The sequence below is a fragment of the Ruegeria sp. AD11(2025) genome (genome assembly GCF_056542405.1).
The window spans coordinates 1-111,491 of sequence record NZ_JBQFZU010000007.1; the positions used below are offsets into that span (position 1 = coordinate 1).

General features: G+C 59.5%; 113 protein-coding genes, 1 tRNA gene and 2 riboswitches (1 of these 116 running past the window's edge). Of the genes, 59 read left to right on the top strand and 55 right to left on the bottom strand.

Features of this window, described 5'->3' with window-relative positions; genetic code table 11:
- Positions 1-976 precede the first annotated feature (976 nt).
- Positions 977-1,765, top strand: a complete 789-nt coding sequence (locus ACR1XY_RS08560; RefSeq protein WP_480592167.1) for a hypothetical protein — start codon at positions 977-979, stop codon at positions 1,763-1,765.
- A gap of 432 nt (positions 1,766-2,197) precedes the next feature.
- Here the strand turns inward: ACR1XY_RS08560 and ACR1XY_RS08565 are convergent, their stop codons facing one another.
- Positions 2,198-2,593, bottom strand: a complete 396-nt coding sequence (locus tag ACR1XY_RS08565) for a hypothetical protein (protein WP_480592169.1) — start codon at positions 2,591-2,593, stop codon at positions 2,198-2,200.
- Positions 2,594-2,991: 398 nt separating this feature from the next.
- Between ACR1XY_RS08565 and ACR1XY_RS08570 the strand changes: the two genes are divergently transcribed.
- Positions 2,992-3,222: a hypothetical protein gene (locus tag ACR1XY_RS08570; RefSeq protein WP_480592171.1), complete on the top strand. Its 231-nt coding sequence runs from the start codon at positions 2,992-2,994 to the stop codon at positions 3,220-3,222.
- Positions 3,223-3,376: 154 nt separating this feature from the next.
- On the opposite strand, the gene dxs is transcribed toward ACR1XY_RS08570, so the two are convergent.
- Genes dxs through ACR1XY_RS08600 form a run of 6 tightly spaced genes read right to left on the bottom strand, consistent with a single transcriptional unit; the run spans position 3,377 to position 8,592 of the window.
- Complete coding sequence (gene dxs / locus ACR1XY_RS08575) at positions 3,377-5,305, bottom strand: 1-deoxy-D-xylulose-5-phosphate synthase (protein ID WP_480592173.1); 1,929 nt, start codon at positions 5,303-5,305, stop codon at positions 3,377-3,379.
- A 16-nt stretch (positions 5,306-5,321) separates the two neighbouring features.
- Positions 5,322-6,188 (bottom strand): polyprenyl synthetase family protein, encoded by an 867-nt coding sequence (locus ACR1XY_RS08580; protein WP_480592175.1) that lies wholly within the window; start codon positions 6,186-6,188, stop codon positions 5,322-5,324.
- Positions 6,189-6,431, bottom strand: coding sequence for an exodeoxyribonuclease VII small subunit (locus tag ACR1XY_RS08585; protein WP_058272726.1), 243 nt, complete (start codon positions 6,429-6,431; stop codon positions 6,189-6,191).
- Positions 6,428-7,354 carry a histone deacetylase family protein gene (locus ACR1XY_RS08590; protein WP_480592177.1) on the bottom strand — a complete coding sequence of 309 codons (927 nt, stop codon included), beginning with the start codon at positions 7,352-7,354 and terminating at the stop codon, positions 6,428-6,430. Before ACR1XY_RS08590 ends, ACR1XY_RS08585 begins: the two co-directional genes overlap by 4 nt.
- Before the next feature lie 27 nt (positions 7,355-7,381).
- Positions 7,382-8,083: a response regulator gene (locus tag ACR1XY_RS08595; protein ID WP_480592179.1), complete on the bottom strand. Its 702-nt coding sequence runs from the start codon at positions 8,081-8,083 to the stop codon at positions 7,382-7,384.
- On the bottom strand, positions 8,080-8,592 hold the full coding sequence (locus ACR1XY_RS08600; RefSeq protein WP_420585637.1) for a MarR family winged helix-turn-helix transcriptional regulator: 513 nt from the start codon (positions 8,590-8,592) through the stop codon (positions 8,080-8,082). Before ACR1XY_RS08600 ends, ACR1XY_RS08595 begins: the two co-directional genes overlap by 4 nt.
- A 160-nt stretch (positions 8,593-8,752) precedes the next feature.
- Here ACR1XY_RS08600 and ACR1XY_RS08605 point away from each other — a divergent pair, with 160 nt between their 5' ends.
- The 5 genes from ACR1XY_RS08605 to ACR1XY_RS08625 all read left to right on the top strand — a co-directional run bounded on the left by ACR1XY_RS08605 (position 8,753) and on the right by ACR1XY_RS08625 (position 13,263).
- Positions 8,753-9,619: a branched-chain amino acid aminotransferase gene (locus ACR1XY_RS08605; protein WP_480592181.1), complete on the top strand. Its 867-nt coding sequence runs from the start codon at positions 8,753-8,755 to the stop codon at positions 9,617-9,619.
- Between the two features lie 126 nt (positions 9,620-9,745).
- Complete coding sequence (locus ACR1XY_RS08610; protein ID WP_480592183.1) at positions 9,746-10,696, top strand: AraC family transcriptional regulator; 951 nt, start codon at positions 9,746-9,748, stop codon at positions 10,694-10,696.
- A gap of 109 nt (positions 10,697-10,805) precedes the next feature.
- Complete coding sequence (locus tag ACR1XY_RS08615) at positions 10,806-11,171, top strand: SPW repeat domain-containing protein (RefSeq protein WP_480592185.1); 366 nt, start codon at positions 10,806-10,808, stop codon at positions 11,169-11,171.
- Positions 11,172-11,304: 133 nt separating this feature from the next.
- Positions 11,305-12,873 carry an alkaline phosphatase D family protein gene (locus ACR1XY_RS08620; RefSeq protein ID WP_480592187.1) on the top strand — a complete coding sequence of 523 codons (1,569 nt, stop codon included), beginning with the start codon at positions 11,305-11,307 and terminating at the stop codon, positions 12,871-12,873.
- 195 nt (positions 12,874-13,068) lie between these two features.
- Complete coding sequence (locus tag ACR1XY_RS08625; RefSeq protein ID WP_480592189.1) at positions 13,069-13,263, top strand: hypothetical protein; 195 nt, start codon at positions 13,069-13,071, stop codon at positions 13,261-13,263.
- Positions 13,264-13,297: 34 nt separating this feature from the next.
- Here ACR1XY_RS08625 and cobO read toward each other — a convergent pair whose 3' ends face one another.
- The 5 genes from cobO to ACR1XY_RS08650 form a co-directional block, all read right to left on the bottom strand.
- On the bottom strand, positions 13,298-13,897 hold the full coding sequence (cobO, locus tag ACR1XY_RS08630) for a cob(I)yrinic acid a,c-diamide adenosyltransferase (protein WP_170672728.1): 600 nt from the start codon (positions 13,895-13,897) through the stop codon (positions 13,298-13,300).
- A 57-nt stretch (positions 13,898-13,954) separates the two neighbouring features.
- Entirely contained in the window at positions 13,955-14,890 is a 936-nt protein-coding gene (locus ACR1XY_RS08635) for a DMT family transporter (protein WP_480592191.1), read from the bottom strand.
- Between the two features lie 32 nt (positions 14,891-14,922).
- Positions 14,923-15,597, bottom strand: coding sequence for an HD domain-containing protein (locus tag ACR1XY_RS08640; RefSeq protein WP_480592193.1), 675 nt, complete (start codon positions 15,595-15,597; stop codon positions 14,923-14,925).
- Positions 15,581-16,681 (bottom strand): chorismate synthase, encoded by a 1,101-nt coding sequence (gene aroC / locus ACR1XY_RS08645; RefSeq protein WP_480592195.1) that lies wholly within the window; start codon positions 16,679-16,681, stop codon positions 15,581-15,583. The genes ACR1XY_RS08640 and aroC overlap by 17 nt, the downstream gene beginning before the upstream one ends.
- Before the next feature lie 94 nt (positions 16,682-16,775).
- A complete protein-coding gene (locus ACR1XY_RS08650) occupies positions 16,776-17,216 on the bottom strand; it encodes a 6,7-dimethyl-8-ribityllumazine synthase (protein WP_480592197.1) in 441 nt (146 codons plus the stop codon).
- 72 nt (positions 17,217-17,288) lie between these two features.
- A riboswitch (FMN riboswitch) is annotated at positions 17,289-17,436 on the bottom strand.
- 111 nt (positions 17,437-17,547) lie between these two features.
- Here ACR1XY_RS08650 and ACR1XY_RS08655 point away from each other — a divergent pair.
- Positions 17,548-18,156 carry a glutathione S-transferase gene (locus ACR1XY_RS08655; RefSeq protein WP_480592199.1) on the top strand — a complete coding sequence of 203 codons (609 nt, stop codon included), beginning with the start codon at positions 17,548-17,550 and terminating at the stop codon, positions 18,154-18,156.
- Between the two features lie 51 nt (positions 18,157-18,207).
- Here the strand turns inward: ACR1XY_RS08655 and ACR1XY_RS08660 are convergent, their stop codons facing one another.
- Positions 18,208-18,654 (bottom strand): c-type cytochrome, encoded by a 447-nt coding sequence (locus ACR1XY_RS08660; protein ID WP_480592201.1) that lies wholly within the window; start codon positions 18,652-18,654, stop codon positions 18,208-18,210.
- A gap of 486 nt (positions 18,655-19,140) precedes the next feature.
- Between ACR1XY_RS08660 and petA the strand changes: the two genes are divergently transcribed.
- Genes petA through ACR1XY_RS08675 form a run of 3 tightly spaced genes read left to right on the top strand, consistent with a single transcriptional unit; the run spans position 19,141 to position 21,871 of the window.
- Positions 19,141-19,725, top strand: a complete 585-nt coding sequence (petA, locus tag ACR1XY_RS08665; protein ID WP_170405069.1) for a ubiquinol-cytochrome c reductase iron-sulfur subunit — start codon at positions 19,141-19,143, stop codon at positions 19,723-19,725.
- An 11-nt stretch (positions 19,726-19,736) separates the two neighbouring features.
- Positions 19,737-21,068, top strand: a complete 1,332-nt coding sequence (gene petB, locus ACR1XY_RS08670) for a cytochrome b (protein ID WP_170405072.1) — start codon at positions 19,737-19,739, stop codon at positions 21,066-21,068.
- A 17-nt stretch (positions 21,069-21,085) separates the two neighbouring features.
- Entirely contained in the window at positions 21,086-21,871 is a 786-nt protein-coding gene (locus ACR1XY_RS08675; RefSeq protein ID WP_480592203.1) for a cytochrome c1, read from the top strand.
- A 141-nt stretch (positions 21,872-22,012) separates the two neighbouring features.
- On the opposite strand, the gene mtaB is transcribed toward ACR1XY_RS08675, so the two are convergent.
- On the bottom strand, positions 22,013-23,269 hold the full coding sequence (mtaB, locus tag ACR1XY_RS08680; RefSeq protein ID WP_480592205.1) for a tRNA (N(6)-L-threonylcarbamoyladenosine(37)-C(2))-methylthiotransferase MtaB: 1,257 nt from the start codon (positions 23,267-23,269) through the stop codon (positions 22,013-22,015).
- Positions 23,266-24,108, bottom strand: coding sequence for a diaminopimelate epimerase (dapF, locus tag ACR1XY_RS08685; protein ID WP_480592207.1), 843 nt, complete (start codon positions 24,106-24,108; stop codon positions 23,266-23,268). Before dapF ends, mtaB begins: the two co-directional genes overlap by 4 nt.
- A gap of 212 nt (positions 24,109-24,320) precedes the next feature.
- Between dapF and ACR1XY_RS08690 the strand changes: the two genes are divergently transcribed.
- A tRNA-Lys gene (locus ACR1XY_RS08690) sits at positions 24,321-24,396 on the top strand.
- Between the two features lie 205 nt (positions 24,397-24,601).
- Here the strand turns inward: ACR1XY_RS08690 and ACR1XY_RS08695 are convergent.
- Positions 24,602-25,975 (bottom strand): hypothetical protein, encoded by a 1,374-nt coding sequence (locus ACR1XY_RS08695; protein WP_480592209.1) that lies wholly within the window; start codon positions 25,973-25,975, stop codon positions 24,602-24,604.
- Between the two features lie 230 nt (positions 25,976-26,205).
- Here ACR1XY_RS08695 and ACR1XY_RS08700 point away from each other — a divergent pair, with 230 nt between their 5' ends.
- Both ACR1XY_RS08700 and ACR1XY_RS08705 read left to right on the top strand, forming a co-directional pair.
- Entirely contained in the window at positions 26,206-27,066 is an 861-nt protein-coding gene (locus ACR1XY_RS08700; protein WP_480592211.1) for a hypothetical protein, read from the top strand.
- Positions 27,063-28,169, top strand: a complete 1,107-nt coding sequence (locus tag ACR1XY_RS08705; protein WP_480592213.1) for a DGQHR domain-containing protein — start codon at positions 27,063-27,065, stop codon at positions 28,167-28,169. Before ACR1XY_RS08700 ends, ACR1XY_RS08705 begins: the two co-directional genes overlap by 4 nt.
- A gap of 183 nt (positions 28,170-28,352) precedes the next feature.
- Here the strand turns inward: ACR1XY_RS08705 and ACR1XY_RS08710 are convergent, their stop codons facing one another.
- From ACR1XY_RS08710 to ACR1XY_RS08740, 7 genes are all read right to left on the bottom strand, one after another.
- The gene (locus tag ACR1XY_RS08710; protein WP_480592215.1) at positions 28,353-28,850 is read right to left on the bottom strand and encodes a hypothetical protein; all 498 of its coding nucleotides are present in this window, start codon (positions 28,848-28,850) and stop codon (positions 28,353-28,355) included.
- A gap of 54 nt (positions 28,851-28,904) precedes the next feature.
- Complete coding sequence (locus tag ACR1XY_RS08715; protein WP_480592217.1) at positions 28,905-29,504, bottom strand: hypothetical protein; 600 nt, start codon at positions 29,502-29,504, stop codon at positions 28,905-28,907.
- A gap of 181 nt (positions 29,505-29,685) precedes the next feature.
- Positions 29,686-29,910 (bottom strand): hypothetical protein, encoded by a 225-nt coding sequence (locus ACR1XY_RS08720; protein WP_480592219.1) that lies wholly within the window; start codon positions 29,908-29,910, stop codon positions 29,686-29,688.
- Positions 29,911-30,006: 96 nt separating this feature from the next.
- Positions 30,007-30,267: a helix-turn-helix transcriptional regulator gene (locus ACR1XY_RS08725; RefSeq protein WP_480592221.1), complete on the bottom strand. Its 261-nt coding sequence runs from the start codon at positions 30,265-30,267 to the stop codon at positions 30,007-30,009.
- A gap of 107 nt (positions 30,268-30,374) precedes the next feature.
- Positions 30,375-31,073, bottom strand: coding sequence for a hypothetical protein (locus ACR1XY_RS08730; RefSeq protein ID WP_480592223.1), 699 nt, complete (start codon positions 31,071-31,073; stop codon positions 30,375-30,377).
- A gap of 250 nt (positions 31,074-31,323) precedes the next feature.
- On the bottom strand, positions 31,324-31,473 hold the full coding sequence (locus ACR1XY_RS08735) for a hypothetical protein (protein WP_480592225.1): 150 nt from the start codon (positions 31,471-31,473) through the stop codon (positions 31,324-31,326).
- Between the two features lie 311 nt (positions 31,474-31,784).
- The gene (locus tag ACR1XY_RS08740) at positions 31,785-32,969 is read right to left on the bottom strand and encodes a tyrosine-type recombinase/integrase (protein WP_480592227.1); all 1,185 of its coding nucleotides are present in this window, start codon (positions 32,967-32,969) and stop codon (positions 31,785-31,787) included.
- Between the two features lie 449 nt (positions 32,970-33,418).
- On the opposite strand from ACR1XY_RS08740, the gene ACR1XY_RS08745 reads away from it, so the two are divergent.
- The gene (locus ACR1XY_RS08745; protein WP_480592231.1) at positions 33,419-33,568 is read left to right on the top strand and encodes a hypothetical protein; all 150 of its coding nucleotides are present in this window, start codon (positions 33,419-33,421) and stop codon (positions 33,566-33,568) included.
- Between the two features lie 178 nt (positions 33,569-33,746).
- On the opposite strand, the gene ACR1XY_RS08750 is transcribed toward ACR1XY_RS08745, so the two are convergent.
- The 4 genes from ACR1XY_RS08750 to ubiT are packed head-to-tail and all read right to left on the bottom strand — an operon-like array spanning position 33,747 to position 37,404.
- Positions 33,747-34,973, bottom strand: a complete 1,227-nt coding sequence (locus ACR1XY_RS08750; protein WP_480592234.1) for an NnrS family protein — start codon at positions 34,971-34,973, stop codon at positions 33,747-33,749.
- Entirely contained in the window at positions 34,970-35,881 is a 912-nt protein-coding gene (gene ubiV, locus ACR1XY_RS08755) for a ubiquinone anaerobic biosynthesis protein UbiV (protein WP_480592236.1), read from the bottom strand. Before ubiV ends, ACR1XY_RS08750 begins: the two co-directional genes overlap by 4 nt.
- A 3-nt stretch (positions 35,882-35,884) precedes the next feature.
- Entirely contained in the window at positions 35,885-36,862 is a 978-nt protein-coding gene (gene ubiU / locus ACR1XY_RS08760; RefSeq protein WP_480592565.1) for a ubiquinone anaerobic biosynthesis protein UbiU, read from the bottom strand.
- Positions 36,862-37,404 (bottom strand): ubiquinone anaerobic biosynthesis accessory factor UbiT, encoded by a 543-nt coding sequence (gene ubiT, locus ACR1XY_RS08765; protein WP_480592238.1) that lies wholly within the window; start codon positions 37,402-37,404, stop codon positions 36,862-36,864. The genes ubiU and ubiT overlap by 1 nt, the downstream gene beginning before the upstream one ends.
- 140 nt (positions 37,405-37,544) lie before the next feature.
- On the opposite strand from ubiT, the gene ACR1XY_RS08770 reads away from it, so the two are divergent.
- Together ACR1XY_RS08770 and ACR1XY_RS08775 are read left to right on the top strand one after the other, a co-directional pair.
- Positions 37,545-39,053: a UbiD family decarboxylase gene (locus tag ACR1XY_RS08770; protein ID WP_480592242.1), complete on the top strand. Its 1,509-nt coding sequence runs from the start codon at positions 37,545-37,547 to the stop codon at positions 39,051-39,053.
- Complete coding sequence (locus ACR1XY_RS08775) at positions 39,050-39,658, top strand: UbiX family flavin prenyltransferase (protein ID WP_480592244.1); 609 nt, start codon at positions 39,050-39,052, stop codon at positions 39,656-39,658. Before ACR1XY_RS08770 ends, ACR1XY_RS08775 begins: the two co-directional genes overlap by 4 nt.
- On the opposite strand, the gene ACR1XY_RS08780 is transcribed toward ACR1XY_RS08775, so the two are convergent.
- From ACR1XY_RS08780 to ACR1XY_RS08795, 4 genes are read right to left on the bottom strand one after another with little or no spacing between them, the layout of a single operon-like run.
- Positions 39,633-40,646, bottom strand: a complete 1,014-nt coding sequence (locus ACR1XY_RS08780) for a FecCD family ABC transporter permease (protein ID WP_480592246.1) — start codon at positions 40,644-40,646, stop codon at positions 39,633-39,635. The genes ACR1XY_RS08775 and ACR1XY_RS08780 overlap by 26 nt on opposite strands.
- A 1-nt stretch (position 40,647) precedes the next feature.
- Complete coding sequence (locus tag ACR1XY_RS08785) at positions 40,648-41,595, bottom strand: ABC transporter substrate-binding protein (protein ID WP_480592248.1); 948 nt, start codon at positions 41,593-41,595, stop codon at positions 40,648-40,650.
- 19 nt (positions 41,596-41,614) lie between these two features.
- Entirely contained in the window at positions 41,615-42,400 is a 786-nt protein-coding gene (locus ACR1XY_RS08790; protein ID WP_480592250.1) for an ABC transporter ATP-binding protein, read from the bottom strand.
- Positions 42,397-42,753: a DUF1636 family protein gene (locus ACR1XY_RS08795; protein ID WP_480592252.1), complete on the bottom strand. Its 357-nt coding sequence runs from the start codon at positions 42,751-42,753 to the stop codon at positions 42,397-42,399. The genes ACR1XY_RS08790 and ACR1XY_RS08795 overlap by 4 nt, the downstream gene beginning before the upstream one ends.
- A 94-nt stretch (positions 42,754-42,847) precedes the next feature.
- Positions 42,848-43,047, bottom strand: a riboswitch (cobalamin riboswitch).
- Positions 43,048-43,189: 142 nt separating this feature from the next.
- Here ACR1XY_RS08795 and ACR1XY_RS08800 point away from each other — a divergent pair.
- The 6 genes from ACR1XY_RS08800 to ACR1XY_RS08825 all read left to right on the top strand — a co-directional run bounded on the left by ACR1XY_RS08800 (position 43,190) and on the right by ACR1XY_RS08825 (position 47,485).
- Complete coding sequence (locus ACR1XY_RS08800; RefSeq protein ID WP_480592254.1) at positions 43,190-43,954, top strand: DUF3299 domain-containing protein; 765 nt, start codon at positions 43,190-43,192, stop codon at positions 43,952-43,954.
- A gap of 551 nt (positions 43,955-44,505) precedes the next feature.
- A complete protein-coding gene (locus tag ACR1XY_RS08805) occupies positions 44,506-44,934 on the top strand; it encodes a hypothetical protein (RefSeq protein WP_480592256.1) in 429 nt (142 codons plus the stop codon).
- Positions 44,931-45,596 carry a MotA/TolQ/ExbB proton channel family protein gene (locus ACR1XY_RS08810; RefSeq protein WP_480592258.1) on the top strand — a complete coding sequence of 222 codons (666 nt, stop codon included), beginning with the start codon at positions 44,931-44,933 and terminating at the stop codon, positions 45,594-45,596. The genes ACR1XY_RS08805 and ACR1XY_RS08810 overlap by 4 nt, the downstream gene beginning before the upstream one ends.
- Before the next feature lie 25 nt (positions 45,597-45,621).
- On the top strand, positions 45,622-45,954 hold the full coding sequence (locus tag ACR1XY_RS08815) for a biopolymer transporter ExbD (protein ID WP_480592261.1): 333 nt from the start codon (positions 45,622-45,624) through the stop codon (positions 45,952-45,954).
- Positions 45,951-46,328 carry an ExbD/TolR family protein gene (locus ACR1XY_RS08820; protein WP_480592264.1) on the top strand — a complete coding sequence of 126 codons (378 nt, stop codon included), beginning with the start codon at positions 45,951-45,953 and terminating at the stop codon, positions 46,326-46,328. Before ACR1XY_RS08815 ends, ACR1XY_RS08820 begins: the two co-directional genes overlap by 4 nt.
- Entirely contained in the window at positions 46,325-47,485 is a 1,161-nt protein-coding gene (locus ACR1XY_RS08825; protein ID WP_480592267.1) for an energy transducer TonB family protein, read from the top strand. The genes ACR1XY_RS08820 and ACR1XY_RS08825 overlap by 4 nt, the downstream gene beginning before the upstream one ends.
- Positions 47,486-47,497: 12 nt before the next feature.
- Here ACR1XY_RS08825 and ACR1XY_RS08830 read toward each other — a convergent pair whose 3' ends face one another.
- Genes ACR1XY_RS08830 through ACR1XY_RS08850 form a run of 5 tightly spaced genes read right to left on the bottom strand, consistent with a single transcriptional unit; the run spans position 47,498 to position 51,704 of the window.
- Positions 47,498-48,040, bottom strand: coding sequence for a DUF3833 domain-containing protein (locus ACR1XY_RS08830; protein WP_480592270.1), 543 nt, complete (start codon positions 48,038-48,040; stop codon positions 47,498-47,500).
- Complete coding sequence (locus tag ACR1XY_RS08835; protein WP_480592272.1) at positions 48,037-48,654, bottom strand: DUF3833 domain-containing protein; 618 nt, start codon at positions 48,652-48,654, stop codon at positions 48,037-48,039. The genes ACR1XY_RS08830 and ACR1XY_RS08835 overlap by 4 nt, the downstream gene beginning before the upstream one ends.
- Positions 48,651-49,874, bottom strand: a complete 1,224-nt coding sequence (locus tag ACR1XY_RS08840) for an MFS transporter (protein WP_480592274.1) — start codon at positions 49,872-49,874, stop codon at positions 48,651-48,653. The genes ACR1XY_RS08835 and ACR1XY_RS08840 overlap by 4 nt, the downstream gene beginning before the upstream one ends.
- Entirely contained in the window at positions 49,874-50,419 is a 546-nt protein-coding gene (locus ACR1XY_RS08845; protein ID WP_480592276.1) for a hypothetical protein, read from the bottom strand. Before ACR1XY_RS08845 ends, ACR1XY_RS08840 begins: the two co-directional genes overlap by 1 nt.
- Entirely contained in the window at positions 50,370-51,704 is a 1,335-nt protein-coding gene (locus ACR1XY_RS08850; RefSeq protein WP_480592278.1) for an NAD(P)/FAD-dependent oxidoreductase, read from the bottom strand. Before ACR1XY_RS08850 ends, ACR1XY_RS08845 begins: the two co-directional genes overlap by 50 nt.
- A gap of 167 nt (positions 51,705-51,871) precedes the next feature.
- On the opposite strand from ACR1XY_RS08850, the gene ACR1XY_RS08855 reads away from it, so the two are divergent.
- Entirely contained in the window at positions 51,872-52,597 is a 726-nt protein-coding gene (locus ACR1XY_RS08855; RefSeq protein ID WP_480592280.1) for an SDR family NAD(P)-dependent oxidoreductase, read from the top strand.
- An 18-nt stretch (positions 52,598-52,615) separates the two neighbouring features.
- On the opposite strand, the gene ACR1XY_RS08860 is transcribed toward ACR1XY_RS08855, so the two are convergent.
- Positions 52,616-54,268, bottom strand: a complete 1,653-nt coding sequence (locus ACR1XY_RS08860; protein WP_480592283.1) for a DUF6504 family protein — start codon at positions 54,266-54,268, stop codon at positions 52,616-52,618.
- Positions 54,269-54,329: 61 nt separating this feature from the next.
- The gene (locus tag ACR1XY_RS08865; RefSeq protein WP_480592285.1) at positions 54,330-54,620 is read right to left on the bottom strand and encodes an I78 family peptidase inhibitor; all 291 of its coding nucleotides are present in this window, start codon (positions 54,618-54,620) and stop codon (positions 54,330-54,332) included.
- A 129-nt stretch (positions 54,621-54,749) separates the two neighbouring features.
- Between ACR1XY_RS08865 and ACR1XY_RS08870 the strand changes: the two genes are divergently transcribed.
- A complete protein-coding gene (locus ACR1XY_RS08870; RefSeq protein WP_480592287.1) occupies positions 54,750-55,862 on the top strand; it encodes an S-(hydroxymethyl)glutathione dehydrogenase/class III alcohol dehydrogenase in 1,113 nt (370 codons plus the stop codon).
- Positions 55,863-55,916: 54 nt separating this feature from the next.
- Here the strand turns inward: ACR1XY_RS08870 and ACR1XY_RS08875 are convergent, their stop codons facing one another.
- From ACR1XY_RS08875 to ACR1XY_RS08885, 3 genes are all read right to left on the bottom strand, one after another.
- Positions 55,917-56,855, bottom strand: coding sequence for a DMT family transporter (locus ACR1XY_RS08875; protein ID WP_480592289.1), 939 nt, complete (start codon positions 56,853-56,855; stop codon positions 55,917-55,919).
- Positions 56,856-57,001: 146 nt separating this feature from the next.
- Positions 57,002-57,415 (bottom strand): group III truncated hemoglobin, encoded by a 414-nt coding sequence (locus tag ACR1XY_RS08880; protein ID WP_480592290.1) that lies wholly within the window; start codon positions 57,413-57,415, stop codon positions 57,002-57,004.
- 48 nt (positions 57,416-57,463) lie between these two features.
- Entirely contained in the window at positions 57,464-60,382 is a 2,919-nt protein-coding gene (locus ACR1XY_RS08885; RefSeq protein WP_480592292.1) for an error-prone DNA polymerase, read from the bottom strand.
- A 234-nt stretch (positions 60,383-60,616) separates the two neighbouring features.
- Between ACR1XY_RS08885 and ACR1XY_RS08890 the strand changes: the two genes are divergently transcribed.
- Positions 60,617-61,207 carry a peptidoglycan recognition protein family protein gene (locus ACR1XY_RS08890; protein ID WP_480592293.1) on the top strand — a complete coding sequence of 197 codons (591 nt, stop codon included), beginning with the start codon at positions 60,617-60,619 and terminating at the stop codon, positions 61,205-61,207.
- A gap of 41 nt (positions 61,208-61,248) precedes the next feature.
- On the opposite strand, the gene ACR1XY_RS08895 is transcribed toward ACR1XY_RS08890, so the two are convergent.
- Positions 61,249-62,241, bottom strand: a complete 993-nt coding sequence (locus tag ACR1XY_RS08895; RefSeq protein WP_480592566.1) for an ABC transporter ATP-binding protein — start codon at positions 62,239-62,241, stop codon at positions 61,249-61,251.
- Positions 62,242-62,328: 87 nt separating this feature from the next.
- On the opposite strand from ACR1XY_RS08895, the gene ACR1XY_RS08900 reads away from it, so the two are divergent.
- From ACR1XY_RS08900 to polA, 4 genes are all read left to right on the top strand, one after another.
- Positions 62,329-62,508, top strand: coding sequence for a zinc-finger domain-containing protein (locus ACR1XY_RS08900; RefSeq protein ID WP_480592295.1), 180 nt, complete (start codon positions 62,329-62,331; stop codon positions 62,506-62,508).
- 80 nt (positions 62,509-62,588) lie between these two features.
- Positions 62,589-63,251, top strand: coding sequence for a YrbL family protein (locus ACR1XY_RS08905; RefSeq protein ID WP_480592297.1), 663 nt, complete (start codon positions 62,589-62,591; stop codon positions 63,249-63,251).
- 142 nt (positions 63,252-63,393) lie between these two features.
- Complete coding sequence (locus ACR1XY_RS08910; RefSeq protein ID WP_480592299.1) at positions 63,394-63,717, top strand: SH3 domain-containing protein; 324 nt, start codon at positions 63,394-63,396, stop codon at positions 63,715-63,717.
- 103 nt (positions 63,718-63,820) lie between these two features.
- Complete coding sequence (gene polA, locus ACR1XY_RS08915; RefSeq protein WP_480592301.1) at positions 63,821-66,619, top strand: DNA polymerase I; 2,799 nt, start codon at positions 63,821-63,823, stop codon at positions 66,617-66,619.
- Between the two features lie 43 nt (positions 66,620-66,662).
- Here polA and ACR1XY_RS08920 read toward each other — a convergent pair whose 3' ends face one another.
- Together ACR1XY_RS08920 and ACR1XY_RS08925 are read right to left on the bottom strand one after the other, a co-directional pair.
- Entirely contained in the window at positions 66,663-66,893 is a 231-nt protein-coding gene (locus ACR1XY_RS08920; protein ID WP_480592303.1) for a DUF2798 domain-containing protein, read from the bottom strand.
- Between the two features lie 62 nt (positions 66,894-66,955).
- Positions 66,956-67,711, bottom strand: a complete 756-nt coding sequence (locus tag ACR1XY_RS08925; RefSeq protein WP_480592305.1) for a hydroxypyruvate isomerase family protein — start codon at positions 67,709-67,711, stop codon at positions 66,956-66,958.
- A gap of 176 nt (positions 67,712-67,887) precedes the next feature.
- Between ACR1XY_RS08925 and ACR1XY_RS08930 the strand changes: the two genes are divergently transcribed.
- Positions 67,888-68,829, top strand: a complete 942-nt coding sequence (locus ACR1XY_RS08930; protein WP_480592307.1) for a DMT family transporter — start codon at positions 67,888-67,890, stop codon at positions 68,827-68,829.
- On the opposite strand, the gene ACR1XY_RS08935 is transcribed toward ACR1XY_RS08930, so the two are convergent.
- Positions 68,826-69,404, bottom strand: a complete 579-nt coding sequence (locus ACR1XY_RS08935) for a DUF1285 domain-containing protein (protein WP_480592310.1) — start codon at positions 69,402-69,404, stop codon at positions 68,826-68,828. The two genes, ACR1XY_RS08930 and ACR1XY_RS08935, sit on opposite strands and share 4 nt — an antisense overlap.
- A gap of 64 nt (positions 69,405-69,468) precedes the next feature.
- On the opposite strand from ACR1XY_RS08935, the gene ACR1XY_RS08940 reads away from it, so the two are divergent.
- The 4 genes from ACR1XY_RS08940 to ACR1XY_RS08955 are packed head-to-tail and all read left to right on the top strand — an operon-like array spanning position 69,469 to position 76,146.
- On the top strand, positions 69,469-70,476 hold the full coding sequence (locus ACR1XY_RS08940) for an AAA family ATPase (RefSeq protein ID WP_480592312.1): 1,008 nt from the start codon (positions 69,469-69,471) through the stop codon (positions 70,474-70,476).
- Positions 70,473-71,348, top strand: coding sequence for a DUF58 domain-containing protein (locus tag ACR1XY_RS08945; protein WP_480592314.1), 876 nt, complete (start codon positions 70,473-70,475; stop codon positions 71,346-71,348). Before ACR1XY_RS08940 ends, ACR1XY_RS08945 begins: the two co-directional genes overlap by 4 nt.
- Positions 71,345-74,107 (top strand): DUF4159 domain-containing protein, encoded by a 2,763-nt coding sequence (locus ACR1XY_RS08950; protein ID WP_480592316.1) that lies wholly within the window; start codon positions 71,345-71,347, stop codon positions 74,105-74,107. The genes ACR1XY_RS08945 and ACR1XY_RS08950 overlap by 4 nt, the downstream gene beginning before the upstream one ends.
- Entirely contained in the window at positions 74,104-76,146 is a 2,043-nt protein-coding gene (locus ACR1XY_RS08955; protein ID WP_480592318.1) for a hypothetical protein, read from the top strand. Before ACR1XY_RS08950 ends, ACR1XY_RS08955 begins: the two co-directional genes overlap by 4 nt.
- Here the strand turns inward: ACR1XY_RS08955 and ACR1XY_RS08960 are convergent, their stop codons facing one another.
- On the bottom strand, positions 76,147-76,998 hold the full coding sequence (locus ACR1XY_RS08960) for a 2-keto-4-pentenoate hydratase (RefSeq protein WP_480592320.1): 852 nt from the start codon (positions 76,996-76,998) through the stop codon (positions 76,147-76,149). It lies immediately after the preceding gene.
- A gap of 115 nt (positions 76,999-77,113) precedes the next feature.
- Here ACR1XY_RS08960 and ACR1XY_RS08965 point away from each other — a divergent pair, with 115 nt between their 5' ends.
- Together ACR1XY_RS08965 and ACR1XY_RS08970 are read left to right on the top strand one after the other, a co-directional pair.
- The gene (locus ACR1XY_RS08965; RefSeq protein ID WP_480592322.1) at positions 77,114-79,321 is read left to right on the top strand and encodes a response regulator; all 2,208 of its coding nucleotides are present in this window, start codon (positions 77,114-77,116) and stop codon (positions 79,319-79,321) included.
- A 9-nt stretch (positions 79,322-79,330) separates the two neighbouring features.
- Positions 79,331-79,789, top strand: a complete 459-nt coding sequence (locus tag ACR1XY_RS08970; RefSeq protein WP_480592324.1) for a VOC family protein — start codon at positions 79,331-79,333, stop codon at positions 79,787-79,789.
- Here ACR1XY_RS08970 and yaaA read toward each other — a convergent pair.
- The 3 genes from yaaA to ACR1XY_RS08985 all read right to left on the bottom strand — a co-directional run bounded on the left by yaaA (position 79,780) and on the right by ACR1XY_RS08985 (position 82,989).
- Complete coding sequence (yaaA, locus tag ACR1XY_RS08975; RefSeq protein WP_480592326.1) at positions 79,780-80,550, bottom strand: peroxide stress protein YaaA; 771 nt, start codon at positions 80,548-80,550, stop codon at positions 79,780-79,782. The genes ACR1XY_RS08970 and yaaA overlap by 10 nt on opposite strands.
- A gap of 33 nt (positions 80,551-80,583) precedes the next feature.
- On the bottom strand, positions 80,584-82,623 hold the full coding sequence (gene recQ / locus ACR1XY_RS08980) for a DNA helicase RecQ (protein ID WP_480592328.1): 2,040 nt from the start codon (positions 82,621-82,623) through the stop codon (positions 80,584-80,586).
- A gap of 78 nt (positions 82,624-82,701) precedes the next feature.
- Positions 82,702-82,989, bottom strand: coding sequence for a YggT family protein (locus ACR1XY_RS08985; RefSeq protein WP_170329719.1), 288 nt, complete (start codon positions 82,987-82,989; stop codon positions 82,702-82,704).
- Between the two features lie 130 nt (positions 82,990-83,119).
- Here ACR1XY_RS08985 and ACR1XY_RS08990 point away from each other — a divergent pair, with 130 nt between their 5' ends.
- From ACR1XY_RS08990 to smpB, 10 genes are all read left to right on the top strand, one after another.
- A complete protein-coding gene (locus tag ACR1XY_RS08990; protein ID WP_480592330.1) occupies positions 83,120-84,487 on the top strand; it encodes an MFS transporter in 1,368 nt (455 codons plus the stop codon).
- The gene (gene mepA / locus ACR1XY_RS08995; protein ID WP_480592332.1) at positions 84,484-85,347 is read left to right on the top strand and encodes a penicillin-insensitive murein endopeptidase; all 864 of its coding nucleotides are present in this window, start codon (positions 84,484-84,486) and stop codon (positions 85,345-85,347) included. The genes ACR1XY_RS08990 and mepA overlap by 4 nt, the downstream gene beginning before the upstream one ends.
- The gene (locus ACR1XY_RS09000) at positions 85,320-86,201 is read left to right on the top strand and encodes an esterase-like activity of phytase family protein (RefSeq protein ID WP_480592334.1); all 882 of its coding nucleotides are present in this window, start codon (positions 85,320-85,322) and stop codon (positions 86,199-86,201) included. The genes mepA and ACR1XY_RS09000 overlap by 28 nt, the downstream gene beginning before the upstream one ends.
- Positions 86,202-86,292: 91 nt before the next feature.
- The gene (locus ACR1XY_RS09005) at positions 86,293-86,937 is read left to right on the top strand and encodes a queuosine precursor transporter (protein WP_480592336.1); all 645 of its coding nucleotides are present in this window, start codon (positions 86,293-86,295) and stop codon (positions 86,935-86,937) included.
- A 263-nt stretch (positions 86,938-87,200) separates the two neighbouring features.
- A complete protein-coding gene (arfB, locus tag ACR1XY_RS09010) occupies positions 87,201-87,620 on the top strand; it encodes an alternative ribosome rescue aminoacyl-tRNA hydrolase ArfB (protein WP_480592338.1) in 420 nt (139 codons plus the stop codon).
- A gap of 54 nt (positions 87,621-87,674) precedes the next feature.
- Complete coding sequence (locus ACR1XY_RS09015) at positions 87,675-88,421, top strand: SDR family oxidoreductase (RefSeq protein WP_480592340.1); 747 nt, start codon at positions 87,675-87,677, stop codon at positions 88,419-88,421.
- A gap of 9 nt (positions 88,422-88,430) precedes the next feature.
- Positions 88,431-89,447 (top strand): P1 family peptidase, encoded by a 1,017-nt coding sequence (locus ACR1XY_RS09020; protein WP_480592342.1) that lies wholly within the window; start codon positions 88,431-88,433, stop codon positions 89,445-89,447.
- A gap of 113 nt (positions 89,448-89,560) precedes the next feature.
- Positions 89,561-89,974, top strand: a complete 414-nt coding sequence (locus tag ACR1XY_RS09025; RefSeq protein ID WP_480592344.1) for a c-type cytochrome — start codon at positions 89,561-89,563, stop codon at positions 89,972-89,974.
- Positions 89,975-90,182: 208 nt separating this feature from the next.
- Entirely contained in the window at positions 90,183-90,725 is a 543-nt protein-coding gene (gene idi / locus ACR1XY_RS09030; RefSeq protein WP_480592346.1) for an isopentenyl-diphosphate Delta-isomerase, read from the top strand.
- 47 nt (positions 90,726-90,772) lie between these two features.
- Positions 90,773-91,255, top strand: coding sequence for an SsrA-binding protein SmpB (smpB, locus tag ACR1XY_RS09035; protein ID WP_170326303.1), 483 nt, complete (start codon positions 90,773-90,775; stop codon positions 91,253-91,255).
- A 13-nt stretch (positions 91,256-91,268) separates the two neighbouring features.
- On the opposite strand, the gene glpK is transcribed toward smpB, so the two are convergent.
- The 3 genes from glpK to panB all read right to left on the bottom strand — a co-directional run bounded on the left by glpK (position 91,269) and on the right by panB (position 94,493).
- Positions 91,269-92,747 carry a glycerol kinase GlpK gene (glpK, locus tag ACR1XY_RS09040; protein ID WP_480592348.1) on the bottom strand — a complete coding sequence of 493 codons (1,479 nt, stop codon included), beginning with the start codon at positions 92,745-92,747 and terminating at the stop codon, positions 91,269-91,271.
- Positions 92,748-92,814: 67 nt separating this feature from the next.
- The gene (gene panC / locus ACR1XY_RS09045; RefSeq protein ID WP_480592350.1) at positions 92,815-93,657 is read right to left on the bottom strand and encodes a pantoate--beta-alanine ligase; all 843 of its coding nucleotides are present in this window, start codon (positions 93,655-93,657) and stop codon (positions 92,815-92,817) included.
- On the bottom strand, positions 93,654-94,493 hold the full coding sequence (gene panB, locus ACR1XY_RS09050) for a 3-methyl-2-oxobutanoate hydroxymethyltransferase (RefSeq protein WP_480592352.1): 840 nt from the start codon (positions 94,491-94,493) through the stop codon (positions 93,654-93,656). The genes panC and panB overlap by 4 nt, the downstream gene beginning before the upstream one ends.
- A gap of 171 nt (positions 94,494-94,664) precedes the next feature.
- Between panB and ACR1XY_RS09055 the strand changes: the two genes are divergently transcribed.
- From ACR1XY_RS09055 to ACR1XY_RS09080, 6 genes are read left to right on the top strand one after another with little or no spacing between them, the layout of a single operon-like run.
- On the top strand, positions 94,665-96,152 hold the full coding sequence (locus ACR1XY_RS09055) for an ABC transporter substrate-binding protein (RefSeq protein ID WP_480592354.1): 1,488 nt from the start codon (positions 94,665-94,667) through the stop codon (positions 96,150-96,152).
- Between the two features lie 54 nt (positions 96,153-96,206).
- Positions 96,207-97,271, top strand: a complete 1,065-nt coding sequence (locus ACR1XY_RS09060; RefSeq protein WP_480592356.1) for a ligand-gated ion channel — start codon at positions 96,207-96,209, stop codon at positions 97,269-97,271.
- A gap of 40 nt (positions 97,272-97,311) precedes the next feature.
- On the top strand, positions 97,312-98,259 hold the full coding sequence (locus tag ACR1XY_RS09065; protein ID WP_480592358.1) for an ABC transporter permease: 948 nt from the start codon (positions 97,312-97,314) through the stop codon (positions 98,257-98,259).
- Positions 98,256-99,071: an ABC transporter permease gene (locus tag ACR1XY_RS09070; protein WP_480592360.1), complete on the top strand. Its 816-nt coding sequence runs from the start codon at positions 98,256-98,258 to the stop codon at positions 99,069-99,071. Before ACR1XY_RS09065 ends, ACR1XY_RS09070 begins: the two co-directional genes overlap by 4 nt.
- Positions 99,068-100,666, top strand: a complete 1,599-nt coding sequence (locus ACR1XY_RS09075) for an ABC transporter ATP-binding protein (RefSeq protein WP_480592362.1) — start codon at positions 99,068-99,070, stop codon at positions 100,664-100,666. Before ACR1XY_RS09070 ends, ACR1XY_RS09075 begins: the two co-directional genes overlap by 4 nt.
- A 32-nt stretch (positions 100,667-100,698) precedes the next feature.
- Positions 100,699-102,150, top strand: coding sequence for an aldehyde dehydrogenase family protein (locus ACR1XY_RS09080; protein ID WP_480592364.1), 1,452 nt, complete (start codon positions 100,699-100,701; stop codon positions 102,148-102,150).
- A gap of 3 nt (positions 102,151-102,153) precedes the next feature.
- Here ACR1XY_RS09080 and pncB read toward each other — a convergent pair whose 3' ends face one another.
- Positions 102,154-103,446 carry a nicotinate phosphoribosyltransferase gene (gene pncB, locus ACR1XY_RS09085; RefSeq protein ID WP_480592366.1) on the bottom strand — a complete coding sequence of 431 codons (1,293 nt, stop codon included), beginning with the start codon at positions 103,444-103,446 and terminating at the stop codon, positions 102,154-102,156.
- 164 nt (positions 103,447-103,610) lie between these two features.
- Between pncB and ACR1XY_RS09090 the strand changes: the two genes are divergently transcribed.
- Positions 103,611-104,144: a hypothetical protein gene (locus tag ACR1XY_RS09090; RefSeq protein ID WP_480592368.1), complete on the top strand. Its 534-nt coding sequence runs from the start codon at positions 103,611-103,613 to the stop codon at positions 104,142-104,144.
- Here ACR1XY_RS09090 and pncA read toward each other — a convergent pair.
- Positions 104,141-104,734 carry a bifunctional nicotinamidase/pyrazinamidase gene (pncA, locus tag ACR1XY_RS09095; RefSeq protein ID WP_480592370.1) on the bottom strand — a complete coding sequence of 198 codons (594 nt, stop codon included), beginning with the start codon at positions 104,732-104,734 and terminating at the stop codon, positions 104,141-104,143. The two genes, ACR1XY_RS09090 and pncA, sit on opposite strands and share 4 nt — an antisense overlap.
- 116 nt (positions 104,735-104,850) lie before the next feature.
- Between pncA and trhO the strand changes: the two genes are divergently transcribed.
- Together trhO and ACR1XY_RS09105 are read left to right on the top strand one after the other, a co-directional pair.
- Positions 104,851-105,756: an oxygen-dependent tRNA uridine(34) hydroxylase TrhO gene (trhO, locus tag ACR1XY_RS09100; RefSeq protein ID WP_480592372.1), complete on the top strand. Its 906-nt coding sequence runs from the start codon at positions 104,851-104,853 to the stop codon at positions 105,754-105,756.
- Positions 105,757-105,831: 75 nt separating this feature from the next.
- Positions 105,832-106,335, top strand: coding sequence for a potassium channel family protein (locus tag ACR1XY_RS09105; protein ID WP_480592374.1), 504 nt, complete (start codon positions 105,832-105,834; stop codon positions 106,333-106,335).
- Between the two features lie 13 nt (positions 106,336-106,348).
- Here ACR1XY_RS09105 and ACR1XY_RS09110 read toward each other — a convergent pair whose 3' ends face one another.
- The gene (locus ACR1XY_RS09110; RefSeq protein ID WP_480592376.1) at positions 106,349-106,678 is read right to left on the bottom strand and encodes a hypothetical protein; all 330 of its coding nucleotides are present in this window, start codon (positions 106,676-106,678) and stop codon (positions 106,349-106,351) included.
- A 192-nt stretch (positions 106,679-106,870) separates the two neighbouring features.
- Between ACR1XY_RS09110 and betB the strand changes: the two genes are divergently transcribed.
- From betB to ACR1XY_RS09125, 3 genes are all read left to right on the top strand, one after another.
- Positions 106,871-108,325: a betaine-aldehyde dehydrogenase gene (gene betB / locus ACR1XY_RS09115; RefSeq protein WP_480592378.1), complete on the top strand. Its 1,455-nt coding sequence runs from the start codon at positions 106,871-106,873 to the stop codon at positions 108,323-108,325.
- A gap of 120 nt (positions 108,326-108,445) precedes the next feature.
- A complete protein-coding gene (locus tag ACR1XY_RS09120) occupies positions 108,446-110,887 on the top strand; it encodes a GcvT family protein (protein WP_480592379.1) in 2,442 nt (813 codons plus the stop codon).
- Positions 110,884-111,491, top strand: partial view of an MmgE/PrpD family protein gene (locus tag ACR1XY_RS09125; protein WP_480592381.1) — the 5' end (the start) only. The gene runs 736 nt beyond the window's last position; only the first 608 of its 1,344 coding nucleotides appear in the window; the start codon lies at positions 110,884-110,886; its stop codon lies off the right edge, out of view. The genes ACR1XY_RS09120 and ACR1XY_RS09125 overlap by 4 nt, the downstream gene beginning before the upstream one ends.

Here is a 111,491-nt window from a genome sequence, read left to right on the forward strand (position 1 = left end):
CCCGCTACGACAGGTGCCCGAAGGTCTTCCTGTCAGCCATCGCCCTCGCAGCACTCGTCATCTATTGGCTATGAGTCCTGACCCTAGTGGAATCGGCTGCTGCCGGTGCCGTTGAAAGGAGTATGATGCAAACTGATTGCAGAACTCGCACTGTCTGATTTCCTAAGTTGAGGTGAAGGAGTTATCACTTAAAGCAGCCCAGCAGTTTCAAACAAGAAAAACCGAAGTGTGTAATCCTCATCACTGACCAACCCCGCAGAATCGGCCAGACTGATTGCAGTTAACGAGTTGGCGCTCATGGTGTTTTAGAGCGCAGGTTTTCATTATCTTCCCTGCATCTGGGGCGCGCTTGTGGTGAGCGCGCCCTAATTCTTGTTTCCAGCCCCTTGTCGTACCCCTGATGGAGTCTCTGGCTTCCTAAAAAAGAAGAGGCCCGGATAGTGTATGATTAACACAGCATGAATGACGTGTTCTCGCTGAGTTCAGCCATGCTGGGGCATTGTTTCCAAATATGTGAAAATACAAGGCACGAGTTTAGGGGTGGCCGTTATGTCAACTGGTGTGAACATTGATCTGAGCGATAGCCAAAACAAGTGGTCTGAATGGACTATGCGCCCAAAGAAGCGTGAGCGAAAACTTACGGACTACGCCTCTGGGTTTGTTGTCATACTTTCGGCAATTGTCGTAAGTGGTTTACCTCAAGACTTGCCGTTCTGATAATACGAAACAAACCTCCCGGATTAGGTCGCGGGCCTCTTGGCACACCAGCTCGGCGCGGGAAACTGCGCGGTTGTCCCCGCCAACTGCGTTGCCGAGCGCCGTTGTTATCTCCGAAGCGTTTGAAACGTTGAATGTGGTCATGATTGCCCCAATTCGCGACCGTGCAAGCTTCGTCGCCACCCTGTTGTTTACGTGCAATTAGGTAACCAGCCACCCCACACAAAGCAAGAACAAGAACGGAACAAGAGCGGAACAAATGGGGGCGAATGCAGCTAAGGTGCCGGTGGGTTTCTTGGCGGCGACGATTAATTCGGTTAGGCTTTCTGTATTCGCTTCAAGCCAAATTGTAATTGGAGCCACCCCAATGAAATTCGATTCAGTACTTGCATTTTTGCTTGGGTCTGTTTTCAGCCTGTCCGCCTGCAGCGATGTCTTCCATGCAAATTTCGAAAATGGAACGCCCGGCCAGTCGCCGCTTTCAAACCCGCCCGGCCCACCTCCAGGCGACAGCATCAGCGTGGGATCAGACGAGTTCTTCTTTGTCGGGACAGCCGACGCAATTGAAGGCGACCTCTCCCTCAATTTCCGCGAGCGACCCCCTGCTACAGACACTTCCGGGGACCACATCATTTTCAGAACGTCGCCCATAAACGACGACGCTGCGCCAATCTACATCAGGTGGCAGGGGCAGTTCCTCGATGCCGGAGGAATGATAATAGATAGCGGCGTAGTGGGGGAATACTTTGGCAGAGTGGTGTTCGATAACGGCCAAGTGTTGATGTTCGACACCCCAGTCGGCAGCTACAACATTGGTGACAGTCACACTGTCTTGATTTCCCTGTTTCCAGAAAACATGGTGTACCGCCTCGCTATGTTTGGCGAGACATCGTTGGATTCAGGATTTGCAGAAGCAGGCCTGAGAGAACTAGACGGGGCACCGCAGAACGAGGGGTTCGTAGATATCTCTGTGACCGCCTCTTCGGACCAAAACCGTTTCTACGTAATGGACGATTTGACGGTTTCGCTTCGCGACCTCGGCAAGTGAAAAGAGTTGAACGGTGCACTTTGCTGGACGGATGGCCTCCCCAAAAATAGCGAGTGTACCTGGATTGGTTAACAGGATGCACTTAGACCAAGCTGCCGCCGAGAACCGAATCCGCCTGTCACGTCAATTTAAAGGTGATGGGTGGAGTGAGGGGCTGGACGAGGGGGTAAAGCCAGCCCCTCAAACTCTGGGGGTCCCGGAGTTGTGTGTGTGGTTGCTCCGTTAACTCAGAATTAACGAACTGTGCGTGTCCGCGATATTGGGGGTTCCCCGTATTTGGCAAAATTAATCTTTCGAACACATTTCGGACAGAGCCAGCAGATACCAAGAGGACGCGGCGCGCCTGATGGGGATTAGCGATTTCAACGAGGGGGTACGAGTTCGGCGTGTCGCATCTTCAGTTTATTCAAGCGAAACGCCACCACTTTCAAACTACCATTTGTAGTGCGGAGCCCGCTCGCCATTCCAAAACCGCGCAACGTCCACTGTATCAATGACCAGTGAAGTCGTATTGAAACCGATAAGAAGAATGACCCACCAGTAAAGCGTGGGTTCGGTGTCTACGTTCGGAAGGTTTGTCAGGAAATAAGGTATCATTGGAATCCACAGAATGTGGCCTAGACCAAGCAGCCTCACAAACCCCAGCTTCAGGTAGATTGCAATCATTATGGAAATCCCGATCCCAACCGCAAACAGGTTGTACCATGCATAGAAGGTGTCGAGGAAAAGCAGCGAGGCCAGATTTACGAGAATTAGGCAAATGACCCAAACTCTCGCAACCGGGTTGAACCTGAAAAGGACGATCCAAAGAATTTCAAACGCGCGCATTGGCCGAACCCTATCAATACAACACTCTAGTCGCCATCAATCATGCGCTCTAGCTTGCGAGCCGAGCTGAACTTGACAGGAGCGTGCCCACTGCCGGAGCAATGCCTTCAACAGACGCACCATCACAAAACCGAACTTGGCCGGGAACGGTTGCCCAAGTTTGTGCTTAATCCCATTCAAATCCACTTGGCACTCCAAAGCAAAGTCACTGATGCTCCGGCTCTACTTCCTATCTGCGCGCCCGTTCGATCAAAACGGCGCATGAATTCAGCGCCTGACTCGCCTTCTTTTCGCTCCAAAGTGACAGTTTCCTCTGAATCCGAAACGCTCACGATGGCACGATGGACATCTTCCTCCAGATTTTGAGGATATTCACCCTCTGTTGAGATTGGGTTTCCTTGTTTGTCAAAGAACTCACCCTTAGTGATGACGACTTTGAATTCGTCGCCAGACTTCTTTTCCAGCTTGTTGATACGGTTCCTGATGTTCGCTTTGCTGCCTCCAATGCTGTGATCCGGCGTTTAAGTTCTGTGGTTTCAGGCACCCGCCTGTACTGCTCGACCAGCCCCATGACAGTTGCCCCCTCCAGCGGCGTGATTTCCCCCTCAGAAACCACCCTCTACAAATAGTATAGGCGGGGCACAGTGGCACACAGTGACATTGAAAAATCACTGAAAATCAATTTTTTCGCGATTTCTTGAGATGCGGTGAAACGCCGTGAAACAAAGATTGGATGCCCTCTTGAGGCAACACGTTTATCCCGATTGGTGAGATTGCTAACGCTTAAGCGCGTTTTTCGCCGATGGTTGTCACGCCCAGAACCGACAGCACCTTGGCTTCGATCTGTGCGGCGTTCATACCCGCGACAGCGTACATATCCGCTGGGCTGGCTTGGTCGATGAAGATATCCGGCAACACCATCGAGCGGTATTTCAGCCCGTGATCAAACACGCCCTCATCCGCCAGCAGTTGCGCCACGTGGCTGCCGAAGCCGCCGATCGCGCCTTCTTCGATGGTGATCAGGGCTTCGTGGTTCGCCGCCAGATCAAGGATCAGCTCGCGGTCCAGCGGTTTGGCAAAGCGGGCATCTGCGATGGTAGGGGTTATCCCGCGGGCTGACAGCGCCTCGGCCGCCTTTTGCACTTCGGCCAGACGGGTGCCAAAGGACAGCAAAGCCACCCGTGCGCCTTTTTGGATCATGCGGCCTTTGCCGATTTCAAGCACCTCACCGCGTTCGGGCAAATCGACGCCCACGCCCTCACCGCGCGGATAGCGGAAAGCAATGGGGCCTTCATTATGGGCAGCGGCAGTGGCCACCATGTGCACCAGCTCCGCCTCATCCGCTGCGGCCATCACGACCATGCCGGGCAGGTTGGCCAGATAGGCGATGTCAAAAGACCCCGCATGGGTTGCCCCATCGGCACCCACAAGCCCCGCGCGGTCGATGGCAAAACGTACTGGCAGGCGCTGGATCGCCACGTCATGAACCACCTGATCGTAACCGCGCTGCAAAAAGGTCGAATACATCGCGCAGAACGGCTTCATCCCCCCGGCGGCCAGCGCCGCCGCGAAGGTCACGCCGTGTTGTTCGGCAATTGCCACATCAAAACAGCGCGAGGGGTAGCGCTCCGCAAACAGGCTGAGCCCGGTGCCATCGGGCATCGCGGCGGTCACTGCCACGATCTTGTCATCGCGCCCGGCTTCTTCGACCAGCGTTTTGCCGAAGACCGAGGTATATGATGGCGCGTTGGATGGCGCTTTGTGCTGCTGGCCCGTCACCACGTCGAATTTGGCCGTCGCATGGCCTTTGTCCCGGGCCTGTTCGGCAGGGGCGTAGCCTTTGCCCTTCTTGGTCAGCACATGGATCAGGATCGGACCGGTCGCCCGCGCCTTGACCGTGCGCAGTACCGGTAGCAACTGGTCCATGTCGTGGCCGTCGAGGGGCCCGATATAGGAAAAGCCCAGTTCTTCGAACAGCGTGCCGCCCACGGCCATGCCTTTCAGCATTTCCTTGGCACGTTTCGCCCCTTCGCGGAAAGGTTCGGGCAGTAGCGACACGGCCCCCTTGGCGGCGGCTTTCAGGTCGTGGAACGGGGCTTCGGCGTAAATCCGCGACAGGTAGCTGGACAGCGCGCCGACCGGGGGGGCGATGCTCATCTCATTGTCGTTCAGGATGACGATCAGGCGTTTCCTCAGGTGGCCCGCGTTGTTCATCGCCTCGAACGCCATACCCGCTGACATGGAACCATCGCCGATCACCGCAATCGCATCGCCCAGACCTTCGGGCGTGACGCCGCCCAAATCGCGAGCGACGGAGAATCCCAGCGCCGCGCTGATCGAGGTTGAACTATGCGCCGCGCCAAACGGGTCATAGGGGCTCTCGCTGCGTTTGGTGAAGCCGCTCAGGCCGTCTTTCATACGCAGGGTGCGAATACGATCGCGCCGCTCAGTCAGGATTTTATGCGGATAGCACTGGTGGCCGACGTCCCAGATGATCTTGTCGCGTGGTGTGTCAAACACGGCATGCAGCGCAGTAGTCAGTTCGACCACACCCAGACCTGCCCCCAGATGCCCACCGGTGACCGACACGGCCGAGATCGTCTCGGCCCGCAATTCCTGCGCCAGCTGATGCAGCTGTTTGTCCGAGAACTGTTTGAGATCCGCAGGGCGGTTCACAAGGTCCAGCAGGGGCGTGTTCGGGCGGTCAGACATGTGGCGCATTCCTGGCTTAGCTGTCCCGGGCAATAACGAAGCGGGCGGCGTCCTTCAAGGTTTCAGCCGAAGGTCCGTACCCATCCAGTGCAGTGCAGGCCTGATCAATCAGCTCCGCAGCACGGACTTTTGCCGCGTCCAGACCCAGCAATGAGACAAACGTGGCCTTGCCGGCCCGAGCATCCTTTTGCAGGCGTTTCCCGGCCTTTTCGGCATCACCTTCCACATCAAGGATGTCATCCGCGATCTGAAAAGCAAGGCCAAGAGCTTGGGCATATTGGCGCAACGGGGCCGGATCGGACTGCGCCAGCCGAGCCCCCGCACAGGCGGACCATTCGATCAGGGCGCCGGTTTTACCGGCCTGCAGACGGGTGATTTCGGCAAGTGTCAGCGGAGCAGCAGCCGACTCCGCCGCAATATCCAACGCCTGCCCCAGCACCATGCCTTGCGCCCCGCTGGCCTTGGCCAGTGTCAGGGCCAGGTCCGCGCGGACCTCGGCATTGCCGACCTCGGGGCGGGTACATAGTTCGAAGGCCAAAGTCTGCAATGCATCCCCGGCCAGAACGGCGGTGCCTTCGTCCCATTTCACATGCAAGGTCGGGCGCCCGCGACGCAGGTCATCGTCATCCATACAGGGCAGATCGTCATGCACCAGCGAGTAGGCGTGCAGCGCTTCGATCCCCGCCGCGGGCCAGATAGAGCGGTGCGCGTCCACGCCAAGCAGACGCGCGCTTTCCAGCACAAGAAACCCGCGCAGCCGCTTGCCGCCTTCGGTGGCATAGGCCATCGCCCGGGTCACATCCAGATCGTCCAGCGCGCTCAGAACCAGATCGAACTGATCCTGAATGCGCGCCGCGTCCTGCGCTAGCCTTTCGCGAAACATTTACTGACCTTCGACAGGGGTCGTCCCGGTCGGCTGACCATTGGCGTCCAGCGTGATCGCGGCCACCTTTTCCTCGGCCCGCTTCAGCTCATCTTCACAGCGCTTCTTCAATGCCGCCCCGCGTTCATACAGCGCAATGGATTGGTCCAGCGCCACGTCACCGCGCTCCAGCTGGCCGACCACGGCCTCCAGCTCTTTCATCGCCTGTTCGAATGTCATTTGATCAACGGGGGTATCGGTCATCGGGCTGCCTTCATCAATTCTTCCACATGGGCGCGTGTGGCCTCGGCCAGTGCGTTCAGATCATACCCGCCTTCCAGAGTCGAGACGATACGTCCCTCACACAGCTCATCAGCAATCCTGCACAGCTCAGCGGTGACCCAGGCGAAATCGCCGGTGGACCAGTTCAGATTGGCCAGCGGGTCGTCCTGATGGGCGTCAAACCCGGCCGAGAGGATGATCAGTTCAGGCCTGAAAGCGCGTAGGCGAGGGAAAGCCAGCGTTTCATAAGCCGCGCGCATCTCGGCCCCACCCGTACCTGGGGCCAGGGGAATGTTCAGAATTGTCTCATACGCGCCGGTCTCGTCCGGGCGCCCCGATCCGGGCCACAAAGGCATCTGCTGGCTGGTGATCACCAGCGCACGTTTTTCATCCCACAGCAAGTCCTGCGTGCCGTTGCCGTGATGCACGTCGAAATCCACAACGGCGACCCGGTTCAACCCGTGATGATCCAGCGCATGCTTCGCCCCCAGAGCGGCATTACCAAACAGGCAGAACCCCATTGCCTTGTCGGTTTCAGCATGATGCCCTGGGGGCCGGATCGCACAAAACGCATTCGGAGCGTCTCCGCCCAGCACCATGTCCACCGCCCGTACCACGGCCCCGGCAGCGCGATAGGCCGCATCCACCGAGCCCGGAGACATGAACGTATCCCCGTCAATCTGGGCGAACCCCTCGTCCGGGCGCGCGGCGCGAATGTCCCGGATGTAGCTTTCCGGATGAACCCGCAACAGATCATCATCTGCCGCCAGAGGCGCCGTCACCCGGTTCAGGTCCAACCCCTCAAGCGAATGCAGGATATGCTCCAGCCGTGCGACTCGCTCTGGGTGCCCATTGGGCGTCACATGACCCAAACAATCCGCATGAGTCAGAAGGGCAGTTTTCATCACGATCCCCTGTTCATTTGCCTAAGATCAGTCCGGCGCCAACATATATCCGGCGCCGCGCACCGTCTGCAGATACCGAGGCTGCTTGGGATCCTGTTCGATCTTGCGACGCAGGCGGGTAATCTGCACATCCACCGCCCGCTCCTGCGCCTGACCCTTGTCGCGGCCCAGATCTTCGACCAGCTTGGCGCGGCTGATCGGCTCTCCCGGCTGTGCCGAGAAGATCTTCATCAGTTGGCTCTCGGTGGCGGTCAGCCGCACGGGATCTTCGCCCTGCCACATCTCGCCGCGTTCCACGTCATAGCGGATCGGGCCAAGGTTCAATATCTTGGTCGCGGTGTCCTGCGCCGGTGTTTCCGGCATCCGCCGCAGTATCGCATTAATCCGCAGCAGCAGCTCTTTCGGCTCGAACGGCTTGGCCAGATAGTCGTCCGCCCCGGCCTCAAGCCCGGCGATGCGGTGCTCGGTCTCGCCCCGTGCGGTCAGCAGCAGGATCGGTGTAGTATGGGTTTCGCGCAGCGTCCTGGTCAGGCTCACGCCATCTTCACCGGGCATCATCACATCCAGCACGATCATGTCAAAATCCAGCCCCGACAACACCCGCCGCGCATGGGCTGCGTCGCGGGCGGCGGTCACCAGAAACCCGCTCCGCATCAGGAATTTCTTGAGCAGATCACGAATACGCTCATCGTCGTCGACGATCAGCAGATGGGCATCCAAATCGCTCATGAGGTCGTATCCCGTAGTTTCGTGTAAGCATGACGCATATCAGCATCCATCATCGCTTCAAGCACTTTACGAAATCCCGACACGGCCTCGGGACCTGCATCTTTATACGCCGCGCGCATCCGCACGCGCTGGGCCTCGGACAGTTTGGCCTCAAGCGTTTTGCCCTTTTCGGTCAGAAACAAATGACGCTCGCGCTTGTCCACCGTGCCTACGCGACTTTCGACCAGGCCATCCTCGATCAAGGTCCGCAGCACCCGGTTCAGCGATTGCTTGGTGACCCCAAGTATAGCCAGCAGGTTGTTGACCGTTGTCCCCGGCGCCCGGTTGATGAAGTGCACGGCCCGGTGATGCGCACGGCCATAAGCCATCTGCGCCAGAATGCGATCGGGGTCTGCGGTGAAACCGCGATAGGCAAAGAACATCGCCTCGATGCCTTGCCGCAGTTGTTCGTCGGTCAGAAACAAAAGGCTTTCACCGCCAAAGACTTGTGCGGGGCGCGTATCCGACATGGTTTGCCTCATTCGTTACTCCGGACCGACTTTATGTCAGCGTTGTTGACATTCCAAGAGTGGACAGGTATCGAACCGCAGTTTCTGCGCAACTTTATGTCCGCATCGGACTTAATTGGCGCAATAATCGGAAAATTCAACCCGAGGCTGGAGGTTTCGCATGGCGGGGTATGATGATCGTGATGGCACCATCTGGTTGGATGGCAAACTGGTCCCTTGGCGCGACGCCAATGTGCACATCCTGACGCATGCGATGCACTACGCCTCATCCGTGTTCGAGGGTGAGCGTGCCTATAACGGTAAGATCTTTAAAAGCCGCGAGCATTCTGAACGTCTGATTGCCTCGGCCGAGGCGCTGGACATGCCGATGCCCTATTCTGTCGATGAGATCGAAGCGGCCAAGGAAGAGGCGTTGAAAGCCAGCGGTCTGAAGGATGCCTATGTTCGCGCGCTGGTATGGCGCGGCTCGGGTGAGGATATGGGTGTGGCGTCGGCCAGGAACCCGGTGCGGATGGCTGTCGCGGTCTGGCCCTGGGGGGCCTATTACGGCGACGCCAAGATGCAGGGCGCCAAGCTGGACATCGCGGAATGGAAGCGCCCCAGCCCGGAAACCATTCCGGTTCACGCCAAGGCGGCGGGTCTTTATATGATCTGCACCATCTCCAAGCACAAAGCCGAGGCCAAAGGCTGTTCGGACGCATTGTTCATGGATTGGCGCGGCTACGTGGCCGAGGCGACTGGGGCCAACGTGTTTTTCGTCAAGGATGGAGAGGTTCACACGCCGCTGGCCGATTGCTTCCTGAACGGCATCACCCGCCAGACTGTAATCGAGATGCTGAAGGACAAGGGCATCACCGTTCACGAACGCCGTATCAAACCTGAGGAAATGGCTGAATTTGAGCAGTGTTGGCTGACCGGTACAGCCGCCGAGGTTACCCCGGTCGGCCAGATCGGTGACTATACGTTCGAGGTCGGAGACCTGACCCGCGAGATCGCCTCCGAGTATGAGGCGCTCGTGCGCGCCTGATCCGCGCAAGCCAGTGTTTCTTGAACCTCCGCCAAAGGCGGGGGTTTTTCTTTGCCTGACGTTCAAACTTTTGTGCAGATCGTTCAGCTGGCTGGACGAACGCACAACTGAGGATAGGTTAACCTCATGTTAGACCTGCTCAGCGATATCCTCACCCGCTTGTCCCTGCGCGGTACATTCTACTTCCGCACCTCTTTCACGCCGCCATTTGGGATCCAGGTTCCTGCTTTTGAAAATGTGGCCCGATTTCATTTCGTGCAGCGCGGAGAGCTGAAGGTTTATGTCTCTAACACGGGGGAAACACTTCGCCTAAGGCAAGGTGACCTGATCCTGATCCCGCATGGCTCGGCCCATGCGCTGCTGTGCAACGAAGTCAGACCGATGGACGCGTTGCCGCTTGAGCAGGTGTTGGATGACGCCGGGTATCAGGGCGATGGCGTGCTGATTTATGGTGGAGAGGACAAAAGCCGAGATACGCAACTGATCTGCGGTCATTTCTCGTTCACCGGCCCGCCGGGGCGGCAGGGCACGGGTCATATGCTGATTGACCGGCTGCCGCCCTACATCCTGATCGAGAACTACGGCGAAGAGGCCGGAGCCTGGATCGAGGCTACACTGCGCATGATCGGGTCCGAGATCAGCGGTGCCCGGATCGGTGGCGACCTGATCGCCCTGAAACTGTCCGAGGTGTTGTTCGCCCAGGCCATCCGAGCTCACCTTGAACATCAAAGCCCCAGCGAGTCCGCTTTGGCAGGGTTCGCTGATCCGCGGATATCCCGCGCGCTGACCGCATTCCATCGGGCCCCGGCTGAGGATTGGAGTGTCGAATCGCTGGCCCGGGAAGCTGGTATGTCGCGCACTGCCTTTGCTCAGCTTTTTGCCGAGAAGATGGGCACCACGCCCATGCAATACTCGACCGACTGGCGGATGCAGATCGCCTGCCACGGCTTGACCGAGAACCGCTGGAATGTGGCCGACGCTGCGGCCGAGGTCGGCTATGCGTCAGAGGCTGCGTTTTCCCGTGTGTTCAAAAAGCAGATCGGCCTGTCCCCCGCAGCGTATCGATCCATGCACTGATCCGACCCAATTCTGAACGATCTGCACGGTTTCACGGACGATCCGGAATTAAGCGTCCGAGTGTTCTTTCTTAGTTTGGGTTCATGCCAAACAAGGAAAGGAAATTTCGATGTCTGTTCGTTTCGTTACCCGCACCATACACGCTTACCTGGATTACCCTGTCGCCCTTGCCCTGATGGGGCTGCCCTTTGTGCTGGGGTTGGGGCAATCCAATCCGATGGCCTTGTGGCTTTCCGTAGTCACCGGCGTCGCGGCTTTTGTGCTGACCGTACTGACCGATCACCATCTCGGCGTCTGGCGGGTGCTGCCCTACAAGTTCCATCTGGCCGTTGATCTGCTGGTCGGTGTCGTGTTCCTGGCTGCACCGGGTCTGTTTGGGTTCTCGGGCCTGGATGCGATATACTACTGGTTGAACGGCGCGGCGGTGGTCGCTGTCATATCGCTCAGCACACCGGAACAAGGTGTGGTTGCCTGAGCAGGTTGTCCACAGGTGTCACAAAATCATCGTGATACTTTCAAGAATCTGAGCCGCTTGTTTTACAAACAGGCGGCTCACTGCCGCTCACCAATCGCGTGGCCAACAATGGTTACCAGACAGGAGAGCCCCAATGACTCCAATCCTTCGCCCCAACCGCCGTGCCTTTCTGGCAGGCAGCACCGCCTTTGCCGCGTCGCTGTCCATGCCTGCGATCAGCCGTGCATCATCCCGACCCGCGTTCACGCACGGCGTTCAGTCGGGCGATGTCGACATGAGTTCGGGCATGATCTGGACCCGCACGGACCGTCCGGCCCGGGTGATGATGGAGGTGTCGACCACCGAGAGCTTTGCCGACGCCCGCAAGCTGACGCCGATGGATGCCATCCCGAACAACGATCTTGCGGTGAAACGGCTGGTCGAAGGGCTGCCTTCGGATCAGGATATCTTCTACCGTTTCGTGGCCGCTGATCTGGGCGATATCAACATCGTATCAGAGCCTATTATTGGCCAATTCCGCACTGCACCCTCCAAGCGTCGCAATATCCGCTTTGCGTGGTCGGGTGACACCGCCGGGCAGGGCTGGGGCATCGATGACGACGGGATGCGCACCTATGCGACCATAGCACAGCATCGACCGGACTTCTTTATCCACTCGGGCGATACGGTCTATGCCGATGGCCCGATGCGGGACCAGGTCGAGAAAGATGGCCAGCTGATCTGGAAGAACACCACCTTGATTGACGAGAAACGCAAGGTGGCCGAAACGCTGGACGAATTCCGCGCCCAGTGGAAATACAACATGATGGACACGCATGTGCGGGCGATGAATGCCGTCTGCCCAACCTTCTTCCAGTGGGATGACCACGAGGTTGTCAACAACTGGTCGGACGCCAAGGACCTGATCTCGGACGACCGCTATACCGAAAAATCGGTGCATGTCCTGCAATCGCGCGCGGGCCGTGCGTTCCACGAGATGACGCCGCTGCGGATCACGCCAGCCGAGCCGGGGCGCGTGTATCGCAAGATCTCGTACGGGCCGATGCTGGACGTGTTCTTTCTGGATTTACGCAGCTATCGCGGGCCAAACGGGCCGTCGATGGAGGGCGAAATCACCGATCAGTCCCGCATTCTGGGGGGCGAGCAACTGGCCTGGCTCAAGCGCGCGCTATCTGCGTCTCCGGCCACGTGGAAGGTGATCGCTTCCGACATGCCGATCGGTCTGATCGTTTGGGACCAGTGGAAGGATCAGAAGGGGGCCGAGGCGATCTCGAACGGGGATAATGGCCCGGCAAAGGGCCGCGAGTTGGAGATTGCTGACCTGCTGCGCTTCATCAAGACCGAAGACATCACCAACACGGTCTGGTTCACGGCGGACGTGCACTATACTGCGGCGCACTATTATGATCCTAACAAGGCGCAATTTCAGGAATTTAACCCGTTCTGGGAGTTCGTCTCCGGCCCGCTGCACGCAGGAACATTCGGCCCGAACGCGCTGGACGGCACTTTCGGGCCGCAGGTGAAATTCGTCAAAGCACCAACCGAAGAGCAAGGCGCCAACCTGCCGCCCAGTGCGGGCCTGCAGTTCTTTGGTCTGGTCGACATTGATGGGGCGACCCAGCAGATGACCGTGCGCCTGATGGATCGCGCAGATACCGAGCTGTGGTCGGTAACACTGGACCCGCAGCGGCAAGGAATCTGAGCGCCCGCCACGTCGCGCCCCAAAGAGTTCTTTGGGGCGCATTTTACCCTTGAAATTCCCGACTAAAATAGTCAGATAGTACATAACGCCAGATGCGCAGGTATCCGGCACAGGGTTTCGAGGCGGTTTGCGGGCTTAGCGCATGAAATGGTGAGAGCCCGCCGCCGCCTCGAAAACGAATGATCAGGGTAAAACATGGGTGATCCGCTGGACGAAATCATGGCACGGCACGAGGCAGCCACCGCTTGTGGTTGCTGCTGCGACGATGATTTTTGCGCCTATGTCGACAAGACCCCAAAATCAGAAAACCAGCTGCCGGAAATCCTGCCGACCAGCGTCACAAGTCGTCGCGGATCGGTTCGGTTTCTCAATGAAACCTCGGCGGGGTAACAGCCCCGGGCCGGGGCTGTTCAGGTTCTAACCTTCAGAAATCCACGCCGCGCTGGGCTTTGATGCCGGCTTGGAACGGGTGCTTTTCCTCGGTCATTTCCGTGACCAGATCTGCATAGTCACGCAGCGCTTGCGGGGCATCGCGGCCGGTCAGGAACACGCTGGTCTTGTCGGACCGCTCATTCAGCCCGTCGATCACCTGATCCACCGACAGGTATTCGTAGCGCAAGGCGATATTGATCTCGTCCAGAACCACCAGATCATACTCACCGCTGGCCATCAGCGCGCGGGCCTTGTCAAAGGCGGCGTTGGCGGCGGCGATATCACGTTCCTTGTCCTGCGTGTCCCAGGTGAAGCCTTCGCCCATCGTGTGCCAGGTCACCAGATCGCGCTCTTCGAAAAAGCGCCGCTCGCCGGTTTTCCACTTGCCCTTGATGAACTGCACCACGGCAACTTTCTGGCCCCAGCCCAACGCCCGGATCACCACGCCAAACGCGGCCGAGGATTTGCCCTTGCCCTTTCCGGTGTTGATCAGAACCAGCCCGCGCTCCGGGTCGACGGCTTCGGACACTTTCTTGCGGTGCTGGGCCTGCACCTTCTGCATCTTTTCCTTGTGATCTTGTGCGTCGCTCATCGGCGGAACCTCTCTTGATTTGCGCCCAAACTAAGCGAAGTTTGCCAAAGGTAAAGATCAGGCCTTTGGGTCCGGGGCCGATTTGTCCTTGCCCCGATCCACGCCCAACTGCCGTTCGCGCAGAATGACCAGCACGTTGCCAGCAATCACCAGCGCCGCACCACCCAGCATGACAAGGGTCGGCAACTCATCGAACCACATATAGCCGATGACAATGGCAAACAGCATCGTCGTGTAATCATATGGTGCCAGCATTGACGCCTGCCCGAAACGATAGGACGAGGTCACAAGGATCTGCGCCACGCCACCGATCAACCCGATACAAGCCAGTATCAGAGCCTGTTCCAACGTCGGCATTGTCCATCCCCAAAAGGCTGTCAGGGATGATAACAGCGTGGCGGTCAGCGAGAAATAAAAGACCACAGCAGCGGGATGGTCGACCTGCACCAGTTGCCGGATGTGGATTTGCACGAACGCCCGCGCGATGGTGGCCGCCAGCACGCAGAGCGCGCCGATGGTGGCCGCGGTGTCCATGTTGTTGCCGCCCAGCCGTGGCCAGATCATGATCAGCACCCCCAGCAGACCGATGGCGACCGCGCCAATGCGGATCATGCGGATCCGTTCGCCCAGCATGACCGCGGCCAGAATCAGCGTGAAGATCGGTGTGGCATAGCCAATCGCCGTGACCTCGGGCAGGGGCAGCAGGCTGAGGCCGGTAAAGGTCAGGCCCATGGCACTGGTGCCCAGAACGCCGCGCCAGAAATGCCCCACGGGTTTCTTGACCACCAACCCCTGCACCAGCTCACCCCGATAGACCAGCCAGCCGATGATCACCGGAACCGCAAAGAGCGAACGGAAGAACACCATCTCTCCGGGCGGGAAATCGACCGACAACGCTTTGACCAGCGCCTGCATTGCCGTGAACAGCACCAGCGCGCAAAGTTTCAGCGATACGGCCAGAACCGGTCGATGCGATGTTAAGGGTTTTGCCATCGGCGCGACCCTGCGCTTTTACCTTGCAAAGATCAACGGTCCGAACGGTGGGTCGCCCAGGATTGAGGCAGGGGGCTACCGATCTCTTCTGCAAATTCCTCAAGGAAACGGATCATACGCTGAACGCGCTTCTTGGCGATCCGCTTTCCCGCGTCTGTCAGCATGTCATCCGGAAGGTTCAACAACTTCACCTTCCAGTGGTCGATCGAATAATGGAGATCTTCAAGAGGACGGTTTGCGGCGAACGGGTCCGCCGCATCGTATAGTGTCCGCCCCAGTGCGCCCGATACGGAAAAGTTTCGTGCCACCCCGATTGCCCCAAGCGCATCCAGCCGATCGGCATCGCGCAGAATGCAGGCCTCGGGCGTTTCCGGGGTGATATTTGCCGAGAAACTATGCGCTTCGATGGCGTGTTGAATCGCGCTGATCTGGGTCTCGTTGTAGCCCAGTTCCCTCAGGATAGGCTCTGAATCTTGTGCCGACTTGCGCGAGGCCAGATGGCGTTCGGGGTCGTCTTTTGGCAGATTGACCAGATCATGCAGATAACTGGCGGCCAGCAACACGGATCGGTCCGTTACCTCATCGGCAATGTTCTGAGCATTCACCCAGACACGGTCCAAATGAGCCAGGTCATGCGCGGGATCGGTCTCCATCCGCTGCGCGACCACTGCGCGCAGGCGCGAGCGCAGATCAGCCGATCCGTCCACGGTTCTCTCCGATCTGGCCACGGTGCAGCAGCAGGTGGTCGAGGATCACGCAGGCCATCATCGCCTCGCCCACCGGCACAGCGCGAATGCCGACGCAGGGGTCGTGGCGGCCTTTGGTGATGATCTCGGTTTCCTCGCCGGACTTGGTGATGGTCTTGCGGGTGGTCAGGATCGACGAGGTCGGTTTCACCGCAAACCGCACGACGACGTCCTGCCCGGTCGAGATGCCGCCCAGAATGCCGCCCGCGTGGTTGCTGCTGTATTGCGGGCCATCCTGACCCATGAAAATCTCGTCAGCATTGGCCTCGCCGGTCAGTTCGGCGGCGGCCATGCCTTCGCCGATCTCGACACCTTTGACGGCGTTGATCGACATCATCGCTGCGGCCAGATCAGTGTCTAACTTGGCATAAACCGGTGCGCCCAGCCCGGCGGGAACGCCGCGGGCCACGACTTCGACCACAGCTCCGACCGAGTTGCCGGATTTGCGCAGGTCGTCCAGATACACGGCCCAGTCTTCGGCGGCTTGCGCATCCGGCGTCCAGAACGGGTTCTGTTCGATCTGCGACCAGTCGAAATTGGCACGGTCGATCTTGTGCGGGCCGATCTGGGTCATGTATCCGGTGATCTGCACGTTCGGCGCGATCTGCTTGATCGCCTCACGCGCCAGCCCGCCTGCAGCCACGCGCGATGCGGTCTCACGCGCGGAACTGCGCCCACCGCCGCGATAGTCGCGAATCCCGTATTTCTGCCAATAGGTGATATCGGCGTGACCCGGACGGAACTTGTCCATGATATCGCCGTAGTCTTTCGAGCGCTGATCGGTGTTCTCGATCATCAGCTGCACGGGGGTGCCCGTTGTCTGACCTTCGAACACGCCCGACAGGATTTTCACCTGATCGGGCTCGCGCCGTTGGGTGGTGAACTTGTTCTGCCCCGGTTTGCGCTTGTCCAGCCAGTGCTGGATCATCGCCGCGTCAATCGCGACGCCCGGCGGGCAGCCGTCAACTGTGGCACCCAAGGCGGGCCCGTGGCTTTCACCCCAGGTGGTGACGCGGAAGAGGTGTCCAAAGCTGTTCATCGACATGGGGCGTGCTCCTTTGCGCGACGTGATTAGCGGGCAAGGCTCGCGGCCTCAAGCGGATTTGCGGTTGGGGCGGGGTCGCCCCAACCAGGTGTGCCTATGCCGCACGGGTCAGAGTGGCGCGGGTTTTAGTGATATTCAGTGCTGCCTGTGCAGCCTCACGCCCCTTTTCCACGAAATGCGCGCGGTAGATGGCGTTGTGGTGATCGGTTTCCTGATATTGGTGCGGGGTGAGCGAGACCGAGAGGACGGGAACGCCTGTATCCATTCCGGCACGCATCAGGCCGTCGACCACGGCTTGTGCCACGAAATCGTGCCGATAGATGCCCCCATCCACCACAAAAGCGGCACAGGCGACGGCAGCGTATTGGCCGGTTTGTGCCAGATCTCGTGCGATCAGCGGCATTTCGAACGCACCAGGGACGTCGAAAACATCAACCTGTTCGGCAGGGATGAGTTCAAGGAACCCGTCCAGTGCGCGGTCGACGATATCGGAATGCCAGTTGGCTTTGACAAAAGCATAGCGGGTGTGTGTCATCATGATCTCCTTTCGTAACAGACACGTCACCCAAGGCGATCACGAGCAGACGCGCCGCATCAACGGCACGCTGCACGTTCTCTTTCATCCGGACTGTAACCGTCGGCTCTGGCCTCTCACCAGATCTGCTTGTCACCCCGGCACCGGGGCCGCTCGCGGGCTTACGGGTCGTGGCCCGCATACCGCCGGTGGGGGATTCCACCCCGCCCTGAGAACGAGGTGGAATTTGGCAAGACGCGTTCACTTCTGCAAGAGGGTTCGCGTCCGGGCAATTGACGGGTTTTGTTTCCATGGTCGTCCTGTAAGGTCGCTGCAACCAAGGAGAGCGCGAATGAAACTTTATCACAGTCCAACCTCGCCCTATGTCCGCAAGGTGATGGTTTTGCTGCACGAAACCGGCCAGCTTGAGGATGTCGAGGTGATGACCATTGCCACCACCCCGCTGACTCCGGCCGATGAGTTGCAGGGTAAAGTGCCGCTGCAGCGCATTCCCGCGCTGGAGCGCCCCGATGGCCCGACACTGTTCGACAGTCGGGTGATCTGTGCCTTTTTGGACACGCGCGCCAAGGTGGGGATGTATCCTGACGGGACCGGGCGCTGGGATGTGCTGACGCTGGAAGCGATGGCTGACGGCATTCTGGATTCGGCTGTGGGGATGGCCTACGAAGCGCGCTTGCGTCCCGAGGACAAGCAGTGGGATACGTGGTTGGATGCGCAATGGGGTAAGATCGAACGGGCCTGTGCCGCGCTGAACCAACGCTGGATGGCGCATCTGTCAGGCCCGCTGGATATGGGGCAGGTGGCCGTGGCTTGCGCGCTGGGCTATCTGGATTTGCGCCACGATGCCCGGAATTGGCGCAAAGGCAATGATGCGCTTAGCGAATGGTTTTCCGCCTTCAACGAACGGCCCAGCATGGTAGCGACCCGCCCCGAGAGCTGAGCCCGGTTTCAGCTGCGCTGGCCATGACAGGAAGGGCCAGCGCATGGTCGATCAGGGCGCGCTGAACGTGGCCAGATAGGCGGCGATGTCGTCGGCGCCTTTTTTCAGTTTCACACTCATGTTCGGGCGCGCGGTCTCGTCATCCAGATATTCCTGAATGAACCCGATCGGGTCCTGCGAATAGGCAGAGATAGTTTCTTCAGTCCAGACCAGACCCTCTTCGCCGGCGCGGATCATATCATCGGTGAACATTCCGACAGGCAGGCGCTCGCTGCCATAGCGGTAGTCATTTTCGGCTCCGGCGACGCGGCCGACCACGCCGTAGAGATTCGGTCCGGTGATGCCGCCTTTGACCAGAACCTCACCATCTTTAATGATCGCATGGCAGGAAGAGCAGCGGTTATAGAGTTTTTCGCCCTTGGACGGATCACCAGCCGCCACGGCTTGTGACGTAAGGGCAATCATAAGGGTCAAGACTGTTGGAATGAATTTTTGCATTGAAGGCGTCCTGCTGTGGTTGGGAATTAATCGGGCCTTCCTAGATTCCCGTTAAAAGTGCAATCGAAATCAAACCAGCGTAAGGCTCTATAAAATATCTATTTTCAACTCAGTTTTTTCCCGGTCACGAATTTCCCGAAAGTGGAAAATTGCGTGGCGAAAATAGGTCAGAATCTTGCAAGTCATGCGGCTTGTGACGGGAGGATAGCTGATCCTGATGGTCTGTTCCTGTCGGGATGTACCTGAACCGAATCACATAGACAGAAAATTCTCATTATTGGCGGATTCCCCCGCTTAAGCCTGCCTAAAACTTGAAAATTCACCCCTTCGTTGTGACATGAATGCCCAGATGCGGCGTAGTGCGCGCCTATGACCGCTGGACGAACCGATTTCTCCCGGCTAGATAGCCGCGATGAGACGCCGCTTTGATGCGGTGTTGATGCATGTTTGCCCGCAACCGCGGGCGCCGGAATCGGAGAAAACCTCGTGTCCCACGCAGAAGACAACGAAGGCACCCGCAGAGATTTCCTCTACTACGTCGCTGGCGGCGCAGGTGTCGTTGCGACGGGTGCAGCCGTATGGCCCCTGATCAACCAAATGAACCCATCGGCAGACGTTCAGGCGCTGTCCTCGATTCGCCAGGATGTCAGCGGCGTCGAGCCGGGCACGCAGCTGACTGTGAAATGGCTGGGCAAGCCTGTATTCATCCGTCACCGTACCGGCGCTGAGATTCAAGAGGCTCAGGAGCAGGACGCTGAAGGCGTAGACGCACTGCCTGATCCGTTGGCGCGCAACTTCAACCTGCCCGCCGATGCCCCTGCAACCGATGCCAACCGCGTGATGCCGTCGCCAGAAGGCGAAGCGCCCGGCGCATGGATTGTTCAGATGGGCGTTTGCACGCACCTGGGCTGTGTACCTCTGGGCGATGCCGGTGATTTCGGTGGCTGGTTCTGCCCCTGCCACGGTTCGCACTATGACCTTGCCGGTCGTATCCGCAAAGGCCCCGCGCCTGAAAACCTGCCCGTTCCGCCCGTTGAATGGGTGGACGCGACAACCATCAAGCTCGGCTAAGGGAGACCCAGATGTCCGGAATTCCCCACGATCATTACGAGCCGAAGACAAACGGTGAGAAGTGGCTGAACAGCCGACTGCCTATCGTCGGCCTGATCTACGACACCATCATGATCCCCACCCCCAAGAACCTGAACTGGTGGTGGATCTGGGGCATCGTCCTGGCGTTCTGCCTGGCGCTGCAGATCGTCACCGGTATTGTTCTGGTGATGCACTATACCCCGCATGTTGACCTGGCCTTCGCCAGCATCGAGCACATCATGCGCAACGTGAATGGCGGCTATATGCTGCGCTACCTGCACATGAATGGCGCGTCGCTGTTCTTTGTTGCGGTCTACATCCACATCTTCCGTGGCCTGTTCTACGGCTCGTACAAAGCCCCGCGTGAAATCACGTGGATCATCGGGATGCTGATCTACCTGATGATGATGGGCACTGCCTTCATGGGCTACGTTCTGCCTTGGGGTCAGATGTCCTTCTGGGGTGCGACCGTGATCACCGGCCTGTTTGGTGCGATCCCGTTTGTGGGCGACGCGATCCAGACCTGGCTGCTGGGCGGACCCGCGGTGGACAACGCCACGCTGAACCGCTTCTTCTCGCTGCACTACCTGCTGCCGTTCGTAATCGCGGCGCTGGTGATCGTGCACATCTGGGCTTTCCACACCACCGGCAACAACAACCCCACGGGTGTTGAAGTGCGCCGTGGCTCGAAAGCCGAGGCCGAGAAAGATACGCTGCCGTTCTGGCCCTACTTCGTAATCAAGGACCTGTTCGCACTGGCCGTGATCCTGGTCGTGTTCTGGGCCATCGTCGGCTTCATGCCGAACTACCTGGGCCACCCGGACAACTACATCGAAGCCAACCCGCTGGTTACGCCTGCACATATCGTGCCCGAATGGTACTTCCTGCCGTTCTACGCGATCCTGCGTGCCTTCACCGGTGAGGTCTGGGTTGTACAGTTCGCTAGCTTCATCACCGGCGGCATTGTTGACGCCAAGTTCTTTGGCGTGATCGCGATGTTCGGTGCGATCCTGGCCATGGCCCTGGCGCCCTGGCTGGACACCTCGAGCGTGCGTTCGGGCAAGTACCGTCCGATGTTCAAATGGTGGTTCTACCTGCTGATCATCGACTTCTTTGCCCTGATGTGGCTGGGTGCGATGCCCGCGGAAGAGCCCTATGCGACCTTCTCGCTGATCGCGTCCGCCTACTGGTTCGCCTATTTCTTCGTGATCCTGCCGATCCTCGGTGTGATCGAGAAGCCTCTGGCACAGCCCGAGACCATCGAAGAAGACTTCAACGCGCATTATGGCAAGGCTGACGCCGACGCCACGCCGGCCGAGTAAGAAGAGGGACCGGAAACATGTTCAAAAAACTTGCAATCGGTGCCGCGTTTGCTCTGGCCCTTGCTCCTGCTGCGTCCTACGCGGCAGGTGGTGGCGAGCAGCATATCGAGGACTTCCACTTCTCGTTCGAGGGGCCATTCGGAACCTGGGATCAGAACCAACTGCAGCGCGGTCTTCAGATTTATACCGAGGTCTGCGCAGCCTGCCACGGCCTGAGATACGTGCCCCTGCGCGACCTTGAGGCGCTGGGCTATTCGGAAGAAGAAGTTATTGCGTATTCGGCGGCCAACTTCGAAGTGTTCGATCCTGAGCTGGACGATTTCCGCCCGGCCATCCCGACCGACCACTTCCCGGCCAATGACGGCGTTGGCGCACCGGACCTGAGCCTGATGGCCAAGGCCCGCGCCGGTTTCCATGGCCCCTACGGTCTGGGTATCAACCAGCTGATCAAAGGCATGGGTGGTGCGGAGTACATCGCCTCGCTGCTGGACGGGTACACCGGCCACGAAAAGGAAGAGGCCGGCACGGTCCTGTACGAAAACACTGCCTTCCCAGGTGGTTGGATTTCGATGGCACCCCCGCTGGCGGATGATCAGGTCGAGTTCACCGATGGTCACCCGGCCACGGTTGAAGCCATGTCCGAGGACATCGCCGCCTTCCTGATGTGGACGGCCGAACCGAAGATGATGGAGCGCAAATATTCCGGCTTCGTCGGCGTGATCTTCCTGTCGCTGCTGTCGGTGCTGCTGTACCTGGTCAACAAGCGCCTGTGGGCCGCTGTAAAGGGTAAGAAGAAGCACTAAGCGCTGATGATCTTCCTTAGAATTAAGAACCCCCGCGCCACTGGCTGCGGGGGTTTTTTATTTGGGGGGGGAAGGGGCCAGCCCCTTCTTGGCCTGCGGCCAATTCAACTCCGAGGTATTTTGGGCCAGATGAAGAGCGGATCAGGCAGTGAGTTGGGTTTTGGTGGCGCCAGTGATTGTGGCGGTCACGATCTGCCCTTCTGTCTGAGGGGTTCCGAATGACACCTCGGTGAATTGTTCGGTGCGGCCCATATTGGGGTTTTCCATCAGGATATGATGGGTCCTGCCGATCTGCTGGGTCAGGTGCTTGGCCACCTGAGCGCCACCCGCCGTGCGCAGCCGGGCGGCCCGGTCCTTGATGATGGTGCCGTTAATCTGCTGCGGTATGCGGGCCGCTGGAGTGCCGTCGCGCTTGGAATACGGGAAGACGTGAAGCCAGGTCAGATCGCAGTCGGTGACCAGCTTCAGTGAGTTTTCGAAATGCGCCTCGGATTCGGTCGGAAAGCCCGCGATGATGTCAGCGCCAAAGGTCATCTCGGGGCGCAGCTTGCGCGCCTCTTCGGTGAAACGGATGGCGTCGTCGCGCAGGTGGCGGCGTTTCATCCTTTTCAGGATCAGATCATCCCCGTGCTGCAGCGACAGGTGCAGATGCGGCATCAGACGCGGTTCGGTTGCGATGGCCTGCATCAGGTTTTCATCCACTTCGATCGAGTCGATCGAACTGATCCGCAGGCGCGGCAGGTCGGGAACCAATTTGAGAATCCGCATCACCAGATCGCCCAGCTTCGGCTGTGCCGGCAGGTCGGCACCCCACGAGGTCAGGTCAACGCCGGTCAGAACCACTTCGTTATAGCCGCGATCCACCAACCGCTTGATCTGGTCCACCACCACGCCCGCAGGGACACTGCGAGAATTGCCGCGGCCATAGGGAATGATGCAGAAAGTGCAGCGGTGATCACAGCCATTCTGGACCTGCACATAGGCGCGTGAGCGAGTGCCAAACCCGTCGATCAGGTGACCAGCGGTTTCGGTGACCGACATGATGTCGTCGACCTGTACAGCTTCGGTCTGGCCGATGAAATCCGCGGCCATGCCTTTCCAGGTATCGGGTTGCATTTTCTCGGTGTTGCCGATGACGGCATCGACCTCTTCCATTCCGGCAAAGGTTTCGGGTTCGGTCTGTGCCGCGCATCCCGTCACGATCAGCCGCGCATTCGGGTTTTCACGGCGCAGCTTGCGAATCTCCTGCCTTGCCTTGCGCACCGCTTCGGCGGTCACGGCGCAGGTATTCACAACAACGGCATCGGTCAGGCCTGCCTGTTGCGACAATTCCTTCATTGCCTCTGTCTCATAGGCATTCAGGCGGCAGCCCAGAGTGGTGAATTTGGGGGCGCTCATCCCAGCGTCCTCAGAAACTCGGGCGTCAGGGTACCCGAGAACACGTGGCAGGTGGGTCCGGTCATCCAGACGCCATCCTCGCGCCAGTCGATCCAGATGGTGCCACCGTCCAGGTCGATCTGCACCTTACGCCCGGTGAGGCCGCGCCGTGCGGCGGCAACGGCAGTTGCGCAAGAAGACGAGCCCGAGGCCAGCGTGATGCCCACGCCTCGTTCCCACACGCGCATGCGGATATGATCTGGGCCGATGACCTGCGCCACCTGCACGTTCGTGCGCTCGGGGTAGAGGGGGTGGTATTCGTACCGCGCCCCGAACTCGGTCAGAGGGATGGCCTCGGCGTCCTCGACAAAGAAGGTACAGTGCGGATTGCCCATTCCGGTGGCGGTTGGCCCACCCTCGATCGGCAGCTCCAGCGTTTCGACTTCTTCGGCCAGCGGAATCTCGTGCCAGTCCAACTGCGGCGGCCCCATGTTGACCGAGGTCAGCCCTTCGCCTGCATCGCGTGCGTACAGGGTGCCGCGTTCGGTTGTCAGTGTCAGTTCGGGTTTGCCGGTTTCCTCCATCAGGAAACGCGCAATACAGCGCGTGGCATTCCCACAGGCGGCCGAGGTCGATCCGTCGGCGTTGTAGAACACCAGGTGCGCATCCGATTCGCCGTTTTCAATCACCGCCAGCTGGTCGAATCCGACACCAAACTGCCGATGCCCGATTCCCCGCGCCAGAGCCGGCGCAATCTCAACACTTTGCGCGCGCGCATCGACAATAACAAAGTCATTGCCTAGTCCGTGCATCTTCATGAAGGGCAAACCGGAGGTCAGTATTCGTTGCATGGCGCGCATATAACCCTGCGCTTGAAAGGAATCCACCCTGCGGTGAAGATTCCTGAAAAAAGGGGTTGACCCCCCCGCGCCACCTGCCTAATTAGGCCGCCTATCGGGTCGCCGGAAACAAGTTAAGTGAAGGCGAAACGAGGCGCAAAATAAAGGCTTGAACCCGGACGGGAAAATGCCTTAGAGAGCGCCACGGATCAACAAGATCCAGACAAAAGAGTGGGCCGTTAGCTCAGTTGGTAGAGCAACTGACTTTTAATCAGTGGGTCGCAGGTTCGAATCCTGCACGGCTCACCACTTTTTTCAATAAAAACAACAGGTTACGTAAAGCCAAGTTGATCGTGCCACGGGAGGCACGGCTTGCCGGAAGCAATGCGGAAGCACTGCGACGCAAACAGTGATGTGACTATCGGATCACATCACTCCACTCTGAGAATGTCCGACTGCGTTTTGAAGAGGCTTGGCTTAACACGGAGTATCTTCGGTATTTTGTTGGCGATATTTAAGCCAACTTTTTTATCAACGATGCTCGGGCAATACGTGCGCCAGCTATCCATGCTTCTTCGACTTCTCTGAGGAGCTGTTGTTTCTTGGCGTCAGAAGGGCCGTGGATGATCGCTGATCGAACATCATAGAAGTGTTTTACTTCGGCCTTTATGCTATCCCTTTCTTCTATGTTGTCGCTCAGAAGTGCTGCGGATTGGTTTTGAAGAAACTCGCTGATGTTTCGTTTTGGGGGCCTGAAGATTCGCTCAAAAACGACCGCAACATCCAAGATCCTATCCTGTTTCGCAAAGCGGCCATCGCGGGCTAAGGCTTCCGCCAATCGGTAAACTGCAGGAGCCAGATCTGCGTAAGCAGTGTTACTCCGGCGAGAGAACAAAGTTCTCGCCTCATGAATTTGTTTGTTGCTGGCCTCTTTCAGCTTGTCGAAGGGATTGTACAAATGACTGATCGAACGACCCTTATGACGCGATCCTGGTCTGTGACCTTGTCCGAGTAGTTCAGATGCCACTCGTGAGATGCAGCCCTCTAGAGTCATTATCCAAGAAACACGAGATCCGACCAACACAGCCAATACGTTGGCGAATTCCTCCGCCCAGCGATGGAACAGAGGCGGCGGCATCCGGTACTCGCTATCGCATAACGAGTACTTGTTACGAACCAGCGGGCGCCAGCGAAACTTGTGCACAATGGCAAACACGCCCTCCATTCGACGCCGATCAACATGTTCAGGAGCCACTTCCCTAAGCCACTCACGATCGACATATTCTTCAATTTGGCTAAACGGGAACAGTGAGTACCCCTCGCCCAGATCAATCTCTTTTTCGACGCAAATCCCAAAGTACAGAGCGACGTTCATCCCTATATTTGCAGCTGCGGTCCGAAGCGGAAGTACATTGGTCTCCGGTGCTGTCAGTAGAAAGTTCAAGTCCGAAGCAGTTCTTATGAACCCCTCAGTAGTTGACGTCGGGTTTTGCGCCATTTGACCAACTATGAACTGATATAGGCTGGTGAGCGTTGCTGAGTTAAGAATCCCTATTTGGACATCGTCACAAGGTATCCTACGCCCCAGTGCGCGGGCTATGATTGGATGGTCTCCCAATACACCACGTACTGGATTGAGGGCCGTTGTCAAAGGCGCAAAATACTCAGCATTCCCAAAGCGCGCCGAATATCGTGCCCCATTGTAAACGGCTAGTAGATCATTGCTGGGAAACGGAGTTTCGTCTTGGTCGTTGAATGACACCTTGGTGGGAAAACCGTTAGCTTCCCAGAATCTTTGCAGGAATGGTTTCTGTGCTTCGGACAAGCCAACAAGGCTATTGGCAAGTCTATGTTTCCAGAGTTCTTCGTTAAACTGCTCTATGTTCACGTATTTCTCTCATAGCAATTTCAGAGGGAGTATTGCATCAAGAATCCAATCCACAAGTCTGTAAGTTGCCAGCACGTTTCTTGCACCGCTCAATCCGAAGGCCTTAGCGTATTGAGATGCAATTGTGACCTTACCCGGCAGCTGTATTGCTACGTGTTGCCAGATGGCCTTCTTCTACCTCAGCGAGTGGCTTGTGTAAGTTGCCGTTTCTGTGCAGAACTGGGATCGATATGCCAAACCAATTTTTTGTTGTGAGTCCGATACTCCACCCCTGCACCCTCATCAAGGCGTCGCCGATCACCTTGGGCGATAGAGTCTCTGTGCGAACTATAAGAAATGAGCACCTTGGGGCGATCTTAAAGAAGTCACCGAGCCATGCTGCGCTTATCAAGGCAAATTCCAAGTCCATCATTATAGACTGCCAGAATACGCCACCGGACCATCAGGCTATCCTTAATGATTTGTTAGCTTGCACCTTCGCTTTAAATGCATTTTCCAGTAAGGGGTCGGTAATTCACCACAAACCAATTACGATACGCTACAACAAGGTCCATCTCGCTACAGAAGTTCATGATTACCAGTCCATTGCCGCTGCCGACGATCATAGCTTTGCTGTAAAGGGTGGCACTAAGCCCTCCGACATATCGGCGATCTATTCGAGTGTTAGAAAGGCGATAAAAAAGGACCCGACATTCTCGATAGCTCTTCGCCGCTTCAATGCGTCGATGGCAAAAAACTCTCCAGAGGAAAAAATAATCGATCTAGCAATCTGCCTAGAGTCTATGTTTGCCAGTCAGACAGAAATCGCTTTTCAGTTTTCTTTGTATAATGCAATTCTGGCTGAGGCCAAAGCTGTTAACCGCCATGCAACCTTTAAGATTCTGAAAAAATTCTACTCTTGGCGAAGCAAAATAGTCCATGGCACTCAATCAATGGATCACGAATGGTTTGACGCTAACTGGAGCAAGATTGTTCAACTGGCGACCTTATCAATTCTATCGAAGACTGACTTCATATCTGAGAACGACCCAAAGAACTGGCGCGAACACCTTGAGAAGTTAGCGCTAGGCGTGAAGGAGGAGGCAGCATGAACCGACGCAAAAAGTCGCCAATTCAACTCGACGTTCTCGTTGACGATGTTTTGGGTGTTAGGGTTGCACGGGGATTTGCAAAGCTCTCTGACCTCTCTAGGATGTCGAGACCTGACATTTACGATGCAAAAACAAACCCAACGGGTACTCAGAGGGACTTGAGCCCTAAGCACGCGCGTGATGCATACAGCTACGTACAGGAAGAAGAATTAGCGTTCTGGCCAGAGGTCTTCTTAGCCCTGAGGGACGACTCGCACGTTGCTTTGAAACCAACTTCGAAGAACTCTTCACTTCACAAGATTGAAATTGATATCGATGCAATCTCGAAGGCGGATAATATTCAGATTTCCCGTATAGACGGAAACCACAGGCTTCATTTTGCTGATGGTAAGACCGAAAGCTACCCGCCAATTGAGAAGGTCGTATCCTTTTGTCTCGCTCTAGCGATGACCCAAGATGAAGAGATCAAACTGTTTAGGGACATAAACAACAACCAGCGGAGGATGAACACTAGTCATTTAGATAATATCAAACTCCGTTTGTCGTCGGCTACCGAATTGGCGCGGAGAGATCCTATGCTCTACATTGCCAACAAGCTTCGCGATGACGCCGATAGTCCGTTTTTTGGTGTTGTGTACGACGGAGGAAAGTCTGACGTAACCCGGTTCATGCCTTTGAGAAGCCTCAAGACTGGTCTAGAGTACATGTTTTCAAGGCCAACAAAATTGACTGCACTTGACGACCGTGACGTTCAGGCCGCCGTTGTAAAGAACTACTTCTTGGCCCTCAAAAAGTGGCAGCCAGATGCTTTCAAGAAACCGAAGGAATTTCTTCTTTTGCGCGGCGCAGGTTTTTGGGGCGCTTGTTTCCTTGGAGCAGAAGTAATCGACCGTGCCTTGGGTGAAGGGAAGTACAAACCTGAAGATATGGTCAGAATTCTGAAGTCTGGACCCGATTGGGACTGGGGTAAAACCGGTCCGTTTCAGGGTCTCAGTGGTAGAAGCGGTGCCGTACGAATTCGAGACTCAATTGTGGCCGAGTTAGAAGACAAAGAGGGTGTTTCGCTTAGGTCTGTTATGAAACGCATCGCTGATGAGTTGTAGGCAATAATCTAGAGTGGGGCATCGCTTTCTAAGGAGCCACGAACGTAGACTGACTCGCGTATTTGCTCTCCGACCACAGAAGATTGGGCGAGTCCAAAGCTAGTGACTATGAGGTGAGATGCAACAAGCGTCCGTGGGTCCACCCGGCCACAACAGGGCAATAAGCGAGTGGTCTTTGACGGTTTACGCGACAAAACGATACTTGTTCCTTGCTTCATTTAACTTATGAGCCGCGCGCTCAGAATCGGCCGTGATATTCTCTGAAAGCCTGCCACCAATCTGAACCATGAAATCACTCAACTCACTTTCCTGAGTATCTTCCAGTGCGGCCAGAGTGATACCAAGGCCCGTCAGTTGCGCTGTTATCAACCTAATTTGCTCAGTGCGATGTACGTGCTTTATGCTGGTGGCGTCGACATAGCTACGCATTTCCTGCAAGTCATCCTCCGACGATCCAGCAACCAAGTCCCAAATTTCATGATTTGGCCACCGGGCGCGATTGCTGTCATCAGGATCAGGCTCACAGTAGCGTATCTTCTGCAATGCCTCGGAAATGACATCGCCGAACATCGCGTCGAATTGAGGCCATGTCCTGATCTGCCAACGATCCTTGAGCAAATCCTTTCCGGCACGCATCTCAATGCGCCAAACCCGGCTTTGAGAGGCATCAGAATGGTCCAAAGGTGCTGAACCGTCCCGCTCTAGGTTGGCGTTCCAGATATCCCACCAGATCGGCTATTTCTTATCGACCACTTCGCGACGCTTGTCATAGATAATGACCTGCCGCCCCGGCATTTTACCGACAGTGACGGATGTGAACTGACCAGATTTACCGTTGCTGCGCATATCGTCTTGAGCGGTGAGATAGTCGGCACGGTTCGTGTGGCTGTGAATGACGAAGTTTTCGGGAACGAGTTCAAACTCTGGTGCAAGGATATCGACACAAAAGTCGGCGCGACTGATACTAACTTGATGCGACTCAAAGCGGATTCCGAGCCTAGTTAGGGTCTTATCTATATATGATCGCGCGTACCCAAGGCCTTGCGTTGCAAGAAGCGTCGAACCGACCGAAACCCGAATGCCCCACGGGTCGCGCGGATTTGGTTTCTTGAAGAACCAAGTGACGTCCAAAGGGCCGCCTTTGAGGATAAAGCAATATCCGTTGCCGCCATGCGGCAAGAGATCAAAATCCGCTCCACCATAGCTGAAGGGAACCGGATGCCGTTCTTCCTCGGCTCTGTCACGTTCAGTACTAAGCGAGTCGAAAAGCTCCTGAGAGATATTAGCTTGAATCGAAAGTGCGATGGTGTCGAATCCACAATGAACAACTTGCACTATTGGGGTCTCCTTGGGTTCCGGTATTTCCAGAGGGGGGTGCTACAATCACCCCCCTCTTTCGGCGAATGCCGCGCGATTTGGTTGAGGTTTGGAAAGGGGCGGGCGCTAGCGCGCCCTTCGATAGTGCCTCCGGCGGGGCAGCTATTGTTTTGGGGCCGGGCTGTGAGCCCGGCGGATGTCATTTGCTAGCTGCAGCTTGCTTTCGTGAAATCCAATTTTCTGCACGTTCCGCGCATTTGGCGACGTTGAGCAGGTCGTTATGCGAGAAGGCGGCGGTGGTGCGCCAATCACCCTCTGTATTCTTATAGGACCGCGAGATGTCGACGGAAAAGAACCCCTCATTGTCCCAGATCGTTGCGGTAATGAGCCCGATTTTGAATTTGAAAGCGGGTTGCTGTGTCATGATGAACTCCGTTTTTGAACCGTCTGGCAGACACAGAAAAGGCGCGAGGTGGCGACACCCCGCGCCCCTGAGAGCCATCCGGCCCCAAAATCCCGCTCAGCGCTGCCAACTCTGAGCGGGCAAAACTCGAATGTCAGGAAGGGGCGGTGCTGGTATTGGCAACCCGCTTTTCAGCAATCCATTTTGAAGATCGCGGCGTGTGTAACGAACAGAGCGGCCAGAGACTTTGATGAAGAGTGGCCCACCACCGCGCACACGCCAATTTTGCAATGCCCGGATGGAGTAGCACAGGTAATCTGCAGCCGCTTTTTCGTCGATCAATTGATCAAGGTAGTCTGGGTTAGGTTGTGTCTGCATCTTCGCCTCCCTGTTCTGAAATGCGTTGAAGGCAGACTGCAGCGTTTTCAATTCAATCGGTAACACCACATAGGTTTTTTTTCACAACCTATGTGGTGTGTAATTATTCATGAATCTCGGAGTGCTCGATTTATGCGTTTTCCGAGTGCGACAGCAGTGCCGTAACTGCTCGACGCGTAGGCATCCAAAACGGCTTTTGCCAAATTAAAGAAATTGCCGCCAAACTCGTCTTTCGATGTCTCGTCTCGGTAGCAATGTGAGGCGGCGGAGTGGCTGGTTTCCGCTTCGTAGAGCGAAGCCAGGTCGATCAACAGTTGGTCAAGCGCAGGGTTAGCGCTGCGCTTCTTAACACCCTTGATTTCGTCCAATAAGTCTAACTCGACGCGGCACGCTTCAGCGATCTTGCGTGCCGCTGATTGAGCGCGATCCAGATTATCATCGTCTTCCGGGAGCGGTTGCTCGAGGTCAAAGACATCGAAATCCTGCCACCTGTCGTCAAGTGATTGGGCGTCCAAAACACTTTCCAGAGATTGCCTGATCTCGGGATGTAATGAGTCCATGGCAGCAAGGAAGCTTCTTGTCTTGTCATGCAGTGTGGATAGCTGCTTACGCCGGTGAACACGTGTCACTTGGGGCGTGTTGGCGAGATAACGTTTGTATCGCGTCAGAATGTGAACAAGCCGTTCTCGGAAGTCGTCTTCTTCTCGCTGCGCTCCGATCAGGATGCGCATCCTGTCTAATAGCTCGGTCGATAGGTTTTGGTCTACTTCGTCTCGAATGGTCAGACTGCACTCTATCTCTTCCACCACAGTCTCTGCTCCGTATTTAGCATTCAATCCCACGCGTCTCGTATACGTAGAAACATCACTTTGGAATGCCGACTACATAGGCCCACATGTATAAGTATACTTATACGTAGGGCGTCGCGGCTCCTGAGTTGCCCTCTATGTAATGTAGCTAACCCAACAACCCTTGGTGGTGTCGCAGGAGCACTGAACTCAAAGGCCCTAAATCATCACGACGCCCCGTAGGCTTTGCTCTATACGAACCGCAGGTTCAATTGGCGCTGAAATCAGCAAGCCGAGCAAAGTTGACTTCCGGTAATTTGCGGGGGAGGTCCACCAATGAATCATGCAGGCCGGTAACCCAGATTCTTGGAATCGCCTGTTTTACATGGCTGCTGACTTCAATCAACAGGTAAGACATCCACGGATTTTGTGGATAAGTACGCGGATAATTTGGTGTTGAGTACGCGTTTCATCTTAAAAACTAAAGGTTTCGCTCTGTTTGCCTAAAATTTAAGCGGCAAAATTCATATTTGTTTTACAAAGGTTTTTTGCGCCTTTTTTTCTCGCGTCAAAAATTAACTCCGGTATTGCGCGTTGTTTTTTGGCAACGCGATTGAGGTTCAGAGATTCGGTGTACAACCTTACCTAACGGCACCCGATCCAAATACCCGTCGATAAGTCTCGCTTTGCGACTTTACTGCCAAAGCGGCGGGTCGCAGCAATGTGAGGCTATTGAACGACCCGCAAAGGGGTGGTCCGGACGTCCTTCCGCACGGCGCGTGCCAGACGGGCTGCAACCGATCCCGCTGCCCGTTGTACCGCATCATCTGCCAGATGTGCATAGCGCAGGGTCGTGGTCAGGTTCTTGTGGCCCATAATCTCCTTAAGGGTGAACGGGTCGATCCCGTCTTTCATCGCCACTGAGGCATATGTGTGCCTGAGATCGTGTATACGGACATCGTCCAGACCTGCCGCCTTACGTATACGTCGCCACGGCTTTTGCAGGTTGTTGAGCGGTCCGGTCTCCGACTCGCCCAATGTGACGTAGGGATTACCCGGTTGCCGGGGCAGATCCATCAGGATGTCATAGGCTTCCCTAGGCAGGGGAATACGGCGACGTCCGGTCTTACTGTCCGGCAGTTCCAGATGGTGCGAGGTTACATAATCCCAGCGCAGCGTCAGAATCTCACTGAGGCGGCATCCGGTATAAATCAGCAATAGGAGGGCCGAAACCACGTAGACAGTCTCTGTGCCGTCTTCCAGCGCCTTTGCCAGCACTTCGCCAAGCCGTATCTGCTCCGCGTCTGACAGGTAGCGTTTCTTTTCTTCTTCACGGAACTTCTTGATCCGGCGCGCGGGGTTCGATCCCGGTTGCCGCAATCCCCAATCCTCGGCCAGATTGAACAGCTTCGACAACATCGCCGCCGCCCGGTTGGCCTGATAGGGCGTTTCGCGCAGCCCGTGATGAAAGGCGACCACATCGGCGCGAGTCACCTCGGCAATCGGGATTGGGCCAAGTTTGGGACGGATGAACCGGCGAATGACACTGTGGTAGTCGCGCGCGGTGGTCGGCTTGCAATGCTGGTCGACATATTCCTCTAGGAACCGGTCACAGAGACCCGCGACGGTTGGTGCGCGACGTTTGGCCTGTCTCTCGGCGGAAGGGTCCGACCCGCGCGCCACATCGCCCAAAAGCTGCTTCGCCTGCGTCCGCGCTTCCTCGGCGGTCAGAACGCCATGTTGGCCGATGGTGATCCGTCGCGTCCGACGTCCGGCCCGATACTGAACCAGATAGGTCTTTTTGCCGGAGGGGTAGACGCGCAGCCCAAAGCCACGCATGTCCCGGTCCCAAACGAGGTATTCCTTGGCCTCAACGGCAAATCCCTCAACTGCGCGTTTGGTCAGTTTGAACATATCCAGAACACTCCTTGCTTCCGGCCTGCTTCCGGAAGCTATACGGAAGCAAATGGCGGTGAATTCTAGAGTAATTCATGAATTCATGGCGCAGCGGAGGTCAACGTAAATATCTGTTTTCGCTATATTTTTGTCAGTATGGCGAAATCTGGCGAAATGCGGAGAAATGGCTCTGGCCGTTCTTTTAATCAGTGGGTCGCAGGTTCGAATCCTGCACGGCTCACCACTTTTTTCTTAGGGTTTAGCAAGAATAGGCGAGAATTTCTCACGCCTACAGCAACCACCTAGCACCGCCCGCACAATGCTCTGGGATATACACCACCGGCTCCGGAAACCATCGTTCAGATGGGCCAAAGGCCGGTCATGCACTAACAATCAAATTGGACCACCCAAGCGAGGCTGATCACCATCACAACAATCAAAAACCTCGTATAGCGCAGGAGCTTTCCATGACGGACAGCAAACTCTCTTCGCATGCCAAATTGATCGCCGACATGTCGTCCGCTCAGAAGAATCAAGTTCTGAACGATCACATTCGAAAAACAGGTGAGGGTGGGGTTGTCATGTTGCTATCGAGGCCGCGGGTGGACGGAACTTGAACCGTGGGATGCCCCGGCCGCGGGATGCCTGGAACTATCAGTTCGGATATCTTGGCGGTACCATCAAAAAACCGAGCTGCCCTACATCAACATAACGAACTTCTATGATCGGTTGAATACCAAGAGGATTTCCACTCGATCAAAGGAGCCCTTGCTTATTTTTTTTGCGCAATAGACCCTATTTTTTTCCTTTTGCCCCATCTGTTGGCATGATCTGGATCTTGGAGATTCTGCCGCTGAGCACAGGCCGGACCGCAGGACCCATGAGTGCGCGGCGCAGGGCGATCAGGTAACACAACCAACTGCAGCACCAGAACAGGGCGGCGGTGTTTTCCAGAAGCTTGCCAGAAACAGATAACGGTGCGGCAAGGCGGGTTACGATGGCGCACCACAGCAACACCATGGCACAGGTCAGACTTCGTGGTGCGCGTAGTGAACCCTCTGAAGTATGGGATGCGGCGCGGCCAGTGAAGGCCATGACCATGCCAGAGATCGCCCCAATGGTGAGGGCGTGCAGGGCATCGCCCGTAGGATAGGCTGCCGGAAGAAACCACACAGAGCCAATAAGCAGCAGTCCAAGTGGGAGGCAGAGAAACGCCGCGTGTAGCCCGAAGAGCAGTGGGTTGTGCCATGTGTCGAAACTGCGCCAGAGCGACATCGCGGCAAGCACGGAAACGGCGGCGATGATCAGCAAGGCATTTGCAATACCGGGAACGTCGTACAACAGAGCAAGCACGCTACAGGCCAGCAACGCGAGGGTGATCAAGCGCAGCCCTTCGTTGTACGGTATGTCTAGCGCAGGCAAGCCTTGATGTTGACGCCAAGTGGTGGTGAAGGCGGGGACGGCACGAACGCCGATGGCGGTGATCAGCATGGCGAAGCCGATCAAAACCGCGCGCACAAGCGACAGGCTGGCCGCGACATCACCGGATTTACTGAGGGTCATGTAAATGGCTTCGACCAGGCCCAGAGCCAGTACAGCGATAGCAAACGGAATTTTGACATAGGCGCCCGCGGCTGCAATGCGACATGTCAGAAGGCCAAACAAAGCGATGTAGTACAGACCATTGCAGACCAGGATCAGGCTGAGAGGGAGGCGGTCAGCCAAGGCCGTTGTAACGCGGCCCAAAGCCCAGAATCCCATCAAAAGCTTCAATACTGTGCCCTGTTCGGGGGGCTTGGCCACCCAGTTGGGCAGGGCAGTCAGGAGGTAGCCGCCCACAGCCAACGCGGCAAAGCCGAACAGCAGCTCATGTACATGCCACAGAACATTTGGCTCAAACGCTGGGGCGGGCAGGCCCAGGCGTACGCTCAGCGGCCACCATCCGACGCAGACAAGTGCCCAGAGTGCCGCGCCGCTGAACATTGGGCGATAGGGCGCGGCCCAGAACGATCTTGAGGTCACTCTGCCGGGACGGCCCGGTCGGCGGACCAGTCCGCGCCACATGCACCTTGCAGGAACCCATCGGAAAAACGGGTGTCCGGCGTGAGGGATTGAAGCTTTGCGGCCGTTGCTTCCGCTGTGGTATCTCCCTGCAGGAGGGCGTGATAGGCGGTGCAAATGGCAGGGAAACCCTGTGATTGCGGAGAAAGGCGAAGGGCAGCGACACCTGCGCGCGCCAATGTCTCGGTCTGGTAGACCGCGGCGGCGTGCGTGTCTGACAGGGTCTGCACACCGTTCATAGTCATGAACGGCTGACCTTCCAGCGTTTTCACCTCCAGCCCGTCCGGATCGTCTTCGCAGGCAAATTGGCAGTTGTCTTTGGTGCGGCCATGCAGGCGTGCGTGATAGCAGCGGCCCGAGATCGCCAAGGGCAGGCGGCCATGGCCCCAGACCTCAATGGCGACACCAAGATCGGCGGCGGTTTTGGCCAGCACCTCAACGCTTTCCAATGGCAGTTCGGGCGGCAGGCAGACCCGTGTGGCACCCAGCGAGGCAAGCCATGTCAGCGTGCCTTCGTTGTAGACATTGACCAGCGGACCTACCCAGAATGGCGTGCCCTTGGGAAGATGGGGCAGGGCGGAGAGGTCGTTGACCTCGACCGGCAATCCCATTTCGACAAGGTCGGCGGTCAGCTTGCGCTCGCGTTTCAGGGTGACCAGCGCCAGGCTGGTCAGGGCGACCTCTTTGCCTGCGTTTTGCAGCGTGTCGATCGCCTCGGCGATATGCTCTTGATAAAACGGCAGGCGTTTGGAACAGACCAACTCGCCCAGAACGACACGGGCAACGGGGGTGTCGGCCAGTGAGGTGTGAAACTCCAGCCAACGGTCTTTGGACCAGAAGAACTGGGTCGGCCCAGCAGTGAGATCCATGGCTTATCTCCAGGTTTTCTTATAGGCGCCGGTGGTCATGGCCTGACCCTCGGACAGACGGGCCAACATGCCCTCGGGCAGCGGACGGCCTGCATCCAGCGCATCCACGGCGGCGCGGAAGTTGCGCACCACTTGCGCCACGTAGGAACGCGACCGTTGGCGGCCTTCGATCTTGAGCGCGGTGACGCCCGCCTTTTGCAGCTGCGGGATCAGCTTCTCAGCGTTCAGGCTGACCGGGTCTTCGAACAGGTGGCCGGTTTTTTCACCTGCGCTGAAGCATCCTTTGCACAGGGTCGGGTAAGGGGCGGCTTCGCCTTTGTTGACGCGGTGAATGATGTAACCGCCCAAACGCGCATCCAGCACCCCGTTTTCGTCACGGTATTCCACATGACTTGCCGGAGAGCAGACGCCGTTCATGTTGGGCGATTTACCGGTGGCATAGGACGACAGCGAACAGCGGCCCTCGGCCATCACACAAAGACCACCAAAGACGAACACCTCGGTTTCAACCTCGGTTTCGGCGTTGATCGCGGCGATTTCCGGCACTGAAAGCACGCGCGGCAGCACCACACGTTTCACGCCAAAGGTTTCGGCATAGTAGTTGATGACTTCCGCATTGGCGGCGGCTGCCTGTACCGACAGGTGACGGCGCAGGCCGGGGTGATGGCGCGCGGTGTGGGCCAGAAGGCCGGCATCGGCCAGGATCACCGCATCGGCACCGCAAGCTTCGGCATCGGCCACGGCGCTGTGCCAGATGGCCTCGTGCCCGGCGCGCGGAAAAGTGTTGATGGCGACCAGAACCTTGGCACCATGCTGGTGGGCAAAGGCCACGCCCTCGCGCATTTCCGCGCGGTCGAAGTTCAGGCCGGGAAAGTTCCGGGCGTTGGTTTCATCGGCAAAGCCGCAGTAAACCGTGTGTGCGCCCGCTTTTACTGCCGCACGCAACGCGGCGGGGGTGCCGGCGGGGCAGACAATTTCCATTACCATAGTTCTGCCTCTTCAGGTCTGCTCAGGTTAACGCCGGTTCGTCGCTCGATCAGTGAAAGAACCCTCTGCATGGAATGCGCCAATGGACCGGACAGGTCCGAGAGTTCCTGCGCGAAGTCCAGCTCGGCATCGTCGACGGCGTTGCGCAAGGCCAGCGCGGCGGCCGTATCGCCTTCGATCACCAGATCGCGGGAAAAGAACAGCGCGTCCCCATCATAGGCGCCGTGAACAAGGCCCAACAGGGCAGCCAGCGGCCCGGCGATCCTTGCGGCACCTTCTGCCGGGCCGCGCATGACCGTCACGCGCGGGCTTCCACCGTTCGGATCAAGGCAAATCACAAAAGGCAGGTCGGTTGGATCAAGGATGAACCGGGTGTGATCATGCTCTCCAAGCCTGCGGAACATGCCCGGGTGCTTTTGAGCAATCTTGCGGGAAAAGGTGGACAGGATGGCCGACAAGGGGGCGAAAGGCAAAATGCGCAACGGATAGGTGGCCATCTGCGGAAAGCGCGGAATCTGAGCGGGCGATTGGGACAAGCAGGGCTCCTTTGGCACGGTCGACACGTCTCTTGCCGGGCACTGATAAATGTTTGTGCGCGTTCCCAAGTTGATCATTGTCAATTTCGCTGTGGAATTTGGCTGATAGGCAGGCCGGGCTCTCATGAACAGGATCTCCCGTGCGATCTTTGCCCTCCTTCCCCAGCTTGCGCAGTTTCCTTGACTGGTGCGGGGACGCCAATCAGCTACTGACCGTGTCCGAGCCCGTCTCGGTTCGCCACCAAATGACAGCAGTTCACCGCAACGTTCTGGAACGGGCAGGTCCGGTGTTGCGGTTCGATTTTCCGGTGATGGGTGCTGGTATCCCTTCAAAAATGCCGGTTGTCGCGAACCTGTTCGGAACCGCCGAACGTGTATGCGCCGGGCTTGGGGTCAAACCGGAGGAACTGGACGAGATGGGCGCGTTTCTAGCCGCGCTCAAAACTCCGACGCCGCCGGACGGGGTGCGGGACGCCCTGTCGCGCTGGCCGATGTTGAAGGCCGCTCTGGCGACGCGACCCAAGATCACCAAGTCTGGCCCTAGCCAGCAGGTTGTACTGGAAGGGTCGGATATTGATCTGGCCTCCATCCCGGTGCAGACCCATTGGCCGGGCGATGCGGCGCCGCTTGTGACCTGGCCGGTGGTCATCACCCGACCGCACGGTTCCGAGGCGGGCAATGTCACGTCGTATAATGCGGGCATCTACCGCGCACAGGTGTTGGACCGGGATAAGCTGATCATGCGGTGGTTGCCCCATCGCGGCGGCGCGGCCCATCACCGGAGTTGGGCGAAGCGGGGTGAAAAGACTCCGGTTGCCATTGTTCTGGGGGCGGATCCGGCCACGTTGTTGTCTGCCGCGTTGCCTCTTCCCGAGACCGTGTCCGAAATGACTTTTGCAGGCGCGCTCAACGGCGCCCGCCCCCGTATGGTGGCCGCCAAGTCGGTGCCCTTGATGGTTCCGGCCGAGGCCGAGATCATCCTTGAAGGTTGGGTGTCGCCTACCGAAACCGCGCCCGAGGGGCCGTTCGGAGATCACACCGGGTATTACAACCGGGCCGAGCCTTTCCCGGTCATGCAGGTCACTGCCGTGACCCATCGGCAGGACCCGCTGTACCTGTCCACTTATACCGGCCGCCCGCCAGACGAGCCCGCGATCATTGGCGAGGTTTTCAACCGCCTCGCGCTGCCCACTATACGCGCCCAGATTCCTGAGGTCCGCGACCTTTGGCTGCCGCCCGCCGCGTGCTCGTACCGCATGGCCGTTGTCAGTATCGACAAACGCTATCCCGGTCAGGCGCGCCGGGTGATGATGGCGTTGTGGGGGATGCTGCCGCAATTCAGCTATACCAAGATGATCGTGGTAGTCGATGACGACATCGACCCCGCAAACTGGGATGACATCGCCTGGGCGCTTGCCACGCGAATGGACCCGGGTCGGGATGTGATGACGCTGGAGAACACACCGATGGACTACCTGGACTTCGCCTCTCCGCAACCGGGGCTAGCCGGGAAAATGGGCATCGACGCCACGACCAAGATCGAAAGCGAAACCAGCCGGGAATGGGGAACCGTGATGAAAACGGCGAACAAAGACGCGGACTTTGCCGCCGATCTTGTTTCCCGCCTGATGAAAGGAGCGGCGTCATGAGCCAACACCGTGTGATCCTGGGCGTGGCCGGAGCCTCGGGTGCGGCACTCGGGATGTCGGTTGCGCGGCAATTGTCCGGCTTGGACGTCGAAATCGACCTTGTCACCAGCAACGCAGCCAATCGTACGCTTCTTGAAGAGTGTGGAGGTGATGCGTTTGAAACCCTCAGGGGATTGGCAACCCGCCACCATTCCATCGACAACATTGGCGCTAGCATTGCGTCAGGATCGGTCCCGGTGACGGGGATGATCGTGGCACCCTGTTCGATGCGGTCACTGGCGGCAATCGCGCATGGTCTGGATGACAACCTACTAACCCGCGCCGCCAGCGTCCAACTGAAGGAACGCAGGCGTCTGGTCCTGCTGACCCGCGAAGCGCCGCTGACATTGGTACATCTTCGGAACATGACAACCGCCACCGAAATGGGCGCGATTGTCTTGCCGCCTGTACCGGCCTTCTATCTGAAACCGCAATGCGTGTCGGATATCGTCGTCCAGATTGCCGCCCGCGCGATCGATCTGTTGGGAGTATCCGCGCCGGTGGCAAATCAATGGGCCGAAGCAGGAGTGATACCTGGCTCTAGTGCTGAGCCCTTGCGGTCCTGAACAGCAGCAGAAAAACAAACACCGAACCGATCGAGGTTGTCACGATCCCCACCGGCAACTCCTGTGGCGCCAGAAGAAGCCTGCTGAGAATGTCGGATCCCGTCAGCAAGGCCGCACCCACAATCGCCGCCGTGGGTAGAAGCCGATTGTGCAGCGGTCCGGCGATACCGCGGGCGATATGAGGCACCATCAGGCCGACAAAGCCGATCACACCTGCGACCGAGACGAATACGGCGGTGGCAAGGGCCGCAGTGAAGAACATGCTGAACCTCAGGCCCTGGACCGGTACGCCCAGCGTGGCGGCGGTCAAGTCTCCGGTCAGCAGGGCGTCCAGCCAGCGGCTGCGATACAGCGAATAGGACAGGATCAGCAGCAGTCCGACGCAGACCAGTGGGAAGGTTTCCCAACGTGCCAGACCCAGCCCGCCCAGCATCCAGAAGATGACCGTATGCGCCGCGCGGCTGTCGCCCGCGAAGATCAGATAATTGGTGATGGCCGAGAACAGGAAGGAAACCGCCAGTCCGGCAAGGATCAGTTTTTCCGGTGCGCTTGTGCGCATGGCGTGCACCAGCGCAAGCACGATGCCCGACGCCACAAGACCGCCGCAAAACGCCGCCAGCGGCAAGGTCCAGAAACCCAGAATATCGCCGGTCACGGTGATGACGAACACGGCTCCTGCTGCCGCGCCCGAGGATAGACCAAACAGGAAGGGGTCGGCCAGATCGTTGCGCGTGGTGGTCTGCAGAACCACGCCGACAATCCCCAGCCCGGCACCAATGACGGCCGCGAACAATGCGCGGGGCAGGCGCAGGTCAAACACGATCCGGTGCAGCGCCGACATCTCTCCGTCGATCATCCCGGTGCCCAACAGGACAGCGTTGAATGCGTCTGTCGCTGGAATGGGTGTGGTTCCGTAGACGGTCGAAATCAGCAAAAGGACGGTCAGAACGACCGCCCCCAGCACGAGCACAAGGCTCAATCGGTTCATATCAGTTGAGGCCCGGGTGCATGGCGTTGGCCATTTTCGAGATCGCCTCGATATTTGCCGGTCCAGGGGTTAGTTCCTCGTACCGCAGGCCGATCCAGCGCTCGTTCTTCACGGCGTCGGTTTGTGACATTACCGGATGCTCCTGCAGGAACTTGAATGTATCTCCCGCGCCATTGCCGGTCTGGTAGTCCAGCAACACCAGGAATTCCGGGTTGGATGCGGCAACAGCCTCCCATGAGGTGCGACCCCAGCTGGTGTCCATGTCATGGGTGACGTTCTCGCCGCCGGCGGCCGCGATCATCGCATCGGGAATGGCGAATTTACCGGCGGTGAAGGGCGCGTCTGCCGGGCCATCCAGCAGGAAGACACGCGGTTTGGCCAGATCGGCGGTCTGTGCTTCGATCGCGGCCAGTTCTTCTTTCCAGCCGCCGACCAGTGCTTCCGCCTTGTCGTCGACATGCATGACCTTGCCCAGACGCAGCACATCGTCGAACAACAGATTCATGCTGGCTTCGGGGCGATCCTTGTCCAGATGCACGCAGCTTTCGGTCAGGATCATGGTCTTGATGCCAAAAGGCTCCAGAGTGTCGGGTGTCACGTCGCCGCCAGGTTTCATGCCGTAATACCAACCGGCGAAGAACAGGTCGGGTTCGGCCGCAACCAGATTTTCAACGGTCGGGTATTTCGGCGCAAGTTCGGGGATGTTACCGCGCAGGGTGTCGAATTCGGGGCTGGTCTTGTACCAGCCGGTGATGCCGGTCAGGCCCACGATCTTGTCCTGCAGGCCAAGGGCAAAGGCCATGTCGGTCATGTTCATGTCATGAACGACCAGCCTTTCGGGTTGAGATTCGAAAACCAGCGGTTCACCGCAATTGTCAATCGTTACCTCATGCGCGGAGGCGCTGCCTGCCATGGCGGTGATCAGGGCCGCAGACCAGATATGTTTCATTGGGGAGAGTTTCCTTAAGTTAATTTGAAACTGGGGTTCTTCGGATATCCAGTGCCGGGATCACTCGGCCTTCATGCTGGAAACACAGATAATCGACGCCAAACGTGTCGCGCACATGCGCGGGCGTCAGCACTTCGGCCACGGGGCCGAAACTGGTCAGACGCGTGGATTTCATCAGCGCCACGTGGGTGGCAAACTCGGGGATCATGACCAGATCGTGCACGATCATGACCACCGTGATGCCCAGTTCGGCCACCAGCGACAGCATTCTCCCCTTGGCGTCCGGGTCCAAATGGTTGGTGGGTTCATCCAGAAACAACAGAGACGGGTTTTGCGCCAGGGCGCGGGCGATATGCGCGCGCTGGCGTTCACCGCCGGACAGCAGGGCCATCCGCTTGTCCGCCAGTGAGCCCAGCCCGGTCAGGTCCAGTATCCGATCAAGCTCGACCGCGTGGTCTTCGGCGGATCGGTCTGAGCGGATCGGAATCTGACCCAGCGCTACATAGTCTCGCAGCAGCAGCCGACCGTCCGGGAACTCCTGCTGGCTGACAACGGCGATCATGCGTGCACGGTCTTTGGACGACATCTGTTTCAGGCTGCGCCCATCGACAAGAACGTCGCCCAGAACCATCTCGGCTGCACCGCATAAAAGGTTCAGAAGCGTTGTTTTCCCGGCCCCGTTTGGTCCGGCTATGGCCAAAACCGCACCCCTGTCCAGTTCGAAGGATGCTCCCTGTAGTAGGACGTCGCCGTTGAGTGCGTAGTATTCTAGGCCACGCGCGATCAGAAACGCTGAGTTTGTCACGGGTGCACCTCCACGTTCAGACGGGGCATACGAGCCAAGGTTTTGTTGAACAATGCACGCGGACGGTCAGAAGCATTGGTCCAGCCGTCCCCACTGTCTTGGAATTGCCGCGCAAACTGGGCCAGAGCATCAATGTCCTGCGAGGATTTGACGTCACCAAACAGGTATTGCGCTTTGTCAACAGCCTGAAAGCCTACGGTTGTCGGTCGGTCACAACCAGCCATGCAGGAAACCATGCGTATGGAAAACCCGGAAGGTAGCCGGTGCGTCAGCGCCTTTCCGATCGCTTGCGCGGCGTCCGTGCCGTTGCAGGTCTCGCAAATCAGCAGGAAGTGTTGGGGATCGTTTGCCATTGCCCACTCCGCTTATTGCCGAAGCGAGGTGGCGGCAATGTAATAGCGTAACGCGTTCGTCACTTTGCCTCCTTCCGGGACGCCCCGCCCCGGGTTGATTGAAAACATGATGGCAGGTCTCCTGACTTGCGGGTCTTGGCTTGGCCATCCTTCCCGGCCTGTGGGCCAGTGGATTTATGGCGTCGCTCACCGCTTACAGTTGCGGGGGCAGTCACGGAGTTGGCGCCGGTTAGCGGACCTCACCGTATTCCCTTTTCATCCCCAATTGGGGGAACCATCATCAGATTGACTGCCCGAGATCGCCCAGTGCGTCAATATGAAAGTTTCATCCTGTTCGTTCGTTACCGGCCAGCTCTGAGGCATAAGGGTGGCCAGTTAAGGACGTTGTTCGCAAAAACTGGCTGGAATGATCTCGGCAGGGAGATAGACTCAGATCATGCGATATTGGTTTCACCTTGCAACGATTCTGGCATTGAGCCTGTGCGGTTCTTCTGCGCTGGCGGCACCGGGGGCTGAACTGGAATGGTCCGAATTGCCTGACCCGTCCGTTCAGGTCTTCGAAGACCCCTACCGCGATCTCAGCCCGGAGCAGTTCGACGATCTGATTTTCGTCGTGCGCCTGCGCGGCAGGCTGCGTCAGGAAGTGGGCAGCCCCGATGAGCGGCGGAAGTGGCAGGAGCTTCTGGTCGAAACCGAGGAAGCCCTGGCTGCGGACGGCATCGATATCGACTGGCTGCTGGACCAGCGACTTGTCGTCGCCCAGCGCCGGGATCGTGCCGGTGCGGCCGGAAACCCTGAATTCGACGGTCAAACGGTGACGCTGGCGGGGTTTGCCATTCCGGCGCCGCCCGATGCGGATGGGCACCCCATCGCTTATCTGGTGCCTCAGCCCGGGATGTGCAGCCACTTGCCGCCGCCGCCGCCCAATCAGATGATCCGGGTACGGCTGAACGGCGACTGGGAGCCCGGTTACGTCCACGAGCCGGTTCGTTTGACCGGAAAGCTGACCATCGATCCGTCAGAACAAAACACAATGGTGGTGGATGGGCTGATGCCCATGCGCGCGACGTTCCAGCTGGAGGCCGACAGTGTCGAAACCCTGGAAACACAGGGCGGCGGACTGAAGTGGACGCAGAGCTCGGCCGAACGCTTCCGTGCTGCAGGCAACAGCAAAACCGGCGCGGAGAAGGCGTCTGAGTGACGGGATCACCGGATCGCCCCCCAGGCTGCCTTGCCGATTTCCTCCTGAACAGAACCGATCGTCTTTGGGATTTGAAAAACCTTAATTTCAGGGTGCGCTGAGATTTCTTTTTAGGTGTACAAGTGACGACGATTTGAGCCTCTTCAGAGGTGCTGGATGTATTGATGACACCCATTAACCTTGCAGAGGTTGACCTCGCGGGCGGCGAACAGCGCATGCCGCTGGTGCGCTATTCCCGGCTGTACAGGGCGATTGGCTCATCTATGCGCAGGTATTCGAACGCCGAAACATCGCGATCTTCGCCGAACATCGGGTCAAGTCGAACGCGATGGAATGGCTGGTGGCCTGTGCGATAGTCTATCAGCCCGACCCGGAGCCTTCGCAATATCATGCACTTGCGATGGAAGTCATGAAACGGCAGGGTTGAACGGGCTGTAAATCGCCCTTTATCACAAAGGTGTCGGCAACCCTTTCGAGCCCCAGTGGTCTTGGATATGACGGGTGGAACGCCGCCAAAGTCCTGCCTGCGTAGAACGATCAGGAGCGCATCTATGAAGTATCGCCGTCCGGCCCTTGCCGCCATTCTCTGTGCGCTGCCTGTTGCGGCTCTGGCCGAAACCACGCAAGTCGAGCCGGGCCTGATGGTCGAGCTGAATGCGGTGGAAGAGGTCGAAAGCGCCTGCCGCCTGACCTTTCTGGTCGAAAACCAAACCACAACGTCGATAGACAGTGCCAGTTATCAGGTGGTTATATTCGATGCCGCGGGTGTTTTCGAACGGATCACTCTTTTCGGGTTTCGGGACCTGCCGGCAGAACGCCCGCGGGTGCGTCAGTTTGATATCCGAGGCATCACCTGCGAAAACCTCGGGCGTGTTCTGATCAATGGCGTAAGCAGCTGCACCGTCGGAGGTGCTGACAGCGATATCTGCGACCAGACACCAACCTTGCACAGCCGAACAGAAGTGGAGCTTTTGGGATGAGTTTTCTTGACGCCCTGCGCGAAATCCTGGCCCTTGGCGGGCCAGTTGTCGCCATCCTGATCGCCATGTCCGTGGTGACGCTTGCGGTGACGCTTTACAAGCTCTGGCAATTCGCCGCTTCGGGTGTAGGACGGCACCGTGTGTTGTCGCAGGCGCTGGCAGCGTGGGATGCCGGTGATCACCAGACCGCCCGCGCGCGTCTGGCCAAAAGCCACAGCTACCTAGCACCGCTGGTCGGGGTTGCGATGGACGCACCGGATGCGCCCGGCCTGGATCAACGGCTGGATGCCGAGGCCGGGCTGGCGCTTGCCGGGCTGGAACGCGGTTTCCGCTTGCTGGATACAGTGGCGCAACTGGCGCCTTTGCTGGGTCTGTTCGGCACTGTTCTGGGCATGATCGAAGCGTTTCGCAGCCTGCAATCCGCTGGGTCTTCGGTTGACCCGTCGCTGTTGGCGGGCGGCATCTGGGTGGCACTGGTGACAACGGCTGTGGGTCTGGCGGTGGCGATGCCGACCTCGATGGTGCTGTCCTGGTTCGAAAGTCGCACCGCGCGCGAACGGGTGTTTGCTGACAAAGCCCTGCGCACGGTTCTCGTACCGGGGCGGGCGATTCCGCTGGCCGAAGATGCGCAACCCATGGCGGCCACGCCCGGACATGCGTAACCCCGCACCCTTTGTCAGACGACCCATGGCGATGACACCGCTCATCGACGTGATCTTTCTGCTGTTGCTGTTCTTCATGCTGACCTCGACCTTTTCGAAATACGGTGAGATCGAGCTCAGCAACGCCACGACGGGGGGCGCATCGACGGACACGCCACAAAACCGCGCCTTTGTCCAAATAGGGGCTGAGCGACTGGTGCTGAATGGCGCACCCGTGACGCTGGAGGAATTGACGGCGCAGGTAACCACCGGGCAGGTGCTTGTCAGCCTCGATCCTGACACCACGGCGCAACGGCTGGTGGATCTTCTGGTTCTGTTGCGCGGGCGCGAGGGCCTGAGCGTGCTGGTGCTGGAATGATCCGCTATAGCCGCCCCCGCCGCAAACGCGACTCGACCATTGCGCTGATCAATGTCGTGTTTTTGATGCTGATCTTCTTTCTGATCGCGGGCACGGTGGCCACACCGCTGGACCCCGATCTGAATTTGGTCGACACCTCTGAATTGGACGGGCGCGAGCCGCCGGACGCGTTGGTGCTGCACCAGGACGGCACGCTCAGCTTTCGCGGAGCGCCGATAGAGCCGACAACATATATGGCCGGGCGCGACCCCGGGCCGGTGCGGATCGTGCCGGATCGCGAAGCCTCGGGCGCGCGGCTGATCGAAGTGACCGGAGAGCTGCGCCGTTTGGGTGCGGCATCCGTCTTTGTCGTGACCGAGAAGGCGCTGGAATGATCCGGGGGTCGGTCGTCATCGCGGCCCTTGCCGCGCTGCTCTCTCTGTTTTTGCACCTGATGGGGCTGAGCCTGACCGCACCCAGATTGACGCAACAGTCGGCTGACGATGGTCGAAGGGATTCAGTCGAGCTGAGCAACAGCTTCGAAGACCTTGTGGACACCATCGCCGAACCGGTTGAACCCGAACCGCCCGAGGCCCCCGAGCCCGCTGTGGAGGACCCCCCGGAACCCGCGCCCGAACCTGCTGAGATTCCGACCACCGAGGTGCATGTGGCCTCGGACGACCCGCAGAAAACTTTTTCCCCCGACACTGGCACGTCCGAAATCCTGCAGCCTGTCGCGCCCGAGCCGGTCGAGGCCGAGGCTCCCGAAACTCAGGACACCGCGGATGGCGACAAATCTGCCAGCGATGATGTGGAGGAGACCCCGCCGGTCGAGGAAGCGGAGGTTGCCGAAGCGCCCGAAGGCAGCCCCGAGGCCACGGAACCGGCAGAGGAAACCCCGGCGGCACCTGAACCCACCGAGGCCGAGCAGATCGCGGCCCTGCCGGAGCCAGCAGAAAACCCCGTGCCCTCGGTTGCGCCGGTCGTGCCTTCTGAAAGTGAAACACTTGAGACCGATATCCCCGCCACACCGGCCGAGCCAGTGCCCGACGCTGACGAAAGCAACGAGGAACCGGAGCAGGCGCTGACGTCTTCGATCCGACCACGCCTGCCGGACCGGCTTGCGCAGCCAGATCCTCCGGCCACGCTGCGCGGGGCACGGGATTTCAGTGACCTGCGATATCCGACGCAAGAGGTTGAATCGCCCCTGACCACCTATCGGCGCCAGGGCAAGGATCTGTTCACCTCGGGCAGCAGCGGCACTCGTTCGGGTGGGCGGGGTCCCGGAAACTCGGACAGAACCAATTATGCCGGGAAAGTTCTGGTGCATCTGAACCGCGCACCGATCGTCTACACAGCGGCGCGAGGCTTTGCGCGGGTGTTTTTCGTGATCAACCCGGACGGAACCCTGGCCTATGTCGAAGTCGTGGATACCAATGGCTCACCAGATCTTGAACGGGCGGCCAAGGCGCAGGTCCAAGCGGCTTCTCCTTTTCCGAGACCACCCGGGGGCGTTAGCCGATCGCTGTCATTTGTCTATTCCAGCAAATGAGCCGCCGGTGACTTACAGTTTCTCGAAATACAGAATGACCTCACCCAGCCGTACGCCATAGCGCGAAACATAGGCGCGGTTCAGCAGCCGATCATCACTCAGCAACCACATCCAATCGTCGAAATTTACCCGCATAGTGCCGTCTTTCACCGGCAGGTCGATCTTGTATGTCCAGTTAAACGTATCCCCGCGCTCGATCCCGCTGGCGGTCCCCAACACACCCGGAGCGGTGCCGGTCCAGCTATCCTCGCCGGTTTTGGTCAGGGTCCAGATACGTTGTTCGGTCGCGCCATCGTCATAGACGAAATCTTCAACCAGCGTCAGGGTTTCCCCATCCCATGTGCCGTCGATTTGGACCATAAAGCGGCGGGGTACATTGCCCAGCACATCCTGAAACTGACCATAGGCGACGGTTTTGCCCTCAAAAAACTCCTCAAGGTTCAGTTGTCGGTCGGACAGGAAGGTCTTGGGCACGCGCGGCTTTGCCGAACAGGCGGCCAGCGCCGCCAGCCCAATGACGGCAAGAGCTGCTATCAGAAACCGGCGCGAGGTCATTGCAACGTCCTCGATTCCGCCTTGGCGTCATAGCCGTTCGATCCGCTGACATGGGTGGACTTTGCCTCGGGCGCCGGGCGCATGGTGGCAACCAACTCGGCGACCTTGATACCGAACTTCCGCATCTCGGACCGGTTCATGATCACGCCGTTTTCGGTCAGATACATCCAATCGGTGACATCCAGCGTGTGCCCGCCTGCATCCTTTGGCAGGGTGATTTTGTAGGTTAGTTTGACGGTGGAACCGGAAATGGTGCCGTGGCCTTCCCCCACGATATCGTCTGCCGTGGCGATAAACGTGTTTCCGGTGCCCAGAGTCAGGTACCACTTACGGGTCATTGTCTTGCCGTTGGAATAGGTGAAATACTCGGCCAGCGTGCCGGTATTGCCATTCCATTCGCCAACCATGCGGGCGACAAAGCTGTTCGACATCTTGCCGTTGGGCCCATAGATCAGCCCTTCGGAGAGGATCTCACCATTCAGGTTCTTCTTCATTTCGAAAGCAGGCCCGGTGCCCGTGTAATCCGATGGCGCTTGCGACCGGAAACTCAGAAACCGGCGCTGGGCGATGATCAGGGCGAGGATGGCGAGCAGAAGGATGGCAACGACAGTCATTTGGCTGAGACCTCCGTAGGCAGCGTCAGAACCAGCCCGAACGCGCCGAGTTTCAGGATACAGGGCAGTACGGCATAGGCGAGGGTGAGTGTCCTCAACGCTTCCGTCGAATTCGCCTGCCCGGGCGTGAACCCGCTGCGCTCCAGCAGCGGCAGAGTGAAAAAAGCAGCCAGCGCAAGGCCAAGCTTGCCCGCGAAGGACCAGATGCCGAAAGCGGCCGAGGCGTTCAGCCCCGCGCGTGTCAGCACCACCGAGAACATGGCGGGCAGCACCACCATATCCGCGCCCAACGCCGCGCCCGAGGTCAGGCAGATCAGCGCAAACCCGGTCAGGTTTCCGGTGGACAGCAGGGCGGCGCCGATGAAACCCGCAATCGACAGCGGCATGGCGATCATCAGAGTCTGTTTCGGGCCAATTCGGTTGCTGAGCTTGGCCCAGAGCGGCACGCTTGCCCCGGCGCTGAGGAAGAACAGGATCAGCAACGGCCCGGCTTTTCCGGGCAATTGCAGCCGGTCTTCGACAAAGAACAGGAACAAAGTCGAGGTGATCGCAACCGGCAGGCTGTTGACCAGCGCCAGTAAGAGAAGCCGCAACGCGCCGGCCTGCCCGAGACCGGCAAAGGAAAGGCTCTCACCGGTGATCGGCGCGCGACGCCACATTGGCAGGGTCACGGTTAGTGTCAGGATGGCGAGCAGCCCCAAAAACAGGCCGAACGCCGGATAACCTTGCGCGCTGGCCCCGAAGGCAACGAACAGGGCCGGGGCGCTTGCGGCGAGGATAACGCCGGTCAGTTGCCCACCTTCGCGCCATGCGGCCAGCGTCATCAGCTCTTTGGGGTCAGGGCGCTTGGCCAGCGTCGCGCTGCGACCATAAAGCAGGATGGTGCCAAGGCTATAGGCCGAGAACAAAAGTATCAAAACAGACACTAACAAAGCAACATTGGCTCCATCGGGCAAGCCAAACAACAAGGGAAACCCGATCGCCAGGCCAATTGCAGCGGCGGCTGCAAACAGCGCCTGGGCGTTTGGCCAACGGTCGATTGCCCAGCCAATCAGCGGGTCCTGCACCAGATCGACAAGTCGGATCACCAGCAGAACGGTACCGATAACTCCCAACCCGATGCCCAGATTGACGGCGGCAAAGCGCGGTAGGTGGATATACAGCGGGATACCCGCCGCAGCCAGCATCAGCGCATAGAGACTGACCCTCGGATACAGCATCACTGCCCGCGCAGTTTTTGCGTAAACGCAGCTGATCGGGTGTTCTCGCCCAGGAAGACGGACATGAAGCTGCGTTTGATGCCCGGATAGGTCATCGTGCAGGTCTTGCGCCCGTTCAGCCAAAACGAGACAGCGTCCGGTCCGTCTGATACCGCCAGGTAACGATCACCCTTGTTGACGGCTTTGAAGCAGGCCTGAAGCTGATCACGCACCGGGGCTGGGCGGCCAATGCGCGCCATTTCGTCCAAGGTTGAATTGATCAACGCCTTTTGGGTCAAGTTTCTGCGGTATTTTAGCTCCAGCCCGAAATCCTCAGTCCAGTTGAACGCGGCACCGCCCGGAGTGAACAGTTGCGCGTCGTATAGCGGGAAGCCCAGATACCGGAACGTCGCGGTGCCACGCAGCTGGGCGTCGTCCAAAGCGTTCAGCCCGGAAGACGCTTCCAACCCGACCGGGGTCAGCACGGCAAGCGACAGAAATGCCGCGCGAAGAGTATTAAATCCCGGCCGAGGCAGGGATGGCCGGACCTTTTGCAAGAATTCCATTGTCAGCTCCGAGTGTCTGCGGGGTGCCGTTCATGCGCTCGACGACATGCATCGCGCTGGCAATCCCGTCTTCGTGAAAGCCATGCCGGTTATACGCACCGGCAAACCAGGTTCGGTTCTGTCCCTGCATCTCGCGGATTTGCCCTTGTGCTCTGAGGGCGGCTTTGTCGAACACCGGATGGGCAAATTCGACCTGATCATAGATTTTATCCGCGCGAATCTCTGACGACGCGTTCAGCGTTACGAACAGCGGATCGCTGTCCGGAATGTTCTGCAAGCGGTTCATCCAATAGGTAACCCCGACATTCCCTGCTTGCGAGCGGTAGGTCCAACTGGACCAACACGCCCGACGGCGGGGCATCTGGCTTGGATCGCAATGAAGGATGGCAGTGTTGGGTTGATAACGAATAGACCCTAATGCAGCCTTTTCTGCATCGGTTGCCGCCTCACCCAGAATGGCCAGCGACTGGTCGGAATGGGTGGCGAGGATGATCTCATCAAACAGATCGGCCTGGCCCTGGCTGTGCACGGTCACACCGGTTTCATCGCGCTGGATTCGGTCGACAGGAGACGCCAGCCGGATTTCGCTGCCACGGGCGCGCAGGGCGGCGTCGATGCGGCGGACATATTCAATGCTTCCGCCTTTGACCGTGTACCACTGATGCTGTTTGACCCGACCACTGGCCAGCAGGGCGTGGTTTTTGAAAAACTGCACCAGCGAACGCGCCGGGAACTGATCCACGAACTCCACCGGGGTGGACCAGATCGCACCGCACATCGGCATCAGATAGTTGTGGCGGAACCAATAGCCCAGGCGCAACTGGTCTACCAGCTCTCCGATTGTCGTGTCGTCATCCTGTGCGGCCTCGGGCGCCTCTTTGCTGAAGCGCAGGATGTCAGCGATCATCTTGTAATAAGCCGGGCGCGCGAGGTTGCGTTTCTGCGCCGTCAGCGTGCGCAGGTTGTTCAGCCCGTATTCGATGCGGCCATCGTCGATGGTTGCGCCAAAGCTCATCTCGGATTTCGTGACCGGCACGTTCAACTCGTCGAACAACCGCGTCAGATAGGGGTAGGTGGCATAGTTGAACACGATGAACCCGGTATCAACGGGCTGATCCCCGTTCTTGCCGGCCATCACAGTGCGCGCGTGCCCGCCCAGTCGGGGCTCGGCCTCAAACACTGTCACGTCGTTGGTTTCGGAAAGATAGTAAGCAGCCGACAGACCTGAGATTCCTGCACCTACTACTGCGATTTTCTTGCGCGCGCCGCGGGTTTCGTCGAACATGCCATCCTCTTTGTGCGACATTTTACAATAGGATACGCAGCATATGCGGGGGTGGATCAATCAGTTTAGAAGTTTTTCTCAGATGCACTATGTCGTGAGGCTAAGTGAGGTGATCCAGCCGTTTTGCTCAGCCGTAGAACCTGCATTACAACAGATACGGCGAAGGCATGAGCAATTTTGACGGAAAAACCTATTGGATCGTCGGCGCCAGCGAAGGGCTGGGACGGGCGCTGGCCCAAGCTCTGAGCCGCGAGGGTGCACATCTGATCCTGTCCGCGCGCAATGCCGACCGTCTGGCCGAGATTTGCGAAGCGCTTCCCAATGCGCGGGCCGTGCCCTGTGATGTGACTGATCTGGACACCGTGCGCCGTGCGGCGGTTGAGGTCGGAAAGGTGGACGGGCTGGTCTACAATGCCGGGGCCTATGAGCCGATGCGCTCGGGCGATTGGGATACCGAGGCCGTTTTGGCGATGACCGAAGTGAACTATACCGGCGCGCTGCGGGTTCTGGGAGAAACAGTGCCGCGGTTTGTGCGCGAGGGCCGGGGGGATATCACGCTGATCGGGTCTCTGTCCGGCTATCGCGGTCTGCCGGCTGCGGTGGGATATGCTGCCAGCAAGGCGGCTTTGGTCTCGCTGGCGGAAACGATGCGGTTCGATCTGGCGGGCACCGGGGTGACGGTCAGGATCGTCAATCCGGGTTTCATCAAGACGCGCCTCACCGAGAAGAACAGTTTCAAAATGCCGATGCTGATGACCCCCGAAGACGCGGCAGCGCGGGTGGTCAAAGCAATGTCGCGCCGCCGCTTCCGCACCGATTTTCCGGCGCCGTTTTCCTGGGTGATACGGTTGCTGGATTACCTTCCGGACTGGCTGGTCTATCGTGGAAAATAGACCCTAATAAAGGCATTTCTAACCAAACTGCCCTTGGCAGAACCAGCCCGCCGACATGGTGTCGCCATGACCGTAGAACAGCCACAGCCGCTCTCCCTGTTCGGTCACAACAACCCAGTAATCCCGTACACCGCTGCGCCAGTTGGGGTCATCCAGCCACCATTCCGGCGCGATCCGTTCCGGCCCGGTGGCCTGTGCCAGTTGCCAGTCGCGCCCGCGCCAGCGAAAGGCACTGGGCACGTCCGGGGTTTCCGGGGCCATCACCGGTTCGGGCTGCCACATCTGCAAGGGGCGCGGGCGCGGTGGGGCGGGCCAGTCGCGCGCGGGTTCGGACCATGCGGCGGCCAGCGTCTGCGCGGTTTTCTCGGGGATATGCGAGGCTGCCGGGTGGCGTCGGGTGATTGCGTCCAGCCCCACTCGTGCGCCCAGCTTGCCGATCAGGTCGTCCACGGCGGTGTTACCCTCCAAACGTTCGCGGGCCACGCGGCGAGCCTCGGCATGACCAGCCACCGTGCGGGCGTGGATGGGCTCAGACTGGATCGCCTCAAGCCGCAACATGTCGATGCCATAACCTGCATCGATCTTATCGATTTTCATCTCTAACAAAGGGCGAATACGGTGTCTGTCATGGGTCGGACGGGCCAGGCCGACCTCGATGATCTCAGCCGCCTGATCGGCGCGGTGCGCCTCAAGCCGCAGGGTGCGGACGCCGCGCCCTTTCTCTTCCAGCTTGGTGCAGAGCGTTGGTAGGACCCGGTCAATGGCGGCCATCACGTCTTCAACCAGCCCGATCGGGTTGGGCAGGGTTATCCGCACCGCAAAGTGATGCGGCGGACGGGCGGGTGAGACCGGCTCGGGCGCGCTGCCCATGGCCTGATCCAGCCGCAGCACCAGCCCGCGCCCGAACCGTCGCGCCAAACTGGCACGCGGCTGGCCCAGCAGATCGCCGATCCGTCGCAGACCCAGCCGGTTCAACTGCGCGACCGCCTGATCCTCCAGCCGCAGCGCCGCGATGGGCAGAGGGCTGAGTGCGCCATAGGACTGTCCCGGGGCTGCAATCCGTGCGCCGCCGCCCAGGGCCATCACCTGTGGCGCGGCCCCACCTCTGGTCCAGTGCCGCCGTTTGCCTGCCCGGGCACGGGTGGCGCGGGCCTCTTGGCTGATGGCGTCGCCATTGCGGTCGGACGTGGCCTCTTGCCCTGCGTACCGCGCCAGTGCCCAGGCCGCGCCCAGCGTATCAGCGATGCCCATCTGCACGCTCAGGCCCATATCGGCGCAGTCAATCTCAAGAACGCTCAGCAACGCCTCTTCTCCACCGAACAGATGGGCGCAGCCAGACAGGTCGACGATCAACCCGTCCGGCGATTCCTCGGCCACCCATGGGCTGAACTTGCCCGCCCAGCGGCGTAAGGCGGTCAGAAACGCGGCCTCGGCCGGGGCATTGCGAGGGCGCGTTACAAGGTTTGCGCACATGGCATGAGCGTCGCGCACCGGCTGACCCACGCGCAGACCCGCGGCTTGCGCATCCGCGTTCAGCGAGGTGATGACCTGCATGTTCGACTGCTCGGCCACCACTGCCAAAGGCCCATCCTGCAGGCCCCGCGCGGCGCGGACCAGCCGTTCAGCCCCCAGACGGGGGAACCACAGTGAGAGTATTCGGCGTTTGGGCATTGGCAGATATCAAAATGTTCCCATTTTGTTCTTATCACAGAATCATGCCCTGAGTCTACGCTTACCCACAGGTCAAGCGCTGAATGTTTCCGGCTCCGTTCACAAAAACATTAAGGCGGTCGATGCGATAATCCTGCGTGGCGATGTCATCCGGACCCAGAACGCGCGACCGTTCGGGCAGCTGGGCCTGAATGGTCGAAACCGGCTGACCAATAGAATCCGCAAAAGCTTCGCCCTGGCAAAAGGCCAGATCAACCGGTGCGGCTTCGGGGGAAAGGCGGACGTCTTCAGGCGGGGGCGGTGTCTCGGCACAGGCGGCCAGCAGGATCAGAATTGGAATAAAACGGCGCATTGGCGTTCCTCTTTGCGGCAATGTCGTTTCTGCAATATCAAAACATTAGCCAATCTGTCACCAAAGCGCAGTTGAAAACACCCTGCGATTGACGCAGGGTCGGGTCAAAGAAGACAGGGAGACAACGATATGCGTACCCGTGCCGCCGTCGCCGTTCAGGCGGGCAAACCTTTGGAAGTGATGGATGTGAACCTCGAAGGCCCCAAGGCGGGTGAGGTCCTGGTGGAAATCAAGGCCACCGGCATCTGCCACACCGATGAATTCACCCTGTCGGGCGCCGACCCCGAAGGTCTGTTTCCTGCCATTCTGGGCCATGAAGGCGCGGGTGTTGTGGTCGAGGTCGGCCCGGGCGTGACCAGTCTGAAACCGGGCGATCACGTGATCCCGCTCTACACCCCCGAATGCCGCGAGTGTGAATACTGTCTGCACCCCAAAACCAACCTCTGCCAGGCGATCCGCGAAACCCAAGGCAAGGGGCTGATGCCCGACGGAACGTCCCGGTTCTCGACGCTGGATGGCGATCCGATCCTGCATTACATGGGCTGCTCGACCTTCTCGAACCACACGGTCCTGCCCGAAATTGCGCTGGCCAAGGTGCGCGAAGACGCGCCGTTCGACAAGATTTGCTATATCGGCTGCGGCGTGACCACCGGTATCGGCGCAGTTATCAACACCGCCAAGGTGGAAATCGGCAGCCGGGCTATCGTGTTCGGTCTGGGTGGTATCGGTCTGAACGTTATTCAGGGCCTGCGTCTGGCCGGAGCGGATCAGATTGTCGGCGTGGATCTCAACCCGTCAAAGGTCGAGATGGCCACCAAGTTTGGGATGACCGATTTCGTGAACCCCAAAGAAGTCGAGGGCGATTTGGTTCCCTATCTGGTCAACCTGACCAAGGGCGGCGCGGATTATACCTTTGACGCCACCGGCAATGTCGGCGTGATGCGCGATGCGCTGGAATCGGCGCATAAGGGCTGGGGTGAATCGATCATCATCGGCGTGGCACCTGCCGGGGCTGAAATCTCGACCCGACCGTTCCAGCTGGTCACCGGCCGCTCGTGGCGCGGCACCGCATTTGGTGGTGCGCGAGGCCGGACCGACGTACCCAAGATCGTCGATTGGTACATGGACGGCAAGATCGAGATCGATCCAATGATCACCCACACAATGGGCCTGGACGACATCAACCATGGGTTTGACCTGATGCATAAGGGTGAAAGCATCCGATCGGTGGTTGTTTACTGAAGCTTTTAACCAACGGAAACTCCGATTACGGCGGGCTGAAAGGCGCGCCGTTTCTTACTCCCCCGGCCGAGACGCCCCGGTGTCCGACCGCGGCGACCGCACCCGCAGAACTGGGGTGTTGGCCGAAGTGGTGTTGGTCCTGCTCTCGCGCCAGACCACATAGACGCCGGATGCGATGATGACGCTTGCGCCCACCGCCACCCAAATGTCCGGGCGTTCGCCAAAGAAAACCATGCCAAAAATCGTGGCCCATATGATCTGGCTGTATTGGCTGGGGGCAATAACGCCGGCGGGTGCGGCACGATAAGCCAGAATGATCAGGTGCTGGGCGATGACCGAGAACACGCCGACCAGCGCCATCATCGCCAGATGCAGCAGGGACGGAGGTTGATACACCACCGGTTGGGCCAGGCTCATCACAGCAATGGCCAGCAGCATGGGGTACAGGATCAGCACGGCCGAGCGTTCCTCATTGCCGATCTTGCGCACCAACACGGATGCGAAGGCGCTGCAGAAGGCGGCTGTGAGAGCAGCCAGATGACCCAGCGTGATATCCGTTGCGCCTGGGCGCAGAACAATCAGGACACCGATCAGGCCCACGCCGACCGCCGCCCAACGCTGGGCGCGGACGACCTCGCCCAGAATCGGGATCGACAGCACCGTGACGATCAACGGAAAAGAGAAAAGCAGTGAATAGACCTCGGCCAGCGGCAGGACCGAAAACGCATAGAAGGCGCAGACCATGGATGTTACCATCAGGGCCGAGCGCAGCAGAACCAGCCACGGGTGGCGCGGCAGGAAGTTCCCGGTTGTTCGGTCGGTCAGGATTGTCACCGCCATCGGCACAAAGGAAAACAGCGTGGCGAAAAAGATGATTTGCATCACCGAGTAAGTGCCACCCAGCACCTTGATCAGCGCGTCATGGCTGGCAAAGACCGCAAAGCCCGCAAACGCATAGCCAAGGCCCCGGAGGGTGGTGTTCTGAGTGCTCATCGCTGTGGCCTCGGGTGATATGTCGGTGTGGTGGCACTATGCCGTCGCAGCGCAAAGGGGCTGTCTTGCCCCTGAGTAAACGCATTTCACCAGCCCGCATAGCCCCTAATTTATCGCTAACATCGCAAAGCTGCCATGTTGTGAGATCAACGCAGAACCGGCGGCGCGTCCTTGGGTTGGCGCGCCGATTGCACGCCCGCCTTCATTCCCACTCCGATGCGCCGGGCCAGTGCGACCCACGGGGTGGCCGTTTCCGGCGGCAGTGTCCGGGTGGCGACCTCTTCGAACAGGTCCAGCCAATGGGCGAAGAGTTCGGGTTTCACGTCGGGCCGTTCGATATGAACACGCTGCGGATTGCCGTCATAGCTGCGTTCATACAGGATGGCGTTGCGCCAGAAAGCGGCGATCTTTTCCTCATGCGCGGGCCAGTCGGTGACGTGGTTGTTGAAGACCGGTCCCAGCACGGCGTCCGCGCGCACACGAGCGTAAAAGGCGCGGACCTGTGCGTTGATCTGGTCCGGCGTGGCCGGAAAGCGTGGAGGCAGGATGGGTCTGGTCATGTAGGTACCGAAGTCGACTCTGTTCTGGGCCAATATCTGGTTGACGGGTCAAGCGACAGGCGTGGTTTTGTCGCGCGGGTCCGGCGTCAGCAGATGTCGCAGCAGGGCCACCGGATGCGCCTTCAGGCTGAGGCGGGTGGCGACGTAATCCTCGACCACCTGTTCGCCCAAGGTCATCTGCGGCAGGTAGGCCTTGGGCTCGTCCAGCGCCTCGCCCTCCAGATCCTGCGAGAACAGCGGTAAAGGCTTGGCGGTGGCAATCGCCTTGGCCTGCCACAACGCCTCGCGCCGGGTCAGGTCACAGGCGGCAAAGGCGTCGGCCTCAGCCAGCCGTTCGATCACCGAAGGGCCAAGGCCCGCACGGCGCCAGACATCGTCAACCTGATGGTAGCCGTTACCCCGCGCGGCGGTCAGCCAACTGGCGTCTTCTTCGCTCAGCCCCTTGATCTGACGGAAGCCCAGCCGCAGGGCCAGCCCGCCTTGGCCGTCAAGTTCCATCACATTGTCCCAGAAACTGGCATTGATGCAGACCGGGCGCACTTGCACCCCGTGCTCGCGCGCATCCCGTACGATCTGGGCAGGCGCATAGAACCCCATTGGCTGCGAGTTCAGCAGCGCGCAGGCGAAGATGCCGGGGTGATGGCATTTGATCCAGGCCGAGGCATAGACCAACAGCGCAAAGCTGGCCGCGTGGCTTTCGGGGAAGCCGTACGACCCGAACCCTTCGATCTGCGAGAAACAACGTTCGGCAAAGTCATCCTCATACCCGTTGCGCTTCATGCCGCGCAGGAACAGGGCGCGGAACTCGCTGACATTGCCGTGCTTCTTGAACGTCGCCAGTGACCGTCGCAACCGGTCCGCCTGTTCCGGGGCAAATCCCGCGCCGACGATGGCGATCTGCATCGCCTGTTCCTGAAACAGCGGCACGCCCAGCGTTTTGCCCAGCACCTCGCCCAGCTCGTCCGAGGGGAAGCTGACCTCCTCCTCCCCATTCCGGCGGCGGATATAGGGGTGGACCATGTCGCCCTGAATGGGGCCGGGGCGGATGATGGCGACCTCGATCACCAGATCATAGAAATTGCGCGGTCGCATCCGTGGCAGGAAGTTCATTTGCGCCCGGCTTTCCACCTGAAACACACCCACCGAGTCCGCCTTGCAGAGCATGTCATAGACCACCGGGTCCTCGGGCGGCAGAGTGGCCAGCGTATAGCTGGTCTGGTGGTGCTGACCGATCAGGTCAAACGCCTTGCGGATACAAGTCAACATCCCAAGGCTGAGCACATCAACCTTGAGAATGCCCAGACTGTCGATGTCATCCTTGTCCCAGCAGATGACCGTACGGTCCTCCATCGTGGCGTTTTCGATGGGGACGAGTTCGTCCAAGCGCCCCTCGGTAATAATGAATCCGCCGACGTGCTGAGACAGATGTCGGGGGAAGCCGTCGATCTCATAGACCAGCATTAGAGTCTGTTTCAGCCGTCGATCCTCGGGGTCGAGGCCGATTTCACGCATGCGCTGCGCTTCAAGCCCAGAGGCGGAAAAGAAGCCCCAGAGCTGCGAGGACAACGCCGAAATCGTGTCCTCGGTCAGGCCCATTACGCGGCCAACCTCGCGAATGGCGCGCTTGCCGCGATAATGTACGACCGTGGCGCACAGGCCCGCGCGTTCGCGGCCATAGCGGTCATAGATGTGCTGGATGACTTCCTCGCGGCGTTCATGTTCGAAATCGACGTCGATATCGGGTGGTTCATCGCGCGCCTCAGAGACGAAGCGTTCGAAGACCATGGTGCCCATCTCAGGGCTGACCTCGGTGATGCCGAGGCAGAAACAGACGACAGAGTTCGCCGCCGAGCCGCGACCCTGGCAGAGGATGCCGCGCGAGCGGGCGAAATGGACGATGTCGCGGACAGTCAGGAAGTAAGGCTCGTATTTCAGCTTGCCGATCAGGGTGAGCTCATGCGCCAGCATCTTTTTTGCTTCCTCGGACGCCCCGGCGGGATAGCGCCATTTCAGCCCTTCCTGCGCCAGCCGATGCAGGCGTTCGGTCGGGGTTTCCTGCTCGCTGCCCTCGCTGGGATATTCATAGCGCAGTTCATCAAGCGAAAAGGTGAGCTGTTCGCTGAGCTCATGCGCGCGGGCAACGGCGCCCTCATGACCTTTGAAGATGCGCAACATCTCGGCCTCGGATCGCAGGCGTTGCTCGCCATTGGCCAGCGCCTCGCGGCCCAGGTCGTCGACCTTGCGGCGCAGGCGGATGGCGGTCAGGACGTCGGCCAACCTGCGGCGGCTCCCGTGATGCATCATCGGCGTGGCGCTGGCGAGGGTGAGGATGCCGAGTTGATGTGATTCCGTCTCTAATAAAGAGAAATATGCGCTATCTGCGCCATCATACCGAGGGTGCATCAGCAGATGCATCCGCCCGGCAAAGCGGCGCGTCAGCTGTTGCGCCTGTGTCCGCCACACGCTCGCGCCGCCCGGAGACCGGGTCGCTTGTGGCCAGAGCAGCAGGTGAAGGCCGTCGGAGAATTCCAGCAGGTCCGACAGGTGCAGGATGCAGTCGCCTTTCTCGGCGCGCAGGCGACCTTTGGAGAGGATGCGGCACAGGTTGCCCCAGCCCTGCCGGTTCAGGGGCAGGGCGGTGACGGCAGGCGCATCGGTGAAGATCAGCCGCGCCGCCGGGATCAGGCGGGGTACCGCGTGGATGGGGTACGAGGGCGGTTTGGGGATGTGATCGGGGCAGGGTGGGCCGATCGCGGTATTCTGCGCCTCCCACTCCAGCCGCTCGCGGACCTTGCGGGCGATCTCGCGTCCTTGGGTATGGGCGCGCACGATCCCGGCAACCGAGTTGTCATCGGCAATCGCAATGGCGGGCAGGCCCAGAGTGACGGCACGCTCCATATACTCCTCGGGGTGCGAGGCCCCGGTGAGGAAAGTGAAGTTCGACGTAATCGACAGCTCGGCATACATGGCGATTCCCTATTATATTCACGTTTTGTTCTTTTTCGAGTCCTTTGCTGAAATTGAGGGGAAGTCCCATTCCCCAAATGGTGGCTACCGACCGAAAAACCTTCAATTGCAACGCGTGTACGCTGGCGTTCTTAGGGGCCGCTTAACCCAGACAGCGGCTGCCAGGAAAGAAGGCGAAAACTGTGCTATAATACGCCCCTCAATTTTACAGGACGATTTTGGAAGGAATTCATTATGGCCGTATCTAAGCCACAGCGAATCGTTATGCACTGGACAGCAGGGCAGTATGAAATGTCCGGTAGCGATTATGACAAGTACCACGAAGTTGTTGAGGGTGATGGAACGCGCAGGCTGTGCAAGCGCAGACCGGAAGCCAACAACAATGTGAATGACGGAGATTATGCCGCGCATGTCAGGGCCAAGAACACAGGGTCAATCGGTTTGGCAATGTGTTGTATGCAGGGTGCAAAGGAAAGGCCCTTCAAGAAAGGGAAATACCCGATGACGGAAACCCAGTTGGGTGTGTTCATCGACATGGTAGCCGAGTACGCGGAAACCTACGACATCCCGATAGATCGCCGTCACGTTCTTTCGCATGAAGAGGTTGATGTCACATTGGGTGTGCCACAGGACAAGTGGGATATCATGTGGCTGCCTCACATGGCCAAGCCCGGAGATGTCGTGGAAGTCGGCGATTTCCTGCGCGAAGGTATTTCCAGCGCTCAAAACAGAAAATTCAATGCGACCAAGCCGGTTTTCGCAAGTTTCAACGAGGATGATTTAATCGACAAGATCGTTGCGAGGATCAAGACGGAACTCGCCTGATTGCAATCCGCGCTGATGATCTCAGCAACGGGATGTGAGCGTCATAACTTGACCCTGTGCATTCCCCGGCGCGGCTGGTCCTGATCATCCGCCGGGGCGTCCTCAGCGCGGGCAGAGGTCAACGCAAGGAACACGTCCTCAAGGTCTGCTTCCTCGGTACGGACGTCGCGGATACGGATATTTGCGGTGCGAACGGATTGCAGCACCTGCTCGGCGCTGGTCTGGGCGCTGCGGTATTGCAGCACCAGACTGCCATCATCACGCAGGGTGGCTTCGACGCCCTCGGTTACGGGCAGATCGGTGATCGGGCTGTCCGGGGCGATCACCATGGTGCGGCTGTCCATGCGGCCCAGCAGGTTGGCAGTGCTGTCCTGTGCGATCTTTTCGCCATGGTTGATGATTGCGATCTCGTCACACATCTCCTGCGCTTCCTCCAGATAATGGGTGGTCAGGATGATGGTCATGCCCTGTTCGTTCAGCTTGCGCACATTGGTCCAGAGCATCTGACGCAACTCGATATCCACGCCCGCCGTGGGTTCGTCCAGCACAAGGATCCGCGGGTGATGCACCAGCGCCTTGGCTAGCAGCAATCGCCGTCGCATGCCCCCGGACAGGGTCCGGGCATAAGCCTCGGCCTTGTCGCTGAGGCCGACCAGTGCGAGAATCTCATCGCTGCGGCGCTGAGCCTTGGGAACGCCATACAGGCCAGCCTGAACCTCTAACGCGCCACGAGGAGTGAAGAACGGGTCAAGGTTCAGCTCTTGTGGCATGACGCCGATTGCAGCGCGGGACTGGCGCGGGTTCTGATCCTGATCGAAACCCCAGATTGACACCTTGCCCGCAGATTTCACCACCAGCCCGGCCAGAATATTGATCAGAGTCGACTTCCCGGCCCCGTTCGGCCCCAGCAGGCCAAACACCGAGCCACGCGGAACGGTCAGGTCAATGCCTTTCAGCGCGTGTTTCTCGGGCTGGCCTTTGCCGCCCCGATAGGTCTTGCGCAGCCCGTCGATCCTGATTGCCGCATCACGCATGTGACCCTTGCCCCCGGTTTGCTCATCGCTCATAAACGCACCTATTACATGCCCGCGAGGCCGACAACCGAAGAAGGATCGCAAGCCGTGACAATCGAAGCGCCGGAAACAAAGATCGTCGAAACCGCCCGTGTTGCCTGTGATGGCGGCGAAGGCGCATTGGGCCATCCGCGCGTCTGGTTGCAGATCCCCGAGGATACCGGCTGGGTCGAGTGCCCCTATTGCGATTGCAAATACGTGCTGGCTGGGACCGAGGCCGAAGTCTGATACAGTGACATGTTGCCTGCTGGATTGTGATCCGTCAAAGCCCGCAGGTGTTTTGTGATTCAGGACAGCGCGGAGGCTGGATGCTCTTTTCACTGCAGCTCTTGCAGCTATCCGATCAGGACCTTCTGGCAAAAGGCGGCCACAGAAACGTGTATGCCTGCCCGGGCCAGCCAGAGCTTTTGATCAAGGTGACACGGCCGCGCACGCGCCCGAATCGTTCCTTCTCCAAGCGGTTGATACGGCGCATCCTGCCGGATTCGGCCTTTCGAAACGCGCTGAAAGAGCTTGAATGCGAAATGAAGGCGGCACTTAAAAGCGGTGGTGATATCGCCCATCTGCCCTTGGCGCGGTCTTTTGGCGTGGTGCAGACGGATGTCGGGCCGGGGGTTGTGGTTGAACGGATACAATCCGAGGACGGGGAACTTGCGCATCACCTGTTGTGGATGAGCAAGCATCACTTGCTGAACGACGAGACCCTGGCCGACCTCAACAGTTTTGTGCAGAAGCTGTTCGAGTTTCAGATCGTGGGCCGGGACATTCACGAACAGAACATTGTCTACGGTGTTCGCAACGGGGCCCGGATGTTCCTCCTGATCGACGGGTACGGAGAGCGCAACCTCATCCCGCTGCGATCGCTGAGCCGCCGGTTGAACGACCGTTCGCTGAACAAGCAGATGCAACAGATCGCCGAGCGCACCGATTTGCATTGGGACAAGACGCTGCAGGTATTCAGCAAGGCCTGAACTGCGCGCGCCCCGAGACTGCGCGGCGCCGAGCGTAAGATCCGAAAGGCGCAAGTGCCCCGAACCGTTTCATAGACGGATGACGGGGCTTGGGTTAGAGTTTTACGACTATTTTTTGACAGTCAAGTTGGAGTTTATTGAGATGAGGCGTTTTTTGAGCGCAGCGTATTGCGTGTTATTTTCGACAACAGCCTATTCGCAACAGATTGTGCAACCAACCGGGCCAGCCATCACTGATACCGGGTGCCTGGTCAAAGGTCTAAACCCGAATGGAGACGGATTTCTGGCACTGAGGACCGGGCCAGGTACGTCATACCAGCAGATCGGTAGCCTCAGGAATGGTGACGCGGCCTATGTTCGTGCCTGCGACGGGAAATGGTGTTACGTTGAAAACGGTGCGATCAACAACGTCGAATCTCAATTTCGGGGCTGGATACATACCGGGTGGTGCGAGTTCTATCCCTGAGCCCGGATCAAGGCCGACTGAGGCCTGACCCGCACGATCTCCTACTGGTATCCGCCTGCGTTCCATGGCAGGACGGACATACCTAAAAGACAGGAGCACGGGCATGAGTGGGTTTGGAAAAGGCTGTCACCTGCATCTTATCGACGGATCGGCCTTTATTTTCAGAGCTTATCATGCGCTGCCGCCTCTGACGCGGAAATCCGACGGGTTGCCGATCGGAGCCGTGTCCGGGTTCTGTAACATGCTGCAGAAATATGTCGAAGGGAATGCGGGGCCGGATGCGCCGACCCATGTGGCGGTGATCTTTGACAAAGGCTCGCACACGTTCCGAAATGATCTCTATGACCTCTACAAGGCAAACCGCGAGGCGATGCCCGAGGACCTGCGCCCGCAGATGCCGCTGACCCGCGAGGCGACGCGCGCCTTCAACATCGCCTGCAAAGAGCTTGAGGGCTATGAGGCCGACGACATTATCGCCACTCTGGCCGTGCAGGCGCGTGAGGCGGGGGGCCGGGTGACCATTGTCAGTTCCGACAAGGATTTGATGCAGCTGGTCGGCGATGGCGTGGAAATGCTGGACGCGATGAAGAACAAGCGCATTGACCGGGACGGCGTGTTCGAGAAATTCGGTGTCGGGCCGGAACGGGTGGTCGACGTGCAGGCCCTGGCCGGGGACTCGGTCGACAATGTGCCAGGGGCTCCGGGGATCGGAGTCAAGACGGCGGCCCTGCTGATCAACGAGTATGGCGACTTGGAAACGCTGCTGGATCGCGCCGAAGAGATCAAGCAACCCAAGCGGCGCCAGACCCTGATCGAAAAACGCGACCAGATCGAGCTGTCGAAGAAGCTGGTGCAGTTGGATGAGCAGACGCCGCTGGATTTCACCCTGGACGATCTGGAGGTAAAAGACCCCGAGCCAGACACCCTGCTGGGTTTTCTGGCCGAGATGGAGTTCCGCACCCTGACCAAGCGCATCGCTGACAAGCTTGGGGCCGAGGCTCCGGTGATTGCTGATGCACCCGCCCCTGTTGCCGAGGTCGAAGAGGCCGAAGCGCTGCCATTCGATGCGTCGAAATACGAATGTGTCCGCGATGCTGGCGCGCTGCAGAAATGGATCGATCAGACCTATGAGCGCGGCTGGGTGGCCGTGGACACTGAAACCACTGGCCTGAACGAGATGATCGCCGATCTGGTGGGGATTTCGTTGTGTGTTGAGGCCGGGGAAGCCTGTTACATCCCGCTGACCCACCGCGATGGAGCGGTGGATGACCTGTTCGGCTCGGATGCGCTGGCCGAGGGGCAGATGCCGCTGGATGAGGCTCTAACCTTGCTGAAACCGATGCTTGAGGACCCGTCGATCCTGAAGATCGGGCAGAACATGAAATACGATGCCAAGATCTTTAAGCGATATGGCGTTGATGTGGCCCCGATCGATGACACGATGCTGATGTCCTACGCCATGCATGGCGGTGAGCACGGGCACGGCATGGATACGTTGTCCGAACGTTATCTGAGCCACACGCCGATCCCGATCAAACCGCTGCTGGGCTCGGGCAAGTCGGCCATCACCTTTGACAAGGTGCCGATTGATGAGGCGACCGCATATGCCGCCGAAGATGCGGATATCACCCTGCGCCTGTGGAAACTGTTCAAGCCGCAACTTCATCAGGTGCAGGTGACGACGGTGTATGAAACACTTGAACGCCCCTTGGTGCCGGTTCTGGCCGAGATGGAGATGCACGGCATCAAAGTCGACCGCGATGTTCTCAACCGGATGTCGAACGCCTTTGCGCAGAAAATGGCCGGATTAGAGGTTGAAATTCACGAACTGGCCGGTGAGAGTTTCAACGTCGGCTCGCCTGCACAGCTGGGTGAGATCCTTTTCGACAAGATGGGGCTGGAGGGCGGCAAGAAGGGCAAGACCGGGAAATACTCGACCGGCGCGGATATTCTGGAAGATCTCGCGACCGAGCACGAGTTGCCGCGCCGGGTGTTGGATTGGCGGCAGCTGTCCAAACTGAAATCGACCTACACCGACGCTCTGCAGACCCATATCAACCCGGATACGGGCCGGGTGCATACGTCTTATTCGATTACGGGGGCGAACACGGGGCGACTGGCCTCGACCGATCCGAACCTGCAGAACATTCCGGTGCGCACCGAAGAGGGCCGCCGCATTCGCGAGGCCTTCATTGCCGAGCCGGGTAATGCGCTGGTCAGTCTCGACTACAGCCAGATCGAGCTGCGTATTCTGGCGCATATCGCCGATATTTCGGCGCTGAAACAGGCTTTTGCGGATGGACTGGACATTCACGCAATGACCGCGTCCGAGATGTTCGATGTGCCGCTGGACGAGATGACACCGGATATCCGCCGCCAGGCCAAGGCAATCAATTTTGGCGTGATCTACGGCATCTCGGGCTTTGGTCTGGCGCGCAACCTGCGTATTCCACGGGCCGAGGCACAAGGCTTCATCGACCGATATTTCGAACGCTTCCCAGGCATCCGGAAATACATGGATGACACTGTCGCCTTCGCCAAAGAGCATGGCTATGTGCAGACCCTGTTCGGGCGGAAAATCCACACGCCCGAGATCAATGCCAAGGGGCCGCATGCTGGCTTCTCGCGCCGGGCGGCTATCAATGCTCCGATCCAGGGCACGGCGGCGGACGTGATCCGGCGCGCGATGGTGCGGATGCCGGACGCGATCAACGGGCTTCCGGCGAAGATGCTGCTGCAGGTGCATGACGAATTGCTGTTCGAAGTGGCCGAAGGCGCGGTGGATCAGGTGATTGACGTAGCGCGCGACGTCATGGAAGGCGCGTCTGATCCCGCGGTGAAGCTAGATGTGAAGCTGAGCGTCGATGCCGGGAAGGGCGCGAACTGGGCTGAGGCGCACTAGGGGGCGCTGCTCATCAGGCCCGACGGGCCCTCTTTACAGCGGGTCAGTCCTGTGGACGGACCATGCGGTTCACCAGCCGTTGTACGGAAGGGCCAAACAGCATGATGACGGTGAAGGCGATGGGCCAGCTGAAGGCCCAGGACGCCATCCAGTCGCTGACGGTGTTGGGGCCAAGTCCAATGGCTTTCACGGTCGCGATGCCGGTCACGATGCAGGACATCAGGCCGGACATGATCAGGCTGAACAAGGCGCGGGAATAGCGGGCAGAAATCATTTAGGACATCCTGAGGGTCGTGATGTTCCTGATGTGCTGTATTTTCCGTCATAAGGCCAGAGCTAGACCTGCATCCAGCCAAGACTGTCGGGGGTTCGGGGTGTTGAGGGTGTGTATTCGGCACTGACCCAGCCGGAATAGCCCGCGGCATCCATGGCAGTAAACAGACGGCCAAAATCCGTTGGCCCGCGCCCCGGTTCACATCGGTCCGGGGCAGCTCCGATCTGGGCATGGACGACCCGAGGGTGAAAGCGATCCCAAATCGCCTGCGCATCGCCGTGGATCATATGGGCGTGGAAACTGTCAAATTGCAGCCCGACATTCGGGCGGTTTACGGAGTCCAGCACCTGCGCTGCCAGATCGTAGTCGTTCAGGAAATAGCCGGGCTGCGTCACCGGATTCAGTGGCTCGATCGAGAATTGCTGCTGCGGGGCGAAATCGGCGGCCAATTGCAGGTTGCGCACGAAGCTTTCCTGCGCATCCGGCCCGGATGCATAGCCCGCCATGATGTGGATCAGCCCGGGCTTCAGCATATCGGCATAGCGCAGCACGCGGCGGATATCAGACTGGAACCGCGCCTCGCCCCCCGGAACCGCGGCATAGCCGGGCTCACCGCCAGTGTAGTTGGGCGGCGGAGCATTGATCAGCACCAGTTCGAGCCCATTGGCCAGCAGGGCGCGGCGGGTTTCCTTGGCGGCCAGTTCGTAGGGAAACAGGATTTCGACCGCATTGAACCCGGCCTCGGCTGCCGCCTGAAAGCGCTCAAGATAGGGAAGCTCGGCAAAGAGCAGGGAAATATTGGCGGCAAATCTGGGCATGGGCGGTCTCGGGTTGTTGCTGGCCAGAACTTAGCCGGGGGGTGATTTGGGCGAAAGAGGATCAAAAACGACAGATTGTCGAAAATCGACCAGAACGACCAGCGCAAATCAGAGACGTTCCGAATTATACGGCGAATCATTTCAACGACGCCGTGCCAACAGAAGGTAAGAACCCCATGGCAATGAGTCCTGACCCCGTGCGCGGGAACACTCTCCCTGTGTCTGCTGGAGGCAATTCCGCTTTGTCCGGCAATGGTTTGGCCGTCGCCTCGATGTTGACATGGGCAGCAGGGTTCCCGGCGGCCGAAGTGCTGCTGCAGAGTTGGCCTCCGATCGCGTTGTTTGCCGCACGGCTGGCGCTGGCGGTGGCGGTCATGCTGCCGATCTGGTTCATTATCGACGGGTCGGACCGTGTCTTGCGGGCGCGCTGGGGACATGCGTTATTTGTTGGCGGAATGCTGGGCGCGGGCATGTTCCTGATCATTCTGGCGCAAAAGATGACCGATCCGGTGACCGTGGCCATCATTGCCTCGTGCGCGCCGCTGTTTGCGACGCTCATCGAGCTGGCGACGGGAACACGGCGGTTGCGGTGGAACTTTGCCTTCGGCGTGATCGTTTCGATTGTTGGCGGTCTGATCGCTACCAGTGCAGTGGCACCGGCGCAATTGGGGTTAGGAGCGGCCTGTGCCATCGTGTCCACCGGGTTGTTCTGTTGGGCCTGTATGGCGACCGCGCGGGACTTTCCCGAACTCAGTCAGACAGGGCGCAGCACCATTACCTTTGCGGGTGGACTGGTGGTTGCGTTGCTGCTGTTTTTCGGGGCCGGTCAATTGGGGCTGGAGGTCATGCCGAGCGCTCCGATTGACGTCCAGCAGATCGGTATGTTGGGGATCTACGCGCTCGTGGCGATGGGCGTGAGCCAGGTTCTGTTCATCTCATCGGTCGGACGGTTGGGGGTGGCGCTGGCCTCGTTCCATATCAACATCGCGCCATTTTACGTGATGGTGATCATGCTGGTGCTGGGGGACGATTGGAACTGGACCCGCGCGCTGGGCGCCGGGATCGTTGCGGTGGCGGTTGTGCTGGCGCAGGATCGCAAGGTTGCAAACCCCGCTTAATCCGGCAGGTCATCGGACTTGATGAGGGGATAAAACTGCCCGCCGGACCGCACGCCGAACCAATCGCCACTGTGTTCGGCGATGTCCACGAGACGATAGAAACTCTTGCGGTCGATCCGCGCCTCCAGGTTTGCGCGAACCAATATGTAGGGTGAAGGCTCATCTGTTTCAGGGTCGATGACAATACGGATTGGATGATCCGGTCCGGCCACCGCCGTGTCACCGACATGGGTGGAAAAGCGCAGGTTTTGGGCCTCACCTTCGCCCTCGATGTCGAAATCAACGGCCACAAAGGGGGCATCCTCGACCGTGATTCCCACCTTTTCAACCGGAGTCACCAGATAGTATTTCCCATCTTCTTTCTTAAGAATTGAAGAAAAAAGCTTCACAAGCTCGAACCGGTTGATGGGCGAGCCTAGATAACTCCAAGTACCATCTTTTGCGATCCGGATGTCCAGATCGCCGCAAAACGGAGGATTCCACAGGTGAACGGGGGGCAAACCCCTGGTTTTGGCCGCTTTGACTGATGCGGCAAGGCCATCAGGTGAAGGTGTCACAGGTTTTTGTCCGCTCATTGCTTTTGCCATTTCCTCTCAGCGCGATACACTTCAATCATAATAGTCCACGGAAGGGAAAGTCATGACCGAACCTGCCGACCTCGTGTCCGAGATCGAAGCGCTGGAAAACAAGTTGCAAGAGGCCAAGTCCTCGATCACCCGACGCTTTATCGGGCAGGAAAGGGTCGTGGATCTGACCCTGGCCGCATTGCTTTGTGGTGGTCACGCTTTGTTGATCGGTCTGCCGGGTCTGGGCAAGACGCGGCTGGTCGAAACCCTGTCAACTGTGATGGGGCTGCACGGAAATCGCATTCAGTTCACGCCCGACCTGATGCCTGCCGATATTCTGGGGTCCGAGGTTTTGGACACCGCCGAAGACGGCAGTCGCCATTTCCGGTTCATCTCCGGCCCGATCTTCTGTCAACTGCTGATGGCGGACGAGATCAACCGTGCCAGCCCCCGTACCCAGTCGGCGCTTCTGCAGGCGATGCAGGAACGCACCGTGACCGTAGCGGGTGAAGATCGCTCGCTGGGTGAACCTTTCCACGTGCTGGCCACGCAGAACCCGATCGAACAGGAGGGCACCTATCCGCTGCCCGAGGCGCAGCTGGACCGGTTTCTGGTGCAAATCGATGTGGACTACCCGGATCGCCAGACCGAACGCGATATCCTGTTGGCGACCACGGGCGTCGAAGAGGAAGAAGCGCACGAGATTTTCACCAAAGAGGAACTGTTGGCCGCACAGGTGTTGTTGCGCCGGATGCCGGTGGGAGAGTCGGTTGTGGAGCTGATCCTTGATCTGGTCCGCGCCTTCCGCCCCGAAGAGGCGGGCGCGTCCGAACGTGTGGCCGAGACTGTTGCCTGGGGCCCTGGCCCCCGTGCGGCGCAGGCGCTGATGATGACGGTGCGAGCGCGGGCAATGTTGCAGGGGCGACTGGCCCCGAATGCCGAGGATGTGCTGGACATGGCGCGTCCGGTGCTCAGCCACCGGATGGCGCTCAACTTCGCAGCGCGCGCGCGCGGTGACAGCCTGGCCGATCTGATCGATTCTACCGCTGCCGGGCTGATCCGCACCGAGGCCGCGGCGTGAATGCCGCGCTGACCCTTCGCGAAAGATCCGAGGCCGAGGCGTCCCGGCTGCCGCCCCTGTTGGCGCGGGCTGAACATCTGGCCGGAACGGTGTTGCTGGGCGACCACGGGCGTAGACGTTCGGGGCTTGGCGATGATTTCTGGCAATACCGCCCGGCACAGATCGGTGACAGCCGCCGGATGATCGATCACAGGCGTTCGGCCCGCGGGGATCAGCAATTTGTGCGCGAACGGGAATGGCAGATTGCGCAATCGGTGATGCTGTGGGTCGATCAGGGCGCGTCGATGCGGTTTGCCTCTGATAAGTCACTGCCCACCAAGGCTGACCGCGCGCGGCTACTGGGCCTGTCCACGGCCATCCTGCTGGTGCGTGGCGGCGAGCGGGTCGGCCTGACCGGCACCACCCTGCCGCCCCGGCGCGGCAATGCGCAGGTCATCCGACTGGCGCAGGCCTGGTCCGAGGATTCCGACACCGACTATACCCCACCCGAACACCGCGCCATGATCCCGCATGCCCGCGCCGTGTTCATATCCGATTTCCTAGGCCCCTTGGATGAGGTCGAACTGGCCCTGACCAAAGCCGCCGACCGGGGTGTCCGGGGCGTGCTGCTGCAGGTTCTCGATCCGGGCGAAGAGACCTTTCCCTATCGTGGCCGGACGATCTTTGAAAGCGTTGGCGGTTCGGTCCGGCATGAAACCCTCAAGGCCGCAGACCTGCGCGACCGTTATCTGGAGCGCCTCGCCAAACGCAAGGACGCCCTGACGCAACTTTGCCGCGCAACCGGTTGGCAGCTGGGTCTGCACCATACCGGTGACAGCGCACAAGCGGCATTGTTGTGGCTCTATCGGGCCTTGGACGGGGGCACGCGATGACGGTTCTGGCGGGCATCGGTTTTACCGCCCCATGGGTGCTGCTGGGTTTACTGACCCTGCCGATCCTGTGGCTGATCCTGCGCGCCGTGCCGCCCGCACCGATCCGCCGCCTTTTCCCGGCGGTGACGTTGCTGCTGGGGCTTAAGGATGACGAAAGCGTCTCGGACCGCACCCCGTGGTGGCTGATGCTGCTGCGGATGCTGGCGGCGGCGGCGATCATCATCGGGCTGGCCGGACCGGTCCTGAACCCCTCGCGGGATGAAACCGGGACGGGGCCTTTGCTGCTGGTGCTGGACGCCAGCTGGGCGGGGGCAACGCGGTGGTCGTCAACGCTGGATCAGGTTGACGTGCAACTGACCGAGGCCGGGCGGTCGGGGCGTACCGTAGCCATCCTGCGCCTGACCGAACCCGAAACGCCGGTGTTTCAGGCGGCTGAGGCATGGCGCGGGCGTCTGCCGGGCCTGACGCCGACCCCGTGGCAACCCACCGAAACACAGATCGATCAGGCTCTGGCCGTGCTGGATCAGTTGGACGGAGGGTTTGATACCCATTGGTTCAGCGACCGTGTGGCTTATGAGGGCCACGGTCGGATTCTGGCGGCGTTGCAGGAGCGGGGCGCGGTGACCGTGTATCAATCCGCGGCACCGGTGGTTGCGATATTGCCTGCCGCTTATCAGGATGGAGTGATTCAACTGACCGCACAACGTGCGGCGCCGGGGCCGGCCGACAGTATCACCGTGCTGGCGCAGGGCCGTGATCCGGCGGGTGCGATGCGTGTTCTGCAGTCGGCCGAGATGGAATTCCCCGGCGGAGAAACACTGGCGCGGGTGGATCTGGCGCTGCCATCCGAACTGCGCGCCCGGATCACCCGGTTCGAGATCCAAGGCCAGCGTTCGGCCGGAGCGGTGACGCTGACTGATGACAGCTTGCGTCGGCGCGAGGTCGCCCTGATCGCCGGAGCCCTCAACCGCGAGGGGCTGGAGCTTCTCTCGCCATTGCATTACCTGACGCAGGTTCTGAATCCCACGGCGGATTTCGTCGAAGGCGGGTTGCTCGAGGTTCTGCCCGCCAACCCGGATGTGATCGTTCTGGCCGATGTGGCGAAACTGTCCGATGGTGAACAGGCCGCCCTGGTCGAATGGGTGGAACAGGGCGGGTTGCTGCTGCGCTTTGCCGGGCCGCGCATGGCCGCCAGCGATATGGGCCGAGACGCCGAGGATACCTTGCTGCCTGTCCGCCTGCGCAGCGGTGGCCGCTCGGTCGGCGGCGCGATGAGTTGGGGCGAGGCCAAGGGGCTGGCACCTTTCCCGGAAAACTCGCCTTTCTACGGTTTGCAGGTGCCCGACGATGTCACGGTCACCACGCAGGTCATGGCACAACCAGACCCTAATCTGGCGGATCGTGTCATTGCGTCGCTGTCGGACGGCACGCCTCTGGTCACACGCAAGGCGCTGGGTCTGGGTCAGGTGGTGCTGTTCCACGTGACCGCAGATGCGGAATGGTCCAGCCTGCCGCTGTCTGGCCTGTTCGTTGAAATGTTGGATCGTCTGGCCGTGGCTTCGGCGGCCAAATCCCGGCAGGAGGCCCAACTGCAGGGCACCACGTGGGAGCCGATACAAGTCATGGACGGGTTCGGCACCTTGTCGGATGCAGGTAACCTTGCCGGGGTGGAAGGGACCGAATTGCTCGCGGGCGCAATCGGCCCGGATTTGCAGCCCGGCTTGTACGAAAGCGGCAAACAGAAGCTGGCGTTGAATGTCCTGTCAGAGGATGCGGTGCTGAACCCGCTGACCTGGCCCTCGGATGTGCCGATCAAGGGGCAGGAGGTGACCAATGAGACACCCATCGGGGGTATGCTGCTTAGCCTTGCGCTGCTGCTGCTGACCGTGGACGTGATTGCCTCGCTGGCCTTGTCGGGCCGCCTTGGTCTGGCCAAAGCGGCGGCTGTTGCTCTGGGAGCGGTACTTCTGGTGCCCGAGGCGCAGGCGCAGACGCCGGAAGAGACCGAGTTTGCCCTGAACGCTACGCAGGAACTGGTGCTGGCCCATGTGCTGACGGGCAATGCGCAGGTCGACGACGTGGCACGCGCAGGGATGCGAGGCCTGTCGCAAACGCTTTTCTATCGTACTTCGGTGGAGCCAATCGAACCCATCGGGGTCGATCTGGAACGCGATGAGCTGGCGTTTTTCCCGCTGCTTTACTGGCCGATTACACCGGACCAGCCGCAGCCCTCTGTCGAGGCCTATGCCAAACTCAATGCCTATCTGCGCTCGGGCGGTATGATTCTGTTCGACACGCGGGATGCGGATGTGGCGCGGTTCGGCGCCGCCAGCCCCAATGGGCGCAAGCTGCAACAACTGGCCGGACCGTTGAATATTCCTTCTCTAGAACCCATCCCGCGCGACCATGTGCTAACCCGCGCATTCTATCTGCTGCAAGATTTTCCGGGACGTTATGCAGGCACCGACGTGTGGGTCGAAGCTGCGCCGATGGATGCGGAACAGATCGAAGGGATGCCCTTCCGCAACCTCAATGACAACGTGACCCCGGTGGTGATCGGCGGCAACGACTGGGCCTCGGCCTGGGCGGTGGACCGCAACGGGCAGGCTCTGCTGCCGGTGGGGCGCGGCTATGCTGGCGAGCGTCAGCGCGAGCTGGCCAATCGCTTTGGCGTCAATCTGGTGATGCATGTGCTGACCGGGAACTACAAATCCGATCAGGTCCACGTGCCTGCGCTTTTGGACAGGTTGGGACAATGACCGGAACCGTCATATTCGATCCGCTGATCCCTTGGCCAGTTCTGGTCACCGTTGCCGCGATTGCGATCGCTGGCGTTCTGTTGGCACTGTGGCGCGGCCTGTCCGGCTGGGCCTTGCGCGGGCTGGCGGCGTTGATTGTTATCGCAGCGCTGGCGGGGCCGGTTTTTCAGGTCGAAGACCGCGCACCGCTGACCGACATCGTGCTGATGATCGAGGATGAAAGCGCCAGCCAGACGCTCTCGGACCGGGCCGAGCAGACGGCGCAGGCAGCCGAGGATCTGGCTGCCGAGATCGACTCCCGCGACAACACCGAATTGCGCCGGATCAAGGTGGGCGACGGCAACGGCGACGAAGGCACTCAGGTCATGGCCGCGCTGAACGAGGCGCTGGCCGAGGAGCCGCGCGCCCGGATCGCGGGTATTCTGGTGGTGTCAGACGGCATCGTGCATGACGTCGATCAGGCGCCTGAGTTGCCCGCGCCGCTGCACTTGCTGCAAACCGGGCGCGACAGCGACTGGGACCGCCGCCTGATCGTTCGCAACGCACCTGCCTTTGCCATCATCGGCGAACCTGTGACCCTGACCCTGCGTGTCGAGGACAGCGGGGCCGCGCCTGCGGGTGCAGTGACCGCGCCGCTTGAGCTGTCGGTCGACGGGGCCGAGCCCGAGCAGTTGAATATCCCCATCGGCATTGATGTCGAACTGCCCATCACGCTGCCCCATGGCGGCCGCAACGTCATCCAGTTCACCGTGCCGCAGGCCGAGGGGGAACTGACCGACCGCAACAACACCGCGCTGATCCAGATGAACGGCGTGCGCGACCGGCTGCGGGTGCTGCTGGTCTCGGGTGAGCCGCATCCCGGCGGGCGAACATGGCGCAACCTGCTGAAATCCGACAGCTCCGTCGATCTGGTGCATTTCACCATCCTGCGCCCGCCCGAGAAACAGGACGGTGTGCCGGTGGATGAGCTGTCGCTGATCGCCTTCCCCACGCGTGAGCTGTTTCTGGAAAAGATCAACGATTTCGACCTGATCATCTTTGACCGCTACAAGCGCCGCGGCATCCTGCCTGCGATCTACCTGGACAATGTCACAAACTATATCAACGAAGGCGGCGCGGTGCTGATTGCCGCCGGGCCGGATTTCGCCAGCGCTGACAGTATCTTCCGCTCACCTCTGGCGCCAATATTGCCCGCACAGCCCACGGCGCGGGTGATCGAGGAACGCTTTGTGCCCATGGTCACTGATCTGGGGCACCGCCATCCGGTGACAACCAATCTGGGCGATTCCGAGGATTGGGGCGCATGGCTGCGTCAGATCGACGTGAACCACCGGACCGGTGAGCTGTTGATGACCGGCGTGGACGAACGCCCCTTGCTGGTGTTGGACCGTGTGGGCGAAGGGCGCGTAGCGCTGCTGGCTTCGGACCATGCCTGGCTATGGAGCCGGGGGTTCGAAGGTGGCGGGCCGCAGTTGGAATTGCTGCGTCGTCTGGCCCACTGGATGATGAAAGAGCCCGAGCTGGAGGAAGAAGCCCTGTGGGCCGAGGCCAATGGTCAGGTCATGCGCATCATCCGCCAGACGTTGGAGGATGAGGTCGGGCCAGTGACCATCACCCGCCCCAACGGTGAAACGCTTGAGGTCATACTGGACGAAGTGTCTCCGGGCCGGTTCGAGGCGCTATATTATGGGCCCGAGATAGGCCTTTACCGTCTGCAGGAGGGCGAACAGATGGCGGTAATCGGGTTGGGCCCCGCCGCGCCGAAGGAATTTGAACGCACCATTGCCACTGCAGAGATACTGGAGCCCGTGCTGGATGAGCTGCGCGGCGGTGCGATGCGGTTGGAGGACGGGTTGCCCGGGATCCGCAATGTGCGCGCCGGGCGTCCGGCCTCGGGTCGCGGTTGGATCGGCCTGACCCCGCGCAACGCCTATGAGACGCGTGACGTCACGCAGGCCGGGCTGCTGCCGCCGTGGCTGGTCCTGGTCCTGGCCGGAGGGTTCCTGCTGGCTGGCTGGCTGCGCGAGGGGCGGCGCTGATTACTCAAACACCACGCTGATTGTGGGGTTGCCGGGCAATCCGGTATAGGTGGCCGATGCCCCGCCCTTGCCCTTTGCCGGGGGCACAAGCGGCCCGAAAGACCCGACCGATATAAGATCTCCGGGCTGAAACTCGATACCTTTCGACATCAGCCACAGAGCGGCATTCGCCGGATGGCCCAGAACTGCTGCGCCGGAGGCCTGTGCCAGAACCTCTCCATCCGCAGCGCTGAGCGTGACGGCCAAGTCCGCCAGCGCCTGCGTCATCGCTGCAGGGTCAGAAACCGGGATTTCAGACCCTACCACGCCCAGTTTTGGCGCAACCGCGATGGCGGTCAGGGTCACCGGGGTGATCGGTTCGCCCTCGGCCAGCGTCAGGTCAGGCAGCTCGATGAAGGGGCGGATCGCCGAGATGTTCTGCATGACCTCGGCGGGTGTGGTGGCCTGATTGATGCCCGCGTCCCCGACGACCAGAATCAGATCGGCCTCGAACACCGGACGGGCGCCCCATGTGATCGGTACCGTTGCCCCGTCCTCCAGCATCATATCGCGGAACAGGACGCCCTGAACCGGTTCGGCGGCGCCGAACCGTTCTTGTGCCGGGGCGCTGGTCAGGCCTGCCTTGTAGCCGACGACCGGACCCATATGTGGCTCTAACGCGGACACAAGTTTGATCTGGGTGCACAGCGCGTCCTCCATACTGCCACCGACGGACAGGGCAGACGTGGGCGTATTGGCCAGATAGTCCTGCACATACTGATCCACCTGAGCATCCGTGGCGCAATTACCCGCTGCTGACGATGCAAAACAGGTAAGTGCGCAAGCTGCTGCAGTAGAAAGAACAAATCGCATAGGAACCTCCGGTTTTCAAAACTCTGACATGGGGCGCGCGGATCGGGCAACTGCTTAAACACTTTTTCACGCTCTGCCCGGATGCTGGTCGCGCAATGGTCCGGGATCACCAAAGATGAGTCTTGCAAACAAACTGGCACAGGAACGGCGCGCGCGATTGGCGGCCGAACGTCTGCTGGCGATGAAACAGGCCGAGCTTTCGGCAGCCAATCGCCAACTGGGCCTGCACGCAATGGCGCTGACCAAACGCATCGACGAAACCCAGGCCGAGGTTGAAACTGTCCGGGATGAGAATGAAAAGGTCAAATCCGACCTGACAGAAGCCAACGCCAAGATCGAGGTAGCCGAGCGCCGCCTGTGGCATTCGATGCAGACCATTCAGGACGGTTTTGCCTTCTTTGACCATGAAAACCGCCTGATCGGGGCCAACGCGACATACTTCAGCCTGTTTGACGGGCTGGATGAAGTGGAGCCGGGGATATCCTATGGGCGCATTCTTGAGATACTGACCGATGAAGGGTTGATCGACACAGGCGCTGAGACGGCGGCGGATTGGCAGGCCAGAATGCTGGACCGTTGGGCGCAGCCGCAACCGGATTCGGTGGTGGTCAAACTGTGGAATGGTGAGTATTTCAAGATGATCGACCAGCGCGGCAACGGCGGCGATGTGGTCAGCCTGGGCCTGAACATCACCGCCTCGGTCCGGCACGAGGCTGAACTGAACGCCGCGCGCGAACGGGCCGAGGCCGCAAACCGGGCCAAATCCGCCTTTCTGGCCAATATGAGCCACGAAATCAGAACGCCGATGAACGGCATTGTCGGAATGACCGAGCTGATGTCGGAAACCCCGCTGGACGAGGAGCAGCGCCATTATCTCAACACCATCCGCAACTCGGGCGAGGCGCTGCTGGTGATCATCAACGACGTGCTGGATTACTCGAAGATCGAGGCCGACAAGCTGATCCTGCACCCCGAGCAGTTCGATTTCGAACGCTGCATTCTTGAAGTCGTGATGCTGTTGCAACCCAGCGTGCGCGACAAGGGGATGTCGCTGCTGGTCGACTATGACCTGTTTCTGCCGACCCTGTTTGTGGGCGATCCAGGCCGCGTTCGGCAGGTGCTGACCAATCTGGTGGGCAACGCGGTCAAGTTCACCTCCGAGGGGCACGTGTTGATCCGTGTGACCGGGGTGCCGAATGCAGACATGAATACCTGCGATATCCACGTGGCGATCGAAGATACCGGTATCGGTATCGAGGCCGACAAGATCGGGCACATCTTTGGTGAATTCAATCAGGTCGAAGACGCGAAAAACCGCGAATTTGAGGGCACCGGGCTGGGGCTGGCCATCACCAAACGTCTGGTCGCGCTGATGGGGGGCACGGTCTGGGTCGAAAGCGAACCGGGGCAGGGATCGTGTTTCGGCTTCCGTATCTCCTTGCCCACAGTCGAGGGGCCTCAGCCCACACCACCCGACCTTGCGGGCCGTTTGCGCCATGTGATCGTGGTCGAGGATCTGGCGGTGAACCGGGCCATTCTGTCAAAGCAGCTGGGGCGGTTGGGGTCGCGGGTCACCGTCTGCGCTTCAGGCAGTGAAGCGCTGGCCGCCGTCGATGGCAGTGTGGATCTGCTGCTGTGCGATCACGATCTGCCGGATATGGACGGGCTGGAACTGGCGGCCACGCTCAAGGACAGGGGATGGGGCGATTTGCCGGTGGTGGTGATGTCGGCCAATCCGGGGGTCATCCACGCAAACCCGGCGCGCCATTTGATCGAGGGGGTGTTGCAGAAACCCATCCCCCGGGCCGAACTGTATTCGCGCCTGGCCATGCTGGGACGGGCCTCTGCTATGCCGAACTTTGGGCCGGAGGTACCTAAGACCCCGCCTGCGCAGCCCGGCGAACGTCAACGGCAGATGCGCGTGCTGGCGGCAGAGGACAACCGGACCAATCAGCTGATCCTGCAAAAGATGGTCAAGGATCTGAACATCGACCTGCAATTCGCGGGCAACGGGGTCGAGGCGTTGGACAGGCATCAGGATTTCGATCCGGACCTGATATTCATGGATATCTCGATGCCCAGGATGGATGGCAAACAGGCCACGGCAGAAATCCGGCGGCGTGAGGTCGCAACAGGGCGGCATGTGCCGATAGTGGCTCTGACCGCTCATGCCATGGCCGGGGATGATCAAGGTATCCTGGCGGCGGGGCTGGATCATTATCTGACCAAACCGCTGCAGAAACTGAAAATCCATCGGATGATCCTGGATCATCAGCCCGAGGAAGCCTTACCCATCATTGCCGAAGACGCAACGGCCAGCTAGCCTGATGCCATGTCAGACCGTGGATTTCACCCCCGTGCTTTGGGCGAGATTGCCATTCGTTGCGCGGATATGGGCGCAATGGTTGAGTTTTATGAAAACGTGATCGGGTTGGAACGCCTGACCGGTGACCACAACAGCGCCATCACCTTTTTTCGCATCGCCGAAGGGTTTGACGGGCACACGCAAGTGCTGGCCCTATTCCATCACATGGCCGCCCCGCGGCCCGGGCTGCACCCGACCGGTGCAGACAAGCCCACGACCGGTGCCGGATCGTCGCTGCATCACATCGCGCTTTCCCTGCCTTTCGATGAGCAAGCGGCAGTGATGTGCTGGTATGACAAGATCGGCCAGCCTTACCGCGTCGAACAGTTTGGCTGGATCGGATGGCGCGGCATTTTCACTGAAGACCCCGAGGGCAATACGGTCGAATTGGTCGCCTTTAACCCGTCGATGTTGGATCAGGCCTGATAGGGGCGTACGAAGACGGGTTTGTCGTCTTCCGACAGCACGGGGCGGTATTCATATCCTCCGGTGTCGAAATCCAGCAGGCTCTTGGGATCGGTCAGGCGGTGTTGGATGATGTAGCGTGCCATGGCACCGCGCGCCTTCTTGGCAAAGAAGCTGACGATCTTGGGGGTGCCTGCCTTGTCTTCCATGAAGACCGGCGTGATCACCCGCAGTTTCAGTGCCTTCGAATCGACCGCGCCGAAATACTCCTGACTGGCGCAGTTCACCAGAACATCCGAGTTGACCACGGCCCCTTGTGCGTTCAGCGCCTTGCTCAGTTGATCGCGCCAGTATTCGTACAGGTTCTTGCCGCGCCGGGTTTTCAGCCTGCTGCCCATTTCAAGCCGATACGCCTGTATCGCGTCCAGCGGGCGCAGTACGCCGTATAGGCCGGACAGAATACGAAGGTGATCCTGTGCCCAGGCCATTTCATCCGCGTCCAGTGACGCCGCTTCCAACCCCTGATAGGTATCGCCCGCAAAGGCCAGCGCGGCGGGGCGGGTCACATACGCTTCAGGGGTATCGGAAAAAGCGCGGTACCGGTCGCGGTTCAGGCGCGCCAAATCATCGCTCAGGTCCATCAGTTTCTTCAGATCAGCCAGCGTCAGGTTGCGGGCGGTTTTCGACAGCCGGATCGCGTCGTCCTGAAAGTCGGGCTGCGTGACCTCGACGTCCCGCTCTGCCCAGTCCAGCCGTTTGGCCGGGGAAATCACTACCAGCATATCCGCCCTCGTTTCTTGCCTGTCCCGCGGTATCTAGCTCGCCTGTTGCAACACGTCCAGAAACGCGGCGCCAAACCTTTCGTGACGGCGGTCGCCCAGAACCTGTTCCAACCCGCGTGGATCGTCGGGCCGCAACTGCGCGACCTTGGCCAGTTGCGAGGCCGAGCAGGTCAGCGGCTTGTCGATCCCGTCGGGGCCGCGCGACAGTTGCGATTGAACCTCAAGCAGCCGGTCGTAAATCTCGCCCTGATCGCGCCCGGCCAGCTTGCGGCGGGCGGGGTGCACGGCCTCGACGGCACCGGCGACCACTTCAAGGAAGGTATCGCCATAGCGTTCCAGCTTTTTCGCGCCGACGCCACCGATGCGGGCCATATCATCCAGCGTTACGGGCCGGTTTTTTGCCATTTCGATCAGGGTGCGGTCAGGGAAAATGACATAGGCCGGCACGCGCGCGCTTTCTGCCAACGCGCGGCGTTTGGCCTTGAGCGCGCTCAGCAGCGGCGCGTCTTCTTCGGACACCATCATTTTAACGGCAGGTCGGCGGGTGGCCTTTCGGATTGTGTCCTTGCGCAGGTTGATCTGGGCTTCGCCTTTCAGGATCGGCTTGGCGGCCTCGGTCATGCGCAGGGCACCGTGGCGTTCGGGGTCCGGGCGCACCAGATCGTGACCCATCATCTGCCGGAAGATCGCCTGCCATTGCGGGCGCGACCAGTCCTTGCCGATGCCCCAGGTGGACAGGCTGTCATGACGGCGCGCGCGGATCTTGTCGGTTTCGTTGCCCGACAGGATGTCGATCAGATGGCCTGCACCGAACCATTCCTCGGTCCGCAGGATCGCGGAAAGGGCCATGCGGACCGGGGTGGTGCCGTCGAACACTTCAGGAGGGGTGTCACACAGATCGCATTTTCCGCAGGGTTCGGCCTGTTCACCGAAATAGCCCAACAGAGTCTGACGGCGGCATTCCAACGCCTCAGCCAATCCCAGCAGAGCGTTCAGCCTTGCGTGGTCGGCCATGCGGCGTTCGGGCGGGGCGAGCCCCTCGTCGATTTGCGACCGGCGCAGGCGGATGTCATCGGGGCCGAACAGGGTGAGGGTTTCGGCGGGTCCGCCGTCGCGCCCAGCACGGCCGATTTCCTGATAGTAAGCCTCGATGGATTTGGGCAGGTCCGCGTGGGCAACCCAACGGATATCGGGTTTGTCGATGCCCATGCCAAAGGCAACGGTGGCGACGACGATCAGGCCGTCTTCGCGAGCGAAACGGGCCTCAACGATACGGCGGTCTTCGGGATCCATCCCACCGTGATAGTGACATGTCACGTGGCCTTCGGCGCGCAGGGCCTGGGCCAGCACCTCGGTCTTGTTGCGGGTGCCGCAATAGACGATGCCCGATTGCCCTTTGCGGGCGGCGGCGAAGTCGAGAATCTGCTTGCGTGGACCATCCTTTGCGGCAAAGGCCAGATGGATGTTTGGCCGGTCGAATCCGCGCAGAAACTTGCGTGGCGCAGTGCCGTCGAACAGCTTTTCGACGATCTCATCCTGCGTTTCCGCATCCGCCGTTGCAGTGAAAGCGGCCAGAGGTACACTCAGCGCCCGCCGCAACTCTCCGATCCGCAAATAATCAGGGCGGAAATCATGGCCCCATTGGCTGACGCAATGGGCTTCGTCCACGGCGATCAGGCTGACATTGATCCGGCGCAGCATCCCCAGGGCTGACCCGGCGGCCAGACGTTCGGGGGCCATGTAGAGGAGTTTCAGCCGCCCGGCTTCCAACGCCTCCCACACCGCATCGGTCTCTTCGGGAGTATTGCCCGAGGTCAGCGCCCCGGCCTCGACACCGGATTCCTGCAACCCGCGCACCTGATCGCGCATCAAGGCGATCAGCGGAGAGATAACCACCGTCACCCCGTCGCGCAACAGGGCAGGTAACTGATAACACAGGGATTTACCACCGCCGGTCGGCATGATCGCCAGCACGTTTTCGCCTGCGGTCACGGCGTCGACAATCTCTTCCTGACCGGGTCGGAAATCGTCGAATCCAAAGACATCTCGCAGCATTGGTGCGGCGTCGAACATGTGCGGGGTTGCCCTGTTTTAAGGTTTATCTGCTCTTAAGACAGGACAATCACATACTAAGATTCGGTGAACAAGAGGTCAGACGAAATAGACCATATTGTTGATCAGAATGATCCGCAGCGCGTAAACGCCAACCAGCACCACCAGAGGCGTCAGGTCCAGCCCGCCCATCGCGGGCAGAAAGCGGCGGATCGGGCCATATATAGGCTCTAATATCCGGTTGAGGCCGTACCAGATTTGCGCGACCAGCTGTTGATGCAGGTTGAGCACCTGAAAGTTGATCAGCCAGCTCATGATCACATGGGCCAGGATGATGAACCAGACAATGTCCAGGATCAGCAGCAGAATTTGGATCAGCGACAGCATGGGGCCTCCAGAATACTCGTCTGACGAGACCTAAGCGCCCCCGCATCAAAGAGCAAGCCCGCGCCAACAGAACGCTTGCGAAACGGGGCAAACCCCCGTCTTATGAACACAACGATAATCAGGGGCGGTTATGGCAGAGATTTCCAAGCGCAAGCGCATTTGGGGCTGGTGGTTTTTCGACTGGGCCAGTCAACCGTATCACACCCTTTTGGTCACCTTTGTTTTCGGCCCCTATTTCGCCGGTGTAGCGGCGGGGTACTTCTCGGGCACCGGGCTTGAGCCTCAGGCCGCGGCGGCGCGGGCGCAGACGGTTTGGGCCAACTGCCTGACGATCACCGGGCTGATCATCGCTTTCGGGGCGCCTTTGCTGGGCGCGATGGCGGATGTGTCGGGGCGACGCATTCCTTGGATATTCGCCTTTTCGGTGATGTATGCGGTCGGCTCGGCCGCCCTGTGGTTCACGATGCCCGATGGATCAAACATGTGGCTGATGCTGTCGGCCTTTGGGTTGGGCTTTGTGGGCGCGGAATATGCGCTGATCTTCATCAACTCGCAGCTGCCCGATCTGGGCGATGACAACGAGGTCGGAGAGATCTCGGGCTCGGGCTTTGCCTTTGGCTATTTCGGCGGGCTGATCTCGCTGGCGATCATGCTGTTGTTGTTTGTCGAACAGCCCAACGGCAAAACGCTGATCGGGATGGACCCGATGTTCGGGCTGGACGCGGCCATGCAAGAGGGCACTCGGTTCGTCGGTCCGTTCACTGCCGGTTGGTTCGCCTTGTTCATGGTGCCGTATTTCCTGTGGGTGCGCGATGACCCGGACAGCAATAAGACGGGCAGCTTTGGTGAGGCGTTGCGCCTGCTTGGCAAATCCATCTCGGACTTGCGCCATCGGGTCAGTCTGGCGACCTATTTGGGCTCGTCCATGTTCTATCGCGATGCGCTGAACGGACTTTACAGCTTTGGCGGCGTTTATGCGCGGCTGGTTCTGGAATGGGGCCTGATCAAGATCGGTGTGTTCGGGATCGTCAGCGTTCTGGCCTCGGCCATCTTTGCTTGGATTGGCGGCAAGATGGATAAGAAATACGGCCCTAAACCGGTCATTCTTGTGGCAATCTGGGTGTTGATCTTCGTCTGCATTACCGTCGTGTCGATGGATCGGACACAGATTTACGGCATTGCGCTGCCCGAAGGATCGGGCCTGCCGGATCTGGTGTTCTTTGGTTGCGGTGTGCTGATCGGCGGAATGGGGGGTATCCTTCAATCGGCCAGCCGGTCCCTGATGGTGCGCCATACCGATCCTCAAGCCCCTGTCGAAAGCTTTGGTTTGTATGGTTTGTCGGGCCGCGCCACCGCCTTTGCCGCGCCCTTGCTGATCGGGATTGCCACAACTACCACCGGCAGTGCACGCTTGGGGGTGTCACCGATCATTCTGTTGTTTATTCTGGGTTTATTCCTGATGCGCTGGGTCAAGCCGGAAGGGGATCAGAGCAGATGATATTACTACGTTTTTTGGCGATATTCGCCGCGATCACTTGGGCAGGAATGGCGGGGGCGCAACCCTTGGCCAAGCAATTGTTCGGGGCGCAAAAACAAAGTTCACAGCAAAAACCGGCCGCGTTCGGCAGTTATTCGCGCGGATGTGCCGCCGGGTCAGTGCAACTGCCCGAAACCGGGCCGACATGGCAGGCCATGCGCCTGTCGCGCAACCGCAACTGGGGGCACCCGCAAGCGATCGATTATGTGCAGGACCTGAGTAAGTTCGCAGCCCGGCAACCGGGGTGGAATGGTCTCTATGTCGGGGATATCAGCCAGCCACGCGGCGGGCCGATGACATCCGGCCACCGTTCTCATCAATTGGGATTGGACATCGATATCTGGATGCTGCCCGGCGACAACATGCGGCTTTCTCGCAAGGCGCGCGAGAACATCTCGTCGATTTCCCTGCGCCGCGCCAACGGGGCTTTTGTGAACGGTAACTGGACAAAGCAGCACCATGCCGTGCTGCGCGAAGCCGCCCAGGACAAGCGCGTGGCGCGGATTTTCGTATTTCCCGGTGCCAAAGTGCAGATGTGCAAAGATGAGAAAGGCAATCGAGCCTATCTGCGCAAGATCCGCCCATGGTGGGGGCATCACTACCATTTCCATGTGCGCTTGAAATGCCCCAAGGGTTCGCGCGGCTGTGTCAACCAGGACCCGCCGCCCAAGGGAGATGGCTGCGCGCAGGCCCAGGAATGGGTGAACAATATCCTCAACCCGCCACCGCCCGATCCGAACGCTCCGCCGCCCAAGAAACGCCGGGAATATGTTCTGGCTGATTTGCCCCAGCAATGTGCAGCCGTCTTGCAATCCAACTGATTGCGGTTCTGCTGGCCGGTTCGGTCTGGGCGGTCGAGGTCAAAACGGCCACGCACCTGAACAGCTTTGCCTGGCGGCACACTGCGGACTGGTTCGGCGGGTTTTCGGCGATCCATATTTCCGATGACGGACACCGCATGATCGCTCTTAGTGACCGGGCTACATTGGTGTCTGCTCGGATCAAGCGTGACGCTGGCCAAATCATGGATGTCGAGATTCTGGGTCATTGGCCAGTTCTTTCCAGCAAGGGTCGACGCATGACTGGCACCGCCGGAGATTCCGAGGGATTCGCCATTGCGCCGGATGGTGGTTTCTACATCTCGTTTGAAGGCATTCATCGCGTTGCCTACTATCCTGCGCCCGGAACCAAAGCGCAGGTTCTGCCGATACCAAGGGACTTTAGGGCTTTACAACCTAATGGATCGTTCGAAGCGCTGGCGATTGACACCAATGGGCAGCTTTACACCCTGACCGAAAAGAGCCGTACAGTTCGTGGCGATATTCCCGTCTATCGTTGGGATGGTCGCGGATGGTCTTTGCCATTTGTACTGCCGCCGCGTGGTAAGTTCCTGCCTGTCGCCGCTGATTTCGGACCAGGTGGCAGGCTCTATGTTCTGGAACGTGCCGTGTCTGCGATTGGGTTTCGATCGCGCCTCAGACGATGGCAGATCACCGATGACATACCTCAAGCCGAAGAAATCCTGTTCGAAACCGGGACCGGAGCGCATGACAACCTCGAGGGGCTTTCGATCTGGCGGGATGATCAGGGGCGGCTGCGCGCCACGATGATCTCGGATGACAACTTCCTGGCCCTGCAACGGACAGAACTGGTGGAATACCTGCTGCCCGATTGACTCGAGGCGGACAAAGGTCTAAACGCACGGCTTGCCTCGGGATGAGCCCGAAGCCAAGTCGCCGCTACCTTGTTAAAACGGGCATCTGTACATGCAACGCAGCTTTATTCCCGGCATCATTGCCATGGCCTCTATCGTTGTGGCCTCGAACATCCTGGTCCAGTTCCTGATCTTTGACGGGCTGCTGACATGGGGTGCCTTTACATATCCGCTGGCCTTCCTCGTCACAGACATCATGAACCGCGTCTACGGCGTGGCCACCGCCCGTAAGGTGGTGTTCGCCGGGTTCATCACTGGCGTCATCTGCTCGTTGATCGGCAGCCAGATCATGCTGCAGGGAGACGGGTTTACCTATGCCGCGGTACCGCTGCGGATTGCCGTGGCCTCGGGTACTGCTTTCCTGATCGCACAGCTGACCGATGTAACCGTGTTCAACGCGATGCGCGGCGGTCGCTGGTGGCGCGCGCCGCTGGTCTCGACCCTGATCGGCTCGGCGCTGGACACAGCGCTGTTTTTCACAATCGCCTTCTCGGCCTCGGTCACGTTCTTCGGTGCCAACGCAGACGCCGCGATCAACTGGGCGTGGGAGCCCGTGCCCTTCATGCTGTCCGGCCCGATGGCGCCGCTTTGGGTGACGCTGGCATTCGCTGACTGGCTGGTGAAATTGTTGCTGGCACTGATCGCGCTGATCCCGTTCAAAGTTATCGTTGCGCGGTTGAGCGCTCAGCCTGCATAAAAAAGTGCTTTGAGAATGGCGCATCTTGTGTCAGGCTCAAAGTTAACCGCAACAGATAGAAAAGGAGGTGATCCAGTGTCGAGAAAGAGATTGGAGCGAGGTGTCGGAACAACCGGGGGGATCGCCCGTTAGGGCAGCCCTTGGCGGAGCGTTCGCTTCGGCTGGTCGATTGATCTAACCGACCCAACCTCCTGTACTTTCGAAGGGCCGTCCCGCCGGGGCGGCCCTTTTTGTTTTTGCATGCGGGTTGTAAAGTCCGGCCTATGTTGAACATTACCGACGATATTACCCTGCAAGACTGGGAGATGACCGAGAGCTTTGTGCGATCCTCCGGTCCCGGTGGGCAGAACGTGAACAAGGTCTCGACGGCAGTAGAACTGCGATTCGAGGCGGCGCGTTCTCCGTCGTTGCCCGATCCCGTCAAATCGCGGCTGAAACGGCTGGCAGGGCGACGCTGGACCAAGGATGGTGCGATTATCATTCAATGCGAGGAAACCCGCAGTCAGGCCCGCAACCGCGAGATTGCCCGCACCCGTTTGGCCGAGCTGATCACCCGCGCGCTGGTCAAACCCAAGAGGCGGATTGCAACCAAACCCACGTACGGCTCGGTCAAGCGGCGGCTGGCAGCGAAAAAGGCGCGCTCGGACGTGAAGGCGCTGCGCGGCAAGATCGCGGAAGATTGATCTGGTAGTTTCGCCGCGCCTTGCTAGTCTGGCCCGGCAAGGGAGAGCAAGATCATGAGGTTAGAGGGAAAAACCGCGATTGTGACCGGCGGCGCGTCGGGTTTTGGTGCCGGGATTGCGCAGAAATTCCTGTCCGAAGGTGCCCGGGTCATGATTGCAGATATCAACGGCGACGCTGCCGAGGTACAGGCCAGGCAACTCGGCCCGAATGCGATTGCCCAGTTGGTGGATGTCGCGGATGCAGCCTCGGTGCAGGCGATGGCGGACATTGTGCGGGACCGGTTCGGGCATCTGGACATTCTGGTGAACAATGCAGGGGTCACGCACCTGCCGATGCCGCTGGAAGAGGTTACCGAGGACGACTTCGACCGCGTCTTCAATGTGAATATGAAGTCCGTCTACCTGACCGCGCGGGCCTTGGTGCCTGCGATGAAGGCGCGCGGGGCTGGGGCGATCCTGAATGTGGCTTCGACCGCCGGCCTGTCGCCGCGCCCCAACCTGAACTGGTACAACGCCTCCAAAGGCTGGATGATCACCGCAACCAAGACCATGGCTGTGGAACTGGCCCCTTCGGGCGTGCGTGTAAACGCGATCTGCCCAGTGGCCGGGGAAACACCGCTATTGACATCCTTCATGGGCGAAGACACCCCCGAGATGCGCGCCAAATTCCTGGCGACCATCCCGCTGGGCCGGTTTTCCACCCCCGAAGACATGGCCAACGCCGCCTGTTTCCTGTGCTCGGACGAGGCCAGCATGATCACCGGCGCGGCATTGGAGGTCGACGGTGGCCGCTGTATCTGAGGTACGCCCATGATCCCCGGATCCCGGAACCTGATCACCGACGTCGCCGGTCTGTTGGTCGGGAACGCCCAGGACGATGTGTTGAAATCCGGGACAACCGTCCTGACGTCAGATCAGGCCTTTGTCGCGTCGGTTCATGTCATGGGCGGGGCACCCGGGACGCGGGAAACCGATCTGCTGGCACCGGACAAGACGGTCGCACGAGTTGACGCGATAACCTTGTCCGGCGGGTCGGCCTTTGGGCTGGATGCCTGTTCCGGAGTGTCGGATGCATTGCGCGCGCAAGGCCGGGGGTATCCGGTTGGCGACACTGCGGTGCCAATCGTACCCGGTGCGATTCTGTTCGATCTGCTGAATGGCGGTGACAAGGATTGGACCGAAAACCCTTATCGTGCCCTTGGCCGGACCGCTGTTGAAACCGCCGCTGCCGACTTTGCGCTGGGCACGGCAGGCGCGGGTACCGGAGCTTTGGCCTCCAGGCACAAAGGCGGTCTGGGCTCTGCCTCGTTGGTGCTGGACAGTGGGATCACCGTTGGCGCATTGGTCGCCGCCAACCCGCTGGGCAGCGTCACCACGCCCGGCGACCGCCATTTCTGGGCTGCGCCCTTTGAATTTGGCGAGGAGTTTGGCGGATTAGGGCCAGATCCCGGCGCAGGTCTGGGCCTGCCTGCTCCCAGTCGCAAGGCACAAGCCATGGGACTGGCCGACCCAGACAAGGCGAACACGACCATCGCCATTGTGGCGACCGATGCGGCACTGTCGAAACCGCAATGCCAGCGGCTGGCGGTGGCGGCGCATGATGGTATTGCCCGGGCGATCCTGCCCGCCCACACGCCGGGCGATGGTGATCTGGTGTTCGGGGTCAGCACAGGCGCGCACCCGGTCGCGGTTGAATCGGATTTGGGGCTGATCGGCCATGCGGCCTCGGTCTGCCTTGCGCGGGCCATCGCGCGGGCGATCTACCTGGCGACCCCGGAGATCGGCGATATTTTGCCCTGTTGGTCCGCGCCACATGACATAAGTTAAGGACTGCCACTATGCCGCAGTGGCACAGTGCACTCGCGCGGCAATCTGCGCGTTGACTCTTTTCCGCACCGAAGGTCCATTCGGCGCAGCCAATTTGTATCGGAGCAAAAGCTATGAATCGCATCCTCGCTACCGCAATCGTCGGCCTGTTGGCCGTACCCGTATATGCTGAAGGTGACGCCGAAGCCGGCAAGAAAACCTTCAACAAATGCAAGTCCTGTCACCAAATCGCCAGCCCCGATGGCGAGGCAATCGTCAAAGGCGGCAAGACCGGCCCGAATCTTTACGGTATCGCAGGCCGTACCGCAGGCACGGTCGAAGGCTTCAAATACGGTGACAGCATCGTTGCGGCCGGTGAAAACGGTCTGGTTTGGGACGAAACCACATTTGTCGAATATGCGCAGGACCCCAAGACGTTCCTGAAAACCTATCTGGATGACACTGCCGCCAAGTCCAAGATGACCTTCAAGCTGAAGTCCGGCGGCGAAGACGTCTATGCCTATATCGTCAGCGTTTCAGGCGAATAACGCCTGACGACACGCATCGCTTAAAGTTACAAAAGGCCGCAGCCCCTGCGGCCTTTCGTGCGCTTGATAACAGGAAAGATCAGCGTCACCTTGGGTATGCGCGACCCGTCATGCCTTGCCCGCATGATCGCGCAAAGCCAAGCCGATCCGGCCTTAGTTACTTTCGAACGTTTGGCCCTTCAGACAGATCGGCAGCAGGAGACGACAGATGGGAATTATGATCCCGGCCTGGGTTGATGGCGAATTGACCCCCGTGGACAAGCTTGAGGCGCATGAAAAGGGCCTCAGACACAAGGCTGTGTCTGTCTTCGTTGTCCGCGGCACCGAGATTCTGTTGCAGCGCCGGGCGATGGGCAAATATCACACGCCGGGCCTGTGGGCGAATACCTGCTGCACCCATCCCGATTGGGGCGAGACGCCCTCGGAATGCGCGGTGCGTCGCTTGCGTGAGGAACTGGGCATCACCGGGCTTTATCCCGAGTATCGTCACCGGCTGGAATATCACGCCGATGTTGGCAACAACATGGTCGAGCATGAGGTGGTCGATGTATTCCTTGCCCATGTGCGTGGCCCGCTGGAAATCGAGCCTAATCCGGACGAAGTGATGGATATCCGCTGGATCGACTATCACGATCTGCTGGCCGAAGTGCAGCGTCATCCGACGCGGTTTACGCCGTGGCTGAAGATCTATTTGCACAACCATTCGGACACGATTTTCGGTCCCGATCTGATCATCTCGGCCAAGACCTGACCGCTACGGCTTGCAAGGGGCGCCCAAGCCGCCTAAATCAACGCGTCATGGCCAAGCAAAAGCAGAACTCAGACCCGAATTACAAAGTCATCGCCGAAAACCGGCGAGCGCGCTTCGATTACGCGATCGAGGACGATATCGAGTGCGGTATTGTGCTGGAAGGGTCCGAGGTCAAATCCCTGCGCGCCGGCGGGTCGAACATTGCAGAAAGCTATGCCTCGGTCGATGACGGTGAGCTGTGGCTGATCAACAGCTATATTGCGCCGTATGAGCAGGCGAAGGTGTTCAAGCATGAAGAACGCCGCCGCCGCAAGCTGCTGGTGTCGCGCAAGGAACTGGCCAACCTGTGGAACGCGACCCAGCGCAAGGGCATGACGCTGGTGCCGCTGGTTCTGTATTTCAATCACAAGGGCCGGGCAAAGCTGAAGATCGGCATCGCCAAGGGTAAGAAGCTGCACGACAAGCGTGAGACGCAGGCCAAACGCGACTGGTCACGTCAGAAACAGCGGCTTATGAAGGATCACAGCTGATCCTTCGCCGGTTTCAGAACGCCATCGCCGCCGAAACGGCGCGTTTCCAGCGGTCATAGGCGGCATCACGTTGCTCGGCAGATAGTTCCGGTTCAAACCGACGATCCAGCGCCCAGGTTACTGCAAATCCCTTTTGATCCGGGTAAACGCCTGCGCGCATCCCTGCCAGCCACGCCGCGCCCAATGCAGTGGTTTCCTGCATAACGGGGCGGTCGACCTCGGCGCCGAGATAGTCCGACAAACCTTGCATTGCCCAGTCCGAAGCGCTGGCGCCGCCATCGACGCGTAGGGTCACGCCGGTTTCGGCGCCCCAGTCGCCCTGCATGGCGTGCCACAGGTCGCGGGTCTGGTAGGCGATGCTCTCTAACGTGGCCTTGGCGAATTCCGCACGACCCGAATTGCGGGTCAGGCCAAACACCGCACCCCGGCAGTCAGGCTTCCAATAAGGCGCACCGAGGCCGGTAAAGGCGGGCACCAGCACCACATGCTGGTTCGGATCGGCCTGTTGCGCCAGTTCACCGCTTTCGGGAGCCGAATCGATGATCTGCAACGCATCGCGCAGCCACTGCACGGCAGCCCCGGCCACAAAGATTGATCCTTCCAGTGCATAGGTGCGCTTGCCGTCCAGCTGATAGGCAATTGTGGTCAGCAGGCGGTTTTTCGATTCAACCGGCTCGTCCCCGGTGTTCAGCAGGGCAAAACAGCCGGTGCCATAGGTGGATTTCATCATTCCCGGCTGGAAACAGGCCTGACCGATGGTGGCGGCCTGTTGGTCCCCGGCCACGCCCAGAATAGGGATGTTGCCTCCTATTAGGGTCGTATTTCCGAAATCCGATGCGCAATCGTGCACCTCAGGCAGCATGTTCATCGGTACGTCCAACAGGTCACAGATCTCGGCGCTCCATTCACCCTTGTGAATGTCGAACAGCAGGGTGCGGGCGGCGTTGGTGGCGTCGGTGGCGTGGCTGCGCCCCTCGGTCAGGCGCCAGATCAGGAAACAGTCGATGGTGCCGAACATCAGCTCTCCGGCCTCGGCGCGGTCGCGGGCGCCCGGCACATTGTCCAGCAGCCATTTCACCTTGGTGCCCGAGAAATAGGGGTCCAGCAGCAGGCCGGTCTGGGCGGTCACGTCATCCTCACACCCCGCCTGCTTGTAGCGCGCGCATATCTCGGCGGTGCGGCGGTCCTGCCAGACGATAGCGTTGTAGATCGGCGTGCCGGTGGCGCGGTCCCAGACGACGGTGGTTTCACGCTGGTTGGTGATGCCGATGCCCGCGATCTGATCGGGGGTGACGCCGGTACTCTTGATCACCTCGCGGCAGACGCGCAGGACACTTTCCCAGATTTCCTCGGCATCGTGCTCGACCCAGCCCTCCTGCGGGAAATACTGGGTAAACTCGTGCTGTGCGGTGCCTGCGCGCTGCATGTCAGCGTCGAACAAAATGGCCCGTGATGATGTGGTGCCCTGATCAATGGCGAGAATATAGGTCATCCCTCGCGCCCCTCCCGTTTGGTTTTGCGGGACTTTAGCGCAAACATCGGCGCTGGGGCCAGAGCGTTCAGACAGGAATGTTGTCAATCAGCCGGACCCCATCCGCCCAAGCCGCTGCGAACAGTCGCGCGGGACGATCGGCATGGGTCAAAGGCTCTAGCGTTTCCGCGCAGCGCAGGTTGATATACTCAACCTGTGCGAAACCTGCAGCCAGCAAATCGGTCTCGGCCCGCGCGGCCAATGCGTCAAATGCAGCACCGGCTTTCAACGACTGAACCAGACCTTGCATGATCCGGTGCTTATTGGCGGCAATCGCCAGCCCTTCGGGCGACAGAAGCAGGTTGCGCGACGACATCGCCAGACCCGAGGGCTCGCGAACGGTGGGGCAGCCGATCACCTCGACGGGAATATCCAAGTCGCGCGCCATACGGCGGACGATCATCAATTGCTGAAAGTCTTTTTCCCCGAAATAGGCTCTGTCCGCTTGCGTTTGCAGAAACAGTTTGGCGACCACGGTGGCGACGCCGTCAAAGTGACCGGGGCGGAATTCACCCTCCATCACATCGGTCAGGCCTGCGACGGACACATTGGTGGCAAAACCCCGCGGATAAATCTCTTCGGGCTCGGGTACATAGATCGCGTCGACACCGAAAGGGGCCAGTTTCTGCGCGTCTTCATTCTCGGTACGTGGGTATTTGGCCAGATCTTCAGGGTTGTTGAACTGTTTGGGGTTCACAAAGATCGTCACGATGACACGGCCAGTACCGGCCTTTGCGGCCTTGACCAGAGACAGGTGCCCCTGATGCAGAGCGCCCATAGTGGGGACAACGCCGATGGTTTCACCGTCGCGGTGCCATTCAGTTGTCAGCGCGCGCAGGTCGGCAAGGCGACGCAAGATAGGGGCAGTCATGTCTTGGGCCCTTTGGAGGGCGCCTGATCCGCGAACACATGTTCGTCGGCCGGAAAGGCGCGGGCGCGCACTTCGGCGGCGTATTCGGCGATGGCGGCCTCGGCCTGCGGGCCCAACTCGGCATAGCGTTTGACGAATTTCGGTTTGAAGGCGGTGAAAAAGCCCACCATGTCGTCAACCACCAGAATCTGCCCGTCGCAGCCAGCAGAGGCCCCGATGCCGATGGTCGGAATCGCGACCTCTGACGTGATCCGGTCGGCCAGACCCTGCGGCACCTTCTCAAGCACAACGGAAAACGCGCCAGCCTCGGCCACGGCGCGGGCGTCGGACAGCACGGTCAGTGCCTGTTCGTCCCGGCCCTGCACCTTGTAGCCGCCCAGCGTGTTGATCGACTGCGGTGTCAGACCGATATGCGCCATGACCGGGATGCCGCGCTTGACCAGAAAGCGGATGGTCTCGGCCATCTCAACGCCGCCCTCCAGCTTGACCGCGCCTGCGCCGGTTTCCGCCATCAGGCGCGCGGCATTGCGGAACGCGTCCGCCGGAGAGTGTTCATAACTGCCAAAGGGCATGTCGATGACCATCATCGCCTTGTCCAAGCCACGCGAAACGGCCTGGCCGTGCATCACCATCATCTCCATCGTCACGCCAAGCGTCGACTCCAGCCCGTGCAAAACCATGCCCACACTGTCACCCACCAGAACAAAGTCGCAATGCGTATCCATCAGCCGCGCCATCGGCGTGGTATAGGCGGTCAGGCTGACCAGAGGCGTGCCCCCTTTTCGGGCACGGATGTCCTCGGCGTTTGGGGCCTTTTTATGGGCGGTCGCGCTCATGCTCGCTCCTCCGGGGTTCATGTTGCAGCGCGGCATAGCAGATTGAACAAGGTTATAGAAACCCCGGTTGCGCGAACATTTCCTTGAATGACCTTAGGTTTAAAGGGACATTACCCGTAGAACGGCCCGAAAAAACGCCGGGTCACCCATTTGAAACGGGGAGATATTTTTATGACAAAGCAGACGTTTCGGACCTTTGTCTCGGCGCTGGCAGTGGGCGCCAGCCTGATTGCTGGCCAGGCTTGGGCCAAATCGGATATCACAATTGCGCTGCAGTTGGAGCCGCCGCATCTGGACCCGACCAGCGCCGCGGCACAGGCCATCGATTCGGTGGTGTACACCAATATCTTCGAAGGGCTGACCCGGTTCATGGGCGATGGCTCGGTCGTTCCCGGGCTGGCCGAAAGCTGGGAGATTTCCGAGGGCGGAACAGTTTATACCTTCAAGCTGCGCGACGGCGTGACCTTCCATGATGGCGCCGCCATGGATGCCGAGGATGTCAAGTTCAGCCTCGATCGCGCCAGTGCCGAAGACAGCGCCAACGCGCAAAAGGCGCTGTTTGCCGGAATCGAAAGCGTCGAGGTGGTCGATCCGCTGACCGTCAAGGTCACCCTGTCCGAGCCGAACGGTAATTTCCTGTTCAATATGGCTTGGGGCGATGCGGTGATCGTGTCCCCCGAAAGCATCGAGAACATCAAGACCAACCCCGTAGGAACCGGTGCCTTCACCTTTGGCAACTGGGTGCAGGGCGACAGTATCACGCTGATCCAGAACCCGGATTATTGGGGTGAACAGCCTGCATTAGAGACTGCTACGTTCAAATTCATCTCAGACCCGACCGCCGCCTTCGCCGCCATGATGGCCGAGGATGTGGACGTATTCGACAACTTCCCGGCGCCGGAAAACCTGCCTCAGTTCGAGGCTGATCCGCGCTTTCAGGTGCTGGTTGGTTCGACCGAGGGTGAAACAATCCTGTCGACCAACAACAAGCAGCCTCCTTTTGATGACATCCGGGTGCGGCAGGCGCTGGCTCATGCCATCGACCGGCAGGCGATCATTGACGGTGCGATGTTTGGATACGGCACCCCGATCGGTACTCATTTCGCACCGCACAATCCGGCTTATGTCGATATGACCGGAACCTCGGCCCATGACCCGAAAAAGGCGGCCGAACTGCTGGCTGATGCGGGATATGCAGAGGGGTTCGAGACCACGTTGCACTTGCCGCCGCCCTCTTATGCCCGCCGCGGTGGCGAGGTCATCGCCGCGCAACTGGCCGAGGTCGGTATCAAGGCCGAGATCATCAACGTGGAATGGGCGCAGTGGCTGGAATCGGTGTTCAAAGGCAAGGATTACGGCCTGACCGTCATCAGCCATACCGAGCCGATGGATATCGGTATCTATGCGCGTCCGGATTATTACTTCCAGTATGACAGCCTTGATGCCCAGACGTTGATGGAGACGCTGAACGCCACTACCGACCCGGAGGAGCGCAAGAAGCTGCTGGGCGACATGCAGCGGCTGATCTCGACTGATTTCGTCAACGGTTATCTGTTCCAACTGCCCAAGCTGGGGATCGCCAAGGCAGGTGTTCAGGGCCTGTGGGAGAACGCGCCGACCGCCGCGATCGATCTGACCCAGATCAGCTGGTCAGAATAAACCGTGCCGGGGCCGCGATCGGCCCTGGCGTTCCGATCTAGAATAAGTTTGACGATGAACCTGGTCCGTATCCTGAGTGTTGTTGCTGTTGCCTGCCTCCTTGCATCGGGCGGTAAGGTGCAGGCGCAATACGGGCTGGAAGGCGGGGTGGGACCGCTGGTCGGTACGCCGGAAAACCCGCTGCAGGTGGGGATCGGCATTCGCATCGATCAGGTCACAAGCGTCGATCAGAAGGCCGAGAACTATGGCGCCGTCGTTGTTCTGCGGGCTGAATGGACTGACCCCGCTTTGGCTTTTGATCGCGATGAGGTCGGGCGCGAGATTCAGGTCTTCAACCCACCGGCCTTGGCTGACCATGCGCGGGGTCTTGGCGCGGTTGTGCCTGCGTTTGTCATCCACAACCAGCAATCCAACAAATGGATCCACGAATCCGCGGCCTCGCTGCGCCATGATGGGCATGTGGTCTATGTCGAGAAATCCTCGTTGACCTTGCAAGCGCCGCATTTCGATTTCCGCAAATACCCGTTTGACACGCAGGACTTCTATTTCGAGGTTGTTTCGGTCTTTCCGTCCGAATACGTGACCTTTTACCCACTCGAGGAGTACTCGGGCCTTGGCGATTTGCTGGGCGAGGAAGAGTGGATACTGGACAACGCCCGGGTCGAACATTCGACAGTGATCGGCCTGTCCGGTCGGGACAGTGATCAGGTCGCGCTGGCCTTCGAGGGCAAGCGGCATCTGACCTACTACGTGATCCGGGTCTTCCTGCCGATGCTGGTTCTGATCACTGTCGGCTGGGCGCTGTTTTTCCTTGACGAATACCGCCGCCGGATCGAGATCGCCGGGGGCAATCTGCTGGTCTTCGTGGCCTTCAACTGGGCCATCTCCGCCGATTTGCCCAAGCTGGGTTACCTGACCTTTCTGGATTTCATCCTGCAATGCATGTTCCTGATGACCGGTGCGCTGATCGTGTTCAACGTCGCCTTGCGCAAAATGAAAGTGATTGGGCGCGAAGACGGGGCCAGAAAGCTGGACAACTACGCGATCAAATGGATTTACCCTTTGGGGTACGGCGCCATCGTCGTCTACGCGGTTTTCATCTATCTTCTGGCGCCATAGGCGCTGGACCCGCGCGGGATGTGTGCCTAACGTGGCCCCAATGCTGCGCTATGCCCTCAAACGCCTGATTTCACTGCTGATCAGCCTTATCGTCGCTTCGGTCGTCATCTTTGCGGTGATCGAGGTTGCGCCGGGTGATCCGGCCTCGTTCATGTTAGGGGTGAATGCGCAGGAAGATACTCTGGCCGCGTTGCGGTCTGAACTTGGGTTGGACGTCTCAAAGGCGCAGCGGTATTTCAACTGGGTCGGCGGGATGCTGGTCGGAGATTTTGGCACCTCGTATACCTATCGCTCGCCGGTGTCGCAGATGATCGCGGATCGGCTGTGGGTGTCTTTGCCGCTGGCGCTGTATGCGCTGACAATGTCCACCCTGATCGCCTTTCCCACCGGGATTTACGCCGCCGCGCGCCGGGGCAAGCCCGGCGACCTGACGGTGATGGGGGCGACTCAGCTGGGCATTGCCGTGCCGAATTTCTGGTTTGCGATGATGCTGGTGCTGGTTTTTGCCATCAACCTGCGTTGGTTCAATGCAGGGGGGTTCGCGGGCTGGAATCAGGGCGTCTGGAGCGGTCTGCACTCGCTGACCCTGCCCGCCATCGCTTTGGCCTTGCCGCAAGCGGCGATACTGGCACGGGTCATGCGGTCTTCGCTGTTGGACATTCTGGGTGAGGATTTCCTGCGCACCGCCCGCGCCAAGGGGCTGTCGCGCCGTCAGGCGCTGTGGCGTCACGGCGTGCGCAACGCTCTGATCCCGGTGCTGACCATTATTGGACTGCAGTTTTCGTTCCTGCTGGCGGGTTCGATTATCATCGAGCAGGTGTTCTACCTGCCCGGCCTCGGGCGGCTGGTGTTTCAGGCCATTTCCGCGCGCGATCTGATCGTGGTGGAATCGGTCGTCATGCTGCTGGTCTTTGCTGTCATCACGGTGAATTTTCTGGTCGATCTGGCTTATGCCGCCGTCGATCCAAGGCTAAGGAGCCGGACATGAGCCGCAACCTGATCCTTGGCACGGTGTTGTCCTCGCTGGTTCTGCTGGCGGCCTTGGTGTCCTTTGTCTGGACGCCCTATGATTACGCGGCATTGGATATCCCCAATAAACTGCAACCGCCCAATGCGCAGCACTGGTTCGGCACGGACCATTTCGGGCGCGACATGTTTTCGATGATCATGGTCGGTGCGCGCACGTCGATTGCGGTGGCGCTGGTGGCGGTGGGCATTGGCATCGGCTTAGGCGTGCCTCTGGGTCTGACCGCTGCGGCGCGCAAGGGGTCGTGGCCGGACGAAGTGATCATGCGCGGCAATGATCTGGTCTTTGCCTTCCCCTCACTGGTCATTGCCATCCTGATCACCGCCGTCTTCGGCGCCGGAGCGATCAACGCCATCATCGCCATCGGCATCTATAACATCCCCGTTTTCGCCCGCATCACCCGCGGCGCTGCACTGTCATTGTGGGAGCGGGAATTCATCCTCGCCGCCCGTGTCTCGGGCAAGGGGGCAGCGCGGATATCGGCCGAGCATATCCTGCCCAATGTGGCGAACCTGCTGATCGTTCAGGGGACCATTCAATTCTCGCTGGGGATACTGGCCGAGGCCGGGCTGTCCTATGTCGGCCTTGGCGCGCAACCGCCCACACCCAGCTGGGGCCGAATGCTGGCCGATGCGCAGACAATGGTCAGTTTTGCCCCGCATTTGGCTCTGATTCCGGGATTGGCGATCATTGTCACGGTGTTGGGGTTGAACCTATTGGGCGACGGGCTGCGCGACTGGTTGGACCCTCGGATACGGGTGGCGCGGGTATGAGTTTGCTGCAGATAGATACCCTCTCGCTGACGATCCATGGCGCGGAAATCCTGAAACAGGTCAGCCTGTCCATCGACGCTGGTCAGATTATGGCCGTGACCGGGGAAAGCGGCTCGGGCAAATCGATGACCGCCTTTGCCGTGATGAAATTGTTACCGAACGGAGCGGAAACACAGGGCGCGATCCGACTGGAGGGACAGGACCTGCTGAACCGTCCCGAGGCCGAGATGTGCGCCCTGCGCGGGGCGTCGATCGGGATGGTCTTCCAAGAGCCGATGACCGCGCTGAACCCGGTCAAGACCATCGGAGATCAGGTGATGGAGACGATCCTGATCCACAAGGCAATGCCGCGCGCCCAGGCGCTGTTACGCGCGCAAGAGGTTTTGACCCGCGTCGGCCTGCCGCCTGACCGCTTTCCGCTGTCCCGCTATCCGCATGAGTTGTCTGGAGGTCAGCGCCAGCGCGTGGTGATCGCCATGGCCATCGCCTTGCGCCCCAAACTGTTGATCGCGGATGAGCCGACAACGGCGCTGGACGTGACCACACAGGCGCAGATCCTCGACCTGCTCACAGGGTTGGTGCGCGAATATGGTATGGGTTTGCTGATGATCACGCATGATCTCGCGGTGGTTGCCGATATGGCTGATCGGATTGTAGTGATGCGCCGCGGAGAAGTGGTTGAAAGCGGCGCAACCGCCGACCTGCTGCGCAATATGCAGCACCCTTATACGCGGATGCTGTTCGAAGCCTCGGGCCATCAGGTGACGCTGCCCGATACCGCAAACCAACACCCTCTGCTTGAGGTGACACAGGTCATCCGCGACTACCGTCTGCCCCGCAGGGGCCTGTTTGGCACATCGGGGCATCACCGCGCGGTGGACGGGGTCAGCTTTACTCTCAAAAAAGGGGAGCGTCTGGGCTTGGTGGGTGAATCCGGCTGTGGAAAATCGACCCTAACACGGACCATTTTGGGGTTGGAAGAGGTGCAGAGCGGCGAAATCCGCTTGGACGGGCAGCCGGTATTCTCTGGACACAGGCCGAACCCGGTCGTGCGCCGCAAGATGCAGGTGGTATTTCAGGACCCCTATGGCAGCTTCAACCCGCGTCACCGTGTGGCCCGTCTGATCACCGAACCCTTTCACCTGCTGGAGACGCCGCCCACCGGGTCCGAACGTCAGGACCGCATCGCCGAGATGCTGACGGCCGTAGGGCTCAGTCCCGACGACGCGGGCAAGTACATCCACGAATTCTCGGGCGGGCAACGGCAGCGCATCGCCATTGCCCGCGCCCTGATCATCCGCCCCGAACTGATCCTGTTTGATGAGGCGGTTTCGGCGCTGGACGTCTCGGTCCGGGCGCAGATCCTCGACCTGCTGGCCGAGCTTTGCGCGACCTATGACCTGACCTATCTGTTCATCAGTCATGACCTGAGCGTTGTGCGCACGATCACCGACCGGGTGATGGTGATGCAGGCGGGAAAGATCGTTGAACAGGGCGAAACGGAACAGGTCTTTGCCGATCCGCAACACGTCTATACCCGAACCCTGATCGAAGCTGCGCCCCGCTTGCCGGAAATCGGCAGGATTGTCGCATAAAGCCTTTTAATAGACCTTGAAAGGAGGCCCAAATGCCCAACCCCATCTGGTTCAATCCCGGCCTGTGTCTGATCGGTGGTAGGTGGGTCAGCCCCCAGTTGCAGGCAGACATTTCGTTGATCAACCCGTCTGACGGGTCCGAGATTTGCCGGATTGCGCGCGGAGACGCGGCGGATATTGACGCCGCTGTGCAGGCCGCGCAATCCGCATTGGATGGCGATTGGGGGCGCAAATCAGCGTTGGAGCGGGGGCGCATCCTGACCCGACTGGGCCAATTGGTGCTGGAAAGAGTGGAAGATCTGGCGCAGATCGAGGCAATGGATGTGGGCAAACCACTAACGCAGGCGCGCGCCGATGCAGTCGCTTTGGCGCGGTATTGCGAGTTTTATGGTGGGGCCGCGGACAAGGTGATGGGCGATACCATCCCCTATCTGGATGGATACACCGTCTATACCCTGCGCGAGCCGCATGGGGTGACCGGCCATATCGTCCCGTGGAACTACCCGATGCAGATCATTGGCCGCTCGGTCGGGGCGGCGCTGGCAATGGGCAATGCCTGTGTATTGAAACCGGCGGAAGAGGCCTGTCTGACCGCGCTGGCCTTTGCCCATCTGGCGCAGGAGGCCGGCTTGCCTGCGGGCGCGTTGAACGTGGTGCCCGGACTGGGGGCCGAGGCCGGGGCGGCGCTGTCCGGACATCCCGGTGTCAACCACATCTCGTTTACCGGCTCGGTCGCGACGGGGGCGCTGGTTCAGCAAGCAGCAGGGCGCAATGTGGTGCCGGTGACGCTGGAACTGGGCGGGAAATCCCCGCAACTGGTGTTTGACGATGCCGATCTGGACGCCGCGCTGCCGTTTCTGGTGAATGCAGGCATTCAGAACGCGGGGCAGACCTGTTCTGCCTCGTCCCGCATTCTGGTGCAACGCGGCGTGTATGAGCAGGTCAAGGCCCGAATGGCGGCGGCCTATGCCGACCTGACCATTGGCCCGGCGCAAGAGGATTTACGGGTTGGTCCGCTGATCTCGACCCGGCAGAAAGAGATCGTGACCGGATTTCTGATCCAGGGCTCTGATCTGAGCATCGCGGGGCTGGGGCAGATCGTTGACCATGCCCCGGCCGAAGGTGCTTATGTGCGGCCGACGCTCTTTGCGGATGTTCCCCCGGACCACGTGCTGGCACGCGACGAGATTTTCGGCCCGGTGCAGGTTCTGATCCCCTTCGACACCGAGGAAGAAGCGGTTCGGATTGCCAACAACACCGATTACGGACTGGTCGCCAGCATCTGGACCCGCGATGGTGCACGGCAGATGCGGTTGGCGAAACGTCTGCGCTCGGGTCAGGTGTTCATCAACAACTACGGCGCCGGCGGAGGCGTCGAATTGCCGTTCGGTGGAGTGGGTAAGTCAGGCCATGGCCGCGAGAAAGGGTTCGAGGCCCTTTACGGGTTCTCGCAGCTAAAAACTGTGGCAGCACGCCATGGTTAGGGTCTAAACGATCACCTCGATCGGATCCTGAGCGCCGACGCCGAACACACGTTTGTAGCGTGCAATCTCGTCCTGCGGACCCATTGCCTTTTCCGGGTTGTCCGACAGCTTCACCGTCGGGCGGCCATTGGCCGACACTGCCTTGCAGACCAATGAGAACGGCGCCAGCGCGTCATCTGGCACCAGCCCGCGGAAATCATTGGTCAGCAAAGTGCCCCAACCAAAGGACACCTTGGTGCGGTGGGCAAACTGACTGTGCAATTCGCGGATCTTGTCCACGTCCAGCCCGTCGGAGAAGATCACCCGTTTCTGCCTCGGGTCTTCGCCACGAGATTTCCACCAGTTGATGGCAATCTCGGCCCCGGTCGCCGGATCGCCGCTGTCGACGCGGATACCGGTCCAGCCTGCCAGCCAATCGGGGGCACGGTCCAGAAATCCCTGCGTACCATAGGTGTCGGGCAGGATAATGCGCAGGTTGCCGTCATGTTCGTCGTGCCAGTCGCTGAGAACGTCGTAGGGGGCCTGTGCCAGCGCCTCATCGGTTTCGGCCAGCGCGGAATAGACCATGGGCAGTTCGTGTGCGTTGGTGCCAATGGCTTCGACCTCGCGCCGCATGGCGATCAGACAGTTCGAGGTGCCGGAAAACGCTGCGCCCAACCCCTCGATCATCGCCTGCACGCACCAGTCCTGCCACAAAAAGGAATGCCGCCTGCGGGTGCCGAAATCGGCGATGCCAAGCCCGTCAATTCCGCGCAGCTGTTCGATCTTTTCCCAAACACGTGTCATAGCGCGGGCATAGAGCACCTGGAGCTCGAACCGGCGCATGTCGTTCAGAACCGCGCGGGATCGCAGTTCCATCAGCACCGCCAAAGCCGGAATTTCCCACAGCATGACCTCGTGCCATTTTCCCTCGAAGGTCAGTTCGTACTGATCGCCCTTACGCTCAAGGTGGTAGGGCGGCAGGCGCATATTCTCGAACCACTCCATAAAGTCCGAGCGGAACATCTGCCGTTTGCCATAGAACATATTGCCGCGCAGCCAGGTGCTTTCGCCCCGGCTGAGGCTGAGCGAGCGGATGTGGTCCAGCTGTTCGCGCAACTCGCCTTCGTCGATCAGTTCAGCCAAAGGAATGTGATTCGACCGGTTGATCAGCGAAAAAGCCACATCTGTTTGGGGCTTATTTCGAAACACTGACTGGCACATCAGCAGTTTGTAGAAATCCGTGTCGATCAAAGACCGGACAATCGGGTCAATCTTCCATTTATGATTGTACACGCGTGTCGCAATATCGACCATGGGGAACTCCTGCGATTTCCGTTGTTAGATCAATAGGTGCGTGAATTGGCAAGAGTCGCTAGATTGAGGACAATGACAAGGTCAGAACACAAAACGAGCATATTGTGTGATCTTTTCGTTGGTTAGTGGAAGAAGGGGATGGAAGGGCAAGGTTAAGTCGGTGAATGGTTCTCGAGTACGACTTTGATATTGTAACGATTGACGCTGACGATACGAATTCCGGATCAGCGAAGACCGCAGCGCCCGGCGGCAGGGCGGCGCGAGCGTTCTTTCGCCGTGCCGAAACGGCAGCAGCTCTTCGGGCAACTTCTCCCAAAATCCGACTGGTCTTTGAAGAGGCCGGGTTTGGACTGGAATCCACCAACAGCAATCTTGCACATGGCTATTATCGTTTACAGGACACGGTTGAGCGGGATCGTATCCTTCACGCATTGTTTGCCAATATCAGGGCAGTGGGTGTTAAGGGCGAGTATTGTGGCGAATTCGATATCCGTCAGTTTCTGAACGACGTAAAATCAGCCCGGCCACAGGACGACGTGCCGCCCGAAAGTCAGAACAGGATAGAGAAGCCGCAACAATCGGGCGGGTCCACACCCAAACGGCGCTCGGTTCAGGGGCGCATCGGGTTAGCTCTTGCGTTGGCGGTGGTCGTGATTGCCGTGCTCAGATATCTGGCGGCTGCGGGAGCCACGCCTTAGGCCAAAGTGACGCCAGCCGCGCGCATCGCGGTTTTGGCAGAGGCCAGAGACCCGTCCAGATCGATGGCCCGGCAGGCTTCCATCCGGACGGTTACATCAAACCCTAGCCGTGCGGCGTCTACCGCAGAGAAATGGACACAGAAATCCGTCGCCAGACCGACAAGAGTCAGTGTGTCGATGCCGCGTGTTCTCAAATAGCCCTCCAGACCGGTTGGAGTGGTCTGATCGTTTTCGAAAAACGCTGAATAGCTGTCTATGGCGCTGCGAAACCCTTTGCGGAGGATCAGATCACCATCGCTGCGCAGATCGGCATGAAACGCAGCGCCTGACGTGCCCTGAACGCAATGATCCGGCCACAGTACCTGTGGACCATAGGGCATTTCGGTCATGTCATAGGGGGTTTTGCCCGCGTGCGAATTGGCGAATGAGGAATGGCCTGCCGGATGCCAATCCTGCGTCAGGATCACGGCTTCGAAATCATCCATCATCGCATTGATCGGGGCGACGATCTCATCCCCTCCGGGTACGGCCAGCGCACCGCCGGGGCAGAAGTCATTCTGGACGTCGATAACAAGCAGGGCGTGGGTCATCACGGTGTCTCCTTGGGGTTTTCTATCGGTACGGGGTGCGGGCGGAATCGTCAATCTTGCGCCGGGCTACAGCCTGATGCCTTGCGGCACTGACCCAGCAGGTTTAGATCACGCGCATGTACACAATCGCTGCCCTTTATCATTTCACCCGTTTCGCCGATCCTGCCGCGCTGCGCGAGCCTTTGCTGGCGCTGTGCTGCGCGCAATCGGTCAAAGGCACGCTTTTGCTGGCGCAAGAGGGGATCAACGGCACCATCGCGGGCCCGCGCGCCGGGATTGATGCTGTGCTGGCGCATATTCGTGCGCTGCCGGGCTGTACGGATCTGGACTGGAAAGAGGCCACCGCCGACCACCCTCCCTTTGGCAAGATGAAAGTGCGCCTGAAAAAAGAGATCGTGACAATGGGCCAGCCGGATATCGATCCGTGCGCCCGCGTCGGCAACTATGTGGAGCCCGAGGACTGGAATGACCTGATCCGCTCGGAAGACGTGGTGGTGATCGACACCCGCAACGACTACGAGGTGGCGATTGGCACGTTCGAGGGCGCAATAGACCCTGAAACGGCCAGTTTCCGCGAATTCCCGGCGTGGTGGGAGGAAAACAAGGACCGCTTTCACAATAAACGCGTGGCGATGTTCTGCACCGGCGGCATCCGCTGTGAGAAATCCACCAATTTCCTGCTGGGGCAGGGGGTCGAGGATGTCTATCACCTGAAGGGTGGTATATTGCGCTATCTTGAGGAGATGCCCGCCGAGGACAGCACCTGGCAGGGTGAATGTTTTGTGTTCGATAACCGCGTGTCCGTGGGGCATGGGCTGGTCGAAGGGCCACATAACCTGTGTCACGGCTGCCGCCGCCCGATCCTGCCCGAGGATATGAAGCGCCCCGAATACGAACATGGCGTGTCCTGCCATCAGTGTATCAACGAGACCTCTGAGGCCGACAAGATGCGGTTCCGCGAGCGGCAGAAACAGATCCAACTGGCGCGCCAGCGCGGTCAAGAGCATCTGGGCTCCGACTAACTCTCTGATAAACAAGGTTGCGGGCGCGCCCCGGAAAGCGGATCATCTTTCCGGACACACGATATCGGAGGCGTCATGCGTCGTGAACCAACAACCCTGGCAGAGTGGAAGTCGACTCTGGTCGCAGCTTTAGGGCTGATCGTGGCCAGTTTCCTGGCCTGGTATGGGTTGTCTCGTCTCAGCGAGGCGGCGGCCGGGGATACGATCGGCACGATCACATCGGTCGGGTTGGTGATCTGGATCGTTTCGCAGTCCTGGTATTACATGACGCAGGTAAAGTCTCCTCGCCGACTGGTATTCCTGATGGGGGTGTCCTTCATACAGGTGGTGCCCTTCCTGTTCGCCGCGGCCTATGGGGCTTTTGGGTATTATGACCTCTGTGTGATTGGTGCCAAAGGGCCGGCGGACGTGCTGTATTTCTCATACGTCACCTTCACTACGGTAGGATATGGCGACATGGCACCTGTCGGGTTGTGTCGCGCGCTGGCAGCGGCTGAGGCAGTCACGGGTTACGTATTGTTGGGGATGTTCGTAGCGGCAGCGGTCAGCATCTATTCCCGCAACCACCAACCGCATTGAACCTGTTTTCAGCCTATTTGTTCTGATCGATCCAGCGCGACATCATCTGTTTGTCCCGGAAGCACTCGGACGGGATCGGTCGGCGTTTTATACGCGAGATGCGCTCGGCAAAGGCGACCTGCTTGCCCGTAGGATAGCTGGCAAAGGGGGACGGATCGTGTGGCTTGTGTGCTGAAATCCAGTCTGACATCGACCGCCGGTCGCGTTGCGCCTCGACTGGAATGTCCAGCGCAGTCTGTTCCGCGATGGCGCGGGCATAGCGCATTTGCCGGTCGGTGACGGGTAAAAGGTGATAGTCGTTCGACGGGCCGCTCAGGGCGGAATTTTGCATGTTCCGGGTCATCGGGTGATCCTCCGACTGTGTAGAACATAAATAGAACATTAACCGTTCATTTCAAGATCTGACCATTTTGACTCGGCAAGATGCCGCCAGTTCCTGCTTTTATTGACTGATGAATCAATAAAAGCTAAATCCGTGCGTAACGCACTCTATTCCCTTCCCCCAAGGGAACATCCGAACAGAAAAGGACGCGGCATGAAGTTTCAGCCCAAGGCCAGCCATTTCATCAATGGCGAATATGTCGAAGACACCAATGGCGCCCCGATCGACGTCATCTACCCGGCCACCGGTGAGGTCATCGCGCGGCTGCATTCCGCGACGCCTGAGATCGTGAATCAGGCTCTAAACAGCGCAAAAGCCGCTCAGGCCGAGTGGGCCGCAATGTCGGGAACCGAGCGCGGCCGCGTTCTGCGTCGCGCCGCCGACATCATGCGCGCGCGCAATCACGAGCTGTCGGTTCTGGAAACCCACGACACCGGCAAACCCCTTCAGGAAACGCTGGTGGCCGATGCGACCAGCGGCGCGGACGCGCTGGAGTATTTCGGCGGTCTGGCGGCCTCACTGACCGGCGAGCACATCCCGCTGGGCGGTGGCGACTTCGTGTACACGATCCGCGAGGCGCTGGGCGTCTGCGTCGGCATCGGTGCGTGGAACTATCCGACCCAGATCGCCTGTTGGAAGGGCGCGCCTGCGCTGGCCTGCGGCAATACAATGATCTTCAAACCGTCGGAAACGACGCCTCTGTCCGCGCTGCAAGTGGCGGAAATCCTGATCGAGGCCGGGGCGCCCAAGGGCGTCTACAACGTCGTGCAAGGTTATGGCGACGTTGGCGCATCGCTGGTGACCGACCCGCGCGTGGCCAAGGTTTCGCTGACCGGGTCTGTGCCAACGGGCCGCAAGGTCTATGCCGCCGCGGCGGATGGTATGAAGCACGTGACGATGGAGCTGGGCGGCAAATCCCCGATGATCGTGTTCGACGACGCCGATATCGAAAACGCCGTCTCGGGCGCGATTCTGGGCAACTTCTATTCCTCGGGTCAGGTGTGCTCCAATGGCACCCGCGTGTTCGTTCAAAAAGGCATCAAAGAGGCGTTCCTTTCACGCCTGTCCGAACGTCTGGCAACCGCGAAAATCGGCGACCCGTTGGATGAAGAGGTCAACTTTGGCCCCATGGTCAGCGAAAACCAGATGAACATCGCGCTGGGTTATGTCGAGAAGGGCAAGGCCGAAGGCGCACGTCTGGTTTATGGAGGCGAACGGATCGACAGTGATGGCTTCTACATGCAGCCCACTGTCTTTGCCGATGTGACCGACGACATGACCATCGCGCGCGAAGAAATCTTTGGCCCCGTCATGTCGGTGCTGGATTTCGACACCGAAGGAGAGGTCATGGCCCGTGCCAATGACACCGAATTCGGCCTGGCCGCAGGCGTCTTTACCAACGACCTGACCCGCGCCCACCGCATCGTGGCCGGGTTCGAGGCGGGCACCTGCTATATCAACACCTACAACCTCGCCCCGGTTGAGGCGCCGTTCGGCGGGTCCAAAATGTCGGGCGTCGGGCGTGAGAACTCGAAACTGGCAATAAACCACTTCAGCGAGATGAAGACGGTTTACGTCTCGATGAACGATGTCGAGGCACCCTACTGATCAAAACCGGCGAGCTGCGCTCTGTTCCCGACATTTCGCGTCGGGAACAGAGCATAAGCTGTTCCTGACCTGTGGCTGAATTTCCAACAAGCGCTTAGTCCGCAAGCAGGAGGTCAGCCCATGAAAACCCACGCTCAGGCCGTTGTGATCGGAGGCGGCCTTGTCGGTTGCTCGATCCTATACCATCTGGCCAAGCTCGGCTGGACCGACGTGGTTCTGCTGGAACGTGATGAGCTGACCTCGGGCTCGACCTGGCATGCGGCGGCCAATATCCACGGTTTGCACGACAACAACAACATCACGCGCATCCAGCATTATACGATGAACCTGTATAAAGAGCTGGAGAAGGAAACCGGGCAGGGTTGTGGCGTGTTCCAGTCCGGTTCACTCTATCTGGCGCAGACCGAGGATCGCGAACACCAGCTGCGCCTGCAAGAGGCCAAGGCGCAGTTCTACGGTCTGAATTTCTATGAGGTCAGCCGTGAGCAGGCGATGGAATTGCACCCGCTGGCGCAGTTCGACGACATCCGCTGCATCATGTTCGAACCCGATGGCGGCAATGTCGATCCTTCGGGTGTGACCCACGCATATGCCGCCGGTGCGCGGGCAATGGGGGCAACGATTGAGCGGTTTTGTCCTGTAATAGGGACTGAACATCAACCCGATGGCTCGTGGCTTGTGCGCACCGAAAAGGGCGATATCCACACGCAATGGGTGGTCAATGCCGGGGGCCTGTGGGGGCGTGAGGTTGCGGCGATGGCCGGGATCGAACTGCCATTGCAACCGACCGAACACCAGTATTTTGTTACCGAAGCAATTGATGAGGTCGCCAATCTGGGCCGGCGTCTGCCCTCGATCGCCGACCGGGATGGCGAATATTACTTCAGGCAGGAAGGCAACGGTCTGCTGATCGGCGCCTATGAGAAGGACATGCGTTTCTGGGCGGAAAACGGCACGCCGCTGGACTTCGCTCATGACCTGTTCCCCGACGATCTGGATCGCATCATGGAGAACGTCATCCGCGCCACCGAACGCGTGCCGGTGGCTGCGACCGCTGGTGTCAAGCGGGTGATTAACGGGCCGATGATCTGGTCTCCGGATTCCAACGCGATCTGGGGACCGGTGCCGGAGTTGAAAAACTACTTCTGCTGCACCGGTATCATCCCCGGCTTTTCGCAATCGGGCGGTCTCGGGCTGTTGTCAGCGCAATGGATGATCGAGGGCGAGCCGCAATACGATATGTTTGCCTGGGATCTGGCGCGGTTCGGCGACTGGGCCGACAAGGCTTTCACCAAGGCGCGGGTCGAAGACGTCTATACCCACCGCTTCGCCATCCACTTTCCGAACGAAGAACGCAGTGCCGGTCGACCGGCCCGCGTGCGCCCGGCCTACAAGATGCAAAAAGACATGGGCTGCGTCTTTGGTCTGAACTGCGGCTGGGAGCATCCGCTGTGGTTCGCCGAACAGCCCGGCGCGGTGGAAACTAACGGTTTCACCCGTCAGAACTGGTGGGAACCGGTGGGGCGCGAGGTGCAGATGTTGCGCGATCATGTGGGCGTCATCGATATCTCGAACTTCGCCAACTACGAGATCAAGGGGCCGGGGGCTTACTATTGGCTGGACCGCCTGGTCGCCAACCGGGTGCCGACCGAGGTTGGGCGGTCCTGCCTGACTCCGCTGATTTCAGTTCGCGGGGGGGTGGCCGGTGATTTTACCATCACCAAGGTTGCAGATGACGAATACATGATGATCGGCTCGGGCATGGCCGAGCGCTATCATCAGCGCTTCTTCAACATGGTCGATCTGCCGGAGGGCACCACTGTCGAAGTCGTCACCAACCGCATTGCAGGCTTCAACGTGGCCGGGCCAAAGGCGCGTGATCTGTTGCAGCGACTGACAAATGCGGACCTGAGCAACGAGGGCTTCCGGTTTATGCGATCCCGTACGATCGAAGTCGCCGGGGTCACCTGTTTGGCCATCCGCGTCAGCTTTACCGGCGATCTAGGATGGGAATTGCACTGCGCTGAATCCGATCAAATTAGACTCTATTCCGCGCTTTTGGAGGCTGCAAAGACGTTGAACGGCGGCCCCGTAGGCGGCCGCGCGCTGGGATCGCTGCGCATCGAAAAGGGTTACGGGTCTTGGGGTCGCGAGTATTCTCAGGAATACTGGCCGCAAGAGGTCGGGCTGGCAGGACTGATCAAGCTGGACAAGGAGTTCCTGCACAAGGAAGCCTATCTGGCCATCAAGGACAATCCGCCGCGCGAAGTACTGTCGATCTTCGAGGTTGACGCCGATCTGGCTGATGCCTCAGGTGGTGAGCCGGTCTTTACCCCCGACGGCATCCCCGTTGGCCGCGTGACCTCGGGTGCATTCGGCTATTTTGTGGATAAGTCCTTGGCCATCGGATATGCAGACCCCAAGGTGGCTGGTCCGGGCGATACGGTCGAGATTTTCATCCTCGGCAAGCCGCACAGGGCCAGAATCCTTGCGGAGCCGCCCTTCGACCACAAAGGATACAGGTTGCGCGACATCCAACCGGTGATGGAGACGGCCTCGTGACCGATACCTTCACGCGCGTTGCCGATTTTATCCTTAACCGCCCGGCCGACCAGATGCCTGATAGCGCCAAAGAGGCGGCGGCGCTGATGATGCTGGACACGATGGGTATCCTGATCGCGTCGGGCCCGATGGAGGCCGGGGTGATCGCGCGCGACACGGCGGCGCTGCTTTATGCCAGTTCCGATCCGGCCTTTAGCGCGCGGATGATGTTCGATGGTCGCCCGGTCAGCTTGGCAGGAGCAGCCTATGCAGCCGCAACCCAGACCGACAATCTTGACGGGCATGACGGGTACAACCCCACCAAAGGGCATATCGGGGTTGTGGTTTTGCCTGCATTGATCGCCCTGGCCGAACATCGCCACGACCTGACCGGACCCGAAGCTTTGGCCGTCGTCATCACCGGCTATGAAATTGCCGGTCGCGCCGGGTTGTCGTTGCACGCTTCGGTCAGCGACTACCACACCTCGGGCGCTTGGAACGCGCTAGGCGTTGTGGCGATGGTCGCCCGGTTGCGCGGTTTTACACCCGAACAGATGCGGCAGGCGTTGGGGATTGCCGAATACCACGGCCCACGCAGCCAGATGATGCGCGAGATAGCCAATCC

What these genes read in the sequence shown, in the direction of transcription:
- ACR1XY_RS08560 (WP_480592167.1), top strand. Translation starts at nt 977, where the DNA reads ATGGGGGCGAATGCAGCTAAGGTGCCGGTGGGTTTCTTGGCGGCGACG.
- ACR1XY_RS08565 (WP_480592169.1), bottom strand. Translation starts at nt 2,593, where the DNA reads ATGCGCGCGTTTGAAATTCTTTGGATCGTCCTTTTCAGGTTCAACCCG.
- dxs (WP_480592173.1), bottom strand. Translation starts at nt 5,305, where the DNA reads ATGTCTGACCGCCCGAACACGCCCCTGCTGGACCTTGTGAACCGCCCT.
- ACR1XY_RS08580 (WP_480592175.1), bottom strand. Translation starts at nt 6,188, where the DNA reads ATGTTTCGCGAAAGGCTAGCGCAGGACGCGGCGCGCATTCAGGATCAG.
- ACR1XY_RS08585 (WP_058272726.1), bottom strand. Translation starts at nt 6,431, where the DNA reads ATGACCGATACCCCCGTTGATCAAATGACATTCGAACAGGCGATGAAA.
- ACR1XY_RS08590 (WP_480592177.1), bottom strand. Translation starts at nt 7,354, where the DNA reads ATGAAAACTGCCCTTCTGACTCATGCGGATTGTTTGGGTCATGTGACG.
- ACR1XY_RS08595 (WP_480592179.1), bottom strand. Translation starts at nt 8,083, where the DNA reads ATGAGCGATTTGGATGCCCATCTGCTGATCGTCGACGACGATGAGCGT.
- ACR1XY_RS08600 (WP_420585637.1), bottom strand. Translation starts at nt 8,592, where the DNA reads ATGTCGGATACGCGCCCCGCACAAGTCTTTGGCGGTGAAAGCCTTTTG.
- ACR1XY_RS08605 (WP_480592181.1), top strand. Translation starts at nt 8,753, where the DNA reads ATGGCGGGGTATGATGATCGTGATGGCACCATCTGGTTGGATGGCAAA.
- ACR1XY_RS08610 (WP_480592183.1), top strand. Translation starts at nt 9,746, where the DNA reads ATGTTAGACCTGCTCAGCGATATCCTCACCCGCTTGTCCCTGCGCGGT.
- ACR1XY_RS08615 (WP_480592185.1), top strand. Translation starts at nt 10,806, where the DNA reads ATGTCTGTTCGTTTCGTTACCCGCACCATACACGCTTACCTGGATTAC.
- ACR1XY_RS08620 (WP_480592187.1), top strand. Translation starts at nt 11,305, where the DNA reads ATGACTCCAATCCTTCGCCCCAACCGCCGTGCCTTTCTGGCAGGCAGC.
- ACR1XY_RS08625 (WP_480592189.1), top strand. Translation starts at nt 13,069, where the DNA reads ATGGGTGATCCGCTGGACGAAATCATGGCACGGCACGAGGCAGCCACC.
- cobO (WP_170672728.1), bottom strand. Translation starts at nt 13,897, where the DNA reads ATGAGCGACGCACAAGATCACAAGGAAAAGATGCAGAAGGTGCAGGCC.
- ACR1XY_RS08635 (WP_480592191.1), bottom strand. Translation starts at nt 14,890, where the DNA reads ATGGCAAAACCCTTAACATCGCATCGACCGGTTCTGGCCGTATCGCTG.
- aroC (WP_480592195.1), bottom strand. Translation starts at nt 16,681, where the DNA reads ATGTCGATGAACAGCTTTGGACACCTCTTCCGCGTCACCACCTGGGGT.
- ACR1XY_RS08650 (WP_480592197.1), bottom strand. Translation starts at nt 17,216, where the DNA reads ATGACACACACCCGCTATGCTTTTGTCAAAGCCAACTGGCATTCCGAT.
- ACR1XY_RS08655 (WP_480592199.1), top strand. Translation starts at nt 17,548, where the DNA reads ATGAAACTTTATCACAGTCCAACCTCGCCCTATGTCCGCAAGGTGATG.
- ACR1XY_RS08660 (WP_480592201.1), bottom strand. Translation starts at nt 18,654, where the DNA reads ATGCAAAAATTCATTCCAACAGTCTTGACCCTTATGATTGCCCTTACG.
- petB (WP_170405072.1), top strand. Translation starts at nt 19,737, where the DNA reads ATGTCCGGAATTCCCCACGATCATTACGAGCCGAAGACAAACGGTGAG.
- ACR1XY_RS08675 (WP_480592203.1), top strand. Translation starts at nt 21,086, where the DNA reads ATGTTCAAAAAACTTGCAATCGGTGCCGCGTTTGCTCTGGCCCTTGCT.
- mtaB (WP_480592205.1), bottom strand. Translation starts at nt 23,269, where the DNA reads ATGAGCGCCCCCAAATTCACCACTCTGGGCTGCCGCCTGAATGCCTAT.
- dapF (WP_480592207.1), bottom strand. Translation starts at nt 24,108, where the DNA reads ATGCGCGCCATGCAACGAATACTGACCTCCGGTTTGCCCTTCATGAAG.
- ACR1XY_RS08700 (WP_480592211.1), top strand. Translation starts at nt 26,206, where the DNA reads ATGCCAAACCAATTTTTTGTTGTGAGTCCGATACTCCACCCCTGCACC.
- ACR1XY_RS08705 (WP_480592213.1), top strand. Translation starts at nt 27,063, where the DNA reads ATGAACCGACGCAAAAAGTCGCCAATTCAACTCGACGTTCTCGTTGAC.
- ACR1XY_RS08720 (WP_480592219.1), bottom strand. Translation starts at nt 29,910, where the DNA reads ATGACACAGCAACCCGCTTTCAAATTCAAAATCGGGCTCATTACCGCA.
- ACR1XY_RS08725 (WP_480592221.1), bottom strand. Translation starts at nt 30,267, where the DNA reads ATGCAGACACAACCTAACCCAGACTACCTTGATCAATTGATCGACGAA.
- ACR1XY_RS08735 (WP_480592225.1), bottom strand. Translation starts at nt 31,473, where the DNA reads ATGTCTTACCTGTTGATTGAAGTCAGCAGCCATGTAAAACAGGCGATT.
- ACR1XY_RS08740 (WP_480592227.1), bottom strand. Translation starts at nt 32,969, where the DNA reads ATGTTCAAACTGACCAAACGCGCAGTTGAGGGATTTGCCGTTGAGGCC.
- ACR1XY_RS08745 (WP_480592231.1), top strand. Translation starts at nt 33,419, where the DNA reads ATGACGGACAGCAAACTCTCTTCGCATGCCAAATTGATCGCCGACATG.
- ubiV (WP_480592236.1), bottom strand. Translation starts at nt 35,881, where the DNA reads ATGGATCTCACTGCTGGGCCGACCCAGTTCTTCTGGTCCAAAGACCGT.
- ubiU (WP_480592565.1), bottom strand. Translation starts at nt 36,862, where the DNA reads ATGGAAATTGTCTGCCCCGCCGGCACCCCCGCCGCGTTGCGTGCGGCA.
- ACR1XY_RS08775 (WP_480592244.1), top strand. Translation starts at nt 39,050, where the DNA reads ATGAGCCAACACCGTGTGATCCTGGGCGTGGCCGGAGCCTCGGGTGCG.
- ACR1XY_RS08780 (WP_480592246.1), bottom strand. Translation starts at nt 40,646, where the DNA reads ATGAACCGATTGAGCCTTGTGCTCGTGCTGGGGGCGGTCGTTCTGACC.
- ACR1XY_RS08785 (WP_480592248.1), bottom strand. Translation starts at nt 41,595, where the DNA reads ATGAAACATATCTGGTCTGCGGCCCTGATCACCGCCATGGCAGGCAGC.
- ACR1XY_RS08795 (WP_480592252.1), bottom strand. Translation starts at nt 42,753, where the DNA reads ATGGCAAACGATCCCCAACACTTCCTGCTGATTTGCGAGACCTGCAAC.
- ACR1XY_RS08800 (WP_480592254.1), top strand. Translation starts at nt 43,190, where the DNA reads ATGCGATATTGGTTTCACCTTGCAACGATTCTGGCATTGAGCCTGTGC.
- ACR1XY_RS08805 (WP_480592256.1), top strand. Translation starts at nt 44,506, where the DNA reads ATGAAGTATCGCCGTCCGGCCCTTGCCGCCATTCTCTGTGCGCTGCCT.
- ACR1XY_RS08810 (WP_480592258.1), top strand. Translation starts at nt 44,931, where the DNA reads ATGAGTTTTCTTGACGCCCTGCGCGAAATCCTGGCCCTTGGCGGGCCA.
- ACR1XY_RS08815 (WP_480592261.1), top strand. Translation starts at nt 45,622, where the DNA reads ATGGCGATGACACCGCTCATCGACGTGATCTTTCTGCTGTTGCTGTTC.
- ACR1XY_RS08820 (WP_480592264.1), top strand. Translation starts at nt 45,951, where the DNA reads ATGATCCGCTATAGCCGCCCCCGCCGCAAACGCGACTCGACCATTGCG.
- ACR1XY_RS08825 (WP_480592267.1), top strand. Translation starts at nt 46,325, where the DNA reads ATGATCCGGGGGTCGGTCGTCATCGCGGCCCTTGCCGCGCTGCTCTCT.
- ACR1XY_RS08830 (WP_480592270.1), bottom strand. Translation starts at nt 48,040, where the DNA reads ATGACCTCGCGCCGGTTTCTGATAGCAGCTCTTGCCGTCATTGGGCTG.
- ACR1XY_RS08835 (WP_480592272.1), bottom strand. Translation starts at nt 48,654, where the DNA reads ATGACTGTCGTTGCCATCCTTCTGCTCGCCATCCTCGCCCTGATCATC.
- ACR1XY_RS08840 (WP_480592274.1), bottom strand. Translation starts at nt 49,874, where the DNA reads ATGCTGTATCCGAGGGTCAGTCTCTATGCGCTGATGCTGGCTGCGGCG.
- ACR1XY_RS08845 (WP_480592276.1), bottom strand. Translation starts at nt 50,419, where the DNA reads ATGGAATTCTTGCAAAAGGTCCGGCCATCCCTGCCTCGGCCGGGATTT.
- ACR1XY_RS08850 (WP_480592278.1), bottom strand. Translation starts at nt 51,704, where the DNA reads ATGTTCGACGAAACCCGCGGCGCGCGCAAGAAAATCGCAGTAGTAGGT.
- ACR1XY_RS08855 (WP_480592280.1), top strand. Translation starts at nt 51,872, where the DNA reads ATGAGCAATTTTGACGGAAAAACCTATTGGATCGTCGGCGCCAGCGAA.
- ACR1XY_RS08860 (WP_480592283.1), bottom strand. Translation starts at nt 54,268, where the DNA reads ATGCCCAAACGCCGAATACTCTCACTGTGGTTCCCCCGTCTGGGGGCT.
- ACR1XY_RS08865 (WP_480592285.1), bottom strand. Translation starts at nt 54,620, where the DNA reads ATGCGCCGTTTTATTCCAATTCTGATCCTGCTGGCCGCCTGTGCCGAG.
- ACR1XY_RS08870 (WP_480592287.1), top strand. Translation starts at nt 54,750, where the DNA reads ATGCGTACCCGTGCCGCCGTCGCCGTTCAGGCGGGCAAACCTTTGGAA.
- ACR1XY_RS08875 (WP_480592289.1), bottom strand. Translation starts at nt 56,855, where the DNA reads ATGAGCACTCAGAACACCACCCTCCGGGGCCTTGGCTATGCGTTTGCG.
- ACR1XY_RS08880 (WP_480592290.1), bottom strand. Translation starts at nt 57,415, where the DNA reads ATGACCAGACCCATCCTGCCTCCACGCTTTCCGGCCACGCCGGACCAG.
- ACR1XY_RS08885 (WP_480592292.1), bottom strand. Translation starts at nt 60,382, where the DNA reads ATGTATGCCGAGCTGTCGATTACGTCGAACTTCACTTTCCTCACCGGG.
- ACR1XY_RS08890 (WP_480592293.1), top strand. Translation starts at nt 60,617, where the DNA reads ATGGCCGTATCTAAGCCACAGCGAATCGTTATGCACTGGACAGCAGGG.
- ACR1XY_RS08895 (WP_480592566.1), bottom strand. Translation starts at nt 62,241, where the DNA reads ATGCGTGATGCGGCAATCAGGATCGACGGGCTGCGCAAGACCTATCGG.
- ACR1XY_RS08905 (WP_480592297.1), top strand. Translation starts at nt 62,589, where the DNA reads ATGCTCTTTTCACTGCAGCTCTTGCAGCTATCCGATCAGGACCTTCTG.
- ACR1XY_RS08910 (WP_480592299.1), top strand. Translation starts at nt 63,394, where the DNA reads ATGAGGCGTTTTTTGAGCGCAGCGTATTGCGTGTTATTTTCGACAACA.
- polA (WP_480592301.1), top strand. Translation starts at nt 63,821, where the DNA reads ATGAGTGGGTTTGGAAAAGGCTGTCACCTGCATCTTATCGACGGATCG.
- ACR1XY_RS08920 (WP_480592303.1), bottom strand. Translation starts at nt 66,893, where the DNA reads ATGATTTCTGCCCGCTATTCCCGCGCCTTGTTCAGCCTGATCATGTCC.
- ACR1XY_RS08925 (WP_480592305.1), bottom strand. Translation starts at nt 67,711, where the DNA reads ATGCCCAGATTTGCCGCCAATATTTCCCTGCTCTTTGCCGAGCTTCCC.
- ACR1XY_RS08930 (WP_480592307.1), top strand. Translation starts at nt 67,888, where the DNA reads ATGGCAATGAGTCCTGACCCCGTGCGCGGGAACACTCTCCCTGTGTCT.
- ACR1XY_RS08935 (WP_480592310.1), bottom strand. Translation starts at nt 69,404, where the DNA reads ATGAGCGGACAAAAACCTGTGACACCTTCACCTGATGGCCTTGCCGCA.
- ACR1XY_RS08940 (WP_480592312.1), top strand. Translation starts at nt 69,469, where the DNA reads ATGACCGAACCTGCCGACCTCGTGTCCGAGATCGAAGCGCTGGAAAAC.
- ACR1XY_RS08950 (WP_480592316.1), top strand. Translation starts at nt 71,345, where the DNA reads ATGACGGTTCTGGCGGGCATCGGTTTTACCGCCCCATGGGTGCTGCTG.
- ACR1XY_RS08955 (WP_480592318.1), top strand. Translation starts at nt 74,104, where the DNA reads ATGACCGGAACCGTCATATTCGATCCGCTGATCCCTTGGCCAGTTCTG.
- ACR1XY_RS08960 (WP_480592320.1), bottom strand. Translation starts at nt 76,998, where the DNA reads ATGCGATTTGTTCTTTCTACTGCAGCAGCTTGCGCACTTACCTGTTTT.
- ACR1XY_RS08965 (WP_480592322.1), top strand. Translation starts at nt 77,114, where the DNA reads ATGAGTCTTGCAAACAAACTGGCACAGGAACGGCGCGCGCGATTGGCG.
- ACR1XY_RS08970 (WP_480592324.1), top strand. Translation starts at nt 79,331, where the DNA reads ATGTCAGACCGTGGATTTCACCCCCGTGCTTTGGGCGAGATTGCCATT.
- yaaA (WP_480592326.1), bottom strand. Translation starts at nt 80,550, where the DNA reads ATGCTGGTAGTGATTTCCCCGGCCAAACGGCTGGACTGGGCAGAGCGG.
- recQ (WP_480592328.1), bottom strand. Translation starts at nt 82,623, where the DNA reads ATGTTCGACGCCGCACCAATGCTGCGAGATGTCTTTGGATTCGACGAT.
- ACR1XY_RS08985 (WP_170329719.1), bottom strand. Translation starts at nt 82,989, where the DNA reads ATGCTGTCGCTGATCCAAATTCTGCTGCTGATCCTGGACATTGTCTGG.
- ACR1XY_RS08990 (WP_480592330.1), top strand. Translation starts at nt 83,120, where the DNA reads ATGGCAGAGATTTCCAAGCGCAAGCGCATTTGGGGCTGGTGGTTTTTC.
- mepA (WP_480592332.1), top strand. Translation starts at nt 84,484, where the DNA reads ATGATATTACTACGTTTTTTGGCGATATTCGCCGCGATCACTTGGGCA.
- ACR1XY_RS09000 (WP_480592334.1), top strand. Translation starts at nt 85,320, where the DNA reads ATGTGCAGCCGTCTTGCAATCCAACTGATTGCGGTTCTGCTGGCCGGT.
- ACR1XY_RS09005 (WP_480592336.1), top strand. Translation starts at nt 86,293, where the DNA reads ATGCAACGCAGCTTTATTCCCGGCATCATTGCCATGGCCTCTATCGTT.
- arfB (WP_480592338.1), top strand. Translation starts at nt 87,201, where the DNA reads ATGTTGAACATTACCGACGATATTACCCTGCAAGACTGGGAGATGACC.
- ACR1XY_RS09015 (WP_480592340.1), top strand. Translation starts at nt 87,675, where the DNA reads ATGAGGTTAGAGGGAAAAACCGCGATTGTGACCGGCGGCGCGTCGGGT.
- ACR1XY_RS09020 (WP_480592342.1), top strand. Translation starts at nt 88,431, where the DNA reads ATGATCCCCGGATCCCGGAACCTGATCACCGACGTCGCCGGTCTGTTG.
- ACR1XY_RS09025 (WP_480592344.1), top strand. Translation starts at nt 89,561, where the DNA reads ATGAATCGCATCCTCGCTACCGCAATCGTCGGCCTGTTGGCCGTACCC.
- idi (WP_480592346.1), top strand. Translation starts at nt 90,183, where the DNA reads ATGGGAATTATGATCCCGGCCTGGGTTGATGGCGAATTGACCCCCGTG.
- smpB (WP_170326303.1), top strand. Translation starts at nt 90,773, where the DNA reads ATGGCCAAGCAAAAGCAGAACTCAGACCCGAATTACAAAGTCATCGCC.
- glpK (WP_480592348.1), bottom strand. Translation starts at nt 92,747, where the DNA reads ATGACCTATATTCTCGCCATTGATCAGGGCACCACATCATCACGGGCC.
- panC (WP_480592350.1), bottom strand. Translation starts at nt 93,657, where the DNA reads ATGACTGCCCCTATCTTGCGTCGCCTTGCCGACCTGCGCGCGCTGACA.
- panB (WP_480592352.1), bottom strand. Translation starts at nt 94,493, where the DNA reads ATGAGCGCGACCGCCCATAAAAAGGCCCCAAACGCCGAGGACATCCGT.
- ACR1XY_RS09055 (WP_480592354.1), top strand. Translation starts at nt 94,665, where the DNA reads ATGACAAAGCAGACGTTTCGGACCTTTGTCTCGGCGCTGGCAGTGGGC.
- ACR1XY_RS09060 (WP_480592356.1), top strand. Translation starts at nt 96,207, where the DNA reads ATGAACCTGGTCCGTATCCTGAGTGTTGTTGCTGTTGCCTGCCTCCTT.
- ACR1XY_RS09065 (WP_480592358.1), top strand. Translation starts at nt 97,312, where the DNA reads ATGCTGCGCTATGCCCTCAAACGCCTGATTTCACTGCTGATCAGCCTT.
- ACR1XY_RS09070 (WP_480592360.1), top strand. Translation starts at nt 98,256, where the DNA reads ATGAGCCGCAACCTGATCCTTGGCACGGTGTTGTCCTCGCTGGTTCTG.
- ACR1XY_RS09075 (WP_480592362.1), top strand. Translation starts at nt 99,068, where the DNA reads ATGAGTTTGCTGCAGATAGATACCCTCTCGCTGACGATCCATGGCGCG.
- ACR1XY_RS09080 (WP_480592364.1), top strand. Translation starts at nt 100,699, where the DNA reads ATGCCCAACCCCATCTGGTTCAATCCCGGCCTGTGTCTGATCGGTGGT.
- pncB (WP_480592366.1), bottom strand. Translation starts at nt 103,446, where the DNA reads ATGGTCGATATTGCGACACGCGTGTACAATCATAAATGGAAGATTGAC.
- ACR1XY_RS09090 (WP_480592368.1), top strand. Translation starts at nt 103,611, where the DNA reads ATGGTTCTCGAGTACGACTTTGATATTGTAACGATTGACGCTGACGAT.
- pncA (WP_480592370.1), bottom strand. Translation starts at nt 104,734, where the DNA reads ATGACCCACGCCCTGCTTGTTATCGACGTCCAGAATGACTTCTGCCCC.
- trhO (WP_480592372.1), top strand. Translation starts at nt 104,851, where the DNA reads ATGTACACAATCGCTGCCCTTTATCATTTCACCCGTTTCGCCGATCCT.
- ACR1XY_RS09105 (WP_480592374.1), top strand. Translation starts at nt 105,832, where the DNA reads ATGCGTCGTGAACCAACAACCCTGGCAGAGTGGAAGTCGACTCTGGTC.
- ACR1XY_RS09110 (WP_480592376.1), bottom strand. Translation starts at nt 106,678, where the DNA reads ATGACCCGGAACATGCAAAATTCCGCCCTGAGCGGCCCGTCGAACGAC.
- betB (WP_480592378.1), top strand. Translation starts at nt 106,871, where the DNA reads ATGAAGTTTCAGCCCAAGGCCAGCCATTTCATCAATGGCGAATATGTC.
- ACR1XY_RS09120 (WP_480592379.1), top strand. Translation starts at nt 108,446, where the DNA reads ATGAAAACCCACGCTCAGGCCGTTGTGATCGGAGGCGGCCTTGTCGGT.